Here is a 115,343-nt window from a genome sequence, read left to right as displayed (position 1 = left end):
TGTAATTTATATTTTGTTAAATCGCCTTTAACCTCTTTGCCATCTACAACTTCAATGCGGCGAACATGGATAGAGCGAGCCTCAACGTGCTCAACAATACCATCATACTTCGCTACTACAGCTGCACCAGAATCACGTGCATCCACATGTTCCATACCCGTACCAACGAATGGTGCTTCTGGGTTAAGAAGTGGAACTGCTTGACGTTGCATGTTTGCACCCATAAGTGCACGGTTAGAGTCATCGTTTTCTAAGAATGGGATACACGCAGTCGCTGCAGAAACTACTTGTTTAGGAGATACGTCCATGTAGTCCATTTGAGCTTTATTGAATACTGTGTTATCACCACGGAAACGACCTACTACTTCGTCCTTTGCAAAACTGCCATCTGGATTTAATAGTGAGTTTGCTTGTGCTACGTAGTAGTTATCTTCTTCATCAGCTGTTAGGTAATCAATTTGTTCCGTTACTTGACCTGTTTCGTGATCAATACGACGGTAAGGCGTTTCGATGAAACCAAATTTATTTACTTTAGCGAAAGAAGATAATGAGTTGATTAAACCAATGTTTGGACCCTCTGGTGTCTCGATTGGACACATACGACCATAGTGAGAGTAATGAACGTCACGTACTTCGAAACCAGCACGCTCACGTGTTAAACCACCAGGCCCTAATGCAGATAATCGACGCTTATGCGTTAATTCTGCTAATGGGTTTGTTTGGTCCATGAATTGTGATAATTGAGAGCTTCCGAAGAACTCTTTAATTGACGCAATTACTGGACGGATATTAATTAATTGTTGTGGTACGATAGCCGCTGTGTCGTTAATAGACATACGCTCACGTACTACACGTTCCATACGAGACAAACCGATACGGAATTGGTTTTGCAGTAACTCACCTACAGAACGTAGACGACGGTTACCTAAATGGTCAATATCATCTGTTGCTCCTACTTGATAAAGCAGGTTGAAGAAATAGCTTACTGAAGACAGTACGTCAGCAGGTGTAATATTCTTCACTTCTTCATCGATATAGGCATTACTAATGATATTAATTTCTTTTTGTGCTTCATCTTTGGGTGCATAAATTTTAATAGATTGGATTGTTACATCATCCTCAAGTACCCCACCAACTTGTGATAAAGTACGGAAACCAATACCTTTCGAAGAATCTTCTAGGTAAGGTAGGATTTTATCTAAAGTACGGCGATCAAGCACTGTACCTTTCTCTACTAAAATTTCGCCTGTTTCTGGATCTACAAGCGTTTCAGCAATCGTTTGGTTGAATAAACGATTTTTAATATGAAGCTTTTTATTCATTTTGTAGCGTCCAACATTCGCTAAATCATAGCGTTTTGCGTCGAAGAAACGAGAGTATAATAAACTTTTCGCACTTTCAACTGTTGGTGGCTCACCTGGACGTAAACGCTCGTAGATTTCTAAAAGTGCTTTTTCAGTACTTTCAGAGTTATCTTTTTCTAACGTATTACGTAAATACTCGTTATCACCGATAATATCGATAATTTCTTGGTCTGAGCCAAAACCTAATGCACGAAGTAATACGGTTACTGGTAACTTACGAGTACGATCGATACGTACATAAACTACATCTTTTGCATCCGTTTCATACTCTAACCATGCACCACGGTTTGGAATCACTGTAGCTCCAAAACCTTTTTTACCGTTCTTATCCGTTTTATCATGGAAATACACACTTGGTGAACGAACTAATTGTGAAACGATAACACGTTCAGCACCATTGATAATGAACGTACCTGTTTCAGTCATTAATGGGAAGTCACCCATGAAGACATCTTGTTCTTTCACTTCGTCTGTTTCTTTGTTGTAAAGACGTACTTTCACGCGTAATGGAGCTGCGTAAGTAACATCTCGCTCTTTACACTCATCAACATCATATTTAGGATCACCTAATGAATAATCGATGAATTCTAATGAAAGATTACCTGTAAAGTCCTCGATCGGCGAAATGTCACGGAACATTTCACGTAAACCTTCTTCAAGGAACCATTCGTAAGACGCCGTTTGAATCTCAATCAGATTTGGAAGCTCAAGCACCTCTTTAATACGCGCAAAGCTTCTACGCTGGCGGTGTTGTCCGTACTGAACTAGTTGACCTGTCAACTCATTCACCCCTCAATAAAGCGATATTAGGTCTTTGCAAAATCATACAAATAGTGTATGATTTCGAAAGACAAAAAGAAAACGAGTCTTCAAAAAGATCTCATTTTCGGTTAACTAAACTTATCTTGGCAAGTATACCCATATTAAAACAATTCTATACAAAAAGGGCATACGACCTCAAAATAATATTTTTGCATTTTATCATATTATCATAGCCGATTTGTCAAGTCAATAAATTATACATATTTCATTTATTTTTTTGCACGTACTATCCAGTATCCTTTTTTCTTCTCTACAACATCGACTTCGGAAAATTTACCTTCTAGGTAACTTACTGTCGATGGCGCTCCTTGTTTCTTCTGAATCACTACCCAAAGCTCTCCAGATGACACTAGTCTATCATAAGCTCCATCGTAAAAGCGGAAAATCGTTTCCTTCCCTGCACGAATTGGTGGATTCGTTAAGATAGCTGCTGCTTCTATATCTTTATCAACCATCGATAGGCCGTCACTCACAAATATTCGCACATTTTGAACACCGTTCACTTGCGCATTTTTTTGCGAAAGCGCAACTGCACGTTCATTTATATCCATCATACAGACGGTACGGTCTGGATTTGCTTTGGCTATGGATAATCCTATCGGCCCATAACCACAACCTATATCAAAAATCGCACCATCAATATTAGGCATTTGAAAAGCGTCTATTAAAACACGGGATCCAAAATCTACTTCGCTTTTACTAAATACACCTGCATCCGTTTCAAATGAAAACGTATGCCCTAGTAATTTGAATGTCCAGTGACGAGGTTTACTCTCAGTTTGAGGATTACTTGTATAATAGTGATCTGACATTTTCACGCCTCCTCAGAATGAAGAAAAAAGCTCGCCAATATGACGAGCTTTCCTTTTGTTTAAAAGTAACGCGAGATTACTTAACTTCTACAGATGCGCCAACTTCTTCAAGTTTAGTTTTGATTTGTTCAGCTTCATCTTTAGAAACGCCTTCTTTAAGAGCTTTAGGAGCGTTATCTACTACTTCTTTAGCTTCTTTAAGACCTAAACCAGTGATTTCGCGAACCACTTTGATTACTTTAATTTTTTCTGCACCAGCAGATGCTAATACTACGTCGAATTCTGTTTTCTCTTCAGCTGCAGCAGCACCGCCAGCAACTACTGCTACAGGAGCAGCAGCTGTTACACCGAATTCTTCTTCGATAGCTTTTACTAAATCGTTTAATTCAAGAACTGTCATAGCTTTGATAGCTTCTAAGATTTGCTCTTTGTTCATTATAATTTCCTCCTAATTGGATAATGTTTTATTTTTTTGCGGTCAGGCCGCGGAAGTTTTTGGACGTATTAAATTACGCGCCTTGTTCTTCTTTTTGTTCTGCAACAGCTTTTGTTGCAAGTGCGAAGTTACGCACTGGAGCTTGAAGTACAGATAAAAGCATAGAAAGTAGACCTTCGCGTGATGGAAGTTCTGCAAGTGCTTTAACATCTTCAACAGAAGAGATTGTACCTTCGATAATACCAGCTTTAATTTCTAAAGCTTCGTTTTTCTTAGCGAACTCGTTGATGATTTTAGCAGGCGCTACAACATCTTCATTTGAGAACGCAATTGCGTTAGGACCAACTAATACGTCGTTGATTCCCGCAAGACCAGCAGCTTCAGCAGCACGACGAGTTAAAGTGTTTTTGTATACTTTGAACTCAACGCCAGCTTCACGAAGTTGTTTACGAAGCTCTGTTACTTGTGCAACATTAAGACCACGGTAATCCACTACTACTACAGAAGAAGCGCTTTGGAATTTCTCAGTAATCTCTTGAACTTGTACTTGTTTGTTTTCGATTGCTTTGCTCATGATGACACCTCCTATTAGAATGGGTCATTTATACCGACAAAAGAAAAGCCTCTACGTCAAATAGACACAGAGGCTGAAAGTCATCATCTTTAAATAAGAATCTGAATTCCGATGTCCTCGGTAGGAACATTAAGTGACAAGTCACTCCTACTGTCTACGGTACAAATGGATAATTCACAACAGCAATGATTATATCATGTAACCATTGCCATTGTCAATATATATATATTTAAATTATTTCACTACTACGTTAGCAGCGTCAATTTTAACAGCTGGGCCCATTGTAGTTGTAATATTTACAGATTTCATGTAAGTACCTTTAGCTGCAGCAGGTTTTGCTTTTTGAACTACATCAAATACAGCTAAGAAGTTTTCTACTAATTTTTCTGCAGAGAAAGAAACTTTACCGATAGGAGCGTGGATGATACCAGCTTTATCAGCACGGTATTCTACTTTACCAGCTTTGATTTCTTCGATAGCTTTTGTTACATCGAAAGTAACTGTACCAGTTTTAGGGTTTGGCATTAAGCCTTTAGGTCCTAATACACGACCAAGTTTACCAACTTCACCCATCATGTCAGGAGTTGCTACGATTACATCGAAATCAAACCAACCTTGTTGGATTTTTTGGATGTACTCTGCATCACCTACATAGTCAGCACCAGCAGCTTCTGCTTCTTTAAGTTTTTCACCTTTTGCGAATACTAATACGCGTTGAGTTTTACCAGTACCGTTTGGTAGCACTACTGCACCACGGATTTGTTGGTCGTTTTTACGAGTATCAATACCTAAGCGAAAAGCAACTTCTACAGTAGCGTCGAAGTTTACTGTGCTAGTTTTTTGAGCAAGTTCGATTGCTTCTTGTGCATTGTATAGTGAGTTACGATCAATTAATTTAGCTGCATCTTGCAGTTTTTTACCTTTTTTAGCCATTATATATTTCCTCCTTGATTGTGGTTATAGCGGATTTTACCTCCCACGAATAAAGGTTGCGTGTTCACAAAGAAACTTCGCAACCTTCCAAAAAACAAAACATCAAGTAACTGGGATTAGTCTTCGATAACAATACCCATGCTTCGTGCAGTACCTTCTACCATTAACATAGCAGCTTCTACTGAAGCAGCGTTAAGGTCTGGCATTTTAGTTTCAGCGATTTCGCGAACTTTATCACGTTTAACCGTTGCCACTTTTTTACGATTTGGTTCACCAGATCCAGATTGGATACCAGCTGCTACTTTAAGTAGAACCGCTGCAGGTGGAGTTTTTGTAATGAAAGTGAAAGAACGGTCCTCGAATACTGAAATTTCAACTGGAATAATAAGACCAGCTTGATCAGCAGTACGCGCGTTGAATTCTTTACAGAATCCCATGATGTTCACACCCGCTTGACCTAATGCAGGACCAACCGGTGGAGCTGGGTTAGCTTTACCAGCAGGGATTTGAAGTTTTACAACTTTAATAACTTTTTTAGCCACGAGACACACCTCCTTAAGTCCGTGATGTGGTAATTGGGTTGCCCCTCCCACTCAATATCTGTCTGTCAGCTAAGTGCCGATAACATTAAAATTATCATTACAGACGTCAAACAAAAGTATGACAGTCTGACCTATGAAATGATACCACTTTTAATTTTTTTAAGCAAGTGGTAATTAACAAAATCTGCGAAACATCTACCAATTGGCATGTCACAGTTCTAGTAATTGTACTATAATTTTTGAATTTGTTCGAAGTCTAGCTCCATAATTGTTTCGCGACCAAACATATCAACAGACACTTTCACTTTTCCTTTTTCTGTGTCAATTTCTTCAACACGTCCTTGGAAATGAGCGAATGGCCCTTCTAATACTTCAACCGCTTCACCAATAGAGATATCTACTTCGACAACTTTATCAGTCATGCCCATTTGCTGTAGTAGACGATCCGCCTCTTCTGGTAGTAAAGGTGTTGGTTTTGCTCCTCCACCAGATGACCCGATAAATCCTGTTACACCCGGCGTATTACGCACTACATACCAAGAATCATCTGTCATAATAAGCTCTACTAATACATAACCTGGGAAAACTTTACGCATCATTGTACGCTTTTTCCCATCCTTCATTTCTGTTTCCTCGTGTTCAGGAACAATCACTCGGAAGATTTTATCTTGCATTCCCATTGTTTCTACACGTTTCTCTAGGTTTGCTTTTACTCGGTTCTCATACCCTGAATACGTATGAACAACATACCAATTTTTCTCCATAACTACTAGGACTCCTCGTCCGTCCCTCCCTTACAAATAAAAGTGAAAATGAATCGCGATATGCTAGATGCATTTCTTACTCTTTTCACAAACATCTCATGTAGACATAGCCCTTCCCTATTAAGAAAGCCTGATGATATGTATCGAAACTAGCATAGTCATCTATTGCTACTATCATACTTATCATAATGAGATTATCTTACTGCCATTCACTTCACCCATATCACTCGCCCATAAAGATGGAATTGTCTGCTGAATGAAGGTAAAACAAACGAAAAAACCCGTTATTGCATTGGACGGGCTATTTCATAAGTATTAACATGCTATTTACTAAATTATAAATCTAAGTACCAGCGGAATAATGATGAAATACCTAAGTCAACTAACACAAAAAATAAAGCCATAACGACAACAGTTGAAATAACAACGACTGTATATTTAGTCAACTCTTTACCTTTTGGCCAGCTTGTTTTGCGCATTTCTGACATTACATCACTGAAAAAGCCTTTGATCTTGCCCATTCTAGCTTAACCTCCGAATCAATCAATCTGTCTATTTACATATCATTTTATAGCGTTTGTTTATGCACTGTATGTTCATTGCAATGCGAGCAAAATTTTTTTAATTCGAGGCGTACAGTGGAGCCTTCTTTAGCCGGGAACGTGTAATTTCTCGATCCACATTTCTCGCAATTTAGCACGACTTTTTTTGCCATATACTCACCTTTTTCGGCACTTTGTCTTTTTAAGACTAACACCTATATTTGTCAATGTCAATAATGCCTCTGCCCTCTAAGACATTTCCTCAAGGACTAAATGTCGCTCTAATTTACGCTTCACTCGCTGCAAAGCATTATCAATCGATTTCACATGACGATTTAATTTTGCAGAAATTTCATGATACGATTGGCCATCTAGATATAGGGCTAAAACCTGTAACTCTAGTTCACTTAAAATCTCACTCATTTTCTCTTCTAAATAACCAAACTCTTCTCTATGAATTATTAATTCTTCTGGATCATCCATGATAGCGCCTGTTAAAACATCCATGAGCGTTCGGTCTGATTCTTCATCAAAAATGGGCTTGTCCAAAGAAATATAAGAGTTAAGAGGTATATGCTTTTGCCTAGTAGCCGTTTTAATAGCAGTAATAATTTGCCTTGTAATACATAACTCAGCAAAAGCTCGGAAAGAAGCAAGCTTATCCCCTTTAAAATCACGAATCGCTTTATACAAACCGATCATGCCCTCTTGCACGATATCTTCCTTATCAGCACCAATTAAGAAATAGGATCTTGCCTTCGCTCTAACTAACAAACGGTATTTCGTAATTAAATAATCCAACGCATCTGTATTACCTTGATGCACCATTTCAATAAGTTCTTCATCATTGAATCGTTCAAAATCTTGTGTCACTTGTACAATGCTATTTTTAAACATGGTATCACCTCAGCCACAACAGATAATTAGGAACAGTATAACGGAATTGGAAAATATGCGTCAATCAATCATTTCAATCCACGTCTCCATTTTTCGAATGCTATCGCCACATCTGGCTTTAATTCTATACGTGAAGGTGGTCTACTTTCTTGTTTCCTTTTCACATCGTGCGATATTTTATGCTGGATAATGCTTGTATCTATTTCTAGTTCTCTAGCTGATTTTCTCAAGGCTCCATTACCAAAAATAACACTTTGCTCTGCCATATCAGAAGTTGCTACGTGTATTTGTACATTTCTAGCCTTAAGTTCATGCGTCATTTTTTCAATACGTTCATCTGCCGTTTCATTTTTCCGAGTATAAATGACTTCAACATCACTTTCTAAATAAGATTGCTCTACGCCTGGAACTAGATGTGCGTCAAAAACAATAATTACGCGCCAACCCATAGCTGCTTTATATTCAGCCATAAGTTCTATCAACCTTTTGCGAGCATCCTCAAAATTTGTATCCCGCAATGGTCGAAGCTCTTTCCAGGACCCAATCATATTATAGCCATCTACTAGCAAAATGTTTTTCATTGTTACTCAATCGCTTCTTGACGTTTACGATACACTTCGTACATTAATAGCGCTGCAGCTACTGAGGCGTTCAATGATGTCACATGTCCCACCATCGGTAAATGATACAAGAAGTCACATTTCTCTTTTAATAAACGCCCCATTCCCTTACCTTCACTACCGATAATGATAGCCAATGGTAATGTTGCATCCATTTTTCGATAGTCTACAGAGCCCTTTGCATCTGTACCAGCAATCCATACACCTCGTTCTTTTAGTTCATCTACTGTTTGAGCTAAATTGTTTACACGGACTACAGGAACGTGTTCAATAGCGCCTGTTGATGCTTTCGCCACGACAGCTGTTAAACTCACTGAACGGCGCTTAGGAATAATAATACCGTGTGCTCCTATTGCATCAGCTGTTCTCATAATAGAACCTAGATTATGTGGATCTTCAAGCTCATCTAAGATTAAGAAAAAAGGATCCTCTTGTTTTTTTGCGGCTGCAGCAAATAAATCCTCTAGTTCAGCATACTGATAAGCTGCAACAGAAGCAACAATCCCTTGATGATTTGCACTTGATAATTGATCGACTTTCTTTTTCGGAACAAACTGAACGATCACTCCGCGTTCTCTAGCTAAATCTAGCAGTTCGTTGACACCCGATTTTTTTACACCCTCTGCAATCCATACTTTATTCATATCGCGTCCTGAACGAAGTGCTTCTAACACTGGGTTTTTACCTGCAATAATTTCTCCATTTTGTTCTGTCATTATAATTCTACACTCCTTTCGATTCCTCGATGATTTGAATAGCATATGCAATGATTTCATAGACGCGTTCAAGTTCATTTAATAAATATAAACTACCAAGTACCGCCTCAAAGCCTGAGCTATTTCGATAAGTTTGAACATCTGTATTTTTTGGTACAGAGCCGGACTTGGCATTACGTCCACGGCGGAACACTGCCAACTCCTCCTCTGTTAAATAATTTTCATCCATCATACGATGAACAATCATAGATTGTGCTTTTGCCGAAACGTAACGTGTTGCCTCTCGATGAAGTGTATTCGGTTTAACTCGACCTGAACGTAGTAAGTGTTCTCGTATCTTTTGCTCCAATACGGCGTCACCCATATAGGCTAACGCCAACGCATTTAATTGCTTAACATCTTCATTGCGAAGTTTATCCAACTTAATTACCCTCGTTTCCATCTAGTTCCTTGTCGCGTATCTTCTAAAATGATACCTTGGGCTTGCAAATGGTCACGAATCTCATCAGAACGAGCAAAATCACGATTTTTACGTGCCTCTACACGTTCTTGTAGTAATGCATCAATTTCTTCGTCTAATAATTCCTCTTCTTTTGCAAATTTAATACCTAAGACGTCACCTAGTACTTCAAAAGTTTCAATAAAAGTTTCTAGCACTTTCTTGCAAGTATTCGTTTCGTTTAAATAAATATTAGCAATACGAGCTAACTCAAATAATACCGAAATTCCGTTAGCAGTATTAAAATCATCATCCATTGCCTCTTCAAATTGCGCTTTTTGTTCAGTAATTTTATTAAGCCACTCATCTGAGTGATCGCCTAAGCTTACCGTAGTCGTAAGGCGATGCTTCACATTGTTGTAGGCTGTACGAATGCGCTCTAAGCCAGCTGCAGCTGCCTCTACTAAATCCTTCGCAAAATTAATGGGATGGCGATAATGTACCGATAACATAAAGAACCGTAGTACTTGTGGATCAATTTGTTTACGAATATCATTCACCAGAATAAAATTCCCAAGAGATTTAGACATCTTTTCATTATCAATATTAATATAACCATTATGCATCCAATAACGTGCAAATGTTTTATCATTATGAGCTTCTGATTGTGCAATTTCATTTTCGTGGTGTGGGAAAGTTAAATCCTGTCCACCAGCGTGAATATCAATAGTATCTCCTAAATGCTCACGAGCCATTACAGAACATTCAATATGCCACCCAGGACGGCCATTGCCCCAAGGACTTTCCCAGAAAATTTCTCCTGGCTTCGCTGCCTTCCATAAAGCAAAATCCAATGCATCATCTTTTTTCTCGCCAGCTTCAATACGTGCACCAATTTTTAAATCATCCACTGATTGATGTGATAATTTACCATAGCCATTAAACTTGCGCGTGCGGTAATATACATCACCTGCTGACTCATAAGCATAGCCTTTTTCAATTAAGATTTGGATAAACTGAATGATATCAGTCATATGCTCCGTAACGCGTGGATGAACATCTGCCTTTTTGCATCCTAATGCAGTAACATCTTCAAAGTACGCAGCAATAAAGCGCTCTGTTAACTCATGCACTTCTTCACCAAGCTCATTGGCAGCCTTAATAATTTTATCGTCTACATCCGTAAAGTTGGATACAAACTTTACATCATAGCCTTTATATTGGAAATAGCGACGTACTGTGTCATAAACTATAACAGGACGTGAATTCCCGATATGGATATAGTTATAAACGGTAGGACCGCAGACATACATTTTCACTTTGCCTTCTTCTAGCGGCACGAAGGTTTCTTTTTGTCGTGATAATGAGTTGAAAATTTGAATACTCATTGTGTCTCTCTCTCCTTTTGTAAGCGTTCAATTTCTTGCTTTAATTCAATGATCTGCTTCTCAAAAGCTTGACAGCGATCTTCCACAGGATCAGGTATATTTTGATGATCTAGCTTTTTCTCTAGACGAACTCCATCCTTAATCACTATTTTACCAGGTATACCGACCACGGTGGCATTTGGCGGCACCTCTTTTAAAACAACTGACCCCGCACCAATTTTACTATTCTCGCCAACTGTAATAGAACCTAATACTTTAGCCCCTGTTGCTACAAGGACATTATCCTCTAATGTAGGGTGGCGTTTCCCCTTTTCTTTCCCTGTACCCCCTAGAGTTACACCTTGATATAATGTAACGTTATCACCAATTTCACATGTCTCACCAATGACAACACCCATTCCATGGTCGATAAAAAAGCGGCGGCCAATTTTCGCGCCAGGATGAATTTCAATACCAGTAAAAAAGCGGCTTATTTGTGAAATGGCACGAGCCATGAAATAAAAACGTTTCTTAAAGAACCAATGAGCCACTCGATGTGCCCATGTGGCATGCAAACCGGAATATGTTAATATCACTTCAAAAACACTACGCGCTGCTGGATCATTTTCAAAAATGGTTTCCACATCTTCTTTCATCCTTTTAAACACAAAAACTCCCCCTTTTTATGTTGGTCTTGCTCAAATTCCTAGAAATCCTTCACACAGAGCTGTCACTGTAGTCAATTTTCTGTAGAATTCTCTGCCTAAGATGATGTGGCATGTTTGTTTGAAATGCCTCCCTCTTCATCAATGAATGAAGATAAAATAAAAAACGCCCCTATCATCCCTAAAAGGAATGACAGAGACGCTTGAATTTGCGTGGTTCCACTCTGATTGAAGGCAAAAAGCCTCCCACTCTGGACGTTCTTTAACGAGAACGAATCGATAAAGCCTACTATAGTTCAGCTTTATGCTCAAAGGTGCATTTCAGTTTTGCCTAGACTCAGACCACTTTCAGCCGGTGATGGTCCTCTCTTTAGAGCATGCGCCACTTACTTCTCCTTATCAACGCTTTACCAATGTAAATACATTTTACAACGAACGAATCAATTGTCAATGAATTTCTATTTATTGCGCAAATTTTTCTACACGATCAATTGCTTTCTCTTTACCAATTAAGCAAATAGCATTTGGGAGCTCAGGTCCATGTGTTTCACCAGTTGTGACAACACGGATTGGCATAAATAAATTTTTACCTTTATGACCTGTTGTTTTCTGCACAGCTTTTATAGCTGCTTTTACTGCATCTGGCGTAAATTCTTCTAATTCTTCAAGTTGCGTCTTGAATGCAGCCATTACCTCAGGTACTTGTTCTCCTGCTAAAACAGCTTTAGCTTCTTCATCATATTCAATATGGTCTTTAAAGAATAGGCTAGATAATTCAACAATCTCTGAACCAAAGCTCATTTGGTCATGGTAAAGCCCAATTAAATCCGTTGCCCATGCATGTTGCTCCGCTGTAAGTTCCTCTGGTAAGAGTCCAGCTTTTTGTAAATGTGGTAAAGATAAAGCAACCACTTCTTCTAAAGATAGTTTTTTAATATATTGATTATTCATCCATGTCAACTTTTGTTTATCGAACATAGATGGTGATTTAGAAAGACGCTTTTCATCAAAGATTTTAATAAATTCTTCTTTAGAGAAAATTTCCTCTTCCCCTTCTGGAGACCAGCCAAGTAAAGCAAAGAAGTTGAACATTGCTTCTGGAAGATACCCTAAATCCTTATACTGAGTGACAAATTGAATAATGGATTCATCACGTTTTGATAGCTTTTTACGGTTTTCATTAATAATTAATGTCATATGACCGAAGCGTGGATACTCCCAACCAAATGCATCAAAAATCATCATTTGTTTTGGCGTATTAGATAAATGCTCTTCACCACGGAAAACATGAGAAATCTCCATGAAGTGATCATCTAGAACTACAGCATAGTTATACGTTGGAATTCCGTTTGCTTTTACAATTACCCAGTCACCAATGTCTTTAGATTCAAATGTAACTTGTCCACGGACTAAATCTTCAAAATCATACGTTACATTTTCTGGTACGCGCATACGAATTGTGTATGGCTCACCTGCTGCTTCTTTAGCAGCAACTTCCTCAGCAGATAGATGACGGCATGTACCATCATAAGTAGGAGCTGCTACACCTCTCGCTTTTTGTTCCTCACGAGATGCTTCCAGTTTTTCTGAAGAACAGAAGCATTTATAGGCTGCACCTTGCTCTAATAGCTTTTCAGCGTGCTCTTTATAAATATCAAGACGCTCCATTTGACGATAAGGCGCATAAGGTCCACCTATATCAATGGACTCATCATATTCAATACCTAACCATTTTAGGTTATCTAGCTGAGATGCTTCTCCACCCTCTACATTACGTTCAATATCCGTATCTTCAATACGTACAATGAATTTACCGTTATGATGTTTTGCATATAAATAATTGAATAATGCTGTACGCGCCCCACCGATATGTAAAAAACCTGTTGGAGATGGCGCGTAACGAACGCGAACTTCTTTCGTCATATTAAAAGCCTCCTAAATTTTCGATCAAAATTGACTTTGTTCATTTTACCACTCTGTAACTGGAAATAAAAGCGGAGTTCACTCACATTTATTTCTTCATCAAAAGAATCGTTGCCATCGCTGCTATACCTTCCTCACGACCGGTAAAACCTAGACGTTCAGTTGTAGTCGCTTTGACATTTACCTGTGACGGCTCAGCATGTAACAATTCTGCAATACGATTTTGCATTTGCTCAATATATGGTGCCATTTTCGGTCGTTGAGCCATAATTGTACAATCGACATTGCCTAGAATATATCCTTTATCCTCAACAATTTTCCAAATGTATTCTAATAATTTAGCTGAATCCGCGTCCTTAAAAGCTGGATCCGTATCTGGAAAATGACGTCCAATATCTCCTTCTCCAATTGCTCCTAGCGCTGCATCTGTCACTGTGTGTAATAAAACATCTGCATCTGAATGTCCAACTAATCCTTTTTCATGTGGAATAGTAATACCACCGATAATTAATGGACGCCCTTCTTCAAATGCATGTACATCAAAACCTTGTCCAATTCGAAACATATGATAGAGAGACTACGTTAGCAATACATGTGGATTTTATTACTCCTAGATTGCCTATAATGCAGTCTCATTCACCTTCCTTCACTGTTATCTATTTACTCACTACTATACCCTCACATTTTAACATATTTCCTAGGAAATTGAGCTGATAGCAATTAGTGAGCATTTTCTTGTACCGTTAGATCCATTACACCTTACCACTAGGTGTGATTGCTTCTAGTTTTTTCAAGCTAACACATCATTATTCGCATTGATGTCGCGGTCCATTATTACAACAGGGATTTGAACGACAGCTAAAAAACAAGCATATCCTCTTCGTCATTTCTTGCTACATCAATATAAAATCTCATTAGCAACTATCACTAATGAGATGTTTAAACTAATAACTATTCGTTTATTTGCAATGCGCGTTTTCGTAAAATAGCTTCTCCGAATAGTAAATCCTCTTGTGTCGTCATTTTTACATTTTCGTAGCTGCTTTCTACAATATGCACCGTGTGACCAAGACGCTCGACTAGCATCGCTTCATCGGTACCAAGAAAACCTAATTTTTCAGCAACATCCTCTGCCTCAACAATTAAATCAAACCGAAAGGCTTGCGGCGTTTGAATCATCCATAGGCTGTCGCGATCTACCGTTTCCTCAATGACACCATTTCGAACTTTTTTCATTGTATCTTTGGCTCGGACACCTGCAATAGCTGCACCAAAGTCGTGGGCACTTTGAACAAGATTTGCAATAATATCATGTGTAATAAAAGGCCGTGCCGCATCATGAACAAGCACAATGTCTACCTGTTGCATTTCCTTCATACATGAATGTACAGAATGCTGTCGTTCAGCCCCACCATCAGGTAAACCTTTGACTTTCGTAATGCGATATTCATCGAGTAATTCTTGAATATAGATACGCTCCTCCGGTTTTACCGCTAGCCAAATACCTGTGCAAAAGGGATCTTGTTGAAAGACCTCTAACGTGTGTATCAGTATAGGCTTCTTTAAAAGTTTTAAAAATAATTTATTTTGTCCTGCCCCCATACGTTTACCGCTTCCTGCGGCAGGTAAAACTACTTCATACTGCATTTTTTCACATCCTAATCGTCCTTCGGCTTCGCAAATATCATACGACCTGCTGACGTCTGCAATACACTCGTTACTGTTACTGTTATGGCCTGTCCTATATAGCTACGACCGCCTTCCACAACAATCATCGTACCATCGTCTAAATAAGCGACCCCTTGATTATGCTCTTTCCCATCCTTAATAACTACCACCTGCATATCTTCACCTGGAATCACGACAGGTTTTACGGCATTCGCTAAGTCATTTATATTTAATACTTTCACATGATGTAGCTCACAGACTTTATTAAGGTTAAAATCATTTGTGACAATCTGAGTATCGTTACCCATTTTTTTTGCCAGTCGTACAAGTTTTAAATCTACCTCTTGCACATCCTCAAAATCCTCATCTGTAATCTCTACATTTGTCTTACGTTCATCCTGTAACTTTTTTAATATATCTAAACCTCGACGACCTCTTGTACGCTTTAATGTATCTGAAGAATCGGCAATATGCTGAAGTTCTGTAAGGACAAACTGAGGCACCACTAGAACCCCTTCGATGAATCCTGTTTCAGAAATATCTGCGATACGACCATCAATAATGACACTTGTATCTAACAATTTGTAACTTCCTCGCACTTCTGGAATTTCAGCACCCTCAGCAGCTTTTTTCTTCGTATGATTACTACGTAAAGTAAAAAGCTGTATTAATTCATCCCTTTTTCTAAAACCTAGACGGAAGCCTAAATATCCTAATACAAATGACAGGATAATAGGGAGCACCTCTGTAACAACGGGGAACTGCACACTATTAATAGCAAAGCCTAAGAAATACGCTACAATTAGCCCTATTATTAGGCCAAGCGTACCGAATAATAAATCTCCGACAGGGACCTTAAACAGGACCTCTTCCATCCAGCTAATGAGCTTCACAAAATAATCGGAAAACGCAAATGACAATGTAAACAGTAAAAGCGCTCCTAATGCTACTGATACGTAAGGATTATCAAGCCAAGGATTAGATGATAAATGAAGCAATTCGTATAATGGCGGTAAGAAAACAAGGCCCAACGCTCCTCCAATCAGTAAAAAAGCAATTTGAACAAATTTTTTCACAAGCTGTCACCTCCTATTGTTAGTTAAGATTATACATAGTTTACTGTAGAAAATCCTTCATCAGCTCATCAAATTATCATTATTTAATCTCTATTTTCCATCTCACCTTCACCATGCATTAACTAGGACGCCTATCCCTTTACTTGAGTTTCCTCTTTTTCCTTCAAAAATGAAGGAAAATGCATGTCAGAATAATATCTAACATGCATGGTTTTTCCTATAACTCTCTAAAGCAGGCATTTAATGCATCCTTTATCGTTTCTACCCCGATAATTTCAATCCCTTGTGGAAAATCCCATCCACCTATATTGGATGTAGGAATGAATACTCTTTTAAAACCAAGCTTCGCTGCTTCAATGACACGTTGCTCAATACGGGATACTCGGCGCACCTCTCCTGTCAGACCTACCTCACCAACAAAGCAATCCGTTGCTCGCACAGCCTGATCCTTAAAGCTAGAAACGATGCTTGTCAGAACAGCTAAATCGATGGCGGGTTCGTCCAATTTCACACCACCAGCAACTTTAATATATGCATCCTGCGCTTGTAGCATGAGACCCATACGCTTTTCAAGTACGGCCATCAGTAATTGCACTCTATTTTGATCAACCCCTGTTGCCATCCGCTTAGGGTAATTAAAGCTGGTAGGCGTTACGAGCGACTGAATTTCAACGAGAATTGGCCTTGTTCCCTCCATTGAGGCAACAATCGTGGAGCCCGCAGCTCCTTGTGAACGCTCCTGTAAAAACAGCTCAGATGGGTTCAAAACCTCTTTTAGCCCACCCTGTAGCATTTCGAATATAGCAATTTCATTTGTAGAGCCGAAGCGGTTCTTTTGACTTCGTAAAATACGATGATTATGATGCCTTTCCCCTTCAAAATACAGGACTGTATCCACCATATGCTCTAAAATACGAGGCCCTGCTATTTGCCCCTCTTTCGTAACATGCCCAACTAAGAAGATCGCAATTCCTTTTGTCTTAGCAATTCGCATAAGCTCAGCTGTACACTCACGGACCTGTGAGACACTACCTGGCGCACTTGTTACCTCTGGATGAAAGACGGTTTGTATGGAATCAACAATGACAAATTTCGGCTGTACTTCCTCAATCGTTTGATTCAAAAACTCAAGATTTGTTTCAGAATAAATATACAGCTCTTGTGAAATTACCCCCAAACGCTCCGCACGTAGCTTCGTTTGACGGATAGATTCCTCACCAGAAATATACAGCACACGATGACCTTTATTAGAGAGCAAGGCTGAAACTTGTAGTAATAAAGTGGATTTCCCAATCCCTGGATCACCACCTATTAATACTAGAGAGCCAGGCACAATACCGCCGCCTAATACACGGTTCAGCTCGCCCATTTCTGTCGCTACACGGGACTCTTCACTAGCCTCCACCTGAATGATAGGGATTGCTTTTTGAGTAACAGTAGCAGAATGCTGGAAAGCCCCACGTGGTCCTTTCGCAATCACTTCTACTTCCTCCACCATCTTATTCCATTCCCCACACCCTGGACATCTTCCCATCCATTTTGCTGATTCATAGCCACAGCCTGAACATACAAATTTCGTTTTTTTCTTTGCCAACTTTCTTTCACCTCGAATATTTGTTCTTATATTAATTGTACAAAAAAAAAGACAGCTTGGCACTTAATGCCTCACTGTCTTTCGTTCGAAATTATTTAGAGATAGAAACTCCCTCTTTTTTCTTCACAATAAATTCATCGTTTACATAATCAATGACAACATGATTACCCTTCTCCACATTACCTTTTAGTAATTCTTCTGATAATCGGTCTTCCACTTGTTTTTGTAGTGCTCGACGTAGTGGACGTGCACCGTATTGAGGGTCATAGCCCTCCTGTGCGATTTTTTCAAGCGCTGCATCGGTTAATTCTAGTGAAATATCTTGTTCTTTCAAACGTTTTGTTAGAGCATTCCCCATCATCGCAATGATTTCTTTTAAATGCTCTTTTTCTAATGAATGGAAGACAATCATTTCATCGATACGGTTTAAGAATTCTGGGCGGAATGCTTTTTTCAATTCTTCAAGCATCGTACTCTTCATATCGTTATGTTTAGAATCTGCGCCACCAACATTAAAACCAAGACTTTTTTGATATTTAAGTGCATCCGCGCCAACATTTGAAGTCATAATGACTACTGTATTGCGGAAGTCTACTACACGACCCTTAGAGTCCGTTAATCGTCCATCTTCAAGAACTTGCAGTAGAATATTGAAAACATCAGGGTGTGCTTTTTCAATTTCATCTAGTAAGACAACAGAATATGGTTTACGACGGACTTTTTCAGTCAATTGACCACCATCGTCAAAGCCTACATAGCCTGGAGGCGAACCTACTAAACGAGAAGTCGAATGTTTCTCCATGTACTCAGACATATCGACACGAATCATAGCATCTTCGTCACCAAACATCACTTCAGCAAGTGCTCTTGCAAGCTCTGTTTTACCAACACCTGTAGGACCTAAGAAAATAAATGAACCGATTGGTCGTTTTGGATCTTTAAGGCCCGCTCTTGCACGACGGATCGCACGTGAAATAGCTTCTACCGCTTCGCCTTGCCCTACAACGCGTTTGTGTAGCTCTTCTTCAAGTTGTAATAATTTCGAAGATTCTTCAGAAGCGATTTTAGCTACAGGAATTCCTGTCCACATCGATACAACTGCTGCAACATCATCTACAGTCACTTTGGACTCGGCCTTGCCTTGCTCTTCTTTCCAATTCTTGCGTGTAGCTTCAATCTCATCTTTAAGCTTTTGCTCAGTATCTCTAAGTGCTGCAGCCTTTTCAAACTCTTGACCTGATACAGCAGCATTCTTTTCCGAGCGAACATTTTCAAGCTTATCTTCAAGTGCCTTTAAGTTTGGTGGCACCGCAAATGAACGTAAGCGAACCTTTGAACCCGCTTCATCGATAAGGTCGATTGCTTTATCCGGTAAGAAGCGATCTGAAATATATCGATCACCCATTTTTGCCGCTGCTTCAATTGCTTCATCTGTAATTTTCACTCGGTGATGTGCTTCATAGCGGTCACGTAAACCTTGAATAATGAGAATAGCTTCTTCCACCGTTGGTTCATCCACTTGGATCGGTTGGAAACGACGCTCTAATGCTGCATCTTTTTCAATATATTTACGATATTCATCAAGCGTTGTCGCACCGATACATTGAAGCTCACCACGGGCTAAGGACGGTTTTAAAATATTTGATGCGTCAATCGCACCTTCTGCACCACCTGCACCGATTAAAGTATGCAATTCATCAATAAATAAAATGATATTGCCGGCTTGGCGAATTTCATCCATTACCTTTTTCAAACGGTCCTCAAATTCACCCCGATATTTTGTACCAGCAACGACAGTTCCCATATCAAGCGTCATCACTCGTTTGTCTCGAAGAATTTCTGGTACTTCATTATTAATAATTTGCTGTGCTAACCCTTCAGCAATTGCTGTTTTACCAACACCTGGCTCACCAATTAGGACAGGGTTATTTTTTGTACGACGCGATAATACCTCGATAACACGTGTAATTTCCTTGCTTCGACCAATAACAGGATCTAACGTACCTTCACGGGCAATTTGCGTTAAATCACGGGCTAAACTATCTAATGTTGGGGTATTCGCCGCTTGTGCCGCTTGTTGACCAGACTGCGCGTTATCATTATTTCCTAATAATAATAAAACTTGCTGACGTGCTTTATTTAAGCCTACACCTGCATTATTTAAGACGCGAGCTGCTACACCTTCACCTTCACGTATAAGTGCTAATAGTAAATGCTCAGTACCGATATACGAATGACCTAATTTACGTGATTCGTCAACCGATAGTTCAATTACTTTTTTCGCTCGTGGCGTATAGTGAACTATTGGACCAACATCTTCTTTCCCTTTACCGACTAATTCTTCAATACCAGCTTCAATCATTTGAGGACTAATATCAATAGCTTCTAACGCTTTTGCAGCAATACCGCCGCCTTCACGTATAAGCCCTAATAAAATGTGCTCTGTACCAATGGATTCGTGCTTCCAACGAATAGCCTCTTCCTGAGCAAGCTGTAATACTTTTTGCGCGCGTTGTGTAAAACGATTAAACATCATATAAATCCTCTCCTTTTTCCCCATTATTAGGCTTATTCGTGTGTGTTTGAAATAATGCCTCACGAAGCATTTCAGCTCGTACACGATCACGTTCAGCAGGCGGTAATGCCTCACCTGCATAATGCTGTAAAAAACCTGGTTGCATACTGACGACACACTCATTTAAAGTTGTTGCGAGTATACCGTCAATCAACTGTAGGTCGACTCCTAAACGAACATTCGAAAGACAGGTAGCCGCTTCCTCACTCGTTAAAATTCTTGCATACGTAAGGGTACCTAAAGCTCGATAAACTCGATCTTCTAAAGCCAGCTCGGCCTTTTCCATCAATCTACCTCTCGCGTGCCGTTCTTTTTGGATAATTTTTTCAGCAACACTTTGTATATCTGCTAAAATATCTTCTTCTGTCTTTCCAAGTGTAATTTGGTTGGACACTTGATAAACATTACCTAAATTTTCGCTTCCTTCACCATATATACCTCTTACGGTCATACCTAGGCGTGTCATCGCATTTATAATTTGATTCATCTGTCCCGTTAACGTAAGAGCAGGTAAATGCATCATCACAGATGCTCGTAGCCCAGTACCAATATTCGTAGGACAGCTTGTTAAATAGCCAAACGTATCTCGAAAAGCATAAGGTAATACCTTCTCTAGAATACGGTCAATTCTATTCGCTTGTTCATAGGCATTTTGAAGCTGGAAACTCGCTGTCATACATTGAATGCGTAAATGATCCTCTTCATTCACCATAATACTCACGGATTCATCTTGTGACAGAAGCACGGAGCCCACCTGCTCTTTTTTGGCAAGCTGCGGACTAATCAAATGCTTTTCTACAAGAATTTGACGTTGTAAAGGTGTTAGATCATTGATAGCAAAATATGCATAATCATTTTGAAGGGTTGGACTATCGCTTACTGCATGTGTAACTGCCTGTTCCACCTGTAAAGCCTCGTTCTCTGAAAACGATAGTGGAAAACGATAGCCATCTAAATTTCGAGCAAGGCGAATTCGTGTACTAATGACAATATCAGAATAATCGTCTTCGATACCCATCCAAGTAGGTGTCGCACGCTCTAAAAATGATTCAATTATCAAGACACATCACCACCTTCAAATTGTAGCTGCTTCTCAAGCTCTTTGACTTCATCTCGAAGCTTTGCTGCCTCTTCGAATTGCTCTTCATCTACAGCGAACTTCATACGTTTACGGATATCCTCTATTTGCTTTTTAATGACATACACATTGCTATGGGCACCAGGCATTTTCCCAATATGTTGGGGGCCCGCCTGTATGCGGTTAAAGAGCTTAGGTAAATGCTCACTAAAAGTGTCATAACAGCTTGGGCAACCAAACTTACCTTCTTTTAAAAATTGCTTATACGTAAATTCACATTGTGGGCATGTTTGCTGTTGTGGCTGTGTTTGTTGTTTTTCTCCTACCTTTTGCCATGTAGGTGAGCCAAACCAGTTTGATAATAACTGTTGTATGGAAACTGGCTCTTGTTTAAACTCTGCATGAAATGGATGGAACTGTGAGGCGCAGACGTCACAATAATGGTGCTCCACCTTTTGCCCATTTTGAACTTGTGTTACAGTAACTGTCGCATTACGTTGTTTACAATGTTCACATATCATTTCCATCACCTCACTATTTCTGTTGCTCATATTTTATAGTTGTCAGCATCGCCCGTAATATTTTTGCACGAATTATATCTCTTAGAGGGAGATGTAAATCGATTGTTGAGCGATCAATTGCTGCTAACATTAATTTCGCTTCTCGCTTTGAAATTACCTGCTCATCGATAAGTCGATATACTAAATCTTCTGCCATTGTTTGCGATGCTCCACCTTCAATATGCTGGAGAACATCGTCGATTAAATCAATCTGTGAATTCGCGCGGACACGTAAAATTCGAATGTATCCACCACCACCTCGCTTGCTCTCCACAAGGTAACCTCGCTCGGCGGTAAATCTTGTATTAATGACATAATTTATTTGTGATGGTACACATTGAAATTTGTCTGCAATTTCACTACGTTTTATTTCAATATGCCCTTCTCCACCTAATTCAAGTACTTGCTTTAAGTAACCTTCTATGATGTCTGATATATTACGCATTTTAGGAATACACCTCGCTTGCTTCACTGACTTTGACTATCTTTGACTTTCTTTGAGTATATTATACAAAACGCTTGAAAATAATTGCAATGATTTCGCCTAGAGAAAAATGAAAAGGCTAAAAAACTATATTCAAGCGTAGAAAATAGCACTAATTAGTCGTTATCGAGCATATCTTTTTGCTTCCTACACCTAATGTACCCTTTTTATCCATAGAAAAAACGCAAGAATATGCAACTAGCATATACTTGCGTCTATAAAAATTATACCCAACGACCTACAATTGGATAACGCCAAGGCTCATCAGTTAATGCTTTGACGATACCGATAATTGGTACTACAAATAGCATAATACCGAAAACAATTAAAAATGGAATGCCAATAATGAAAATGCTTAAGAATCCAGAAACAGCAAGTAAAATTGCCATGACAAGTTGGAAAAGAATAGCTTGAATAGAAATTGCCTTCACTTCCTCATCCGAACTAACTAAAAAGAAGATAATGGGAACTAACCATGGCGCAAAAAACGAACTTGCGTGTATGATTACTTTAGACCATTTACTCTCCATATATATCAACCCTTTCTTTATACGTTATCTATCGTTTTATGTACTACTATTTACGGAACTATACCCGTAATAGTTTCAATTTAAAGTGAGTTTTTTTAAAAATTTTTGAAAGGTCGTGATGAGAAATGGAATTCAACCACACATTAGCAAATGAATATGAAAAGGGGATTCGCCGTACTCTACCAAGCTATGATGCAATGCTTCGTTTAATACAAACTTTTTATCGTTCCACATTACATGAGCATGCGGATATATTGGTTGTTGGTGCAGGTAGTGGCAATGAAATTTTACAGCTAGCAGATGGAAGACCAAGTTGGTCATTTACAGGTATTGATCCGTCAGAATCCATGCTTGATATAGCAAAGGAGCGTCTCCAATCTTTACCGAATGATCTGTCATTCTATCAAGCAACCTTGCTGGATACCCATCTACCTGCTATAAAATTTGATGCAGCTAGTTGTGTACTCGTCCTTCATTTTATTCAAAGCTATGAAGATAAGCTATCGACCTTAAAAGAAATTTGGAACCATTTACAACCTGGCGCACCGTTTGTCCTAGTTTCGAAATACGGTCAACCCGGTACTATTGAAACGGAACTGCAATTCGATTTATGGCGTTCCTATTGGCTCCAACATACAAAGCTTTCCGTAGCTGATGTTGCAGAAATGGAAAAATCCATCCGGGCCCTGTCATTTATGCCCGAGGAAGCGATTTTAACATTATTACAAGAAGCAGGTTTTATAAAACCTTCTCGATTTTTTGCCACTACTTTGTTTGGTGGATGGGTATGCTTTAAAGAAGAACATTAAATATATTTTGTAGTAAAAACTTTGAGGTGAAAGCTGTGATAAGCACCATTGGCATTACAAAAAAACAACAATTACTAAAAGATTTCCCTTTGGAATCCATACATCAACAAGAATTCGAATGGTACTGGGTCGATTTTAATTGCCCTACTGCAGAGGAAGAATCTTTGCTAGATTCATTTTTTCATTTTCACCCACTAGCTATTGAAGATTGCTTAATGCGATTACAACGACCCAAACTCGATTTTTATGACGATTTCCATTTTTTCGTCATTCATCGATTAAACGAGCTGACCTTAGCTGCAGAAGAGGTTAATATTTTTGCCTCAAATAAGTATATTGTGACATTCCATAAGAACCCAGTTCCCGAAATTGAAAAGGTACAAAAGATGTTAGAAAGCCAGCCAAAAAACTGGGAACGTGGCACAGTCTACTTAACGTATCAAACCATTGATAAAATCGTTGATAGTTATTTTCCACTTGTTTATAAAATTGAAGATCATTTAAATGCACTTGAAGGCGAGCTTACATACCAAAGCAATGTAAATGCCATGAAGATTGTCTTCGAGTTTCGTAGTGATTTGCTCGATTTGCGGCGTGCCATTTTACCAATGCGTGACCTTTTATATCGAGTACTTAATTCTTACCGCTTTTCATTAAACAAATCTGAAAGAGCTTATTTTGGAGATATATACGACCATCTTCTTAAACTGACAGAAATGGTTGAATCAAATCGAGAGCTGACAGCAGATATGCGAGATAGCTATATGGCTATGAGCTCAAGCCGCATGAACGGCATAATGATGACTCTAACAATCGTCTCAACGATCTTCATTCCACTAACCTTTATTGCTGGTGTTTATGGGATGAACTTTGATAATATGCCCGAGCTGCATGGACGATACAGCTATTTTATTGTCCTCGGTATTATGATTATTGTTGTAATCGCTATGCTTACTATCTTTAAACATAAAGGCTGGTTTAAATTATTTAAGCCTTAATTCCCACAAAAAGCTGCTCGTTTAACAATCAAACGAGCAGCTTCATTTATTACTATTAGTAAGGACCTCGGTCGTCAATTTTATTGTCACCCTGCTGTGGGAATAAAAAGTATGCTAAAACCCCTGACCCTAGAGCGGCGCAAATTGTAATTAATAGCTGTTCAATATGTGGTACTTCCGCATAGTAGTTTCGTAGCATGTAAACGGAACCTATTGCAACAATGACCATGACTGGAATAACGAATTTAAAGCGTTTTTTCTCCATATAGTACCTCCTCCTATAATCTTTCACGTTCAATTTTTCTCACCTTAAACAGTTCGTATTTTACAGGTTTCCCAATTTAAATTCAAATTTACTTCGCCTCACTAATCGGACTGCCAATAAAGTAAAAAAATAAAGAAATAACCAAATTTTTAACCAAATATTCAGCAAATAATAGTAAAATAGATTTAATACCAATTATTTATCAAACTTACAGACCTAACAAATTCAGAAGTGCATTTTACTCACAATTATTATGGATATTAAGAATGGAGCAAACAATAATGAGTTGGTTTTCAAAAAACAGCAGTTCCAGCTACTCAATTACATTAACACCTGAAAATTTTAAGGGCCATGTACAATTAGATGTTTTAAGTCATCCAAACCTTCAAAAGCAATTACAGCTTTTAAATTTAACAATTGAGGATTTAGCCATTATTAAGCAACTACAACCGTTAGCTAAGGATCTAATTCCTGCAATGGTGGAGCAATTTTATGCAGCCATTAGCTTGAGCCAAGATTTAGTAGACATTATTAATAGAACCTCGCATATAGATCGTTTAAAAGTTACGTTACATAAGCATTTAAGCGATATTTTTGAAAGTCATATTAATGACGCCTATATCGCTGAAAGAAAAGCCATTGCTGAAACCCATGTTCGAATTGGCTTACAATCCAAATGGTATATAGCATCCTTCCAATCCCTTACTTCTACGTTCACAAATTTTGTGAATGAAGTGGATATCTCAAAGCATGATGCCATTCGTGCAATTAACGCGTTTTGCAAAATCATTAATTTTGAGCAACAGCTTGTGATCGAGGCATACGAAAAAGAGGAAGATCGTATTCGAACAGCCGCTGATCAAACGAAAAACGCCCTTGTTACGACAATTCAAAGTACAGCTGAGGAGCTTAACGCCATTAGTGAAGAGACAGCTGCATCGTTGTTAGTCATTTCCTCGCAAACGGATGATATTGCAGAGGCAACCAAGCAGGGATTAAGCTTCGTTGCAGATACACAGGAGAAATCAAGACGTGGGCAACATCAGCTGAAAGAGCAAAATGATTTAATCCAAGTTATTTTACAAAGTGTCAACAGCCTTGAGATAACTATGAATCAGTTACGTACCTCCTCTCAAAAAATTTCTGAGATTGTAGGACTTGTCACGGGCATTGCTGATCAAACAAATTTATTAGCTTTAAATGCGTCTATTGAGGCAGCTCGAGCAGGGGAACATGGAAAAGGCTTCGCGGTAGTAGCAGAGGAAGTACGGAAGCTTGCTGAAGAAACGAAAAATGCCGTGCAAAATGTGTCACATCTCATTAAAGAAACTGAAAGTAATATTACAACAATGGCAAATTCAGTTATTAATGTTGATCAAAAAATTCAACATAGCGTCAATACGCAAGAAAACCTATCTAAATCATTTAATGATATAGCTGATGCCGTATCCGGCATTCAACAACAGTATGTTCATACATCTAGAGATATTTCAGCCATTTCTAATTTAATTACTGAGCTATCACAAGGGGCTACACTTGTTTCCTCTTCTTCTGATTCACTTATTAATGTAGTTAATGAATTGAATATGTAATATAACAAAGGGAGCTTCACCTAAAGCGGTGGAGCTCCCTTTAACCTTAATGTGGCAATGCACGCTTTTGTTTACGATGCTCTCGTCTTGCAGGCCCTGTTTCAAATAAACGTTTTTCCTCATCTGTTTCAGGATAAATGGCAGGTACAGGTACCGGTTTTCCTTCTTCATTTACTGCAACCATTGTTACAAAGGATTCTGTCGTTAATTTTTCCTCACCAGTCTCTATATTGCGAGAAATAACGCGAACATAAACCTCCATTGAAGAACGTCCTGTAGAGGAAACTATACTTTCAATTTCAAGAATATCTCCTACATGGGCAGCCGATAAAAAATCAACTGAGTCTATTGAAGCTGTGACTACAAGTCCCTTCGCATGTTTCATCGCTGTAATAGCAGCAATTTCATCAATATAAGCTAACACTCTTCCACCGAAAATGGAATTGTGATTGTTTGTGTCTGGAGGTAATACGAGACGTGATTGAACCGTACGTGATTGGCTCATGGGTACAGCATTGTTTGTCATATTTCTTGTAACTTCCCTTCATGTATGTTCTTTCGTCATCGTATCGTAGAAAAAGAGCTTATGCAAATTTAGAACAATTTTTTCATCGTAATAAATTTCATGTCTGTCATTTCCTCAATGGCCCATTTAATTCCCTCTCGCCCATAGCCACTCATCTTCACACCACCATATGGCATATTGTCTACACGGAATGTCGGAACATCATTTATAATGACAGCACCTGCCTGTAATTCATCGGCTGCATATAAGGCATCTGGTAATACATTCGTGTAAATACCTGCATTTAAGCCAAGGTCCGACTCATTGACAAGTCGAATTGCGTCATCTAATGTTTCATATGAAACAATTGAGACGATTGGCGCGAAAGTTTCCTGACAAACAATTTTCATATCAGCCGTCACATTCGTCATAACAGTCGGCGTTAACGTCCGTTCTGTAAATACTCCTCCAGTTGCAATAACTGCTCCTTGTGCCTGTGCTTCTTCAATCCACTCTTTAATTCGTCCAACCTCATTCGGGTTGATCATAGCACTTACATCTGTGTTTTTATCTAAAGGATCTCCTACTACAAGCTTTTTAGTTTCCGCAACAAATGCCTCCGTAAATTCATCAATAATAGAAGAATGTACATAAATGCGTTGTAACGAAATACATACTTGTCCAGCAAAGTTAAAGGCACCGCTCACACACCGACTTATAATTTTAGTAAAAGGCGTCGATGGTTCGACAATGACAGCTGCATTAGAACCAAGCTCTAAAGTTACTTTACGTAAACCAACTTTTTCTTTAATGCCTAATCCAACTTTACCACTGCCTGTAAACGTCACCTTTTTGACGTGAGGATGTGTAACCAAAGTATCGCTAAGCTCACCACCACTTCCTGTCACAATTTGCAACGCTCCATCTGGCAAACCTGCTTCACGGAAAATCTCTGCCATAACGAGAGAACTTAATGGTGTTTGAGTTGCTGGCTTTAAAACAACTGTATTACCTACTGCAAATGCCGGCCCTAATTTATGGGCCACTAAATTAAACGGAAAATTAAACGGTGTAATAGCAGAAATTACCCCCAATGGCTCTCTCTTTGTCCAGCCTATACGATCTCCTGCTCCAGGTGCCGCATCCATCGGTACAGTTTCGCCTTTTGGTTGTTTGGCACCCTCTGCTGCAAATTGATAAGTGGCAATGGTACGATCAATTTCCGCTAACCCTGCCGTCAAAGGCTTTCCTGCCTCTAACGCTAAAATCTCTGCAAATTCTTCTTTTCGTTGTCGCATTAAATCGACAACTTTATATAAAATTTCGGCACGCTCGTAGGCTGTCGTCTTTTTAAACGAAAGGAATGCTTGCTGTGCACCATCGATTGCTCTCTCCACATCTTGTATAGATGCCTTTGCCACTTGAGCAATCACCTCACCACTATATGGTGATTTTAGCTCATAGCTTTCCTTTGCATCTTGCCATTGACCGTTAATCCACAGTTTTGTTTCCTTCATCCTTCAAATGCACCTCCAATAATTGTTCTCCCTCATTCTATCACGAAGAGCTCGAACTCGATGCAATAGCGGCTGCACTAACTGCCGCTATCATTGCAGCATGCTGAGCTTGAATTAATAATTCAATAGATGACATAATCGTCATAGACAGTGATTTTTGTACTTTCGCCATATCATAAATGGCGATTTGTACAGCCATAAAGAGAACAAATTCACGATGCCATTTTAATAATTTTAAATCCTTTAATTCATGATATAAATGTATAACTTCTTGCAATTGGTGATGAGTAAGATCTAGTAAGGCTAAAAATCCAAGTAAGGGATAATGCATGGCCTTTACTTTGACATCTTGATTTTTAAGCACATCTCGAATGGTCACGACATTGGGCACTAGTTGACGATCAAATTGTGGAGATAGGAAGGTTAATACTTGTGACAACCATTGCAGCTCATTTCCTGCATTAAAATTATATGTTCGTAATTCTTTATAATAGCGATTCATCGTTTCTGCACGTATTTCCACATCATCAGATGGACTACTTAGTAACACAGCGTATGGAATATCTTCATAGGATGTTAAAAATGGATGATGTTTACGAATGGCATCAAATAAAGCTCTAGCTGCATATGCATGCGCGTTTTTATCCTTTTCGTCCTCTGTCAAAAACTGAGCAGCAATATAACTAAAGTTACCGCTTCTAAATTTCGCTTCCTTTAATGCATTCACATTCGTTAATAAATTCATTACTGCTTTTTCAGCATCCGCATGCTCCATTAAATTAGCAGCTATGCTATAGCCTACCGTAGTTCTTAAGGGAGACATCCACGAGGATTGCTTCTTCATTTCCTGTAAAATATGTTTGTATTGGACCGCATCAAATGTTTTCCCTGACGCAACAAACGTACTAGCTATAGCTAAAACAATTTTACGATCCACTGTCCATCCCGCAGCCTTCGAAACATCTTCTACCGTATTTGTAAATTGATTTTCTATCATCACGTAATCCATATTTAGCACGCTCCTTTACCCATTTTACGTTACATAATGCGAGAAAGATTCATCCCATTTGTAACAATTAACATAAAAAGTAAACTTAATTTAATATATGTTACCCCATTTTTTTGATTTAATAGGAAATATTAAACAAATACGAAAGGAGGAACTACTGTTGATCGCAAAAACCACTCGGAAGTTAATATTTACCGTGACCTTAAAAGAACGTTTACAGCTATTTTTATTTTTACGAAATTCGTCTAACAATATAGCTTTACATACCCTTTTTTCTAAAAATTAATGCAAAAAGACAGCGGCAAAGTTTTTTGCCGCTGTACAAATGACTCGTTATATTAATCCTAGCTCCTGTAACTCCTCTGATGTGAAGGCTCTCGATCTTGTTAAAAAACGTTTTCCTTCAACGCCCTCTAATGAAAACATCCCACCTCTACCTTCCACTACATCCAGTATGATTTGAGTATGTTTCCAATAATCATATTGATTTTTATGCATATAAAATGGAGCTCCACCTATTTCGCCCAAACATATATCCTGATCACCTAATAGCAAGTCTCCGTCTGGATAACACATAGGGGAAGAACCATCACAGCATCCGCCTGATTGATGAAACATAACAGGCCCATGCTTCTCTTTTAATAGCTCGATGAGTGCCAGCGCTTCTGCCGTGGCTAATACACGTTCAATCACGCTCATGCACCTCCCTATGGATTAGAAGAAACCAAGTTTATTTTCGCTATAGCTAACTAATAAATTTTTCGTTTGTTGGTAATGAGATAGCATCATTTTATGATTTTCACGACCAACGCCTGACATTTTGTAGCCACCGAATGCAGCATGTGCAGGATAAGCATGGTAGCAGTTTGTCCAAACACGACCTGCCTCTATTTCACGACCGAAGCGATAGGCTGTATTAATATCTCTTGTCCAAACACCTGAACCTAAGCCATACAGTGTATCATTCGCAATTTCTAATGCCTCTTCTTTCGTTTTAAACGTAGTAACAGCTACAACAGGACCAAAAATTTCCTCCTGGAAAATACGCATTTTATTATGTCCTTTAAAGACAGTAGGTTTAACGTAGTAGCCATTTTCAAAGCCTTCCCCTACATTATTTTTCTCCCCACCGATTAGACATTCTGCACCTTCTTGCTTACCGATATCTAAATAAGAAAGGATTTTTTCCAGTTGCTCGCTTGAAGCCTGCGCTCCCATCATTGTGTTTGGATCAAGCGGATTACCAACTTTAATAGCTTCTACTCGTTGTAGTACACGTTCCATAAATTTATCATAAATAGATTCTTGAATAATTGCACGTGAAGGGCATGTACATACTTCCCCTTGGTTCAGAGCAAATAATACGAAACCTTCGACTGCTTTATCTAAAAATTCGTCGTCCTTATCCATAATATCCTCAAAGAAGATATTAGGTGATTTACCACCAAGCTCTAATGTAACTGGGATCAGGTTTTGAGACGCGTATTGCATAATCAAACGACCAGTTGTCGTCTCACCAGTGAAAGCAATCTTACCGATACGTGGATTAGATGCAAGCGGTTTCCCAGCCTCTAAGCCAAAACCATTCACAATATTTATGACACCTGATGGTAATAAATCTTCTATTAGTTCCACAAGCACCATAATGGATGCTGGTGTTTGTTCTGCAGGTTTTAATACGACACAGTTTCCAGCAGCTAGTGCTGGCGCAAGCTTCCATACAGCCATTAATAACGGGAAGTTCCAAGGTATAATTTGACCTACTACCCCTATTGGCTCATGGAAATGATAAGCAACTGTATCGTTATCAATTTGGCTTACAGAGCCTTCTTGAGCACGTAAAGCTCCAGCAAAATAACGGAAATGATCAATGGCAAGAGGGATATCTGCATTTAAAGTTTCACGTACCGCCTTACCGTTATCCCATGTTTCGGCAACGGCTAGCTTTTCTAAATTTTGCTCGATACGGTCCGCAATTTTAAGTAAAATGTTTGCACGTTCTGTCGGTGATGTTTTTCCCCACGCATCTTTAGCAGCATGTGCTGCATCAAGTGCCAGTTCAATATCCTCAGCTGTGGAACGTGCTACTTGTGTAAAAACTTGTCCAGTAACAGGAGTGACATTATCAAAGTATTGACCCTTCACTGGAGGTGTCCATTCGCCACCAATATAATTATCATATTTCTGTTTGAATTGAACGACCGATCCTTCAGTGTTTGGAAATGCATAAACCATTTTACTTCTCCCCTTTACACAATTTAATGAGACTATCTACAAAAAACATTATTTTATAGCGAAATAACCATATTTTCATAGAAATCCTCTCATCTAATATATTGTCAGAAACAAATAATAATTTCAACTTTTTAAAAAATTTTTCAAGCAATTTATTTTTACTAGAAAAGTATATAGAATTCACGGTTTGTATAACGTTAAGGTATACTTAAAAATAATATTAGATTTAGGAGAACAATATGCGTATTAATAAATATTTAAGTGAAACAGGCATTATATCACGTCGTGGCGCTGATAAGTGGATAGCCGAAGGAAAAGTTACAATTAACGGCGAACCTGCGACAGTTGGAAGTCAGGTTGAGAATGGCGACATTGTTTGCGTTGATGGAAAAGAGGTAAAGAAAGAACAAAAGCTTGTCTATATAGCTTTAAATAAGCCGGTCGGCATAACAAGCACAACGGAACGCCATATAAAAGGCAATGTCGTTGATTTTGTAAATCATCCTTTACGAATTTTTCATATTGGGCGTCTCGATAAGGAATCGGAGGGGCTATTGTTATTAACTAATGATGGCGATATCGTCAATAAAATTCTTCGCGCTGAAAACCATCATGAAAAAGAATATATTGTTCAAGTAGATAAACCTATAACAGAGCAATTTATTAACAAGATGGGCGCAGGTGTAGATATTCTAGATACAACGACCTTACCTTGTTATGTTGAAAAGATCTCAGACAAAGTTTTTAAAATCATTTTGGAGCAAGGCTTAAATCGTCAAATACGCCGGATGTGTTCAGCTCTTGGCTACTCGGTAAAGCGTCTACAGCGTATTCGTATTATGAATATTAAGCTTGGAAATTTAAAAGTAGGCCAATGGCGGGACCTAACTGATAAAGAGCAGGCAGAGCTATTCAAACTACTGAATTACACACCAAAATAAGTATAAGAGGAGGGCGAGGACGATGATTTCCATTCAAAGCACAGAACAGTTAACAGGTGTACAAATTTGCGGAGATTTTTGGGATTTAGATGAGCTAATCAACGCTATTTACAAAGTAACTGGTGATGCCAATAAATACTATGATTATCAAGGTCCTCGACTCCGTATTTTAAGCGTTTGCTATAAACTGAGACATGCTATGCTTGGGGAACACCAACTAGAGTTTGTGAGTAACGGTGTTAACAAGAACACCCTCACACAACATGAACTTATTTTCCCCAATAAAAACATCTATTTCGCTACAGATATTCTTTGGCCTGAAATTATCTTTAGCGCTATCGCTTTAAACGATTTCATCGATCTACACCTGACAATAAACAATGCATCTATTTGGAATCATGAGATAGCGACGATTCGTAAATTGCAAGCTGCTATTGCAGATTGTTTAGAACAGGAAGTGAAAGAAGAGGATTATGGAGTCTTTTTAACAATGCTACAGGCAAAAAGCCCTTTAACCTTCCTTTTCGCCACACAGTATGTGGATGTTCTGAATTTAGAATATATCCAATTAAATAAAGAAGAACGTAAAGCTCAGCTAGCTGCATTTGCATTACGCTTACTTGTAGAGGATCATGAATATGTAGCACTTAAATCACTCCTAATGGAAGCCGCGATTGCCACGAAACAACCTTTACACGCCATACAAATGCAGCTTAGCTATCCGGAAGAAATTTTATGGTAAACAAACAACGCCGTCTCACAATGAATGAGACGGCTTATTTATTATTTAATCGTTTGGTAAGCCATTTTACGAATTACAGCCTCATGCTGAGGGTAATCTGCTAAAAGCTCGTCCTGTGTAAACAATTCGAAATCCTCAAAGTCAAAGCCTGGGGCAACCATACATCCCACTAAACTAAACGTATCTGCTTCCTCCACCGATGATCCAAATATCGTATTTTTAGGGACCACAATTTGTGGTATCTCCCCCGCTACTACGTTCAAGCCAAGCTTCTTCGCTTCATATGTTCCATCTGGAAAAATCATATGGACTGTAAGCGGACTACCGGCATGGTAATACCATAACTCATCTGACTGCAAACGATGTAGATGTGAAATGTCCTGTGAGCGAAGTAAGAAATAAATACTCGTATAAATAGGTCTCTGAACATCTCTTACTGCAATATCTTCTGCAGCCCGAAATGAAGAAATATAATAGCCTCCTTCAGGATGTTCGGCTAAATTTAGTTGTTGAATAAAATATTGTGCTGAATAGTTCAAAAAACATCACTCCTTTTTTCCACCTTACCAAAAATGAATAGTAAAATGCTACCTTCGATTATTCAGTAGGAAGAACAACGAAAAAGGGCCTCTCCTTGTTGAGACGCCCCTCTCCATTATAAACCACCCAAATAAGCTGCTTTTACTTCTTCACTTTCTTGAAGCTCTTTAGCTGAACCAGATAAAACAATACGCCCTGTTTCGAGCACGTATGCACGGTTAGCGACAGACAGTGCCATATTGGCATTTTGCTCAACAAGCAATACTGTTGTCCCCTCTTTATTCACCTGTTCAATAATATTGAAAATATTTTTAACCATAAGCGGCGCGAGCCCCATTGAAGGCTCATCCATTAATAGCAATTTGGGCTTTGCCATTAAGGCACGACCCATCGCAAGCATTTGCTGTTCCCCACCAGACAATGTTCCTGATAGCTGTTTACGACGCTCCAATAGTCTAGGGAATAACTCAAAAACATGGTCCATATCTTTTTTAATTCCTGCTTTGTCATTACGCAAATAGGCACCAAGCTCTAAATTTTCTTCTACGGACATATTGGCAAAAACACGACGTCCTTCTGGAACGTGGGAAATCCCCGATTTAACAATAGTTTGGGCTGCTTTCCCCGCAATAGAGAAGCCTTCGTATTCAATAATGCCACCTTTTGGTTTTAATAAGCCTGACAATGTTTTTAACAATGTACTTTTCCCAGCTCCGTTTGCACCGATTAATGTGACAATTTCACCCTCATTTACTTCTAAAGAGAGGCCCTTCAATGCTTGAATGTTACCATAATAAACATCTATATTTTGTACTTTTAGCATTAGCCGATAACCTCCTCACCAAGGTACGCTTCAATTACCTTTGGATTGTTGCGAATTTCTTCTGGTGTCCCGTCAGCAATTAATTGTCCATGATCGAGTACATAAATACGCTCACAAATACCCATTACTAAGCTCATATCATGCTCAATCAGTAATATCGTTAAACCAAACTCCTTACGTATAAATGCAATTAATTCCATTAAATCATGCGTTTCCTGCGGATTCATCCCGGCAGCTGGTTCATCCAATAATAATAGCTTTGGATTTGCCGCTAATGCACGGGCAATCTCTAATCGTCTCTGCATTCCATATGGTAAATTTTTAGCTAACTCGTTCATATAGACATCTAAACCAAAGATTTTTAAAAACTCTATGGATTGAAGCTCCATTTCGGCCTCACCCTTGAAATGCGTGGGTAAGCGAAAAATCGATGTCCACATCGAATGCTTAGCAAGCGAATGGTTGGCTACTTTAACATTGTCTAGAACAGATAGCTCTTTAAATAGACGAATATTTTGGAATGTACGGCTTATTCCCTTTTGTGTTACTTGGTAAGGTGCAAGCCCGTTTAATTTCTGTCCGCCAAATGTGATGGTCCCCTCTGTTGGTGTATATACCCCTGTCAGCATATTAAAGCTAGTCGTTTTTCCAGCACCATTGGGACCGATTAAACCCACTAATTCACCTTGATTGAGATACATATTAACACCCTGTACTGCTTTTAAACCACCGAATTGAATCCCCATGTTTTCAACATTAATAAGAAGGTTTCCAGTCATTATTTTGTACCTCCTTTTTTACCAAACTTAAATAAATCCGTAATTTCTTTTGTTCCCATTAATCCTGTTGGGCGATAAAGCATTACGATAATTAGTACTAAACTGTAAATAATCATACGAGTCTCTGGGAAGTTTGCTAGATACGTCGATACGATCGTTAAGAAAACCGCAGCGATCACGGAACCTGAAAGACTTCCTAAGCCACCAAGTACAACGTAAATTAAAATATCAAATGATTTTAAGAAACCGAAAGTTGTCGGCTGAATAATGTAAAAGTTATGGGCAAAAATTGCACCTGCTAGCCCAGCAAAGAAAGATCCAATCGCGAACGCGACAACCTTATAGTAAGTTGTATTAATTCCCATCGCATCTGCTGCAATCTCATCTTCGCGAATAGAAATACATGCGCGACCATGACGCGAATTTGTAAAGTTTGAGATGACAAGAATCGTTAATACGACACCAAAGAATGCATACGTCCAGTTAGATAAATATTTAACCTGCATCCCTGCAGCACCGCCAACATAATCCGTATTTAAGAAAATAATACGAATGATCTCCGCAAATCCTAAAGTCGCAATTGCGAGATAGTCCCCTTTTAAACGAAGTGTCGGAATACCTACAATTAGACCTGCGATAGCTGCTGCCGCTGCTCCTAATAAAATCGCCAATGGGAATGGTAACATGAGCTTCGTCGTAATAATCGCTGACACATAGGCTCCAACAGCTAGGAACCCGGCATGCCCAATCGAAAATTGACCTGTAACCCCAATTACAATATGCAAACTAACAGCTAGCATAATGTTAATACACATCGTAATCAGCATATTTTTATAGTACATATCAATGACTTCGGTCGTAATCAATAATTGCACAACTGCATAGATGACTAGCGCTAATACGGCATAGCCCCAGAAAACTTTAGACTTTTTCATATAACCGCTCACCTACACTTTCTCACGGGCATTTTTACCAAAGATACCCGATGGTCTGAATATTAAAATCAAAATTAAAATAACGAATGCCGCTGCATCTCTCCATAAAGAGAAGCCAAGAGCACTTACTAAAGATTCTACAACGCCTAGTAACATACCACCGACCATAGCGCCAGGAATAATCCCAATCCCACCAAGAACAGCTGCGATAAACGCTTTAACTCCTGGTATAACACCCATTAACGGGTCAATTTTCGTATAATACACACCGAAGATAACACCGGCTGCACCAGCTAAAGCCGAACCAATTGCAAATGTTGCAGAGATTGTATTATCAACGTTAATCCCCATTAAACGTGCTGCATCCGCATCATGAGAAACGGCACGCATGGCTTTCCCAATTTTTGTTTTATGTACGATGAATTGTAAAAGAATCATCAGTACAACAGCGACTGATAAAATTAAAATAGAGGTACTACTAATTTGTACGCCTAAAATATCAAAAGACTTATTTTTGAACACTTCAGGATACGCTGCCGGTTGAGCCCCTCTGAAGAAAATCGTTGTATATTCAATTAATAACGATACGCCGATCGCTGTAATTAATGCCGCAATACGTGTTGCATTTCGTAATCGTTTATAGGCGATCCGTTCAATTAAAACACCAAAAATTGCGCAAATGAGCATCGCCAATAATAATGCTGGGAAAAAGCCAAGCTCCCATTTAGCAATTGCGTAAAAGCCGATAAATGAACCAATCATGAAAACGTCACCATGGGCAAAGTTAATCAGCTTGATAATACCGTATACCATCGTATACCCTAGCGCTATTAACGCGTAGATACTTCCTAGTGAAATACCATTCACAAGTTGCTGTATCCATTCCATACGCATTCACTCCTTTGAATTTTCTGAAAAATGAGAAATTTGTACATGCATCGATACTAAAAAGTTATGTTTTATGCTGCTATTCTAGTTATCTAAAACAGAAAAAAGGAAGGCGTGTTTACCCGCCTCCCCCTTGCTTACAAAACATTAAGGATTAACTTTAGAGTTGAACACTTGTTTACCGTCTTTAAATTCAAGAACTGTTGCTGTTTTAATTGGGTTATGGTTTTCGTCAACTGAGAAAGTACCTGTTACTAAAGAAAGATCTTTTGTTGCAGCTAATTCATTTTTAATAGCTTCCCCATCTGTAGAACCTGCACGTTTAATGGCATCAGCAATGTAGTAAATAGAGTCATATCCAAGTGCGTTGAACGCATCAGGTGCCTTATCACCATTTGCCGCTTTAAATGCCTTTACAAAGTCTTGAATTTTTGGGTCTGGATCTTCTGCAGAATAGTGGTTAGTAATATACGTATTATTTAATGCATCCTTGCCCGCTAGATCCACTAAAGTTGGTGAATCCCAACCATCAGCCCCCATTAAAGGTACATCAATACCCATTTCACGGGCTTGTTTAACAATTAAACCAACCTCTTCATAGTATCCAGGGATAAAGATAAAGTCTGGATTCGATGCTTTAATATTTGTTAATTGTGTACGGAAGTCTGTATCCTTGGCTACATAAGCTTCTTCCTTCACAATTTTTCCACCACTTTTAGTAATCGTTTCTTTAAAGGACTTTGCTAAACCTTTTGCATAATCAGATGCGTTGTCAGCAAAAATAGCTACGTTTTTTGCACTTAGCTCACCTGAAGCGAAGTTAGCTGCCACAATCCCTTGGAATGGGTCAATAAAGCATGTACGGAATGCATACTCGTTAACGCTACCATCCTCATTTACCGTAATATTTGGGGCAGTCCCAGAACCAGTAACAATAGGGATTTTATTTTGATTGGCAATTTGAACCGTTGCTACTGTATTTCCTGAAGTTGCAGGAGCTAGCATTGCTACTACTTTATCTTGCGTTGCTAGTTTAATAGCTGCAGCTGTAGCCTCAGAGTTTTCGGATTTATTATCTACTTTAATCAGTTCAATCTTCTTACCATCAATACCACCAGCATCATTTATCTCTTTTACAGCCAATTCTGCGCCCAGACCGATTGAAGAACCATAAGATGCTACATTTCCTGAAAGCTCTAGGTTTGCACCAATTTTAATTGTATCGCCATCAGATGAACCACCGCCTGATGATGAGCCACCACCTGAACTTGAATCGTCTCCGTTACCACAACCAGCAAGTACACCAGCAAGTAAAGAAGATGCTACTAATAGTGAACCGAACTTCTTAAGCTTTTTACTCTCTTTCATAATTAGATTCCCCCTGAAGATTTCTAAAATATTAGATATTTCTGATAATTATAAACAAATAAATTCATTTCCTCAATAGCAAAAATAATTATTTATAACTACCTAAAAACGACAGAACAATATTATTCATTTATGACTTTTACATTGTAAAACATTCTTTATATTTAGTCTAGAGTGATTTTTCAGTATAATTAGTTATTTAAGAATTATCTTTCAATTATTTTATAGTGTAGTACAAAACTATCATATGCAATTATTTTTTTAAGATAAGGTTTTGGCTGTCCTTCATTTTTATTAAATTATTTCCCTGAAAATAAGTGTAGAAAAGAGAAAAAAGCATGGAGACGATTGCCCCTATGCTTTCTTTAATTCGAACACACAAAGGCGTTCATTCATATTAGTTTCATTTTCTAAATGCACTTCATGGAGCAATTCAAATGGTGTCCCCTGATGTAAAAACTGTAAATAATCATAAGGAGGATAGTATAAAATTATATGAATATCTCGCATTTTTTGCTCATAGGATTGCCAAATGTTCTGAATAACTGTGCGGAAAATATGAATGGAAAAGGGATTAAAAAAGAAAAACACATTATCACGCGGCTTTATTTCATATGCCTCTGCTATCGTATGAATAAATGTAATAGGTGCATGTGAACGCTTTTTTTGAAGATAGCTTCGTTTATTTTCTTCTGCCTCAGCATAAAATCCAGCATCCATCTCTATTCCGATCGTTGGAATATGAAATTGATGATGAACATAAATGGGTACCCTTCCCTTTCCACAACCCATATCAATAAACACAGGGTCGTTAGGCATCTCATAGATAGCAAATAATTGTTCAAGCCCATTATAAGGGGTTGGTTCATAACGGTGATAGTGGGCAAGCTTTGGGAAACCATATTGTTCTCCCACGGTCTTAATATGCAAATATTTATCAAACTGTTGTTCATTCATATGAAAGGACTCCTAAGAACAGAATGCTTTATTTTAGCACGAGAAAAAGCAAAAACCATACCCAAAAGTTTGGATATGGTCATTTTTTTATCGGCCTCTACGCTTAAATCTATAAACAAAGAGAAGTGAAAGAAGTAATAACACGAAGGATGCAATGATAGTAATCACTGTAGTCTTATCAATTGTAGCGGCTGGATCGGCGATTTCATTATTAGCACCAGGCATACCCATTGGCGCTCCGTTTTCATCCGGGCGCTGCATAGGCCCACCATTTTGACCTTCTCCCCCCATTGGTCCATTGCCTTCTTTGTTAAACGTAGGACCTTGTGATGGATCAAAATCCTCTGGTAGCTGACTCGGATCACTATTATCAGGCATCCCTTTCATTTCTCCATCTTCATTTGGAACCGGCATCGTATTATCTTGAGCAGTTATCGATGCCTCCACAACAAGCTCCCCAGAGAGCTGTTTTAAAATAGATTCAGAGCGCTGCTTTGCAAACTCAGGTAAACTATTCTCACCTTCAACTGCCTCTAAAAACTGTTCCGTCGTAGAAAATTTAGTTGGATCCGCTTCGACATAGGTTGTTAAAAGCACCGCTAATTTTTTTGTCATGGATTGTACATAATCCTCTGTTAAATAATTCGTCGTTAACTCTTCTAAATAACCTTCATATTGAGCGCGATATTTCTCATTAGTAAGTAAGGCTTTTAGTAGTGGCCGTTCCTCCAAAGTTGTACCAGAGACAGGAGTAGTCACACTAAAATTAATAGCACTTTCGGCCATTAGGTTTCCTGACATGCCCATATCCATGTTAAACTGGCCATTCTGTTGTTGCCTATCGACACCCGCTTGATCCGTTTGTCCATTGTTCTCCATTGGTGAACTTTTTGAATTAGAAGCATCCACTGGCTTTTGACGATCTTCTCTACCCATTCCCATTCTACCGCCACCTGCTCCAAAGCCACCAAAGGACATATTGTAATCCCAAGGGATAATTGAAAAATTGCCATTCTGTTCGTATAAATAATAGTTATGCTTCATATTCCCTTGATAACTATCTAAATTTACAAGTGCCGTATTGACGGCGAAATAACGTAGCATTTCATCGACATCCAAATATTTTTCAATGTCTCCACCATTATTAATTGCATCCAGCATTTCCACAAATTTGGATTGATTAATATTATCTTTATTTGTTTTTAATCCAATACCTGTATAATCCGTCATATCGTCACTTATATATTTTAAATCACTGCCTGTCCCATCTGGCTTAAATAAAAAGCCATTATTGGAGCCATAGTTATTAGCTAGGAACGTTTCATCCACTGCTTCTACGCCTAAAAACAAACCCCGCTCCTCACCATTTACTGTGACATACATATAGGAATGTGCTGGCGTTGGTAAGCCCATTTGCTCCATTAATTCATAGGATATATACTCTCGCATTAATGTAGAGTCACTATAATTATTATTTAAATTTAACTTTTTCAAGCCATATAAGCTTTGAGTATCATCATAATAATCAAAATCAATTTTTAAGCTATAACGATCTGAGTCACTGTTGATGACGGATCGTAACGTTAAGTTTCCTTTAGTGCGTATAGCCACATTCTCAATTTTCTTGCCGTTTACTGTAATATCCGCCTGTTTTAACTCTTCATCTGCCGCATTTTCCAGCATGTCAGCCCAATCTTCCTCGGCTATCTCAATATCCACTGTAGTAACTTTGTTTTTATTAAAAACTATATTCTCATAAGAGAAATTGGTATTCTTAGTTTCAATGCCTACATTCGGAAGTACAGCATATATCACGACAAAGAGAAGGAGAAGAATTGCCATGCACAGGTAGACAATTCGGGTTTTAATCATCACTGACACCTCGCTTTGGAATCCTTTTTGTGAACGCAGTCATTATGCTGTAAAGTTCCCGTCATAGCTTAGCATAATGGCAGATTTTACACCCGGCACTTTTGTAAGCAGATCCATTAGTTTAGCATCGTTTTGTTTGACGCGAATTTCATACGTAGTTTCCATCTCCTCATTGTTCATAATCGACTTCGATTTGAGGGCGAATTTTTTTGTTTGTGCAGCTATAATTCGCTCCACCTCTTGAGATGCTAGCTCTTCCTCAAACTTTACAATTAATAAATAAGGATTTTCTACTGTGATTTTATTGACAAATACTAACAGCACAAGACCAATTAACACAGCTCCAATAATGACTAAAGGAATAAACCCTGCCCCACATAAAATACCTGAAACAATGGCCCAGAAAATGTAAACTAAATCCATAGGATCCTTAATAGGCGTTCGGAAACGCACAATGGATAATGCACCAACCATACCGAGAGATAGAAGAACATTCGAACTGATCCCCATAATCACGAGTGCTGTCGCCATTGTCATAATGAGCAATGCAATATTGAATGAATGAGAGTAAATCACTCCATTAAAGGTTTTCTTATAAACTGCGTAAATGAAAAGTCCAATGAAAAATGCTACGACCAAACCAATAATTGAATCGATTAATGAAAAAGATGTTGTTTTTTCTAAAAAATTAGATTTAAAAATATCACTAAATTTAATTGCATCCATCGTTCGTTCTCCTTTTATTAGCCATACATACGACTAAGTTGATATTTTGAATATGCCTCGGCACGTGTATCTACAGACTGAAGTAAATATTTGATGATGTCCGGTAAATAGTCATCGTATTTCACCTCTAAAATCACTAGGTTTTGCTCTAGTACATCCACCATGGGTAAGCTTGGATTAAACATATCTGTATTGCGTAAGCTGGATTGCACCTTACTATCAAAAGTTACTCGCACATTACCAAATGGGTAAATATACGCCTCTCGCTCATAATCTACTACTGTTGTTGGTCTAAGCTGGCTGTAACTCATCTCTTGATATAAGTCCCTAATCAGTCCTCGCTCATCCACCTCCATCCATGAAATATCTCCAAGGCGCATTTTTTCATATTCAGCTTGAGATATTGCACACTTCGTTTTAAAGGTTAAATTATTCCGTTTACTCTTACGCTCAAGATTGATAATGGCACTAGATTTACCGTATATTCGTACGCGGTATTTATCTCGATTAATATAGCCTTCCTTTTTCTCATTGAGCACTTTATTCGCAAAATTGTCGAAGTACGTACTCCGAATTAAATATTTCCCCTCCGCCCCCGCATGCATGTCCAGCTGCATAATATACTGTAGCTTTGCTTTTAATAACGCATAGTCTGGATAGGAAATCGCCTGTTTAATTTCTTGACGACCATTTGGATTAAATGAGGTTACTATAGGCATTTACATCACACTCCCTACTAAATTTCATTGTCGTATAGCGGCTGAAGCCCAACGATAGCAAAAGCATCTTTTTGCTCGTTTCTCGTCTACACTGTTTACTATAAAGAGCGTTTGTGTCAGGCAGATGTCAACTTTCCATTTTCTTCACTGATATTTTACAAATCATTTCTGGCCTGTTGTTTCCATGAAGCCCATTAAAAAAGCTACCACGCCTTTACGACGTAGTAGCTTTTTGCAATAGTAATTCAAAAGAAGTTCCTGTGGCGTGACTTTCGATTAATTTTAAGTCACCACCAATAGATTGTGCCATCATTTTACTAAGAGGTAATCCAAGACCTAACCCTCGAATGGCATATTTTTTATTCTCTCCTCTATAAAAACGCTCAAATACAAATGCCTGATCCTCTACAGGAATACCTCGCCCTGTATCCGTTACAATAATTGAGACCGTATCCCCTTGCTCTTTAAGTGTTAGCGTTACAGATCCTATATCCATCGACTGTTTCGCATTGGTTAATAAGTTGGTCATAATTTGCTGAATACGGACAATATCAACATGTACATGGATGGCAGGATCAACTAAGTGCAAGTTTACATGAACACTGTCATCTTCCTGCATTACTTCCCACTGTGCGACCGCCTCCCGCAGAAGCTGATTGACGTTTACAGGCTCAAGCTTCACCGGAATCGCATCTACTGCAAAGTGGTTAAAAGCAAGTAAATCACCAACCATTGTTTTCATTTTTGTCGTTTCGACCACAGCCATATCAATAAATTCCATTGCATCTTGTCCTGTTACAACGCCATCCTTTACAGCTTGTAATAGCCCACTTATAGAAGTGACGGGTGTTTTCAGTTCATGGGTGACGCCTGCCAATAATTCTGTTCTGGTTTTCTCCAGTTGTTCAAGTTTTTGAGCCATATTTTCAAAGGAAGTTACAAGCTCATATACCTCTTTTTCCTTACTATCCTGAGGTAAATCGACTGAATAGCTACCCTCCTGCACTTGTTTTGCTGCTGCTGCTACTTGTTTGATGGGACGTGCTAAACGTTTGGATAAAAAATAGATAGCAACCCAGCCTAATAAAGCCAACGCCCCAATCAAAATGGCAAGCTGACCATAGGCTTGATTCACTCTTGTTAAATTTTCTTTCTTCTCCACTACTAACACCCAGCCAATTAGCTCCTGACTATTTTCTATTTTTCTTTTGACCACATATTGAACGGGCTCTAATCCTATCGTTAATTCCTTTGTACCTTCTTCACCATCTAACATACTCACTACATTTTTAGCACTACCTGGTGGTACAGGGCGGTTACTTGTTATGATATTGCCCTTTGTATCGACTACATACAGGATAGGATCAATTTCTCTCATAGTAAAACGTTCCCGATCCCTAATGAAACCAGGAATACCGTTAAACGGCCCATTACTGAGTCCCGAATTATCGGTTAAACGATAGACCGTCTCATCCGCTAAAAACTCCATCATCTCTAGTCGATTTTCAAACGTCGTATGGCGAATCCAAGCTGCCGAAATCAAGGAAATTATAGCTAAACCTATAAATAGTGTAAGTAAGTAACGGCTTGTCCAATATTGAAGTAAAGATATTCTTTTATTTCTTTTGAACACTCAGCTGATACCCCAATCCACGTAGTGTCTTTATTTCGCCCTCTGCTTCATCCCAATCCATCAATGCTTTACGAAGCCGTTTCACTGCTAAGTCTACCGCTCGATCACTTCCGTCATACTCCCAGCCCCAAACATGATCAATGAGCTGATCACGCGTAAATGTTTGGTTCGGATGGTCAGCTAAAAATAAAAACACCGATAAATCTCTAGGCGTTAATAGTATTTCCTTCCCTCCTAGAAACACTCTATGTGCCTTCCTATCAATTTCGAGAGAACCGTAACGCTTTAAAGAGGATGAATCGGTGCTTCCTTCAGCCCGTCTTAAAACGGCCTTCACTCTCGCAACAACTTCATCTGCAATAAAGGGCTTTGCAATATAATCGTCTGCCCCTTGGTCAAATCCTTCTAAACGGTAATTCACCTCACCTAAAGCGGTCAACATTATAATGGGACAAGCACTGAATTCTCTAATTTCCTTTAAAATAATCCAGCCATTTTTCTCAGGCAGCATAATATCTAGTAACACTAAATCTGGTTGGGTCTCAATAAATTTATCTAAAGCCTCACCACCACTAAAGCATTGTGTTACATCATAGCCGACCTTTTTCAAATAAACGTTTAACACCTGGCTAATTGCATATTCGTCTTCTATTACTAATATTTGCGCCATTTTTGTTCACCTCGCGACTAACTAGCTCTTATGTTTATTATAGCACTGGATTATGTCAGTTAAATGTCAGCGTATAAGCAGAAGTATACTTACGATGAGAATATATTGAGGACTTCTATTGACAATGTCTTCTTAAGCCACTTATCATTGATTGCGAATGATAATCAGTGATAATTCATTCAAAAACCTAGTAAATGAAAATAAGGGGGGAAAAGCATGATCATTGTTACAAATCGTATTCAAGTGAAGCCAGGTTTTGCAGCAAGAATGGCTCCAAACTTTACAAAACCAGGTCCTCTACAACAATTTGAAGGCTTCCATAAAGTAGAGGTATTAATTTCAACGGATGATCCTACTTATGACGAAATGAGTGTTAATATGTATTGGGAATCCAAGGAGCATTTCCAAGCATGGCGTAATAGCGATGCATTTGCTGCAGCCCATCACCGTCCAAGTTCAGGCTCTGAAGGGGAAAAAACGGATAGCCCAATTATCGGTAGCAAAATAGTAGTTGCTGAATTAGCAACTTCCATCGAAGCTTTACGTTCATAAACACACTAAATATTTATACATGATCTTCTGATTCTATCTAAAAAGCCCTGCATGTTGGCATACAATGCAGGGTCTTTTTCATTAAGGTAGTTTGTACAACATCTTTTTATAAATGATTAGTCCTAATACAGGGAAATATTTTTCATCATCGTGCTAAAAAAATAACAAGAAAATAGCCTAACACGGATAGACAAACTGAACCAATTAAACCAGCAACAAACGCCTTTACTCCAAGCTCCTTAAACGTTTTAATCTCAACATTTAATCCAAGACCTGCCATCGCCATAGCAATTAAAATGTAAGCAATATTTACAAGGGCTTGCGCCACATTAGCCGGTATAATACCTAATGAATTAATCGCACTCATTGCTAAGAAACCTACTATAAACCACGGTATGATTGACAATGAAAATGCTTTTTTCTCTTCCCCTTTAGCCGTTTTTCGATAGAAAATACCGATTATAAGGGCTACTGGAACAAGCAGTGCGACACGCGTTAACTTTACAATGACCGCTATATCAATGGCTTCATCTCCACCTGCGGATGCCGCGGCAATAACATGAGCAATTTCATGTAAGGTACCACCTGCGAAAATGCCATACTCTGTTGGTGTTAAGTTCATTACAGCATAAAGTACTGTATAAACAAGTGTAAATACTGTACCTAATAATGCAACAATGGCTGCCCCCACAGCAGTTTCCTTTTCATTTGCTTTAATTTGAGGTGCAATTGCCACGACAGCTGCAGCTCCACAAATGGCGGTTCCACAAGCCGTTAGTATCCCTAGCTTTTGATCTACGTGGAAAATTTTTGTTAGACCATATACTACAATTAATGCAAATAATAAATTAATGACGGCAATCAAAAAAACATTAGCGCCAGCGTGATAAATATCAGCTAAATTTAAACGCATCCCCAATAAAATAATACCGAATCGTAATAGCTTCTTACTGGAAAATGAAATTCCCACTTGCCAGGAATCCTGCACTTTAAATGCTGCGCGCCAAGCCATCCCTAATATAATAGCAATGACCAATTGCCCTAATATTGAAAAGAAAGGAAAAGTAGCAATATATTTTGCAACTAAGGCTATCAAGAGTGTTAGTAATATTCCCTTTAGAAAGTTTGGATGAAGTGCGTATTTTCCTTTGTTCTGTCCATTAACCATGATGTTCACTTCTTTCTCCTTTGTTGATTACTACTTTATAAAAAAGCTCATGATTAGTAAAATACATATATATAATTGTTATTATTAATATTTCTAATTACAGGGGTGTAAATATGCAATATGAGGCTTTAAAAACGTTCATCACACTGGTAGAGGTCAATAATTTTACAAAGGCCTCAGAAATACTTCATATTTCACAGCCGAGTGTCAGCCTACACATTAAGAACCTTGAGCAGGAATTACAAACTACTTTATTTATTCGTTCGCCAAAATCTGTACAAATTACACCAACTGGTGAAATTCTCTATAAACGGGCTAAGCAGATTATGGCGATAACTGAGGCAGCTAAGGATGACATTGCAGCCTATCATCAAGAAGTACAAGGGACACTTGTCATAGGTGCTAGTTTTACCATTGGAGAATATATATTGCCTCCCATTATCGCTAGCTTGCAACAACGCTTCCCACAACTTGAGCTTCAAATTATTATTGGTAATACGAAAGAAATCATTCAATATACAAAATTATTGCAAGTTGATATTGGCCTGATAGAAGGACAAGCCCACGACAATGAACTTTTGATTAAGCCATTTATGCAGGATGAGTTATTTATTGTCAGTGCAAGTAATCATCCATTGACAAAGCAATTGCCTATTACTGCGGACAAGCTTCAACAGCAAAGCTGGGTTGCGCGTGAGGAAGGCTCCGGCACACGTTATTATTTAGATCATTTATTTAGAGCTAATGGTTTACTGGTCCAATCACTGTTAACCATTAGCAGTAATCAGGGCGTTAAAGAAAGCGTTATGCAAGGACTTGGGCTTTCCCTACTGTCTGCGTGTGTCATTGAGCGTGAGTTGAAAAATGGTGATATGGCGATTCTCTCCCTTGAAGGACAGCATTTTATGCGGACATTTTCTTATCTTTGTTCGCCAACTATGAAAAATAAGCGGAATGTCGATATTTTAATTGAAGCATTATCAAAAAAAGCTTAGCTGACTTTTCCCGTCGCTAAGCTTTTTTGATGGTTCTTCTAGTATTAAAACGTTTATGTTCAATGATTTCGACAAATTTGGTCGCCGCTCGAGAAAGGGGTACGGTCTTTAAAAAGCACATACCTATACTCCTTGGCGGAATTTTCCCATTTAAAGATAATTCGTATAGAAGTCCTCGGTGGAGATAATCCTTTGAAAACTCCTTTGTAACACATGCGATTCCTAAATTACTACGGGCAAATTCTAATACAAGATCATGTGAACCTAACTCAAACTCAGGTTCAATATGGACCCCATTGGATAATAAGAAATCCTCTACGTATTTGCGGGAATTGGATTTTTTCTCCAGGAAAATAAGCGGGAATTTTAACAGGTCCTCATAGCTTAAACTTTTAGAAGCCAGTGTCTTATATTTCTCCCCACAGACAAAAATATCTTGAATATCCGTACATACCGTTAACTGTAATGTCGAATCCTCTATAGGAAAATTACAAAAACCGATATCCACCTCACCTGATTTAATAAAATTACAAATTTCTGAGGTAGTACCATTTAGCATTTCCAACTTAATATTCGGATACATCGTATGAAATGCCTCTAAATAAGGCATAAGGAAAAAACGTGAAATCGTATCTCCTACGCCAATCTTTAGTTGCCCAGTTGTTAAATTTTTAAATTCTAATAACTTTTCTTCACCCGCATCTAACAGTCCTAAAGCCGAATTTGTATATTCAAATAGCAGACTGCCCTCTGTTGTCAAAGTGACCCCCTTAGGCGTCCGATTAAAAAGACGTGTACCCAGCTCCTTTTCCAGTTGCATCATCGCTTGACTAACAGCAGGTTGAGTCATATATAAATCCTTGGCGGCTCTTGAAAAGCTATTATTTTTAGCTACAACACTAAAAACACGGTATAAATCTAATTTCCCTATCATATAAGCACCTCTTATAGCTAGTATATGAACTATTAATTTTACTTATATCATGAGTGAGGCGTATAGTAAAACCATATGGATTTTAAATCACTTTACGAAAGTTAAATGAGGAGAGATTAAGTTGGAACGTGTAATCGGTACAGTTGTAAGAGGTCTTCGTGGTCCTATTATTAACGAAGGCGATCATATTGAACAAATCGTTTTAGATACGGTGTTAAATGCTGCGAAAGTAGAAGGTTACGCTATTGAGGATCGAGATATTGTGACCGTAACTGAGTCAGTCGTAGCACGTGCACAAGGGAACTACGCAACAATTGATGATATCGCTGTGGATGTGGCCGCGAAATTTGGCAATGATACTGTAGGAGTTATTTTCCCTATTTTAAGTCGAAATCGTTTTGCTAACTGTTTACGTGGTATTGCTAAGGGCGTTAAAAAGGTTGTCTTAATGCTAAGCTACCCATCTGATGAAGTTGGTAATCATCTTGTCGATATCGATGAGTTAGATGTAAAAGGCATTAATCCTTGGACAGATACATTAAATGAAGTGGAATTTCGCGAGCATTTCGGCTATAAAAAGCATACATTTACTGGTGTAGATTATATTGAATACTATAAAGAATTAATTGAAGCAGAAGGGGCTACATGTGAGGTCATCTTCTCCAATAACCCAAAAACAATTTTAGATTATACAAAGAGTGTTCTAGCATGTGATATTCACTCACGTTTCCGCACAAAGCGCATTTTAACAGCAAACGGTGCTGAAAAAGTTTACAGCCTTGATAATATTTTAGCTGAATCCATCAATGGATCTGGTTTCAATGCTGAATATGGACTACTTGGCTCTAACAAAGCTACAGAAGATAGTATTAAGTTGTTCCCACATACTTGCCAGCCAATTGTTGACGGTATCCAAGCTAAAATCAAAGAAGCTACAGGAAAAACTGTAGAAGTTATGATTTACGGAGATGGTGCATTCAAAGATCCTGTGGGTAAGATTTGGGAGTTAGCAGATCCTGTTGTTTCTCCAGCATTCACAGCCGGATTAAACGGAACTCCTAACGAGGTTAAATTAAAATATTTAGCAGACAATGACTTTGCTGATCTTCGAGGAGAAGAGTTAAAAGCTGCTATTTCTGAATACATTCAAAATAAAGATGAAGATTTAACAGGTCAAATGGCTGCACAAGGAACAACACCGCGCCGCTTAACTGACCTTATCGGCTCTCTATCTGATTTAACATCAGGTTCAGGGGACAAAGGAACTCCTATGATTTATATTCAAGGATATTTCGATAATTACACTAAATAATATAAAAGAACTCTCGTACTAGTGACGGGAGTTCTTTTTTGGATGGAGGATGACAGGAATCGAACCTGTAATCCCTAGATGAAAGGGATATGCAGCCTAGCAACTTCCTCATATATACTATGGTTGATTTATTCTATAAAGTATTACATTTTTCTCAGTCCTTTTCATAAATGAGTGTAATTACGTTTATTTTAAACGGTTAGGTATTACTTTTTCTTGTAGCCAATGCTCACTTGTTTGAACATGGTGAGGTCTCACAAATTTGCCCAAATTATATTGGAAATCATCATAATGAAAGGATGCGGCATTTCGAATGACATAACCCTCTTGCTCACCATCAAACATTGATTTCCCAGTAAACATTCGTTTTATTTTACGCTCATCAAAAATCCCTCTGTATAAAACAGGCACCGTTTCAACACCTAATTTTTCCGCAAAGGCAACCGTCTCATCCCAACTCAAACAAATATTATCTTCATTCCAAATACTAAATAAATAAAAATAACTTGTTAATGCCTGATAATATATAGAATGCTTCGCGTACATATTTTCTCCACATAATCGCCAACTATCTGGGATCTGATAAGAAAAACTAGCATGGAATGTTTTGACCCAATGTCTAGAAGGATGGTTAGCTGAATGGATGCTTCTAGCATGCATATAGTCCTTGTACAGCGTTGTTCCTTCTCCATCTAACTTTTCAGTGACAACAACCTCTTTCCCAATAAAATGATTCACATTTTTAGCAACCTTGTCATCATGAGTATAGCTTCTGCTCCATGGTAAATGGTAGCTTCTTGGGTATTTCATTAATTTCGTCATATTTACACTTCCTTTCTTTACTGTTTATTTAGCAAATTGGTCGGCCTCACGGAAAAAGTAAAGCCTAGTTAATAAATCCCCATCTAATAAATGATAAATTTCACTTCCCCCTTGATCGCCACCATACTGGATTAGCATATGGAATTGTACTAAATAGACGACCTTTAATACAAAATCCTCTTCAAAACCCAATTCCAATAAAAAATGACAAGCCCTCTGTGCCGATACATTTTCATGGCCAAAATAGCCAAATCGTTGTTGCAACGGTTTATACTTCTTACAAAATGGCTTACCCACATCATGGAATAATGCTGCTATTTGTAATGCCAGCTTATCACTTTCCGAATAGTATTCATTGATATAGGCAAAGACAAAATAAGTATGTTGACATAATAGGAATTGGTGATGTGGATTTTCTTGATTGAAATGATAAATCTCTTTAAAAAGTGGGATTGCTCGAAGTGTTTGAAAAAGCTCCTCATAATTGGGCTCACGTTGAATAAGCGAAATAAATTGTTGTTTGGAAATTGCATAGGGGCTAGATCCATGTACGATATGCACTTCATCAAACCCTTCTCCCGCCGTCGGAAATTCTAAATGCTTACTCATTTTTTCCATTACCACTAACGGTACATTTCTCTTCCGTTGTTGGTTTCTAGCTACACATATGGAATAGGGCGTGTCAAAATAATAGCATTCCTTCCTAACCGAGCTTGGCAATTTACGTAGTGCAAATATCCTCCGCTCCCGTTCAATATTGGTAGCATCTACAATGACCGTATAACCCTTTGCCACAAGGTCATTAAGACGCTCATATAATGTACGAAAGACCTGACGTGATTTCTGTTTTGTTGCGTCACCAAATAACTCTTGACGTATAGCGTCACTAGAAAGAACAACGGCATTTTCTCTTTTCGCAAGCTGCTTCACAAATGTACTTTTTCCACTTCCAGGTAATCCAACTGTGAAAATTACCTTCATCTCTTCTCACCTCCCTTCCAGTTTCTATATCGTATAAGATAAACAATCCTTTAGTGCTTTTCAATATATCCTTACAAGCAATTTAAAAGGCATGAGTCATGTACTAAATCGCACTCATGCCTTCTATATGAATTATTTTTAGCTTACTTCACCCTTATGGACATAGTGTTCGTGCAATATTTTCAAAGTAACGAACACCATAAATTAGAGCTTCTTCATCAATTTTAAAACGAGGATGGTGTAATGGGTACGCTTCTCCAAACTCTTCGTTATGTACCCCTATAAATTGCATCGATGAAGGAACAACTTCTGAAAAATCTGCGAAATCCTCTGTACCAAACATTGGTCCAGGTAACTCCTTCACACCTGTATCTCCCACAATCTCTCCAGCTATACGGCGGGATAACGCTGTTAACTCTTTATCATTTGTAACAGAGGGACATCCTAGCTCCCATTTAATTTCTACCTTTGCACCGTGCATGGAAGCAATACTTGTAGCTATCTTTTCTAAATGTTTACGCGCATCTACACGAATCGTAGAATCTAGTGAACGAATCGTTCCACCAAGCTCTGCTGTATCAGCAATAATATTTAAGGCCGTTCCACAATGAAATTTTGCCACCGTTAAAACAGGCGCATGTGTACTCGGTACTTTACGTGACACAATTGTTTGCAGAGCTACAACTATTTCAGAACCAATAAGTAATGGATCTATAGCGACCTCTGGTGTAGACGCATGGCCGCCCCTACCGTAGATTTTAATTTCAAAATCATCTGCCGCTGCAGTAAATTTACCGTCTTTCATAGCAAATTGTCCTACCTCATAATCAGGGCTCACATGTAGAGCAAAGGCATAATCGACATTTTCTACAATTCCTAGGGCTACTAGTTGAGCAGCTCCTCCAGGAGTCACCTCTTCAGCATGCTGAAAAACAAAACGAATTTCTCCACAAAAATCAGTCCCACGCTCAGCCAATGCTTTTGCTGCACCAAGTAGCATCGCTGGATGGGCATCATGACCACACGCATGCATGACTCCAGGATTGGTTGATTTAAAAAGTAAATCCGTTTCTTCTTCAATCGGCAATGCATCAATATCAGCTCGCAGTAAAATGGTATGCCCCTTATTTTCTGTTTTCGTCCCCTTTAAAAATGCACATACACTCGTCTCTGTTAAACGCTTCACCTCTAAATGTGGAAACGTTACTAGTTGATTATAAATATATCGGGCTGTCTCATGCTCCTGATGTGATAATTCTGGATACATATGCAAATGCCGACGCCATTTAATTACCTGTTGTTTTAAATCAATTGTTTCTACCAATCTAATCACTCCTACTATATGATTTATATTATTAAAATGGTCCATAGTTTATGAGATGTGCAATGACTAATAAGACAATTGCTAAGCATGTCTGTATAAGGAAATAAGGAAATACCCATCTAACCCATTTTGAAAATGGGATACCTGCAATTGCTAATCCTGCTAATAAAACCCCACTCGTTGGAATAACCATATTTGAAATACCATCACCAAATTGGAAAGCCAGTACAGCTGTTTGCCTAGTTACACCAATTAAATCTGCTAAAGGTGTCATAATCGGCATTGTTAACGCTGCTTGTCCACTTCCAGATGGTACTAAGAAATTTAAGCAGAGCTGAAGTAAAAACATCCCTACTGCATTTATTGAAGCTGGTAGAACACTTACGGCATTAGAAACAAAATGCAGAATAGTATCAATTAATCCTCCATTCGTCGTAATCACTAAAATGGTTTGGGCAAATCCAATGATTAGAGCCCCTTCTACCATATCTCGAGCTCCCGTAATAAAACCTTCAGCCATTTTATTCGGTCCAATCTTACATATAATAGACATAATAATACTGCTTAATAAAAAGATTCCGCCAATTTCACTTATATACCATTGGAATTTTATTACCCCTACAATTAATGCAACAAAATTACCTAATAGTACAAATAATGCTAGTAAATGTCGTGTACTTATTTTAAAGTCCAGATCAATCTTTATACTTTCCTCCGGATTAAACTTTCCATAAATCCCTTTCGATGGGTCGCTCTTTATTTTTTTAGCATGTCTATATATAAAAAGGACTGTCAAAATATAAAAAACGGCAAACACGACTATTCGATATGACATCCCTGAATACATCGGAAGCTCGGCAATTGTTTGAGCGACACCAATGTTAAAAGGGTTTGTAATGCCCGATGTAAAGCCCGTTGCTAATGTACCGAGCATAACGATAGCAAAGCCTGTCATTGCATCCATACCGAGTGCCATTGTTAAAGGGATAATGATGGCTATATATACTAGCGTATCCTCTGCAGAGCCAATTAATGTTCCTAAACTAGCAAATATTAATACGAGAATAGGGATTAATACGTACTCCTTTTTCCCAAACTTAGAGGCCATCACTTTAATAAACGAATCAATGGCACCCGTTTTTTGCATGATCCCTAAAGCTCCACCAAATAGAAAGACAAATAAAATGATGGGAGCACCCTCAAGCATCCCCAAATGCACACTATTAAATATTTCTAGGAAGCCAACAGGATTTGAGCTTATGTATTGAAAGGATTCCGGATCAACAACCATTCTCCCATTACTCTCAACTCTTTCATACTGTCCCGCTGGTAAAATATACGTTAATAGCGACATCACTAAAATAATAATAAACATTAATACAAATGCATTAATTCCCTGTATACGTGGTTCAGCTTCTTTTTTTTCTTGATGCAGGTTTACCATAACCGTCTCCCCCTACTATTTATTATTCTTTAAACCGAGACATAGACAACGTAGCAATTAGGCAAGTGATTACACACCATATTTTCCGTCACACGGAAAACTGTTCCGATTAACGGAAACTTTATACACAAGAATAAAAAACAGAATTTAAAATGTCAATATATTTTGATAATTCCAATAAATATATTTCTACTAATAGGACACGTAATTAATAATCATTTCTTTCAAAACAGGAATAATTACGGACTTTTCTACATATAAAAAAGACTGCTCCACCTTTTCGTAGAGCAGTCCATGCATATCAATATTTTATTACCTTATACCATTATTGTATCATAAATTTACAAAAATTACTAGACTATACTTCTTACCGAAGTAGATGTATGATAAATTTCCTGATTCAATCACCATACAAAATCTCCTTGAGATAATTACGTTTGAAGACTTTCGAGTTATTCAAAGGATCAGTGTTCAGCCATTGAAAAGGAATCACAATTACCTACATCCCACCATCTATATAGGTAAGGGTTCATGCCGAGCGAAGATAAAAACTATGGAGAGGAATGTGAGTAGACATTGGAAAATCAACATGAGTGGATGGAAGAAAAGCAGCACCTTAAGCATTGTTTAAATATCATTGATGACAAAATGAAGGAATTACTGCTTCAAGAAAAAGGCTTTAAAGAAAATGCTGTCGCCATCAAGAAAACTTTCTGGAACGATGTCAGAGTCAATTTAGATACTGCTGAGGATGTTGATGAAACATTTTTTGCTATTAAACAACAAGTAGAGCTACTTTCAGATTCAGAACTTGCACAGCAAAGGGCCATTCGAAATGTAAAGGTTTATGAACGTTTACAGCAGTCACCCTATTTTGCACGAATCGATTTTTTACAAAGTGAGCATCCTGAACCTCTAAAAATTTATATAGGTGTTGCCACACTTTTGGATGAGCAAGATGAAAACATCATCATTTATGACTGGCGTGCACCCATTTCCAGTATGTATTATGATTGCACTCCTGGTGAAGCTTCCTACGAAACTACAACGGAGGATATTCACGGTGAGATGCTGCTTAAACGGCAATTTATTATTAAAAATGGTCAGCTACAATCCATGTTTAATACAGGCCTAACCATTGGTGATGACTTATTGCTCGATATCCTTGCACAAAATGCAAACGAACATATTCGCAGTATCGTTGCAACCATTCAAACGGAACAAAACAAAATTATTCGCCATATCCACTCACGTTACCTCATAGTAGAAGGTGTTGCGGGTAGTGGTAAAACGGCCGTCGCACTCCAACGAGTGGCTTATTTATTATACCGATATCGTAATGAAATGACAGCAGATCAAATTTTACTAATTACGCCTAATCAACTTTTTAATCAATATGTCCATACCGTCCTACCTGATTTAGGTGAAGACAATATGCAACAACTAACGTTTATTGAATATGCTGAAAAACGTTTAGGTCGTCAGTTCCAATTAGAATACCCTTATGAGCAGCTTGAAGATCTATTAACAGAAAAAGATGAAGCTCAATATGTAACAAAATTAAATAGCATTTCATTTAAAGCAAGCCTGACTTACAAACAATTGATCGACCAATATGTAAGCTATTTGTCGAATAAAGGCTTATTATTTAAAAATATTGTTTTTCGTGGAGAACGGATTATTACTGCACAGGAAATTACTGAATTCTTTTATTCTTTCCCATCCTCCATGTCGATACCAAATCGCCTACAATTAGTGAAGGAATGGTTATTACAGCAATTAACGAAAATTGAAAGAGCTGAACGTACGAAGGATTGGGTAGAAGAAGCGACTGAGCTATTAGACAAGGAAGACTACTCCAAGTCTTACAGTGAGCTCTTATATGAGGGACGCTATACAGAAAACTCATTTGATGATTTTGATCATGAACGCAAAAAATTAGCGCGCCAAATTGTAAAAAAACATTTTAAACCTTTACGAAACTCTGTCAATCAATTAAGATTCGTTCATATATTAGGTACCTATCGTCAACTCTTTGATATATCTAATTCTCTCTATCAAGAATTTCAGCAGCTTGTCCCAGACAATTGGGAGGACATTTGCCAAAACACCCTTCCTAATTTAGCAAAACGATTAATTGCTTATGAAGATGCAGCTCCGTTTTTATATTTACAGGATAAAATTGAAGGTCAGCAAACAAATACGACAATTCGCCATGTATTAATTGATGAAGCACAAGATTATTCTCCATTCCAACTAACCGTCTTACAGCAATTATTTCCTAAAGCGCGTATGACAATCTTAGGCGATGGCCATCAAACTATACATCCGCATACCTTTGATAATCCTTCACTGCTCGACCCTCAATTATATGGTGAGCATGCTGAAAAGATGATTTTAACGAAAAGCTATCGTTCGACAAAGCAAATCATTCAGCTCACGGCTAAAATTTTAAATGATGGTAGTGAAGTAGAGGCGTTTAACCGAGATGGTCTAGAACCTTCGATTACAATTTTGCCAAATGAATTGGAGTTAAATAAACAAATTATCCAGAGCATCAACACCCTATCTCATAAATTTGAAACGATCGCTGTTATTTGTAAAACTGCAGCGGAATGCTCAGCAGTGTTTGAACAATTAAGCAATCACGTTGATATTCAACTTATTACACACAACACTAAGCAATTTAAAAAGGGTATATTATTACTCCCCGCCTATATGGCAAAGGGGATCGAATTTGACGCGGTCCTGATCTATAATGCATCAGCCGCCAACTATTCACGAGAAACAGAACGTAACTATTTCTATACAGCCTGTACAAGAGCTATGCACGAGTTACACATTTATTCCATCAACAAATTAACGTACTTCCTTCAATGATAGGGAAGTGTTGAATGTACGAAGTGATTTCCATTCAGGGCTACAAAGCTCCAGACGACACCCCTGTATACATTGGAGCTTAGTCCGAATGGAAATGATCCTCGTTAAATATAGAACGTATAGTCTTCTGGAATGACACGTTTTAAAAATTTCTTCGTCCGTTCCTCTTTCGGGCTAACAAAAATATCATGAGGGCTACCTTCCTCTACGACAACTCCTCCATCCATGAAGATAACACGGTTTGCTACGTCTTTTGCAAAACCCATTTCATGCGTCACCACAAGCATTGTTGTCCCCTCAGCAGCAATATTTTTCATGACCTGTAGTACCTCGCCTACTAGTTCGGGGTCAAGTGCAGACGTTGGCTCATCGAATAAAATAATATCTGGATTCAACGCTACCGCCCTTGCAATCCCTACCCGTTGTTGCTGACCTCCCGATAACTGACTTGGATATGCGTCATATTTTTCAGATAAGCCTACTTTATCAAGAGCCCTTTTGCCAATTTCTACTGCCTCTGTCTTAGGAACTTTTCGTCCAATAATTAGCCCTTCTGTGACATTTTCTAATGCCGTTTTATTCGTGAAAAGATTATAGTTTTGGAAGACAAATGCCACACGCTGGCGAATTGCATGTACGTCTTTTTTCTTTACATGTTGAAAATCCACTTCAATATCTCCAAATGTCGCATGTCCTTGATCCGCTTTTTCTAAAAAATTGATACAGCGTAATAATGTTGTTTTTCCTGAGCCACTAGGACCTAGAATAACGACTACATCACCTTGATCGATAGCTAAATCTACACCCTTTAAAATTTCATTTTCACCAAATGATTTATGAATATTTTTAATTTCTAACATGCTCATTCACCCCTTAGGCATTGGCCGCTTTGTATTTGCTTAAATATTTTTCATAACGCTTGAACAAGTATTCGACTGTGCTACATAAAATTAAATACACAATAAAGATATCAAGATAGGCTTCCACATAATTGTAGCCGACATTTGCAGCTACCTTTGCCTTCAATGTAATTTCAGGTAGAGACATTGCGTACCCTAAGGAAGTTGCTTTAATCAAATTGACTGTCGCTGTACAAATATTCGGTAGCGCAACAACTAATGCTTGTGGAATAATGATTCGGGTATACGCTTGGAATGTTGTCAAACCTACTGAGTATGCTGCCTCCAATTGTCCCTTTTCAATGGTACTTAACGCCGAACGAAATACCTCTATTAATATAGCTGTTGAACTGAATGCAAACACAATAAATGCATACCATATTGGATTGATTTTATATATATCATATGGAATTTGATATTTTTCAAAAATAATTTTTAACATAAGCGGAATACTACTATAAATAATGAAAATTTGTATAATAATTGGTGTTCCTCGCACAAAGGATACGTAGAACTTTGCTAAATGATGTACAACTGGAATTTTGTTAATCCTCGTTAACGCCAGTAAAAATCCTAGTGGCAGCGCAATGAACAGAGCAACAACTGTGACAAGGAGTGCGATGGGAACACCTGATAGTGCAACGAAAAATGTTTCAAGTAAAAATTGATAATTCATGGTTACGCCTCCTTACGTTGTTTCTAAGGTCTTTTTACCCCTACCAAATATCTTTTCTAATATAGTAAATATCTTTTCAATAATAATAGATAATACCCAATAAATAATAGCCAAGGCGATATAAATCTCTAAGGCATGAGCATTAATATTACTAGCTATAATTAAATTGGCCTTCCCTACAATATCAATTAATCCGATCGTATAGGCCAAGGCACCTTCCTGTAATAAAGCAATCATGCCATTTCCAAAGTTGGGTAATGCAACGACAAGTGCCTGGGGGAAAATAATTCTTCGGTAGGCTTGTATGGGCGTTAACCCTACACTAACAGCCGCTTCAAACTGCCCTTTCGGAATGGCTAAATAAGCCGATCGCATCACCTCTGACATAATTGCTGCAAATTGTAATGTGAATGTTACTACCACGAAAATAGCCGTTTCAATGGAATGGAGATTGAGACCAAAGTTTTCAGCTAATGCGGGTACACCATAATAGACAAGAAATAATAAAACAATAGATGGTGTACATCGCATAATCGTCGTATACAGGTTCGCTAATTTTCGTAATAGCTTGACAGAAGAGAGCTTAGCTGCCGCTAGTAATAAGCCAAATATTGTGCCTAAGACGATAGAGGACCCTGCAACTAAAAACGTGATTTTTAAAAACGGTAATAAGACGGGGATCGCGCTCCAAATATAGGTCGCGTCAAAATATTTATCCATTTCCTCACCAACTTTTGTTTTATGAATAAAGACTGCTGAGCGTGCCAGCCTCAACAGTCCTAATAATGGTCAATATGCTTTAAATTAACGATTAACAGTTTCTAACACTTCAAATAAATCACGGCCATAGAATTTCGTGCTCAATTCGTTTGTTTTCTTCTGTTCTTTAATTTTAGCGATGGCTTTATCGTAAGCATCCGCAAATTCTTGTTCTTTTTTATTGAAAAGAGGCCATGTTTTAATCACAGAAAATTCATTATAGACTACTTCATCTTTTAAGTTATTATAGGGTCCATCTTCTGCAAGTACTTGCTGTTTAAATGGTCCTTCAATCATAACGCCACCATCGACGCGCCCTTCATTTACCCACTGCACAACGTCAACTGTAAATGCGTCACCCGCTTGAAGCTTTACTTTATTGTCAGGGTTGGCCGTATTATATTCATCAATAATTGTGTATTGCGCATTATTAGCTGCAATAGGTGCCAACGAATAGCCCTTTTTCGCAAAATCAGCTAATGTCTTTATCCCTTCATCTTCTTTACGTAATACTAGGCCTGCACTACTTAATCCTAAAAATTCCTTTGGGAAAATAAATTTCTCTGTCCGTTCCTGTGTAAAGAATGCGTTTTTCACCCCAACCTGATATTTCCCTTGCTCTACACCAATTAATAAATCATCACTTGTCGTTCCTACATATTCAAATTGATAGTCTGGTAATAATTCATCTACTAATTTCATTACCTCTACGTCATAACCTGTTGGATTTCCATTATCATCTATATAACTAATAGGCTTTGAGGCCTGATCATAGGCAACTTTGATTGTACGAACTTCGCCACCATCATCTGAATTCTTATCAGCTGACTTTCCAGAATTACAGCCCGCTAAAAGTGCGACAGAAGCCAATCCAATCGCAGCTAATTGAAATATCTTATTCTTCTTCATGTAACATTTCTCCTTATTATCCACATTATTATTGATGGTCATTTAATTTCTGCTGTTCGATAGCAGCCGTAGCTAATTTAATTATGGTCATATCATCCATTGGTGGGTTATGAAGCCCCGCACGTACGTTTCGATAATAGCGCTGTAGCGGATTTGACAATTGTAAGCTTTTCGCCCCGACTACACGCATCGCCTTATCAACAATGTCAATTGCGATATTCGTTACGGTATGTTTAGCAACAGCCATCTCATTTGTTAAAATGGCGCGTCTTGCTGGATTATCGTATGCCTCAGCTACCCCATATAAGACAAAGCGTGCTTGATGAAGCTTTAACTCGATGTCTCCTAAAAGCTGTTGAACATTTGGTAATGTACTGATCGGGGCATTCAAGCTATTAGGTTGATGATGATTAGCGAAATGTACCGCATAGTCACGGGCAGCTTGTGCAATTCCTAGGTATGTGGCCGGGATATGGAGAATCCAGCCATTTATTTTACCGCCACTAGGATGGTTTGGTAATTCGACTAAGTGATCTTTAGCCACAACGACATCATTTAATACGAGATCATGGCTGCTAGTACCTCGCATGGCAGACATTTCCCAGTTTTCCTCAATGGATAATCCTATTGAATCTTTATGGATGAGGAAGAACCCAATTTGTTGCTTCTCTTCAATCCAAGCCGAAGTGAGGAAATAATCTAATACTGGGGAAGCTGTAGTAAAGATTTTGCGTCCATTTATGCGCCATCCGTCTTTTATAGAAACAGCATTTGTTCCTGGTCTCCCCCCACGTGTTGGGCTCCCAGTTGCTGCTTCACTTACAGCCCTATTAATCATGGCACCTTTCTTTATTTCCTCTGCAAATGCCGTTAATAAATCCTCCGTCCATAATTTTGTGGCATATATTTCGCCCACAACGCCTAATGTCCATCCGAGGGAGAGCGAGGCATTCTCGTCATAGCTTGCTAATGTTTCTTGTATAAGCACCATGTCATAGACTGATAGACCCTCTCCTCCATATTGTTTCGGTAAAGTAAGTTGCGGATAACCAATTTGCTGGAGTAGTCGATGTGCTTCAAACGGGAAACGAGATTGTTCATCTACCTCAGCTGCCTCGGCCTTTATAGGATTTGAGATGGCTTCTAACTTATCTAACCAAAATCGCTGTTGCTCCGTTTTAACAAATAAATTCTTCAAAAAATCTCCTTCTTCCCAATATATATAAATCTTATATATTTACTAAGGATTAATGATAAAAAAAATCCCGCGCTACAAATTTGTAGTGAGATAACATGTGGTACTGAATTTTCTGATTCGTTGACATTTATATTACTTATCACCTTTAAAAATGTCAATGGGTGAAATTCAAGTTTTTTTGTCTGTTTAATATGGTTTAGATCTATTCGAATTTTTATGCACCAAGCTTTGTTTACAACATATGCTAAGACTATGAGAGAGGTGTATATATGACTAATAACATAAATTCTCCGCAAGGTGCGGGCATCGCATCCCATTTAGCACCACAGGTTATTCAAACTAAATTTGGAGATATTAATGGGGATGGCTTCTTTGAAACTATTTTTTTAATGGGGACTCAAAAGCCTGGTAGCCCTTTATGGGAAAACATAACCTTAACCATTTTTTATGGGCAAACAGGGCGAATCGAACAAATCCCACTAAAAGAAAATGTGGGCTATCACCCAACCATTTTTCTAGGAGATTTTACTGGTAATCATATTGAGGATATCATGGTTATTTCTGATACAGGAGGTAGCGGAGGAATTATTAACGGGGAAATATTCTCCTCTACGAATAATCAGGTGCATTCCATTTTTGACACAGAATCATTTAATACTAAGCTCCAATATACTGTCAATTATGCCAACAACTATAAGGCAGTTGTTCAAAGTAAGGCTCCTGCAAAAAAATATATACTTGATTTACAATATAAAGGCCCGGAATATTTAGCAGAAATCTATCATCCAGATGGGACATTAAAGCAACCGATTGAAGGCTGGGTTGACCCAATTAGCGGATTATATCCTGTTGATTATGATCGGGATGGGACCTATGAAATTTTAGCGTATCAAGAGATTGCAGGTAGGTACCATGCTGATGGCTTAGGATATGTGGAAAATATATTAAAATGGAATGGCCACGAATTTGTAGTAGATCGACAAACGGTTAGTATTTTCGGAGAAGATTTATCATAGAGAACTAACTCATATTTATATAAGAAGATATTAAACAGGAATCTGCTTATTTTTGCCTAATTCACGACAAAAATAAGCAGATTCATTCATTTATTATTATTTTTCAACTAATGCAAAGTAGTTGCTTTCTGGATCAGCAAAATTAAAAACTCTACCCATTGGCATCATGACTAAATCGCCCACTTTAATGCCCTTTGCCTGAAAATCCTGATACATTTCTTCAATTTGGTCAGCGTAAAACATAATAGAGGGTGTTCCTAAATTTAATTCTGGCTGCATTTTAGCAATGATTTCTTTATTGTGTAGCACAAAGGATGTTTGAGCTTCCTTCGACGGTGCAATTTCAATCCAACGCATTCCCGCCTCTTCCTGCTCGTTTTTAATAATAAACCCTACTTTTTCTGTCCAAAATTTCACTGCAGCATCTTGGTCGTTAACATATAACATGACTTGTCCAATTTGATGAATCATGACTCTATCCCCTCCTCTTTTATGAATTTAGTATACAACAAATCAAAGCATTATATAGCTTCTAACAAATCTGTTTAGCGAAATTTCTAAAAATTGATAATAATATCTATTAGGGCTTACCTTTTACTTTATTTCTGTTAGAATGAGAATTATTTACCTTATAGGGAAAAGTATAGAATAAAAAATGTTATGTGAGGATAATACAAGTGAAACAACTAAGTGTCAGAAAAAAGCTTATTTTTTCGTTTTTAGCAATGCTTCTCATTCCAACACTGTTAATTGGAATAGTGTCGTACCAAAGCGCTGAAAAGCAAATTTCAGAAGAACAGCAAGCTAGTGCAACTGAAAGCGTGCGCATACTCAATACAAATATTACGAACACGATTGAACCAAAATTGAAAGATGTGGAATATTTCTCAAAAAAGTTTAATCAATCTTATTTGCAGGAAAATAAAATTCCTGAGCTTAAATCCCTTCTACAGGAATATGTGAATATGCACCCTGAAGTTGACCTTATTTATATTGGTACTGCTGACGGGAAACTACTGGATGAACCTGTTCAAGTGTATGCGGATGACTTTGACCCTCGTACAAGACCTTGGTATAAGCAGGCTTTAGAAAATAATGGCCAAGTCTCAATTACCGCACCTTATGTTTCAAAATCTACAGACGATATTGTCATTACCATCACTCAAGCTCTACCAGATGGTTCAGGTGTAATAGGAATAGATTTAAATATCTCTACATTAAGCGACATTACGAATGAAATACGCATCGGCGAAACAGGCTATGCCTCTCTTTTAGATAACAATAAAATCTATATTGCTCAGCCTGATACGGAAAGTGGTACTGAGGCAACAGAAAACTATATCGCGAAAGTTTATGAACAAGAAAGCGGGACGATTATTGAAAGAGATCGTCATTTACAGTTTGTTACTAATGAGCTTACAGGTTGGAAGGTTATTGGTACAATGTTTACCGCAGAAGCAGCAAAAGCAGCTGCCTCCACATTAAATATCAACTTAATAATCATTGTTGTCTCAATTGTAGTTGGTGTGATTTTCATGCTCTTTATGATTAAATCTGTTGTTAATCCAATCAATAAGCTGAAACATAGCGCCTTAAAAATTAGTGAAGGCGATTTAACTGAGTTTATAGATATTCATTCTAAGGATGAAATTGGACAACTTGGTGAAGCCTTTATCTCTATGAAGGTGAGCTTAAAAAAACTGATTCGCAACGTGGACCAAAGCTCGCAGCATGTACAAACATCTGCTCAAGATTTATCTGCAAATGCTGAGCAAAATATTGCTGCCTCTGAGCAGGTTGCTGACGCCGTACAACAGATGGCTATCAGTACAGAGAAACAAACTACTGCTATTGACCAAAATGCGATTTCCGTGGAGGAAATTGCTAAAGGGGTTGTGGAAGTTGCAGATAGTTCTATGCAGGTATCTGATCTTTCTAGCCACGCTATCCAATTGGCAGAGGAAGGCGGTCAAGCTGTCGAACAAACCGTTAGGCAGATGAATTCGATTCATGAGTCTGTTACACAATCAGATACAATGATTAAGACACTTTATGATCGCACAAAAGAAATTGGCTCCATTTTGGAATTGATTAGTGCGATTTCAGACCAAACAAATTTACTTGCCCTGAATGCTGCTATAGAGGCAGCAAGAGCAGGAGAGCATGGAAAAGGCTTTGCCGTAGTGGCTGACGAAGTTCGAAAGTTAGCAGAGCAATCACATCACTCAGCAGAACAAATTTCTGCACTCATTACAACTATTCAACAAGATACCGCTAAATCTGTACAAACAATGGTAAAAGCATCTTCAGATGTCCAAGAAGGCTTACAACTAACGGAGGAAACGAATAAAAAATTTGCGAATATTATTGCAAGCCTTCGAAACATCGCACCAAAAATGGAGGATATTTCGGCTTCCGCTCAAGAAATGTCAGCAGTTGTGGAGGAAGTCTCTGCTACAGCCATTGAACTATCAGACCATGCTAAATTAAATGCAGCAGCTACAGAGGAAGTTGCAGCTTCAACTGAACAAACTTTATCCTCGATGCAGGACATAGCTTCTGCTGCTAAAACGTTACTTGATATGGCTGATGAATTACAGGGTCATGTAAATCGTTTTCACTATTAAGGTACCTCATTTAAAAATCTGGGTTCAGCACTTCGTGAGCCCAGATTTTTCTTTTGTCTAATACTACAAAATAGGACATTTTTCTTTAAATATCCCCAAAACATAACTTTATTTTCCAGATTTTTCAGAAAATTATGTTGATTATTCTCCATTTTCCTCTTAGAATCAGATTACAACATGAAAGACTAATTCCATGTACAACCATCATTAGCCTTCGTTGTCCCATGATCTACAAACTAATCATGACTTATTAAGGAGGAATACCCTATGAAACAACTTAGCTTAAGAAAGAAACTCATCTTTGCATTTTTAGTCATCCTTCTCGTTCCTGCACTTATGATCGGCTATACCTCCTTTAAAAGTACTAAAAGTCAAATTTTAAATGAGCAACAAGCAAGTGCTATGGAAAGTGTCAGAATGCTTAATACCAATATTACAAATATGATTGCGCCTAAAGTACATGATATTGAATATTTTGCAAAAAAGTTAAATCTATCTCATTTACAGCCAGAGAATCGTCAGGAATTGAATAATCTTTTCCAAGAATATGTTCATACACATCCGGAGGTAGAATTGCTATATATAGGTACTGCAGATGGTGGCATGATTGATGCACCTGTCCATGAGTATGCTAGTGATTATGATCCGCGTGTTCGACCTTGGTATACGGAAGCGATTGAAAACAAGGGACATGCATCGATTACTTCTCCTTATCTATCAAAATCTACAAATAATATCGTAGTGACCGTTATGCAAGCTCTCCCTGATGATTCAGGTGTTATTGCCTTAGATTTAAATATCTCTGTTCTAAGTGCACTAACAGATGATACACGTATTGGGAAAACTGGCTTTGCGGCCATACTGGACAGTAATCAGCTATATGTAGCACAAAGGGATAAAGAAAGCGGAACCGAAGCTACAGAAAAATATATATCCAAGGTTTATGAACAACAGGAAGGCATCATTATTGAAAAAAGCCGTCATTTACGCTTTGAGACAAACGAACTGACAGGATGGAAGGTTATCGGAACAATGTTTACCGTAGAGGCTACAGATGCTGCCTCCGCAACCTTTAATATCACCTTACTAATCATTGCAGTTTCCATCATTGTTGGCATTATTTTTATGCTTGCTATGATTAAATCCATTGTTAGCCCTATTAAGCGATTACAGCAGAGCGCACTTAAAATAAGTGATGGGGATTTAACGGAATATATTGATATTCATACGAAGGATGAAATTGGACAGCTTGGTGAGGCATTTGTCTCCATGAAAGTAAACTTAAAAAAGCTCATTCGCAATGTTGATCAAAGCTCTCAGCATGTTCAAACTGCTGCACAAGGTCTTTCAGCAAATGCTGAGCAGAATATCGCTGCTTCTGAACAAGTGACAGAGGCAATGCAGCAAGTAGCTATTAGTACAGAAAAACAAACAACAGGAATCGATCAAAATGCTATTTCCATAGAGGAAATTGCAAAAGGAGTTGTAGAGGTAGCAGATAGTGCACTACAAGTCTCTGATTTATCCAGTCAGGCTATCCATTTAGCAGTGGAGGGTGGACAATCTGTCGAACAATCGGTGAATCAAATGGTATCCATCCATGAATCTGTAGCACAGTCTGATAGCATGATTAAATCACTATTCGATCGTACAAAAGAAATAGGCTCCATCATCGAAATTATTAGTAACATTTCAGACCAAACAAATCTTCTTGCTTTGAATGCAGCGATTGAAGCAGCACGAGCTGGCGAAAATGGCAAAGGCTTTGCAGTTGTGGCAGATGAAGTACGTAAATTGGCAGAACAATCTCATCAGTCAGCAGAGCAAATTGCCTTGCTAATTACAGGCATTCAACAAGATACGGCTAAATCTGTTCAAACCATGATGAAGGCTTCTGCAGATGTCCAAGAGGGCTTACAGCTGTCTGAGGACACAAAGAAGAAATTTATAAGTATTATTGAGAGCTTACGAAACATTGCTCCTAAAATGGAGGATATATCTGCTTCTGCTCAGGAAATGTCTGCTGTAGTGGAAGAGGTTTCGGCAACGGCCATTGAACTGTCGGATCATGCTAAACTCAATGCAGCAGCATCTGAAGAAGTAGCCGCTTCAACTGAACAAACATTGTCCTCGATGCAGGAAATCGCATCATCTTCTAAAGCATTACTCGATATGGCGGATGAATTACAGGGCTATGTCAATCGTTTTCATTACTAAAAATAAAGCACGGTGAATGATCACCGTGCTTTGAATTGTATTAATTATTCATTTACCTCATGGCTAAACTGCCACTCTACACCAAATTTATCTGTAAGGGAGCCGTAACATTTGCTCCAAAAAGTTTCTTGAAGCTCCATAACAACTTTCCCACCATCTTTAAGCTTATCAAATGCTTTTCGCATCTGCTCTTCATCATCAGAAACAACTGCTAATGTAACATTGTTTCCAACCGCATATGGTGAGCCTGGAAATGTATCTGAGAACATAATTCTACTACCGAATACGGAAAGTCGTGTATGCATTACAAGATCTTTTGCTTCCTCTGGTAATGGATAATCAGGGTTTTGTGGTGAATCCCCAAACGTCATAATTTCAGCCTTGTCCGTACTAAAAGCATCTTCGTAAAACGCTACAGCTTCTCGACAATTCCCGTTAAAAATTAAATATACCTCTACCGCCATTTCCAACACTCCCTTGACATTTTTTGAAACAATTATATTGTACATGGATTATAAATCATAACACAAACTAAAAGATAAATAATTCATCTATATCATAAGAAATATAGCCTTATCTTCAAATTTTTTATTTATTTTAGCAAAAGCTTTGACATTTCCTCAAAAATCATGTAAATTACCAAATGGCGAACAATTTAAAATAAATCTTTAAAAATATTCGTATTTTAGGAGTGTATATAATGGATAACGTATTTGACTATGAAGATATTCAACTAATTCCCGCAAAATGCATCGTAGAAAGCCGTTCAGAATGTGATACTTCCGTTACTTTAGGAGGGCATACTTTTAAACTTCCTGTAGTACCTGCTAATATGCAAACAATTATTGATGAAACTCTTGCTAAGAAGCTGGCTGAAAACGGTTACTTTTATATCATGCACCGCTTCCAACCAGAAGCACGTATCAACTTTATTCAAGATATGCATGGCAGTGGTCTAATTGCTTCTATTAGCGTTGGTGTAAAAGAAGAAGAATATGCGTTTATTGAAGAATTAGCAGCTACAAATGTAGTACCTGATTTCATTACAATTGATATTGCACATGGCCATTCTAATGCTGTTATTCGTATGATTCAGCATATTAAAAAACACTTACCAAATAGCTTTGTTATTGCTGGTAACGTGGGAACACCAGAAGCTGTACGTGAGCTTGAAAACGCTGGGGCAGATGCGACAAAAGTTGGAATTGGACCAGGTAAAGTTTGTATTACTAAAATTAAAACAGGCTTTGGTACAGGTGGCTGGCAGTTAGCTGCACTTCGCTGGTGTGCAAAAGCTGCTACAAAGCCAATTATTGCTGATGGTGGTATTCGTACACACGGTGATATTGCTAAGTCTGTACGTTTTGGCGCTTCAATGGTGATGATCGGTTCTTTATTCGCGGGTCACGAAGAGTCACCTGGTCAAACAATCGAAGTCGAGGGTAAAAAGGTAAAAGAATACTTCGGCTCTGCTTCAGAATTCCAAAAAGGCGAACGTAAAAACGTCGAAGGAAAGAAAATGTATGTTGAGCATAAAGGAAGCATTAAAGATACATTAATTGAAATGCAGCAAGACTTACAATCTTCTATTTCTTATGCAGGTGGCACAAAGTTAGAAGCTATTCGAAATGTTGATTATGTAATCGTGAAAAACTCTATCTTCAATGGCGATAAAGTGTACTAATACGTTACAACCCCACTTCAGGACAGAACAATCTGAAGTGGGTTTTTTTAGATCATTTCATTATCCCCATTTCTTTATAAACACCGTGCCTACAATACAAAACAAAATACTCTATTTATTATCAGAATTTTCTATTTTATTAGATAATTTTATATTATACTATAACTATACTGTATTACTTTAGAGGAACGGAGGTCTTTTCTATGATTAAATCAGTGCGTAATAAGTTGGTCGCTTTAGCCATTATTGTTATTCTCATATCTACAGTGCTGGTTGGAACAGTGAATTATTTTGTAGCAAAAGGCGAGATGGATCAGGTAGGTAGACAAAGTCTTAAGAATGGCACACTAGGCATACTTGAATTAATTGCACAATTAGATGGACAGGTTCAAAATGGAAAATTAACATTAGAAGAAGCACAGGAAAGTGCCAGAACACAGATTGTTGGTAATAAAATTGAAGATCAAAAGCGATCTATCGATAACCCTGTAAAATACGGTGATAATTTTTATTTCTATGCCTTTAAGGATAATGGTATGGTTGAAACACACCCCTCTCTTGAAGGTCAAAATATATCCGACTTACAAACGAGTGATGGACGCTATTTTGTAAAGGAAATGATTGAAACGGCACAAGCAGGTGGCGGATATGTGCGGTATGACTGGGCACTACCCTCCAATCCAGATATTATTGCTCCAAAAATTACTTATGTTGAAATGGACAAGCATTGGGGATGGATCATCGCGGCTGGTACATATGAAATGGATTTTAATGCAGGCACTAAAAATGTTTTATATTACACATTTGGTACAACCATCCTAGCTACTATAATTGGTGTCATGCTTTTTTGGTTCTTCTCTGGACAGATGACCGCCTACATACGAAAAATTATGGTGATCACATCGGATATTGCGCAAGGTAAGCTCACAGGAGAGGACATTCCCGTTACGACAAAGGATGAACTTGGCACACTAGCGAAGAATGTCAATAATATGAAGCAAAGCTTGCATGAGATGGTCAACAATACAAAGGACAGTGCCTCCCAAATGAGAGTTTCTTCAGAAACGCTTAGTGCGATTACAGAGGAAACGACCGCCTCAGCTGATGAAATCCATCAAGCTATCAACGACATTTCTAAAGGGGCTGTTGTGCAAGCAGAGGAGGCAGAAATGGCTAGTAGTAAAGTGGAAACACTATCATCTCTGATTTCCAATGCTACAAGTAAATATAATGACATTACCGAAAATATGAATACTATTAATCAATCACAAGAAAATGGTAGACAAAAAGTAGATCTATTACTGCAAAATTCTCATGAATTCACGCAAGTAATCGAAGAGTTAAGAACTAATTTTTCAAGTTTAACAAGCCAGATGAAAGAAATTCATCAAGTAGTACAAACAATAACTTCCATTTCAGAGCAAACAAATTTATTAGCGCTAAATGCAAGTATCGAAGCAGCTCGTGCAGGTGAACACGGTAAAGGATTTGCTGTAGTAGCAGAAGAAGTACGAAATTTATCAGAGGATACAAATGAAGCTACTAATCGTGTCAAAAATCTATTACAGCGCATTGAGATTGATACGGTCAATTCAGATACAAAAATGATACACACTCTTCAGCTTTCACAAAGTCAGGCAATGTCGATTACAGAAGTAAAAGGAGCTTTTACTTTCCTAGCCGATTCTATTCAGGACATAACCGAGCACCTTGTTTCTCTTAATGAGGGTATGAGTGAAATGGCAGAAAACCGTGTAGTGGTCATTCATGCTATTAATGAAATAGCAAGCGTGGCCACAGAATCTGCTGCTGCAACAGAACAAATTAATGCATCCATTGATGAACAAAAGTCAGCCGTTACGTCTATCATGCACTCCTCACAGGAGCTCCATACAGAGGCCGAGCGCATGTATGAATTAGTAGAACGCTTTACATGACATGTGACATCCTATAAAAAAGAATGCTACGAATTGGTCGTAGCATTCTTCTTTTCATTATAGTTTGTTAATAACTGCGTGGATTGTTTCCTTTAGTTCTGCATCATAGCTAGAAAGATCAACAAGGTTTCCTACACGCTCACGTAATACTGGGCGTTCAATTACTAGCTTCTCATCAAGTACTTGAACAAGTAGTTCGATAATAAGACGATCACGAACAACTAACGCTTCTTCTAAACGCTCTGGTGTAATTTTCGCATCTGTTTTTGCTGATTTTGCCATTTCAAAAACCCCTTTTAAATTTTATATTCATGCACATCTATTTTAGCATACCACTAAATTATTTTAAAAACTTTCTTTCGCAAAAAATACCAAAACTTTACAATTACTAAAAGAAAGATTTACGACAATTTGTTATATTCATATCATAATACACTCGTATTTTGCCATATGATAAATATGTTTAGGCTCACTATACAAATACGATTGGAGGAGTTATATGAATCAAAAAAATCCAACCTATATACAGCTCATTAAAGCTGTACCAAAGTCTTTGCAACTTTTTCTGAATGTTTGCCTAGTCCTCTTAGCACTCATACTAGCGTTTTTACTCTTTAAGGAGCTAATAGAATTTCTTAAAATATTGCTCTTCTCTAAGGAAGGTGGCGATTACAAGCTATTCCTTGCCAACATCCTTATATTTTTCTTGTACTTTGAGTTCATTACGATGATTATTAAATATTTTAAAGAGGATTATCATTTTCCGCTTCGATACTTTATATATATAGGTATCACAGCTATGATTCGATTAATTATCGTTGAGCACGATCATCCTCTTAATACGTTAATTTATTCAGTTATTATTCTCATACTCATCATTAGTTACTTTATTATTAATATTACACCACTTGAAAGACCGACACGATCATCTCTATTTATGAAAAAGGAACATTAGCCCAGCACAACTATTCTAAAACGCCGTCGTACATTTTGGTTTTTCAAATACAAAGAAAAATTGCTGTAAAGCCTGTAGATATTGCTCCTGACTGATTTTTATTTGCTGCAGCATATACAGTTCTTGGACCGTTATGACTCCCATTACCAGTGAGGAAAGCTCAGCCACATCTACAACTACTTCCACATCATAGTGACCACTTTCAATAATGTTCATTGTGCCTTCAACCACCTCGATAATGAGTTGCTGATTATTTTCAGCAAGTAATGAGTCCGAAACTGTTAATTTAAATGTCAGTGTTACACCATTAAAATGGTGTGCCGTTAACTCTTCAAAAAAACCTTTTACATTAATAATGCGGTACATCAGTCCAACCCCTGACACGGCATTTTCATGGTAAACACTAGGAATTAAATGATTTGTACCATTTCTGACATCGCCTAAAAAGAAATGAACATTGTCTTCTTGTGTATTCCACTCAATGCGGTTTACTTGATCTGCCTGACTGTTTAAAAATGTACTCAGCTCTAACAATGCCTGCGGTGTCTCATATATCCATTCTTTAATGACTAAATTATTCAACATAAAATTACTCTCACCTTGCTTTTCAAATGAAAAAACGATATAGCCTTGTACGGTATCATCCTCTTTCATCGCAATCACATAGTTTTCGTCGTTTTTAAAAATAAAGGAAAGCTCTGATTTTGTTTTGAGAAACATTCCATGCTTTTGAGACGCTACCCTGTTATAACAATCTGTTAGCTGCTGTTGATCTTGCACTGTTAAATATGAAAGGTGCTTCTTCGTTGGGCCTTTAGGAAAGCTTAAGGGCTCTACTAAATATTGATACATTCTCGGTCCATATCCAAACCCCATTTTTTTATAAAAATCTGGCCTAAACGGATACAAAGCGACAAAGTGAATATCCTTTGCTAAAAAAAAGTGAAAGAATTGATGGATTAACTCCTTCGCAACTTTTTCCTTTTTATGTAGTAAATCAACTGCAACAAGCCCTACTCCGCCAATCGGTATCATTTTAGAGAAAAGGTTCATTTGAAAATCATGTAATCGCATGCCGCCAATTAGTTTGTCATCATCCCAAAGTCCAAAATAATTTAGGGATTCATCATGATTCTGATTATCCATAAAAAGATTTTTTAACTGCTCTTTTGTTGTCTGAGCTCCGTTCATTCTTCCAGGGTAGGCTCCTACAACGATACTCGCAAAAGTTAAAAAATCTTGCTCTTTTACTAATCTCTCTACCACTCTCATTGTTTCCCCTCCATTTTCAAAGTATGATATGACGTTCATATTCATTTTCCACCCATAATAACATATATTACCACGTCATATAAATGAACAATGAACATGATTAAAGGAGGAATAAAGAAATGACTTTAATTGATGCGTATATCGATGAAGTATCTAAAAAACTACATAAAAATAAACGTGAAAACATAAAGCTTGAGCTAAAAGCTACTATTGAAGATATGTTGCCAGAGCCATATTCAGAAGCAGATATAATGGAAGTGCTAAAAAAGCTTGGTAGCCCTGCAAAAGTGGCAGCAAGCTATCAAGATACGCCACGTTATTTAATTGGTCCAAACGTGTTTGATCTATACACTAGAACCATTAAACTCGTATTTCCTTGGGCAATTTTTATAACGATCATTGTTCAAGTAATTCAGAGAATTTTCCTCTATTCAGGAGAAGAAGCCTTGCTCTCCACTATCATTTCAGCATTCTCCATGACGATTGTGGCCATTATTTCTGTATCATTTCATGTTTTGTTTTGGATCACCATTTTTTTCATCGTCATCGAACGCTCTAATACGGATAAAATTCAAATATTGCCTTTCCTGAATGACCCTAAGGAGTGGACACCTGAAAGTTTAAACATTAAAAACATTCCTAAAGACAAACTCATCACTTTAAGTGATATAATTTTTAGCTTTGTAGGGATTATTATTTTTACCTTTGTTTATTGGAATGCCAATCGTCTTTTAGGTATATATACAACAAATGGGAATGGTAGCTTAAAGTTTGTTATGCCAATCTTTAATCAAAATATTTTACAATCCTATGCTCTTTTCTTTATGCTCTGTGTCATTCTTAGTCTTACTTTAACATTTTTAAAATGGCGTACGGGGCAATGGACCATGACGATTGCTATCATCAATGCATTGCTTCAAAGTGCGGGAACTATTGTATTTATTGTCATCGCTGTTCATCAAGATTTTATCCATAGTGCCTCCATTCCGTACATTGCCGCAATCGTAGAAAGCAACACAGCAAAGGTCTCCTCTATTATAGATAAGATCCTACTTGCCAGTATGTGCATTGCTGTTTTAGCCAATGCATTTGATATATATCAAGGATTTAGAAAAGCTAAAATACCAGCCTCTAAAAGTGATAAATTGAAAATTTATCATTGAAAGCTCTTCTTTCAAATCGCGAAAATACCTTTCTCCTCTAATGTTTTGTATAATAATAAAGTTGGAAGTAATTTATATACACGAATAATAATCTGCACAATTCAATTAGAGTAAGGGGAAATAACTATGACCATTCTTCTAGTAGATGACAATCAAGTCAATTTATTTGTCATTGAAAAAATACTGAAAAATGCAGGTTATGAGCACTGTGTTTCTCTTTCATCTGCTAATGAGCTATTTGATTATTTACAATTAAATGAACCAAATCCAACAGGAAGCTCAGTTGATTTAATTTTATTGGATATTATGATGCCTGAAGTAGATGGTATAGAGGCCTGCAAACGTATTAAACAAATTGAAAGATTGAGAGATATTCAAATTATCTTTGTTACAGCGCTCGAAGATAAAAACAAACTCGCAGAAGCATTAGATATCGGGGGCGTAGATTATATTACAAAACCGATTAATAAAACGGAATTGCTTGCTAGAATACGAGTTGCCCTACGTTTAAAAGCTGAATTAGATTGGCACACTCAACATGAAAAAAAAATACAATACGAATTGGATTTAGCTACTCATGTGCAAAGAAGCCTGCTTAGTCCACCGTTAAATGAAAAGGATATTCGTTTAGAAGTCTCTTACCTACCATCCTCTAACTTGGCAGGTGATATGTACTATTGGCATAAAATAGATGATCATCGTTATGCCATTATTTTATTGGACATGATGGGCCATGGTATATCTGCAGCGCTAGTTTGTATGTTTATCTCCTCGGTTTTAAGAGAGGCTGTTAAACAATTAAACGACCCTGAACTTGTTATTAAAGAACTGAATCGTTATATGACCCTGTTGCAAGATGGCAAGGATGAAAATCTTTATTATTTCACAGCGATTTATTTAGTGATTGATACGAAACAAAAAACAATCGAATACATAAATGCTGGTCATCCTGCGGGGTACGCATTAATTGATGAGGAAACTTGTGTTCCATTAAATCAAGGTAGCTGTGCAGTCGGCTTTTTCGATGAAATTAATGTCAAAAAACAATATATACAATACGAAAAAAATGTACAAATTGTTATGTTTACAGATGGTGTCTTAGAGGCAATGGGACCTTGTGAAATAGAATCAGAAAAGCATTTGCAAACGCTAACATCCTCTAAATGGGACTATGCTCAACCCCTCATCGACAACCTATTACCTAAGGACAAACAAAACAATCAACCGGATGATATGTGTGTCTTAATGATCCAAGCCCGTGCTGCTGATTAAATAAAAAGAAAGAGGCTACCTCCATCCTAGGTAGCCTCTTTCTCTTTAATCTATTTTTTGATAAATCCTTTCATTCCCAACAACTTCCCTATAATTCGAAATAACCTCTTCAAAGCGCAATGTTTCCTTATCGCCTAAACATAAAAACCCCTTGTCACTTAGGCTTTCATAAAACAAATGATGGACCTGACTTTGCAGCTGAGGTGAAAAATAAATAAGGACATTTCTACATAAAACAACATGAAATTCATTAAATGATTGATCTGTCACTAGGTTATGCTGGGCAAAAATAATATTCTTCAATAATGTTGGATGGAAATAAGCATATTGATAATCTGTCTTATAGTATTCCGAAAAAGCATGGGCTCCTCCTGCAAGCATATAGTTTTTCGTATATGCCTGCATTTTATGAATTGGAAAGACACCCTTCTTCGCCTTTTCTAATACTTGCTCATTCATATCTGTTGCATAAATTACAGCCTTGTCTATAAGCCCTTCCTCTTGAAGCAAGATGGCCATAGAATAAACTTCCTCACCAGTTGCGCAGCCAGCATGCCAAATCCGGATTTCTTGGTATTCTCGTAAGGCGGGGATCACTTTTTCACGAAATGCCTTAAAAAAACTAGGGTTGCGGAACATTTCCGTGACATTGATTGAAAAATCATTTAACAGCTGCTCTAAAAATTCCTGCTCATGAATAACCTTTTCCTGAACACGAGAAATGGTTGGAATGCTATTTATTCTCATCCTATTAAAAATTCGACGTGAAATGGAAGAACGGTTATATTGCCGAAAATCATAACCTGATAAACGATAAATAGCCTCTAATAACAAATCAATTTCTAAATTTGTTTGCTTATTCAATTGTATATTTTGCTCCAATGGCTCAAAATGTTCCATCTTTATAAACTCCCTTTAGAAACTAACCATACTCTTAAAACGGATATTAATTGATCTAAATTTAATGGTTTACTAATATAATCAGATGCACCAGCTTGCAATGATTTATCACGATCATTCTTCATAGCCTTCGCCGTCAGAGCGATAATCGGTAGATCTGTCCGCTTCATTTGTTGGCGAATAATAGTCATTGCTTCATAACCATCCATATTCGGCATCATAATATCCATAAGCACTAAATCAATCTCATGATGAGCTTGCAAAACCTCTAAACATTCCAGTCCATCTTTAGCCACTAAAATGTTCATACCTCTTGTTTCAAGTGCCGTTTTCAAGGCATAAATATTACGGTTATCATCGTCGACGATTAAAATATTTTTCCCTTGGAAAACCTCTACCTCATGTTTTAAAGCTTCCCTATTATCCTGCGCCGGCTCTTCTCTAGGTGCCTCTTCCTCCATTGTCACAGCTACCTCATTTAAAGCAGCAAGCTTATCGCAATGATCTTCTTCAACTCCATTTGGTAAGCTTGGAATCGTTAACGTAAAGATACTACCTTGTCCCTCTTCACTTTGCAGTGTAATCCAACCACCGAGTAGTTTCGCAAACTCCTTACAAATTGAAAGACCCAGTCCTGTTCCACCATATTTTCGAACAGTAGCCCCATCTGCTTGCTGGAATGACTCAAAGATCAATTGATGCTTGTCTTTTGGAATTCCTATACCGGTATCTGAAACAGTAATTTCTAACCAATCAGCGCTAATATCTTGCATATTGCTTGTAAGCTGGCTCTGTGCAAGCTGGTTAATGGCTAAAGTTACAGATCCATGTTCCGTAAACTTAAAGGCATTTGATAATAAGTTCTTTACTATTTGCTGGAATCTCTTTTCATCTGTATAGAATACATCGACAACATTATCTGCCTTTGAAATATGGAAATCTATATTTTTCTTCATTGCGACAGGTGCAAAAGTATGCTCAATTTGAACAGGTACTTCGCTCACATTTACTTCATTAAAAATGATATCTAGCTTCCCTGCCTCCACTTTTGATAAATCTAAAATATCATTAATCAACGCAAGCAAATCCTCACCTGATGAATGGATTACCTTCGCAAATTCAGCTTCCTCATCTGTTAAGTGGTCTTGGTTATTTTCTGCGAGCATCTCTGACAAAATTAATATGCTATTTAAAGGCGTTCTAAGTTCATGTGACATATTCGCTAAAAACTCCGATTTATAATTAGAATTAAGTATAAGCTGTTCTGCACTTTCCTCTAATTCCTGCTTCGCCTTCTCTAGCTCGCGTGATTTGGTCTCTGCCTCTTTCGTTCGCTCTTCAAGCTGCTCGTTAATCATCGTCAGCTCTTCTGTCTGCATTTGTAATTCCTCAGATTGTGTTTGAAGTTCTTCTGATTGAACTTGTAACTCCTCGGTCATCGCTCTTGATTCATTCAATAATCGAACAATTTCCATCCGCCCTAATACACCGTTGACGGTTAAGCCAAAGGTTTCAGTCACCTGCTTCATTAGCTCCTGCTGTAATGCATTAAATTTTGTCATTGTAGCTAACTCAACAACGGCAATGACTTCATTTTCAAAAATAACAGGAATCAATAAAATATGTTGTGGTCTTATTTCACCTAGCCCTGTTCTAATTAAACGATAATCTTGCGGAATATTATCATAAAATAACACTCTTTTTTCTAATGCACATTGACCAATTAAACCTTGTCCTACCTTAAAGCTCTCCCTACCGACACCATCTTCTCCGTCAGCAAAAGCAGCCTTTTTCATAAATAGTACTTGTTCCTCTGCCTCTTCCCGAACATAGAATGCTCCAAGAGATGCCTCAGTTTTCTGTGCCATTTCTGATAGGAAAGTTTCAGCCAATTTCGTAATAGCTGAAATACCTTGATATTTTGTTACGATATCAGCAATATTCGTTTGTAACCATTCTCTCTTCTCGACCGATTCCAATAATAGATTGGTCGCATCGGCGAGCTCATTAATTTCATCATTTGTATTAACATGTATCCTTCTTTTAAAATCGCCCTTCGTAGCAGCCATTTCCTGAATCGTTTGTGTGACCTCTGTTATAGTTTTTACAATGGAACGAGAAATTCCACTTGCTATGACAATAGCAATTACAGAAACAAAAATTAAAATCCCAAATAGACCACTAGTTAATTGACTATTTTGTTTGTCTAACTGAGCAGCCTTTGCTTGTGTGTAAGTATTTTCAGTTGCACGGAATGCATCGAATAATTTGCGCATCTTCTCCATATCTTGGCGTCCATTATCCACTTTAAAAAATTCCGTTAATGCTTTTGTATTCCCGTCCTTTTTATATTGAATAGTTGGTCCACCCGTTGTTTCAATCCAATGCTCGATCGTTTCCTCAATCTCTTTTAATTTTTCCTGCTGGGTTGGTTTATCTTTCATTTGCTGATAAAGATCATTAAAATCTATTTTCCAGTTTTCCGCTCCATTATCATACGGCTCCAGATAACTAGGTTCACCCGTAATAATAAACGCTCGCTGACTTGATTCCATATCCAATATATATTTTTCAATATCATTGGTTAAAGTTTTCACATTAGAGTCGTACTTAATAATAAAATTTCTTTCCTTTTGCAAAGAAGTAATTTGATTATTTAGGATGATCACTGATGCAAGTAAGCAAAGAATAATGATGATATAACCTAATGTAATCTTGGAGCGTATACCCAATTTAAATTTATTTAACATTTGGTTTTCCTACCTTTACCTTTCTTGTACTCTATTTTTGTTATAAATGTGACTAGAATATTAACTTAAACTCTCCTATAAAGAAATTTTGCAGCCTGCGCATTAATAAGTCTTAGTTTCTCACATATACATTTTATATTGAACCATTTTTAACTAAGGAGAGAATGCATGTGGACATATTCGTAAGGCCAGGAGATTCCCTTTGGCATTTCAGTGAAGTGTTTAAAATACCTCTTCCACTCATTTTAGATTCCAATCCCAATATAAATCCTCAATTTTTAAGAGTCGGGCAACGCGTTCGTATTCCTGGATTTGTGACCATTGACTATCAAGTAAAACAAGGGGATTCTCTTTGGCAAATTGCACAAAGATATAATCTCACACTTGTTGCCTTATTACTCGTAAACCCAGGTGTTAATCCAAGTCAATTACAAATTGGCCAGATGATTCACATACCTCAACGCATAACATGGCGCTTAATTGACGGTAAGCAAAATTATACGTACAACATCATGATGAATGATATTCAAAGGCTCGTTAACGCCTATCCATTTCTTCGCAATTCTATCATTGGTAGCTCTGTGTTAGGTAAGGAATTACCCGAGCTATTAATTGGTAATGGAGCTAAACGTGTTCACTATAATGGCTCCTTCCATGCAAATGAATGGATTACCACACCTATTATTCTAACATTTTTAAATGACTATTTGCTCGCTCTCACGAACCAAAATAATATGAATGGACTTTCTTTATTCCCTCTTTATCAGCAAACGACCCTATCCGTAGTACCAATGGTGAATCCTGATGGCGTCAATTTAGTCATACAAGGCCCCCCAAATGATGAATCATTAAAAAATCAACTTATCTCATGGAATAATGGTAGCTCTGATTTTTCTGGCTGGAAAGCAAACATCCATGGTGTTGATTTAAATGACCAGTTTCCTGCTGAATGGGAATTAGAAAGTGCCCGTAACCCGAAAACTCCTGGGCCTAGAGATTATGGCGGAGAAAAACCTTTGTCTGAGCCTGAGGCCATTGCAATGGCAGATTTGACCAAGCAGCGTGATTTTGCTAGAGTACTAGCCTTTCATACACAGGGCCGCGTTATTTATTGGGGCTTTGAAAATCTTGAACCACCTGAATCAGAGGTGCTTGTGAATGAGTTTAGTCGAGTGAGTGGCTATGAACCCATACAATCTGCTGGGAGCTATGCAGGCTATAAAGATTGGTTTATCCAAGATTGGCGTAGGCCAGGTTTTACCGTTGAATTAGGAAGTGGCACAAACCCTCTACCGATAAGTCAATTTGATGATATTTATGAGGAAGCTAAGGGAATCTTTCTTGCAGGATTATATATGTAGAACAATATGATCGATAACTCCACTCGCTATACAGCGAATGGAGTTCTTTTTTCGAGCTCTAAAAAAAGAAAATAAATTACTTTGACAGGCAGAGTAATGTTTGCTAATATTACTCTGACAGATAGAGCAATAAAATGAAGTAGGTGACTTATGGTTCGCAGTGATATTATCCGAGGACACTTGGATTCGATTATTTTACGGCTCATTTCAGAAAAAGACCGCTATGGCTATGAAATTTCTCAGGAAATAAGTCTCCGTACAAATAATCGATTTCAGATTAAAGAAGCAACTTTGTATGCTGTTTTTCAACGTCTTGAGAAAAAAGAAATTATTGAAGCCTATTATGGAGATGTTTCACATGGTGGCAAAAGAAAGTATTACCGCATTACCTCATTAGGAAAGGCCTATTTAAATGAGTTAGTGAAAGAATGGTCGGAAGTAAAAGAAATTATTGATTTATTTATGGAGGGCGTCGAATGAAGAGAATAAAAAACCATATTGATGAGCTGTTTAAGGATATTCCTCACAACAATGAAACGGAAATGGTTAAACAAGAAATTATTGAAAACCTTGAAGAGAAAGTATTTTATTTGATGGACCAAGGAAAGGAACAAGAGGATGCCATCAATAAAGCAATTGTAGAGTTTGGAGACATAGAAGATTTAAAAAAAGAACTGGGCGTTAAGGTGCCTGCTAAGAAAAATATGGCTAAATTAAATTTAGAATTCTCTCTTTGGGGTAGTGGCTTAATTATTGCATTCTTTATATTTATTAATCTTTATTACACACCACAAACAATTTGGGCAATCTATCCAATCTTCGCCATCCTTTGGTGGCCATTGTCTATGTACTTTGTATGGTCTCGTAAGAGATGGGGTGAATAAACATGAAGAATTTTATTAACTTCTCACTAGCTGGGAGCATCATGACAATGATTTTTTTAGGTATCGTCAATTTCACGACATCGTCCCAAACAATGTGGTTTATCTATCCTTGCCTACTGCTATTGCTTTGGCCAATTACGATCATCTGTATGTATAAAAGAATGTATAAACAATATTCAATTATTTGTAGTACGGTGATTATCGTGTTTCTTATTATAGAAAACTATATTTACACACCAGATCATCTATGGTTCATTTACGCCATTTACCCTATTCTCTGGTGGCCAATTCTGATGTACTTAGATGAAAAAGCAAAAACGCTAAAAGTCGCACTGATCGGCTGTGCTTCTACTATTATTTATTATGCTTTAGTAAACATCATTTTATCACCTCAATACCCTTGGGCAATCTATCCTGCATTTTTAGTTATGTGGTGGCCCCTAGCTTTATACCATGCTCAACGAAAAACATTTGTGGCTTTCTCCGTCACTGCTACATTATTAATAAGTATCTTTTTTATCATCGTCAATATTGTTTCTTCCCCAGGAGTTATATGGGCAATCTACCCTATTTTTGTTACGCTTTGGTGGCCTCTGAGTATGTATTTCTATGTGTATAAAAGAAGAATGTATCAAGGAACATTCGCGAAACGCATGTAAGGAAGGAAGGAATACGATGAAGACATATATTCATTTTATTAAATATTTTGTTATAGTCATTGTACTTTTACTCGTATTGATGCTTCTCTTCCCAACGTGGACCTCCTCCATAAAAGGCTCTAACAGCATTAGCGTTTTAGAGCAAGTCGAAATTAATGGCACTGGTCATGAAATGATGATCCGTGGTTATGACAAAGAAAACCCTGTTATTATTTTTGTTCATGGCGGACCTGGTTGCTCTGAAATACCCTATGCAGAAAAATACCAACATTTACTAGAAACTGAGTTTACTGTGGTCCATTATGATCAGCGAGCTAGTGGGAAGTCCTATCATTTTTTCGAGGACTATTCTAATCTCTCTTCAGATTTGCTTGTGGAGGATTTATTGGCACTGACTGATTATATAGCGAAACGACTAGACAAAGAAAAAGTCATCTTAATTGGTCATTCCTATGGCACATATATTGCTACACAAGCAGCCGCTAACGCCCCTGAAAAATATGAAGCTTATATTGGGGTAGGACAAATGAGCAATACAATCGAAAGTGAGATCGATAGTTTAAATTTCACTATCCATCAGGCCCAACTGCAAGGTAACAAGGAAGATGTTGTACATTTACAACAGTTAGCTAATGAAATTAAGGCTGGTACAATGTTTACGCCTCGAAATTATGTCAATAAATATGGTGGTGCTACTAGATTAATTGATAATCCTGATGGAAATATGCTAGGGATGCTATTCAGCAAAGAATATAATTTATTAGATATTATCCGTTACAACTATGGCTTATCCTTGTCTCAAGAAGCTTTATTAAAAGAGGTCATGCAGCACCCCCTACCAGCAAAGGTCCAAAAGCTTGATTTACCCTTCTATTTTTTAATGGGCAACTATGATTATCAAACATCCTCACAAGCAGCCAAAAATTACTTCGACCAAATTAGCGCAGAGAAAAAAGAATTTATAGCTTACGAGCAATCTGCACACTATCCACAATTCGAAGAAAAGGAAAAATTCTTTGAATGGATGCACGCAACTTTTAAACAATAAATGCTTATTTCTTTAGAGGTATAGTATTCTTGGAAAGATATATTCACTTGCTATATAATTCAATTATTAAATATTTTAACGGACGTGATTATATGGCTGACAGTCTACTTAATGTAGAAATCATTATGAAAGAAATGCTAGAAATACAACAAAAATCGAAAATGTTTGTAGACCTTTTATCTGAAGGAGAAGCGTTATCGCAAAACCAGCTAATCCTACTTCTACAACTTAAAATAAATAACGGTATGAAAGCGACAGAAATTGCAGATTTTTTTAGTGTGACACCTGGAGCTGTAACCTCTATGTGCGATAAACTGGAAAAACTAGCGCTCATACAACGGATAAGAGAAAATAATGATCGTCGTGTGGTCAAAATGGTTTTAACAAGTACTGGTGATGAAAAGGTCCAAGAAATCTTTTTAAAATTTCCCCAAGATAAACTTATAGACATGGCCACTATTTTAAGCGAAGTAAACAAGCTAATGAATAAAATCTTTTAGGATTTCAATAAACTTGAAATCCTTTTTTTATTGGTTAGTTCTTGACAAATGGAAGTCGCATATAATTTAATTAATATATATTTTAATAATTAAAATATATATTAATTAAATTATAATGAGGTGACTTTTTATGTTTCAAAACCTTCGTACCCTTACCCTAACAAATGGTCGTATTAAAAATCTAGATGCTGATTACGAGCAATTAAATATCCGAGGAGCTGTAGCAATCCAACAGGAAGTACGTCTAAAAAAGGTATCTACTCATGGCCATAGTTCCTTTTATTTCCCTGTTATCGTCCAATCCTTTACTAGTACAGGTTCTTGTACTTTAAAGGATTATTGCGAAATGGAGGAGCTAATGAATGCGGGTAACATAAAAATACGTAGTGGTCATATTCAAAAGATTAATAGCTCTGGAAAATTGGTAGCTGAAGAGAAATTACAGTGCGAGAAGCTCGATGCTATTGGAATTGTAAAAGCTGCAGAAATAACGGCTGAGCATTTTCACTTAAAATTGTCAGGAGAGAGTGAAATTCACCTGTTATCCGCTGAAAATATTTTTGTGGAAAAGGATAGGGTCACACTACTTTCATTTTTGAAGAAAAAATTAAGTTGCCATACTATTAGCGGCAAACACTTGAAACTAGCCTATACCAAAGCAAAAATTGTGGAAGGTGATTTTGTTACAGTTGGAGAAAATTGTCATATTGAAACACTGTACTATTCAGATGACTATACTATTGCTTCTAACGCAAAGGTGCAGCACATTATACGGAGGGAAAAAGAGTGATATTGCTAAAATGGCTACAAGCTTTTTTTGGCTCATTAGCACTAGTTGTATTGTCCGTATTGTACGCTGGCTTATTGTTAAGTGGCATTCTTTCCCTATTAGCTGGCTTTTTAAGAACATTTGGATTTCATCAAATTAAGATGAGTGTTTGGTATGGTGTAGAATTACCCGTTACATTAAGCATTCCTCTAGCATTGCTAGTAGCCATACTGCTATTCTTTTGTGCAAGTTATGTCAAACGTTCTATAGCTTTTTGCTTCTCGAAAATCAGAAATTAATATGGAAGAGCGTTAAAGGAATAGTACTTTAACGCTCTTCTACTAGCTTATTTTGTATGACTTGACCGCTTATCATGAAATAGGGAACGCACGAAGTAAATTTTACTGTATTATGAGAGTTCCCCTTCAAGAAATTGAATGAGATACATTTCTGGCCTAGCGCGGAAATCTGTAAAACTACTTAAATCTGCATATACCTCATGCTCCAAATCGTAACAACCTACCTGTCCCTTTGGGTTCCATACTAATTGCAAATCAGAGTACTGATCGATAGTAGCTGAAATACGGAGCAGTTTTTGACCGCCAACTTTCATCTCAATTGTTTCCGTCAGTTTGAAAAAATCGATGTATTGAATATTATAATTATTGACTGCAAGCTTAAGTTGTAATTGATCATCTGTCAGAAAATTGAGCAGCTCACTCGGTAATTTATATTTTTTTAATTCATATTTTTTATTTTCTATATGATGAAGCTCAGCAGGTTCTAACGCCTTCAAATATTGAGCTATCTCTATATTTTTTATACTTACTGCAATGTTGTACGCTCTTTCCCCATCCTTCTCTGTTAATGAAATATCAGCCCCCCGCTCAACTAAATACCTCACCATAGCTATATGACCCATACGTGTCGCAATCGTTAATGGTGTAGGCTCATACGGATAAACCATATCAGGCTTTTGATAATTAATATCTACCCCTTGATCAAGTAAATAGGTAACCATATTTTTGTCATAATTTGATACAGCCTGACGTAATACTGCCCCACCATATTGTTTTATATCAAGCCCAAGTTCATGAATGAGCGGGATATTTTTCTTATTACCATAGTAGGCCTGCGAGTAGGCACCAGATCCAACGCGATTATGTCCATCTAATTTTGCCCCATGTGAAACGATATAGCGGATTATATTCTCCTTACAATATCGAACAGCTCTTAAAAAAGAAGGATTTTGATCAACATTCAAAATAACATGATAGTCGATTAATAGCTTTACAACATCCAACTTTTGAGCGATCAATGCTAGATCTAAGGGACTTAATGATATGTGCTTACTTAAAATAATATCTTCTTCAATATCCCAGCCATTTACTTTTGCAACTTGTAATGCAGCTATATTACCAGTATAAATATGCATGGCAATTTCGGGCATTTCCTGAAATGTTCCAATATCTTTTAATTTAATCATCTAATGCTCGGCTCCCTTCCTATGCTTATAAAAAGTATAGAAAATAACATCCTATTAAACAACGGGGCATAATACTTACAATGAATACCAAACAATAAAATTTATATTAAAAAGGGAGCTTTTTATTGAAAATTTCCCAGGAAAAGATGACCATAAAAAAGCTCCTAATCGCAAATGGATTAAGAGCTTTTTAAACATCTATATAATTGATTTTTATTTCAAACGAAGTGCTTCATCTGTTGTTGCATTAATTTCTTTCAGAAGCTCTGGGTGTTCTGCTAATGATAAACCGTAAGAAGGAATCATTTCTTTAATTTTTGCTTCCCACTCTTTAATATGTTGAGGGAAACATTTATTAATAACTTCTAGCATTACATGTACAGCTGTAGAAGCACCTGGTGAAGCTCCAAGTAAAGCTGCAATTGATCCATCGGCTGCACTTACAACCTCTGTACCAAATTGAAGTGTTCCTTTACCGCCTGCTTCAGTGTCTTTAATAACTTGTACACGTTGACCCGCTACGATAATATCCCAATCATCACTCTTTGCATTTGGAATAAATTCACGTAATTCTTCCATACGTTGCTCTTTTGAAAGCATAAGTTGTTGGATTAGATATTTTGTTAATCCCATTTCTTTAACGCCTGCCGCTAATAAAGTTGTAATATTATGCGGTTTTACAGAGGCAAATAAATCCATGTTTGAACCTGTTTTTAAGAATTTCGGTGAGAAACCTGCAAATGGTCCAAATAGTAACGACTTCTTATTATCAATATAACGTGTATCTAGATGCGGAACTGACATTGGTGGAGCACCCACTTTTGCTTTTCCGTATACTTTTGCATGATGCTGTTCAGATACTTCTTGGTTATTACATGCTAGGAATAAACCGCTAATTGGGAATCCACCAATATGTTTACCTTCAGGAATACCTGATTTTTGTAGTAATTCTAGGCTTCCTCCACCAGCTCCAAGGAAGACAAATTTTGCTGAATGATATTCCATTTTACAGCCGTCTAAATCATGCACACGCACTTCCCATGAACCATCACTAGCTTGTTTTAAACTTTCAACACTATGATTGTAGTTAACATCCACGTCATTTGCTTTTAAGTGGTCAATTAACATACGTGTTAAAGCACCAAAGTTAACATCTGTACCCGTGTCAATTTTTGTTGCAGCAATGTCTTCACCATCAGGACGATCTTCCATAATAAGTGGAATCCATTTTTTTAGTGTTTCAGGGTCATTTGAAAATTCCATTCCTTCAAATAAAGGATTTTGGATCATTGTCTCATGACGTTTTTTAAGAAACTCAACATTTTCTTTCCCTTGCACTAAACTCATATGTGGTAAAGGCATAATGAAGTCTTGTGGATTATTGATCAGCTTATTGTTTACAAGATAAGACCAAAATTGTCTTGAAACCTGGAACTGTTCATTAACATTAATCGCTTTTTTGATATCGATTGATCCGTCTTTTTTCTCTGAAGTGTAGTTCAGCTCACATAGTGCAGCATGTCCAGTCCCCGCATTGTTCAATTCGTGAGAACTTTCTTCTCCTGCTTTCTCAAGCTTTTCAAACACTGTAATTTTCCAATCTGGTGCTAATTCTTTGAGTATTGTTCCCAAAGTTGCACTCATGATTCCGGCACCAATTAAGATAACATCTGATTTTATTTGTCTGTTACTCATTTTTACCTTCCTTATATGTTAAGATTTGCAGAAAGGATGTAAGCACTCCTGCTTTAGAAGTACTGTAAGCCATGGAGCAACCTCGGAGCACACCATTTCTGTATCAATTATTACCTTATTGCAGTTTATCACAATTAGTTCAAGAATAAAATATCAACTATTTATATGAGAGTTATCAGCTTTTTTCGAGCCTTTATCATCATAATTCAAGCAAAAAACTCATTTTTTATTAGACACAAAACTAGGATATTTTAAGTTTTATGGAATAACGGACCTAAAAATGGTTGACATTTTCATAAAAAATATATTCTCTTTTATTATTATATCTGTATAGTAACATAAAAACTGACACGCGTCTCATATCAGAATGAGGCAGATTAACCTTCTATTGGGCTTTTTACATGCCAGTCATCTATACAAAAACCACCCATTTGTTTTAACACATAACTAACCAATGCCTCCAATGATTCCAACATCTGTTCAGTATTGCTCTCTTTCAGAGCATGCAGAAACATTTGTTTAAAGTGCTCATCAGGAAAGGCTGACTTCATATACTTTTGCAGGTAGATAGGATCTACAAGATAGGCATGGATTTGATAAGTAGGAATCGTATCCACATTTAAAAACTGTCCATACTCCATAAACAAAGTCGCTAATGCATGATGATAAACAAAGATAAAGTCTCCTCTCTTTTGCTCATAACAGTCTTTTGTATTATCCAACATATCCCATAATCCATATTTTTTTAATTCTAGAACCGTTTTATTAATTGTTTCATAATTTTTCTCTTGCCATGCATATGCCTCTAATTTTAATTCTTTTATTATTCCAGTATAATCAAATAAAATTTGCCCTGTTTGAAATTGTACCATCGACATGGTCCTATGTTTATTAAAATCATCTTGGAAATATCGCCGAATTTGACCTGGTGGATTAGCAAAGTATTCAATCAAAAAGCCATCAACTATTTGATTACCTCTTTCTCGCCATTTCACATCATTTGATAAAATAATATGTACATCTATATCAGATCGTTCGGAAGGATGTCCTGTAACATAACTCCCACATACTAACGCGCCAACTACTTCATCTCTGCCCTGCCAATCGTTCAAAAATGTTTCGAGTGCTTTTCTCCAATTTGCCAACGTCATCCATTTCCCCTCTTTATTATGTATTTCCTTCAAAACCTAGCAATCCCCCGACAATTGCTTTTGAATGATTGCTGCAACTTCCTATAAATAACGAATGTATTCAATAAAATCCTTCGAGAGTGTATTTCTTGAAGGATTTTGATATGGAGCCACTATTAAAATAGATCAGATAAAAAACTTTGCATGGATGTTGGCAAAAATTGATAGAATAATCCTTCATATTTGATATCGAGTATACCCGCAATGATCATTACAACAACTGCTACTGCTAAAAAGACTTTCTTATTTTTAGAAATCCACTTCAATAGATTCCACTCCTCTAACTTTATAGTAAACATATTTAAGTATAGATGAGGATCATACAAAATAGTAATCCCTATTTATGTGTGTCACCTCAGTCTGCAATGCGACATAAATTAAATGAAGGAACAAGAATGATTTTAGAAGGGAATGGCTATGGTAAATTTTAAATCTTTTCGTGGTGTCATTACACAAATTAGTGATTTTCCAGTGGGGCAAAATGGGGACAGGGATGGTTGTTATAAAATGATGAGTGTGGAAGATGGTGTAGGCGGAGTTGTCAACTTTGTCATTTCTCCTTCTACTTATTTTGTGAATCAAGAAGTAGTTACGGCTGGTGAATGGGTCACTGGGTATTATGATGGGGATGCACCTGTACCTATGATTTATCCACCACAATATCGTGCATTAATTGTAGTAAAAGAAAATAACTTCCAAAACGTAAAGGTAGATTTTTTTAATCAACAATTGGTGAGTAGCGATGGGCAATTACAATTAAACCTGTCCCCTTCAATCGTTATGTCACTTAAAAATGGGCAACCTTTTACCAAAAGCCCTGCTAATCGAAACCTGATTGTTATGTATGGTCCTACTACTAGAAGTATACCTGCCCAAACTACCCCATATGAGATTATCGTTTGGTGTTAAGAAAAAGTTTGACGGCTTAAGTCCATCCACTTGAACTTAAGCCGTTTTTGTTTGCTACTGTCCAGACATATTTTCTTTCATTTCATGTAGCTGCTGCTTGATTTGCTCTAGATATTCTTTATTTTGCTGCACTGTATCCAAATGCTCGCCATATTGCTCTGCATTGAGACGTGCATTTTCTGCATGTTTGATTTGATCAAAGGCATGCTCGATAGCCATTTCCTCAGGGTGTGATTTCGCATGCTTTAACATACGATCCGCCTTTTGCACCGAGTTACTAAATAATGTACTTGGATGATCCTGCTTCCAACTTGTATCTGAGTGTTTTGCCAATCTACTCTCTTCCCTTCTTTAAAAAGTTTTCATTGTTCAAATGTAGTATTATGAAATGCTCAGAAAATATGTATGGAAAGTATATTAGATAACACAATATTTCCCAGGCTATAAGTGAAGAACTAAGGTATCTACCCTAGTTCTTCTCGATGTGTTGAATAGTTGTCAAATATAAACTAGTGCCACGCAGTACGCTCACTGACTGGTTGTTTGATACCTGTTTTTCCTTTAGTTTCAGCAAAATTATTAACCTGTGCTGAAGATGTATCAAGTTCAAATTCAGAACCAAACTCTTCCTGGAGCTTTTGTCGAGGTTGGTTTGTTATGCTTGCACTTCTCGTTTCATTTGCTTTAGCATCTTTACGATTTGTATTCATATTTGACATAACCATCCTCCACTAATTATTTGAGAAGCTTTTAAACATTCATGCGTTTTAAAACTTCTCACTGTAAAGTTTGTCCATGTAAAAAGAATGCATGTACAATAAATTTTTTATTTTTACGAAGATTATCGTGAAGGCTCTTTCCTCGACGTCTCATTGTTATTCCTTTTATGTCGCTTGCAATCTTATTTTCTTTCTGACTATAATACTTGTATACAAGTATACTGAAATTAAAAAAGGTGATATTATGAGCGAATCTAATGATTATTTATATCCTCAAAAATGGCTTTCTAAGGCTTCAACTGGCGATCGTGTAGCTTATGAGCTTAGAATGCGTATTATTTCAGGATTAATTGAAAGCGGTACCATTCTTTCTGAAAACAAATTAGCAGCCGATTTTGAAGTAAGTCGTTCACCCATTCGTGAAGCATTAAGGACATTGGCATCTGAGAACATCATTAGACTTGAGAAAATGGGCGCTGTTGTCATTGGTTTGTCAGAGAAGGAAATAGAAGAAATATATGATGTTCGTTTACTGATTGAGACATTTGTGTTTGAGCGCCTCATTAAAATGGATACAACTAACCTAGCGCTAGAACTTAGCAAAACATTAGAAATGATGAAGGTTGCCATAAAATATAATGATGCAGATGAATTTTCTTATCAGGATGTTATGTTCCATGAAGCTATTATTCGCTCCATTGGACATTCCTATATCGGTATGATCTGGAATAATTTAAAACCAGTAATGGAAGGATTAATACTACTATCCATGCGCATGCGCTTTATTGAAAAATACGATGATTTCACTCGTATTGTAAACAATCACGAGCTATATATAGATGCTATCCGAGCTAAAGATCGAAAGCTCATGATTAAATCTTTACATGACAATTTTGACGATGTTCAAGGGACTGTGGAGGACCTATGGAGGTCTCAGCAAATGCTATCTAAAGGGGTTGAGTCACAGGATGACTAACTATATGTTAGGTGTAGATATAGGGACTACTAGCACAAAAGCTGTATTATTCAGCGAGCAAGGCAAAGTTATTCAACAAGAAAATATTGGGTATCCACTATATACACCTGATATTTCGACAGCGGAGCAAAATCCAGAAGAGATTTTTCAGGCAGTACTGCAAGCAATGTCAAATATTATGAAAGTCCATTCGGGCAAACCATTATTATTTGTATCCTTTAGTAGTGCCATGCATAGTGTAATTGCGATAGACGAAAATGACCGACCGTTAACTCCTGTCATTACTTGGGCGGACAATCGTAGTGAAGCATGGGCACATAAAATTAAAGACGAATGGAACGGGCATGAGATTTATAAAAGAACGGGGACCCCAATTCATCCCATGTCCCCGCTAAGTAAAATTACATGGCTTGTAAAGGAACACCCTGAACTAGCTAGTAAAACAAAAAAATATATCGGCATTAAAGAATATATTTTTAAAAAGTTCTTCAATGAATATGTCGTGGATTATTCATTAGCCTCCTCTATGGGGATGATGAATCTTCACACTTTAGAATGGGATGAAGAGGCCTTAACGGTGGCTGGAATTACAAGTGCACAATTATCAACACTCGTACCAACAACTAAATATTTCACCGACTGTCACCCAATTTTAGCTGAGCAAATCGGCATTGATCCTCAAACACCTTTTGTGATCGGTGCAAGTGATGGTGTGCTTTCAAATTTAGGAGTTAACGCCATTAAGGAAGGCGAAATTGCCGTTACAATTGGGACAAGTGGTGCCATTCGTACGATTATTAATAAACCCAAAACAGATGTAAAAGGAAGAATTTTTTGTTATGCATTAACAGAAAACCATTGGGTTATTGGGGGCCCCGTAAACAATGGAGGCATGGTTCTTCGTTGGATTCGTGATGAGTTTGCCTCTTCTGAGATTGAAACCGCTAAAAGATTAGGCATTGATCCGTACGACGTGTTAACGAAAATTGCCGAGCGTGTAAGACCCGGTGCTGATGGATTACTCTTCCATCCCTATTTATCAGGGGAGCGCGCTCCTTTATGGAATCCAGATGTACGTGGTTCATTTTTTGGTTTAACCATGTCCCATAAAAAAGAGCATATGATACGAGCTGCTCTTGAAGGGGTTATCTACAATTTATATACCGTATACCTAGCCTTACTTGAATGTATGGAAAGTCCCGTTACACGTATTCAAGCAACAGGTGGTTTTTCACGATCAGAGATTTGGCGACAAATGATGGCTGATATTTTTGAATCAGAGGTAGTAGTACCTGAAAGCTATGAAAGTTCCTGTCTTGGTGCTTGTATTTTAGGCTTATATGCAATGGGCAAAATTGATTCCTTTGAAGTGGTTGCGGATATGATTGGTGACACTTATAAACATACCCCTTTAGAAGAGGCAGCTAAAGAATATAGACAGCTACTTCCTATTTTCATTCGTTTATCAAGGGTATTAGCAGACGATTATGCATCTATTGCTCAATATCAGAGGAGCTTAATAAAGCCCGACTAAAAAGGAGGAAAATATATGCCTTTAGTTATTGTAGGTATTGGTATTATTGCACTGTTAATTTTAATAATGGTCTTTAAATTAAATACGTTTATCTCTTTAATCATTGTTTCATTTGGTGTGGCTTTAGTTCTTGGAATACCTGTAGATAGTATTGTGAAAACGATTGAAGCAGGATTAGGTGGTACACTAGGTCACTTGGCATTAATATTTGGACTTGGCGCAATGCTAGGTAAATTAATAGCCGATTCAGGGGGCGCACAGCGCATTGCTATGACCCTTGTGAACAAATTTGGAGAAAAAAATATTCAGTGGGCCGTGGTAGCGGCATCCTTTATTATCGGAATTGCCCTTTTCTTTGAGGTAGGACTAGTACTATTAATACCTATTGTTTTCGCTATTTCAAGACAATTGAAGGTATCTATTTTGTATCTAGGTATTCCGATGACAGCCGCTTTATCGGTTACACATGGATTTTTACCCCCACATCCAGGCCCTACAGTGATTGCAGGTGAATATGGGGCAAACATTGGGGAAGTATTGCTTTATGGTTTTATTATCGCCATTCCAACTGTAATTATAGCTGGGCCATTATTTACAAAGGTAGCTAAAAGATTAGTGCCTGAATCATTCAATAAAACTGGGAATATTGCCTCTTTAGGAGAGCAAAAAACCTTTGAGTTGGAGGATACTCCTAGCTTTGGCATCAGTGTTTTCACTGCATTGTTACCCGTTATTTTAATGTCCATCGCTACTATAATTACACTGCTACAAAAAACAATAGGCTTCGAGGATAACAGCTTATTAGCCGGAATCCGCTTCATCGGAGAGGCTGGTACCGCCATGTTAATTTCCTTATTAGTAGCCGTTTATACGATGGGTATAGCAAGAAAAATTCCAATTAAGCAAGTAATGGAATCCTGTACAACAGCAATCTCACATATTGGCATGATGCTGTTGATTATTGGTGGTGGCGGTGCCTTCAAACAAGTATTAATCGATGGGGGCGTCGGTGATTATGTAGCTGAGCTATTCCATGGAACTACCTTATCACCCATTCTATTAGCATGGATCATTGCTGCTATTTTACGTATTTCATTGGGATCAGCTACGGTTGCCGCTTTAACAACAGCTGGGCTAGTAATCCCTATGTTAGGCCAACATGATGTGAACCTTGCATTGGTGGTTCTTGCGACAGGTGCGGGAAGCTTAATTGCTTCACATGTTAATGATGCTGGATTTTGGATGTTTAAAGAATATTTCGGATTAAGTATGAAAGAAACGTTTGCTACATGGACGTTGCTAGAAACCATTGTATCTGTAGCTGGTTTAGGATTTATTTTATTACTTAGTTTATTTGTTTAAAAAATAGACAAGAAGGAGCGAGCATAAATGTTAAATACAATAGGCGTTATTGGTTTAGGTGTTATGGGCAGTAATATCGCCTTAAACATGGCTAATAAGGGCGAGCAAGTAGCTGTTTATAACTATACACGCGATCTAACGGACAAACTTCTACAAAAGGTCGAAGGACAAGCGCTTACTCCTTACTATGAAATAGAAGATTTTGTGCAATCTTTAGAAAAGCCAAGAAAGATCTTTTTAATGGTGACTGCTGGTAAAGCCATTGATTCAGTCATTGATTCCTTAGTGCCTTTCCTTGAAACAGGCGATGTTATTATGGACGGCGGTAACTCTCACTATCAAGATACCGAGCGTAGACATGATGAACTGATGGCTCGAGGTATCGGCTATTTAGGCATTGGCATTTCAGGTGGTGAGGTTGGAGCTTTGACAGGTCCTTCTATCATGCCTGGTGGCGATCGTGAGGTCTACGAAAAAGCGGCTCCTATTCTTACGAAAATAGCAGCGCAATTTAAGGGCACTTCATGCTGCACGTATATGGGGCCTAAAGGGGCAGGCCATTTTGTCAAAATGGTCCACAATGGTATCGAGTACGCTGATATGCAGCTTATTGCCGAGGCCTATACATTTTTAAGAAATAATGTTGGATTGTCTGTTGAGGAGATCGCTGAAATCTTTGAAACATGGAATGAAGGTGAATTAAAAAGCTATTTAATTGAAATTACAGCTGAAATTTTACGAAAAAAAGATGATGTCACAGGCTTACCTCTGATCGATATGATTCTTGATAAAGCTGGTCAAAAAGGAACTGGCAAATGGACGAGTATGCAATCCATCGATAATGGTATTCCTACTTCAATTATTACAGAGGCTTTATTCGCTCGCTATATTTCATCATTAAAAGAAGAACGAGTTCGTGCAGAAGTAGTATTAGCAGGTTCCAGCAGTACTCAGCCAAATCTCGATAAAGATATGTGGGTAGAATATGTCAGACAAGCCCTCTATATGGGGAAAATCTGTGCCTATGCACAAGGCTTTACGCAATATAAAATGACTTCAGAGCTCTATAATTGGAACTTACCATTAAAGGATATTGCGCTCATTTTCCGTAGTGGCTGCATTATACGTGCAGAGTTTTTAAATGTTATAAGCGATGCTTATGAGAAACAACCTACACTCGCTAACCTATTAATCGATCCTTACTTTGCAGAAAAAACAAAGGATTATCAAAGTGGATTGAGAAAAATTGTGTGTGAAGGTATACAGGCAGGTAATGCATTCCCATGCTTAAGTGCATCGCTCACATATTATGATAGCTATCGAACTGGTTCATCTAATGCTAATCTGCTACAGGCACAGCGCGATTATTTTGGTGCTCATACATATGAGCGAACTGATTTAGCAGGTTTTTTTCACACAGATTGGTAAGTAAAAAGCTAAAATATACATCATTGTTCAATGATTGTATATTTTAGCTTTTTCATTATCTCTATACACATGTACTCGATTACGTCCTGCTTGTTTTGCTGAGTACAGTGCTTTATCTGCTTTGTTCAAGAGTTGATATAAGGTCTCTTCCCCATTTGTCCCTTCAGCTACCCCACAGCTAATCGTAGTCGTAATGATGCCCTCTGTAGTCTTAAGCGGTTGTAGCTCTATACTCTTACAAAGCTTATTTGCTAAAGCCTCTCCCTCTACTAATGTGCATCCTCGTAACGCAAGAACAAATTCTTCACCGCCATATCTTGCAAAAAGTTCACCACGTTTTAATTCATCCTGACAAGCCTTAACGACATGAACAAGTACTTGATCACCCACTGCATGACCATACGTATCGTTGACATGTTTAAAATGATCAATATCCATTAGCACCACGGTAAATGAGGATGACATCCCTTTCGCCTCAACGTATGCTTGATTACATTGTTGAAAAAATGCACGGCGATTATAAATTTGTGTAAGCTCATCATAATAGGCCTGTTTTTCTAACATTCTTTGGAGATTTTTTACCTCCGTCATATCGGTGAAAATTAGTAATAGTCCACTACCATGATTCACATGCTGTAGTGCTGAAATACGCACTTGATATGTACGATTAGTAAGATCTAGCTCAAATTCCTGTGTCTTCACCACTCTCTCCCCTGTAAAGGGAATCGACTGCCCCGTTACCTCAAGCCATACCTTCGCAAAGTCCATGCCGAACATCGATCTCGTTAAAGATGGGATCATCTTATTACAAGCTTGATTAAATTCTATTAATCGATAACTTTCATCTAATACGATAACGCCATCATTGATACTATGAAAGATAGCATCTTTAGCGACCGGCATTACTCTAAACAAGCGCGAGGAATGAATAGACCATAAATATAACAGGGAGGAAGCCCATAAAACCATTGGAACTGGATCAATTCCTTGTGGTGTTAAGCCCAGCAAATAGACAAATGCTGTTATAATGGGAATCAACTGCCCACACATTAACGCAATTAATTGTGGTCGATAAGACTTAGCTGTTTCCTTCCAATGGGTCAGCACTAATAAAAATGCTACCAGCATGCTGGAAAATGTGAAGATGCCGTGAAGGATATACCATAAACCAATTTCCTGATGAATATAAGGAGCCCCCAAAACAGGGTCAATTTCAAATACTCGATAATGTAAATGATGGATATCATTCGTAGCAACCAACACTATACTAATAGCAGGAATAACAAGAATTCCAATGAGTTTTTTCTTTGATAATTGAAAGCCCAAATACTGCATGATAAACAATAAGCCTAAGGGTGCTGAAGTTGCCATGCCGATATATAAAATAGTTGTCCAAATCTTTATAGCCTCAAGTGATGTAGCTATTATGCAAAACGCAGAAGCAAAACAGTACACCGTTATTAAAGCTGTATAACCAATAAACAATTGAGCAATTTTTGTATAATTAAAACGTTGTAGAAAGACATATAAACATAAATACAAATTTAGTACACCTGATGTACAGCAAAGAGTAATAAAAGCGGTCAATTGTGAATTCATGTCTATGTACCTCTTTAAATTTTTATTTTTAATGTAGCATACATGCAAAACTTTGTGGATGTATTTATCACCACTAGCAGGCAAAAATCGAAGGAGTTTCAGGAGGGCAATATGACTAATCAAGACAGCCTAGACATCTTCTTTTCAGATCCAATCGAAAGCCTTCCCCACCCCTTTTATCATAAACAAATTGTGTTTACAGGCGCTCTTTCCACGATGACTCGTTCAGAAGCAGCCAAACAAGTAAAGGCTTGTGGTGGATTTTTACAAGGCACCGTCACACAACAAACGGATTTTGTTATCCTTGGAGATAAACGTCGTGGCATCAGTACTAAACAACGCAAAGCTGAGCAACTAATGAACTATGGTGAGGATATTCAAATACTTATAGAGGACGATTTTTTATGGCTTATTTCGATACCAAAGGAAGTTGGAGGATAAGGGTATATACGAGGTTATACGCACTTATAAAAGGCTAAATCCTAATTGATTTAGCCTTTTTAATGTCTACTTATTTACTTTAGGTGCTGGGTAATCAAAGCCCTTCGTATCCACCTCTACTTTTTTCATTTGCTGATCTTCTAATGGTTTATCGGTAGCATCTCGCTCAGCTGCAACTATAGCATCTACCGTTTCCATACCTTCAAGAACTTTCCCAAAAGCAGCGTAGTCTCCATCTAGATTCGTCGATTCTTTGACCATAATGAAAAATTGTGATCCTGCAGAGTTTGGATCTTTCGAGCGTGCCATTGAAATGACACCACGTTCATGTTTCAGGCTATTGTCCCAACCGTTTGAGGAAAACTCGCCGTCAATTGAATAGTCAGGTCCACCTGTCCCATTACCTGAAGGATCTCCACCTTGAATCATAAAATCAGGAATGACACGATGGAATATAAGACCATCATAAAATCCTTCTTTCACTAATGAAATAAAGTTTGCTACAGTATTGGGTGCTACAGTAGGCTCTAATTCAATGACAATTTTTTCATCATTGCTCATCGTAATTGTTACAATCGGATTTTCTTTCACCTTTGATGCGTAATCCACCGTCTCTGTTTTCTTATTGTCCTTAGCTGTACCACAGCCCGCCAATACAAAAATGATTGCTAGCAACGATAACACTACATAAAAACCTTTGTTACGTGTGAACATCTTTTCAACTCCTCTTATTTTCCATCTATTCATTATAAAACTATCCCATGCTTGACCACAATCATTCACCCATCATGTCGAGGTGATTTCTTGTACCCTAAATTAGAATATGTTTTGGATATATAACAATTTAATAATCAGAATATTTCATTATTTAGGAGGTGAGTGCTTGTTTAGAGAGAGGAATTTTTATTGCACTGTAGAATAAAATTAGGAAGCTCTCTTATATTGAATATAATTCCATGTTTGTCATTTTAACTTTAGACCTTTGGAAAAGGGGCTGAAGATTATTTAGATAGTTTGCGGTCAAATAGATCATCATATTTTTTTAATATTCTTCCATTAAAGTTGAGCAAACCCATTTTTGAACTGGCACATAATTTTCCCGTGAAAATGCTACAAATAGCCATACAAGATTGTTGCATTTTTTTTGATGAACATTTACTTTTCATTCCTAGTAAAAACCTAATAGATCATTATCGCCACTGTAGAATGTATTTAATTTTATACAAAGGATTCTAGTCCTATATAAAAAGGGTAATGGCTAAAACCGAGAAATACTCTTAAGAAATTTTAACTAATTTCTACATTTTTTTACCTACCTGATTATTACTACTGTAAAATAAAATAATAAGACATTCGATACGAATAAAGCAAAAATTTAACAATTTTTCTACAGGACAATGACAAAAAATTGGGGGTTCATTTACATGTCTATAGAACAAACGAGATATTCTCGACTGGCCAATATAACGAAAATGATAAACATGAAGCTAGATTTACGTGAAGTATTGGAGCAGGTAACAATTGCAATATCTGAAGAAATCGTTAACTGTGATTCAGTGGGAATTTATTTACCACAAGAAGATGGAACATTCAGAGGATATGTAGGAAAACCAGAAGTGATTAACGGCTGGACATTGAATATGCATGTCATTGAGACTGAAATAGATTTACTTGCGAAGGAAGTGATTGAAACAAAGAAAACAATCTATATTCCTGATACTTCAAGAGACAATCGCCCTGACCCTAGAGCCGTTGAAGGATTTCATATTAAATCTTTATTAGTACTTCCTATCTCGTTTGAACAAGAGTTATTTGGACTTGTTTTTTTATTTGATTATGGAATTCCAATGAACTTAACAGAGGAAGAAATTCAAACGGTTGAGGCCTATGTAAATATGGCTGCGGTGGCCATTCAAAACGCAAACAACTTAACTTATAAAGAGCATCTTATAAATGAAAAGCAGTTACTGCTCGATGTTACACGCGACTTATCCATGTGCTCTTCGCTACAGGAAAGCCTTGATAAATGCTTTTTCTACTTAGAAAAGGTTTTAGATAATAAAAATATAGGTGTTCATTTATTAGATCCTTTAGCAGAAAAAAGTATTAAACCGGCTAAGTTGAGTAAGGATAGCGATTGGACCGAAGAAAATTGGCTTAAAACGCATAACAAAATAAAAATTGATGAGAGCAATGATCCTGTCATGCAAGAGGTTTTTAAAACAAAAAAAGCGATTCTTATTCCAAATGTATTTGAGGATGACAGGCCAAATCATGAAGTTTGTCGTAATTTCGGTATAAATGGTTTAGTTATGTTTCCTTTGATTTCAATGGGTGAAATTTTAGGACAAATTTCGATTGTGAATCTTGAAAATAAACTTTTTTTCTATTCTGAGACTCAATTACAGTTAGCTCAATCCATTGTTGATACTACTGCATCTGCCTTATCCAACCAGTTATATATGGAAAAACAAGAGATTATTATTGAGGAGAGAACATCAGAAGTAAGAGACAAAAATAAAGAGCTTGAACGAGTAGTCGCGGAGTTACAACAGCTTAGCCGTGAAAAAGAGTTAATTCTCAACTCGGCAGGTGAAGGGATTTTTGGATTGGATCTTGACCGTAACATTACATTTTGCAATCCAGCAGGTGCGCTCATGCTGGGGTATGAAACAGATAGAGAATTGATTGGACAATCAGTTGAAATTATTATGAGTGGTTGTGAAGCAGAGGACAACATGACTGTTTCACCCTTTTTAAATGCAAATTTTAACAGCTATGAAGTATTTTTCAGAAAAGATCATTCCAACTTCCCTGTTGAATACGTCACTTCTTTAATAAAAGAAGGGGATAAAGTCGTAGGCGAAGTTATTACATTTAAAGATATAACGCAAAGAAAGCAATTAGAAGAGAAAATTAAATACCACGCCTACTTCGATAGTTTAACGGATTTGCCCAATAGAGTTCTTTTAATAGACAGACTAACGCAAGGACTAAAGTATGCGAAAGTAAATGGTGAAAAATTAGCTGTGCTTTACTTGGATTTAGATCGTTTCAAGTTAGTAAATGATTCGCTAGGTCATAGTTATGGTGATTTATTGCTTCAAAGTGTTGCCAAACGTTTAAGTGCTTGCGTCCCAGAAGATGCAACTGTATCAAGGCAAGGTGGAGACGAGTTTACAATCTATTTACCTAATATTAAGTGTGAGAATGACATTTTAAAAGTTATTAATTGTATCAATGCTTCTTTCTCGCAACCTTTTAATTTAATAGACAATGAAATATATATTAAAACAAGCATTGGTATCAGTTTATTTCCTGAAAACGGTGATACTACAGAAACGTTAATCAAAAATGCCGACACTGCCATGTATAAATCAAAGGAGACGCCCGGCACTAGCTACCATTTCTTTAGTGAAGGAATGGATACAAGAACTTTTGAGAGTATCAAACTTGAAAATGATTTATATAAGGCTTTAGAGCGAGATGAATTGATTATCTTCTATCAGCCACAAATCAATTATAAAACAAATAAAATTAAAGGTGTGGAAGCTTTATTAAGGTGGAATCATCGAGAACATGGCATGATAACGCCCGATAGGTTTATTCCACTTGCTGAAGAAACAGGGTTAATCGTTCCAATCGGTGAGTGGGTTCTTAAGGAAGCATGCAAGCAATTAAAAGAGTGGCATAATCAAGGATATCCTTTAATTAGTATGTCTGTGAATTTATCTGTCCATCAGTTCGAACAGAATAATTTATTTTCTATTATTGAAAATGTCTTATATGAAACAGATTTGTCTCCTGAATATTTACAGCTAGAGCTCACAGAAAATCTAATTGTAAAAAATACAGAGGTAACATTAAAGACAATGACACAATTGAATGGTCTTGGGGTCAATTTAGCTATTGATGATTTCGGTACCGGTTATTCATCTTTAGGCTATTTGAAAAATTTACCGATTTCCACATTAAAAATTGATAAATCCTTTGTACAAGAAATGTTAACGGATGATGCAGCAGCTATTACTAATACAATCATTACCCTAGCTCAAAATTTGAAACTGGAGGTTATTGCTGAAGGGGTCGAAACAAAGGAGCAAGCAGACTATTTATTGGAACAAAATTGTCATTTAATGCAAGGATATTTTTTCAGCAAGCCTATGAAAGCTGGGGAAATTATGAAAAAATATTTCTGTTAGCCTATTAAATAAATATGCAAAGGAGAAATGATGATGAAAGCAGCTCGCACAGTCTTAGAGTATTTAAAAAATAGTGGTGTGCAATATATTTTTGGTATTCCAGCAGGCTCCGTCAATGCATTTTTTGATGAACTCAATGATATGAGTGAATTAACACCTATTGTCACAAAACATGAGGGAGCAGCATCCTATATGGCTGCGGCTTACGCAAAATACACCAACCATCTAAGTGTTTGTATTGGTTGTAGTGGACCTGGTGGAACAAACCTAATAACAGGTGCCGCAAATGCTATGCGGGAGCATTTACCGGTTTTATTTTTAACCGGTGCTGTTCCTGTTAACACGATCGGTTTAAATGCCTCTCAAGAGTTAGATGCTGAACCTATCTTCCGACCAGTTACCAAATATAGCGTAACGGTGAAAGAATCGAAGGATTTACTAACAGAAATAGTAAAAGCATCAGAAATTGCTCTATCTGGCGTGCCAGGTCCTGTACATATCGCTATACCAATAGATGTTCAACATGAAACCGTTCCAAACGTAGAAATACCAGCTCCACCAAAGGGAACAGCTATTGTTCCTGAATTAGATACCATTAAAAGTGTAGCTGAAGAGCTATTAGCAAGAAGAAGTGGCTATATTTTGGTAGGACAAGGGGTAAGAAACTCTGTTGAACAACTATTAGAGTTAGCAGAAATTTTAAATTGGCCAATTATCACAACACCACAAGCTAAAGGGTATATTCCAGAGGATCATCCTCTCCTAGTTGGTGTGTTCGGTTTTGCTGGCCACGAGGCTGCCTCGCAATTAATAGCTGATGGCGATGGACAAGTTTTATTCATTGTCGGTTCAAGTTTAGGTGAGACAGCTACGAATAACTACAACTTAAATCTTACGAAAAATCGTTTTTCAATACAGCTGGACTTTGATCAATCCGTGTTCAACCGTAAATATGAAATCGATCTACCCGTTCTAGGTGACATCCATAGTAGTTTATTATTGCTTATTGAAGAACTAAGAGCTAAAGGTCTAGCAAGAACTTCGTTTGAGGTTACACAAAATAAAGGGATTTATGAAGCAGACACAGGGGAATATAACACGAAAAATGTATTGTTAACTATTCAAAAATATTTACCTGCCTCTACAAGATATGCTATTGATATTGGTGAATTTATGTCCTATGTCATTCATCATATGAAAGTAGTAGATTATGATACATTTAATATAAATGTCCATTTTGGAGCTATGGGAAGTGGAATTGGATCTGCCATTGGTTCAAAGTTAGCTGAACCTGAACGTCCTGTTGCATGTATTACAGGAGATGGTTGCTTTTTCATGCATGGGATGGAGATTTTAACAGCAAAAGAATATAATCTACCCATTTTATTTATTGTCATGAATAATGCTCGTTTAGGGATGGTATACCATGGACATGCTTTACAGTTTAAGCGTACGCATCCATCCTTTGAACAACATCCAATTAATATTAGTGCTATGGCTTCAGCGATGGATATACCAAGCTTCCAAGTAACAGAGTTGCAAGAACTTAACCAAGATATGCTTCATAACTTGATGAATTTAAATGGTCCGGCTGTATTGGAAGTAGTGTTAACCGACAATAATACACCTCCTATGGGAGATCGAGTTAAATTTTTATCCTCTTTTGGAAAGTAAATTTTATCACTAATAATGAAAAGTCATATAGATAGGATGAATAACCCCTCTATATGACCTTTTTAATTTATAAATGTGCAAATGATTGTTGAATAACCCCGAGTATCGCACCTATTGTTTTTCCTTTAAAAGCATCTGAAACAGCTTCACCCGTCGGATTTGAGTAATAATAGCTATCCTTTGTATCATCGAAGTAATATCCGATACTTGCTAGCTCCTGCTGTAAATTAGTTGGTAATTGTTTAAGCCCAGTTTGTTCTAAGAAATAATTTGTAGGATAGACCTTCACGTCTATATCTCCTGCTCCTGTATGTACGACAAATAAATCCTTTTCATGTTGAACAATCCATTGACCCTTTGAATATAAAGATAGCCTTGCTCCCTCTAGTGAGGAAATGGCATCCAAATTAACACCAAACATTTCATTTAGAATACTTCGAGCCCTTGCCCCTGTTATAGTTCCCTCATATTGTTGTAGAAAGGAATCTATGGCCTCTCTTCCTGATAATGAAGACATTCCTTCCATCTCTTTATTGACAATAGGAGCCTCATCCAAGTTAATTTTATAAATTAAATCTACAGTATGCCAAATCTCCGTGCTACTAATCTTTTCTTCATACGTCTCTAAATGCTGATCCATCATTTCTGCCTTCTTCATCTTTCGGCCCTCCCATAAAGCTATTTTATCGCCTCTCATATTGTAATAACCTAAAAATCCACATTTCTAATGTTTTAAATTACGCATGACCTTAATAAACTATAATTTCCTTGTTTAGAGCAGATTGATTTTGTACCGGATTTCCTAAAATATAAAGCTTTTTCAAATTCGGTAGATTCACTAAAGGCTCTATATTTGAAATAGCGTTGTTTTCCAAGTGAAGCACCTCAATTTGTTGCCAATTCTCCAAAAAACTTAACGATTGTAATGAACTATCTTGTAAAGTAAATGAACGTAGAGCTGAAAAACCAGCAAAGAAAGGCATCACCTTATCAACCTCATGCACCCAATCACCATTCCCTACTCGCATCGATACATCATTTAAAGTTAAATGCAACAGCACATTGTTCGTTAAAGGATGTTCATTAATAAATTGAAAATTACATTTAGAACATTTTAATGTTTTTACATGTTTTAGATTGAATAGCTCCCTCGTTCCCTCTTCAAAAACTGTCTCGTCAAAATGTAGTGTTTGCAAATTGGGTAGGTCATTTAAAGAACTAATCTCTGTAAAAATTCCATACTCCTTCGCTGTGAGTTGTTCGAGCTTTGGGTATTTCCGTAATTGTGCACCATTTAATGTCGAATCCGCTCCACTTATGTCCACAATCAAATCTTTTAAACTAGGTGCCTCTAGCTTCGGTATAAAAGAGCCTGTTATTTCCGCCTTTTTCAAATGGGGCGCTACTATCGGTGAAATGTCGCCATAGTAACCTGTTAGCGTTAACTCTGTGAGTGACGTTAGGCTGTTCACAATATCAAGTAATTCCAATTGACCTGGAGAAGATAAGCGTAGCTTTGTTAAAGACGACTTATTTCTTAATTTTTCTAAATTAGCAATGTTCATATTTTCAAGATCAAGTGATTGGAGATTAGGCATGTTTTGTATGAAATCAAGAGCTTTTAAATTTCTTACCGAAGTAAGCTTCAATTCCTGTAATTGATTCAATGAATAAAAAGAGCTAAAATCTGTCGCATCACTATTATCGATTGTTAATGATTCTAAATTTGTTAAAGTAGATAGCCATTTAAAATCATTGGTAAATTTTAAAGACAGTGATTTTAGCGGCAATTTATTTAGAAGCTGAAAATCTGTGACCTCTTCCGTCAAATAAGATATTTCTAGTGATTGGAGATTGGGAAACTCTACTAATAAAGCAAGCTCATTATTACTTCGAATTTGGATAGAGAGTTCTGAAACCGTAGATTTATCGCTAAAGTATTCCGCAATTTTACTAAAAGATTCATTAAAGCTCCCTGTATAGCTTTTCAAGTTTTTCAAATGTCGAAAGCTTACTTTTTCACTTTGCGATATTTCATAATCATTCATCAGCTTCAATACAGTCAATCCAGTAAATGCTTCGAAGTCCTTTTGTTCAATTTTTTGTGTGTTTAATAACTTATCCTTCATAGTATAGGTCACAATTTCTGCTTCCTTATTTGTAAACGGATCATCCAGACTGTAATCAAAATGCCATTGATCCTCAGAAAAATAGGCAGCCAAATAACGGATGCTTGCAATCTCTTCTTCACTTGGCATTACATCTCCCTTTTCAAAAACGTCTTTTAAAAAGAGTAGTAAAACCTCGCTTTCTGGTATTGTTCGTACAGCTATCCCTCCATAATTTCCTTCTTCTTTTTGATGGTTGCTTAACAGCAAATATCCAAAAAATACACATAGAAAGACAATCGGAATAAGAAGTAATACTTTTAAATTCGATTTTGGACGTGTCGCTGTTTGAGGAGCAGTTGTACCATAATAATTATTAATCGTTTGATCTACATAGTAGACTTTATTTTCTTTTAACATTATTTCAGTATCACAAAATGGACATTTGAATGAATGCCCCTCTTTAAATTCAATGTTTCCATTACAATTAGGACATTTCAATGTAACAAATTCCACTGGCAATCCCCCTCCCTGTCTATTTCCAATTAAGCTTAGTGGTCTGAAAAATAAATGTCAATATTTCTAAGAAATACTAATGGTATCCCTCCTTTAGATTAACAATAAAAATGCTGTGAAGACCTATAATCATTCCCCATTAATGTAAAGAGGACCACTTCGAACTTTCTTATAGGTGCCTAAGCCAATTAGTTGTGAAGAAATAAACGAAATATGTTATCTTTTTGCAAGGTAGTATTTTGGAAAGAGAGGATATTCATCAATGAATCAAAATAATTTCTGGCTTGATTTACCACGGCCATTTTTCATTTTAGCACCTATGGAGGATGTGACAGATGTTGTATTTCGTCATGTCATTAGTGAGGCAGGTCGTCCCGACGTATTTTTCACGGAATTCACCAATACGACAAGCTATTGTCATCCAGACGGTATGGATAGCGTGCGTAACCGCTTAGCTTTCACAGAAGATGAACAGCCGATTGTTGCCCATATTTGGGGAGACAACCCTGAACATTTCCGTCAAATGAGTATCGGCATGAAAGAGCTGGGCTTTAAAGGGATCGATATTAATATGGGTTGCCCAGTCGATAATGTAGCTGAACGTGGTAAAGGAGCCGGCTTAATTCTTCATCCTGAACTAGCATCAGAGATTATCCAAGCCGCTAAAGCTGGTGGCTTACCTGTAAGCGTAAAAACAAGACTTGGCTTTACAGATGTAGCTGAGTGGCGTGAGTGGCTCACTCATATTTTAAAACAAAACATCGCTAACCTTTCTATTCATCTACGTACACGAGAAGAAATGAGTAAGGTCCCCGCACATTGGGAATTGATTGCAGATATAAAAAAACTACGGGATGAAATAGCTCCTGATACATTGCTAACGATCAACGGAGATATTCCTGACCGAGTAACAGGTTTAAAATTAGCTGAGCAATACGGTATTGATGGAGTAATGATTGGGAGAGGCGTGTTTTCAAACCCATATGCCTTTGAGCAAGAGCCAAAGGAGCATAGTGCAGAGGAATACCTGAGCTTGCTATCCCTTCACCTTGATCTTCATGATCAATATTCCAAGGAATTTGAAACTCGTCCATTTAAAGCATTACAACGTTTCTTTAAAATATATGTGCGTGGCTTCAAGGGAGCTAGTCAATTACGCATTCAATTAATCAATGCCCATTCAACCGATGAAGTACGTGAACTACTTGCAGCGTTTACTGGGAACCAATTAACAAAGTAAGCTTTCATAATAAAGGAGACTGGCTATTGCAAGCCAATCTCCTTTTAGGTTGCATTGTCATACATTTCGATGCATTCTAGAAGACTACAAATGCTCTTCTAAACTTTCTTTACAGATCATCTCTTTATTGTCAGTATGAATGCTTTTCATTCCCTCAAAAAATGAATACTCGCTCCTTAAATAATTCTCTAACTCTCCTTTATCTTGTGGAAGCTGAGTTAAGTAATATCTTGAGCTATCAATTCTTTTTTGAATTTCTTGTTGATTTTGGGTCGTCATTCCGTGACCGGGTATATGGGTTGTTATGGCATGATTATGTAAAATTTTTTCAGCCTTATTCATCGTATTCACATAATCCTTATAGCTGCTAAAGATGAACGGAAATTCAACATCAGACAAGTAATCGCCCGAAAGGAATAAACCGTATGGCTCTATCACTGTAAATAAACCATCATCTGTATGGCCAGGGGCTTGATAAAAGGTCATCGTAATCGAATCTAACTCTACTGTATATCCATCCTCTGAAACGACAATATCAACTGTAGGATATACAGGGGAATAACTCCTATGTAAATAATATTTCTGATCAAATTGATGAACTTTTTGAATGCTTTCTGCTTTATTCGAATTGTCATCAAATCGTTTAGAGGCAATTACCTTGGCCTCTGGAAACGCTCCTGAACCAATTATATGGTCAAAATCACTATGGGTATAAATAATATAAAGTTGTTTGTCACCCTGAATGTTATTTATAAAATCTTGAATTTCTTGAATTTCGCTAGGCAACCAATTAGGATCTGTCATAATGATTGCTTCATTCGTTTGAATGATTGCCGAGGTAGTCATATATAATGCACTTTGAAAAACTGTAATAGTATGGTTTTGGAATTGAATCATCAGGAATCTTCCCTTTCCTTTTTTAAAGGTAGTTAGTACGGCAGAATTTGAACAAGCTTTCTTCATGTTAAATTTCGACCAAACTTAGTAAATTCCTCCTTTAATAAAAAATGTAAGGAAGCAGGATTGATGTTTAACCATAGTTGATGTAGCTATTAAAATTAGTAGCCTTATCGAAAGTGGAAATCCAATAATTCCATGCAATCTAGAAAGATTTTTCTTGTAAAAATATTTTATGATATGATGTTTAGGTTGTTTATCTACTCTGTGACACATTTATATTCATCTAAGAAAGAGGTATTTATGCACCACACTCAATTATCCAAGCGACATTGGTTACTTATTTTCACACTTACTTCATTAACATTCGTGTTGGGGACAAGTGAGTTTGTCATAGTCGGAATCTTAACTGATATTTCTTCAAGTCTACAAATGACAAATGCAAAAGCAGGCACACTCGTTTCTGCATTTGCCATTACATTTGCCGTTGCTACACCACTCGTGATGTCCGCAACAAGTCACTTTCCAAAGCGTAAATGGATGTTGTTTTTAATAGCAGCTTTCATCGTCTTTAATGCTTTGTGTATCATTTCTACGAACTACATTATGCTGCTGCTACTTCGTATTATGACAGCGGTTGTAACAGGCGTTTTAATTTCTCTAGCCATGATTGTGGCAAGCGAAACCATGCCGAGTAACAAACGTGGACTTGCCATTTCATTCGTTTTCGGCGGTTTCACACTGGCAAATGTCGTGGGAGTACCAATTGGTATTGTCATTTCCAACTCGTATGGATGGAATGCCACTTTCATGTTAACCACTTTACTAGGAGGGGTTGCTTTTTTTGCATCCTTCTTCGTCTTGCCAAAAGGGCTCAGTCAAGTACGTAGCTCCATACGGGATCAGTTTTCTCTCATAATCAAGCCACGTATTTTAATGGCCTTTTTCATTCCTGCTCTAGGATTTGGTGCAACTTACGCGGTCTTTACGTACCTTGTTCCTATTTTGAACGCAATGGGAGCTCCAAATAATTCTATTAGTCTTATCCTTTTTGGATATGGGTTTATTTCGATATTCAGCAATATTCTCGCTGGTAAAATTGCCAATCACAATGCTATCGGTCGCCTTCGCTTTGTTTTTCTCGTGCAGGCAATTGTGCTAATTTGTTTATTTTGGACCACCAATCATTTTATTTTAGGACTAGTCAACATCGGATTAATGTCGTTAATGGCAATCCTGTTAACAACATCTACTCAGCTATATTTAATTGATCTTGCTGAAATTTTCCAACCAAGCGCTAAAGGATTGGCCGCTTCTCTTATGCCAGTTGCGAGTAACGTAGGTATTGCCTTTGGATCTGCATTAGGCGGAATTGTTTATCATCAAGGGAATTTAATGAATGTAACATGGGTAGGTGGGCTCGTTGCAATCTGTGCAAGCCTATTAACATTTTTTAGTCATCACTTAGACCAAAAACAATCTGCATAAAAAATCAAATGACATTCACTGATGAAGTAGTTTACCACATACTTTTAGCTGGCGATTTGTAAAAAAATCGCCAGTTATTTTTATTTTTAAGCTATAAAATAATCCGCCCAATCACTCCTCCTATTGGCCTCCCTCTTTTTCTATAAGCTACTACAGCCATCTATACCTACTTTATCTGTTTGGATAGGATTAATTAAGGAAATTCCGATAGGTATTTCTCATTCGAAAGTTCCCCTTTTTTATTCCATTACTAGGAAGATAGATTTAATCTATATTTCATAAAATGATACTAATTATCAATATTTCAGAATATTTAAATATTCCGATTCTCGAATTAGTTCAATTGTGATAAATTGGAAATATCACACTAAACTGAAAAGTGTGACAATTAAAGGTAGGGGAGGAAATGAGATTTGAAAAATTTTAAGTTTATGAAGTTTTTAAGTAGTATTCTAGTTTTCGTTATGGTGCTCTCTTTATTGGTTCCATTGTCGAGTGCTAGTGCTGAAGAATCGAAACCATTCAAGCAGGATAGTCAAAGTGAAAGTATTATCCAACTAAAGGCGGCTATTGCTGAACAGCTAAGCTTGTCTAAAGATGGTCCAACTCTCCACGAAAGCTTGCAAAATGTATCAGGCAATCAACAGGTTGCAGTCATTGTTCATTTATCTGAAAAGCCTGTTGCACTAGAGCAAGGTATAAGCGAAATCAAAGGCCAAAAATTCTCTAATGCCCAAGCAAAAGTAGTTCGCTCCAATGTAAAAGTACAGCAAGCACAAGTTAAAAAAGAGTTAGCTACTAAAAAGGTTCAAATGACTCAAGGATATACATTTGATACTGTTTTAAACGGTTTTGCGGCAACTGTGAAAGCAAACGATCTCCCGAAACTGCTTACAGTAGAAGGAATTACATTAATAGAACCTGATGTCATTGTTCACGCATCAGAAGATGATTCGACGAAATCATCAGAACTTATAAAGGAAGATCAATTAGAAGCTCAAATGAATACAAGTAATTCTTTTCTTGGCATCGAAGAGCTTTGGAAGGAAGGGCTTGAAGGACAAGGAATAAAAGTAGCTGTATTAGATACGGGTATTGATACAGATCACCCTGAATTCGCTGGAATTTATAAAGGCGGAAAGAACTTTATTCCAAACTCTTCGACTTACACGAAGCCTCGGGCTGATAATGATGCCTCGGAAACATCGCCTTCAGAGCGTCCAGCTGGGACACCTGAATTTAATGAAAAAGGAAGCGCGTTCTATACATCTCACGGTACACATGTTGCTGGAACAATTGCGGCAATCGGCGCTAACGAATACGGCATTAAAGGGATCGCTCCAAAAGTAGACCTTTATGCTTACCGTGTTCTTGGGGCATATGGAAGTGGTGCTACCTCAGGTATTGTTAAAGCAATTGAAACAGCTGTCATTGAAAAAATGGACATTATCAACCTTTCACTTGGCGGGGGAGCTAACACTGAAACGGATGCTGGTTCATTTGCTATAAATAATGCGATGATAGCTGGAACAATCGGAGTAGTTGCAACAGGGAACTCTGGTCCGAATCGCGGAACAATGGGGACGCCTGCAACCGCTCGTCTAGGAATTGCTGTTGGTAACACAACAAATCCTGAAATCATGTACAACGGGGAAGTGAAAGTGACAATTGGCAACTACAATTTAACTAAACAGCTTCCATTAATGGGAACTACTTTCGGAAAAAATGTAGCTACACAGCTTCAAGGAGAATTTGATGTAGTTGCTGTTCCAGGAAATGGAGAAGTAAAAGACTTTGAAGGAATTGATGTAGACGGTAAAGTGGCATTGATTTCTCGTGGCAGTATCGCCTTCGTTGATAAAATTGCGAATGCAAAGGCAAATGGAGCTGTCGCAACCATTATTCATAACTTTGCAGGTGGATCAAATGCACCGGACATTTCAGGCACATTCCTTGGTGATGCATTCGAATATCTACCAACATTTGATATGTCTCAAACGGATGGCAATGCCATGCGCGCTGCATTAGCAGGCGGAAAAGGCAAAATAAGCTTCAGTAAATTTGCTTCCACAAAGACACTGGGGGATGATGTAAACTCTTCAAGTTCACGTGGACCATCTACTCCAAACTTTGATATTAAACCAGATGTAAGTGCACCTGGAACAAATATTATGTCAACAATTCCAATGTATAAAAAAGATTTCCCTGATGCGGATTATGCAGAAGCTTATGGCCGTAAAACAGGAACTTCTATGGCAACACCGCATATTGCAGGTATAGTGGCATTAGTTAAACAAGCCAATCCTAATTGGAATGCGTTTGATGTAAAAGTGGCGCTTTCTAATACGGCACAGGTATTAGATAAAACAACATACGATGTGTTTTCTCAAGGTGCGGGGCGTGTAAATCCGTATGCTGCAGCGCACCCAGAGATTCTTGCTTATGCACTTGATACCGCAATTTTAGATGGAACAGGTGCCATTACTGAAAACTTGAAAGGTACAGTTACTTTCGGTCCACAATCACTGAAGGACCAGGATATTTCTGTAACGAAACAAGTTCTAGTAAAAGACATGAAAGGAAACGGTGGTAATTATAGCGTTTCAGTTGATGTGACCAAAACATTTGGTGATGCAACGGTTACAGTCGATCAGCCGACATTTAATTTAAACGGTGAGCAAGTGTTAAATATTACATTAACTGCTTCACAGGCTACAGCACCAAACGGCTCTGAAATACTAGGCTATATTTATATCAATGGAGGAGATACAGAAATTTCATTACCATTCGCAGCTGACCTTGGCGGCGAGGCAGTAACGGAAATTAAAGATTACAAGATTACAGAAACAGACCTATCCTTTAACGGAGATGGCGTGAAAGATTCAGCAGTCCTTTCATTCACATTAACTGGAGATGTAACAACTAACTATATCGAGCTATGGGATATTATGAATCCTGAAGGTGGCGAATACGGAGACGGTTACATTGGTTATCTCCATGCAGGTACTGCGCTAGGAAAAGGCTCTTACACACTGAATATTGGTGGGCAGTACAAACCATGGGGAACAGAACCTGCCACAACGATTCCAGATGGTCTCTATACAATTGACTTTACAGGTCTTGCAGCATCAGGTGCAATTTCCGACTATGTTGGACCAATTATTGTGAAAACGACTAAACCAGAAATTTCGGGTTCAGTAGCTGATGGCGTCGCTACAGGACAAGTAACAGATAAATATATCGACTACAATGAAGAATTAGCTTTATATGATTTACATTACAATTTAAATGATAAATTAAAAGCTTCCTATATATCGACGGTAAATGGCCAAGTAAAAGCACCTGTTGCTTTTGAATTAAATCAAGATGGTAGCTTCAAATTCCCAGTAACAGCGGAAACTAATGCTGTATCTGTAGTCATTACGGATGCTGCCGGGAATGTTGGGGAAGCAAAAATATATGAAAAAGAAATAGTTGAACCAGTAGTAACACTTTCTGTAAATCCAACTGAGCTAGACCTTACAGCTGGGGAAACTGCACAGCTTAAGGTAACGGAAACATCAACACCTGCAGAAGGTGATGCAACAGAGGAAGACGTAACATCAAAAGCTACGTATGCTGTTGGAGATGAAAATGTTGCAACAGTAGTAAATGGATTAGTCACTGCAGTAGGTGAAGGTACGACTACCATTACTAGTTCATACGGTAAAAATACTGTTTCGGTAAATGTTACAGTTAAAGCACCTGTTGTAGAACCAAAAGTAACACTAGAAATTGACCAAGCACAGGTTGAAACAAGAATCGGTAAAGAAGTTACCGTGAAGATTACTGAAGTAACTACTGTTAATGGTCAAACAACAGAAAAAGATGTTACCAAGCTTGCAACCTATGAAGTAGCAAATACTAAAATAGCTACTGTCAATGCAGGCGTTGTAAAAGGAAAAGGTCAAGGTACTACGACGATTACGGTAACGTATGGTAACCACACACTAACATTTGATGTGTTAGTTGAAAAGCCAGGTAATGACAATGGCAGTGGTAACGGCAATGGCAATGGCAATGGTAACGGCAATGGTAATGGTAACGGTAATGGCAATGGCAATGGCAATGGCAATGGCAATGGCAATGGCAATGGCAATGGCAATGGTAATGGTAACGGCAACGGTAACGGTAACGGCAATGGCAATGGCAATGGCAATGGCAATGGCAATGGCAATGGTAACGGCAACGGTAACGGTAACGGCAATGGCAATGGTAATGGTAACGGCAATGGCAATGGCAATGGTAATGGTAATGGTAATGGTAATGGTAATGGTAACGGTAATGGTAACGGCAATGGCAATGGCAATGGCAATGGCAATGGTAATGGTAATGGTAATGGTAATGGTAATGGTAACGGCAATGGTAATGGTAATGGTAATGGTAATGGTAATGGTAATGGTAATGGTAATGGTAATGGTAATGGTAATGGTAATGGTAATGGTAATGGTAATGGTAATGGTAATGGT

Annotated in this window: 107 protein-coding genes, 1 pseudogene and 2 other annotated features (1 of these 110 running past the window's edge); of the genes and pseudogenes, 37 read left to right on the top strand and 71 right to left on the bottom strand. The window is 37.5% G+C overall.

The features are described 5' to 3' along the window. From rpoB to AC1Q6O_RS18980, 25 genes are all read right to left on the bottom strand, one after another. Nucleotides 1–2,153 carry the 5' portion of a DNA-directed RNA polymerase subunit beta gene (gene rpoB / locus AC1Q6O_RS19100; RefSeq protein ID WP_008181590.1) on the bottom strand. Its footprint begins 1,423 nt before the window's first position, so 2,153 of the gene's 3,576 nt are visible here — the first part of the coding sequence; the start codon lies at nucleotides 2,151–2,153; its stop codon lies beyond the left edge, outside the window. A gap of 242 nt (nucleotides 2,154–2,395) precedes the next feature. Continuing rightward, nucleotides 2,396–2,998: a class I SAM-dependent methyltransferase gene (locus AC1Q6O_RS19095; protein ID WP_025116452.1), complete on the bottom strand. Its 603-nt coding sequence runs from the start codon at nucleotides 2,996–2,998 to the stop codon at nucleotides 2,396–2,398. A 76-nt stretch (nucleotides 2,999–3,074) separates the two neighbouring features. Continuing rightward, nucleotides 3,075–3,434 carry a 50S ribosomal protein L7/L12 gene (rplL, locus tag AC1Q6O_RS19090; protein ID WP_008181586.1) on the bottom strand — a complete coding sequence of 120 codons (360 nt, stop codon included), beginning with the start codon at nucleotides 3,432–3,434 and terminating at the stop codon, nucleotides 3,075–3,077. 73 nt (nucleotides 3,435–3,507) lie between these two features. Further along, the gene (gene rplJ / locus AC1Q6O_RS19085) at nucleotides 3,508–4,008 is read right to left on the bottom strand and encodes a 50S ribosomal protein L10 (RefSeq protein ID WP_036121626.1); all 501 of its coding nucleotides are present in this window, start codon (nucleotides 4,006–4,008) and stop codon (nucleotides 3,508–3,510) included. A gap of 32 nt (nucleotides 4,009–4,040) precedes the next feature. After that, nucleotides 4,041–4,186 (bottom strand) — a sequence feature (ribosomal protein L10 leader region). A 56-nt stretch (nucleotides 4,187–4,242) separates the two neighbouring features. Then, nucleotides 4,243–4,941 (bottom strand): 50S ribosomal protein L1, encoded by a 699-nt coding sequence (gene rplA, locus AC1Q6O_RS19080; protein ID WP_089986396.1) that lies wholly within the window; start codon nucleotides 4,939–4,941, stop codon nucleotides 4,243–4,245. 116 nt (nucleotides 4,942–5,057) lie between these two features. After that, nucleotides 5,058–5,483, bottom strand: coding sequence for a 50S ribosomal protein L11 (rplK, locus tag AC1Q6O_RS19075; protein WP_004233593.1), 426 nt, complete (start codon nucleotides 5,481–5,483; stop codon nucleotides 5,058–5,060). A 230-nt stretch (nucleotides 5,484–5,713) separates the two neighbouring features. After that, nucleotides 5,714–6,247, bottom strand: a complete 534-nt coding sequence (gene nusG, locus AC1Q6O_RS19070; protein ID WP_036121629.1) for a transcription termination/antitermination protein NusG — start codon at nucleotides 6,245–6,247, stop codon at nucleotides 5,714–5,716. Nucleotides 6,248–6,582: 335 nt separating this feature from the next. Beyond that, the gene (secE, locus tag AC1Q6O_RS19065) at nucleotides 6,583–6,768 is read right to left on the bottom strand and encodes a preprotein translocase subunit SecE (RefSeq protein WP_089986398.1); all 186 of its coding nucleotides are present in this window, start codon (nucleotides 6,766–6,768) and stop codon (nucleotides 6,583–6,585) included. A gap of 47 nt (nucleotides 6,769–6,815) precedes the next feature. After that, on the bottom strand, nucleotides 6,816–6,962 hold the full coding sequence (gene rpmG, locus AC1Q6O_RS19060) for a 50S ribosomal protein L33 (protein WP_075807303.1): 147 nt from the start codon (nucleotides 6,960–6,962) through the stop codon (nucleotides 6,816–6,818). 76 nt (nucleotides 6,963–7,038) lie between these two features. Then, complete coding sequence (gene sigH, locus AC1Q6O_RS19055; RefSeq protein WP_054610143.1) at nucleotides 7,039–7,686, bottom strand: RNA polymerase sporulation sigma factor SigH; 648 nt, start codon at nucleotides 7,684–7,686, stop codon at nucleotides 7,039–7,041. Between the two features lie 68 nt (nucleotides 7,687–7,754). After that, nucleotides 7,755–8,267: an NYN domain-containing protein gene (locus AC1Q6O_RS19050; RefSeq protein WP_008181857.1), complete on the bottom strand. Its 513-nt coding sequence runs from the start codon at nucleotides 8,265–8,267 to the stop codon at nucleotides 7,755–7,757. Nucleotides 8,268–8,269: 2 nt separating this feature from the next. Then, nucleotides 8,270–9,022, bottom strand: coding sequence for a 23S rRNA (guanosine(2251)-2'-O)-methyltransferase RlmB (gene rlmB / locus AC1Q6O_RS19045; RefSeq protein ID WP_008181856.1), 753 nt, complete (start codon nucleotides 9,020–9,022; stop codon nucleotides 8,270–8,272). Nucleotides 9,023–9,029: 7 nt separating this feature from the next. After that, entirely contained in the window at nucleotides 9,030–9,443 is a 414-nt protein-coding gene (locus AC1Q6O_RS19040) for a Mini-ribonuclease 3 (RefSeq protein ID WP_012296087.1), read from the bottom strand. A gap of 5 nt (nucleotides 9,444–9,448) precedes the next feature. Beyond that, a complete protein-coding gene (gene cysS, locus AC1Q6O_RS19035) occupies nucleotides 9,449–10,849 on the bottom strand; it encodes a cysteine--tRNA ligase (protein ID WP_008181852.1) in 1,401 nt (466 codons plus the stop codon). Further along, nucleotides 10,846–11,484, bottom strand: coding sequence for a serine O-acetyltransferase EpsC (epsC, locus tag AC1Q6O_RS19030; protein ID WP_008181850.1), 639 nt, complete (start codon nucleotides 11,482–11,484; stop codon nucleotides 10,846–10,848). The genes cysS and epsC overlap by 4 nt, the downstream gene beginning before the upstream one ends. Before the next feature lie 201 nt (nucleotides 11,485–11,685). Further along, nucleotides 11,686–11,905, bottom strand: a binding site (T-box leader). 50 nt (nucleotides 11,906–11,955) lie between these two features. Then, nucleotides 11,956–13,416 carry a glutamate--tRNA ligase gene (gene gltX / locus AC1Q6O_RS19025; protein WP_089986401.1) on the bottom strand — a complete coding sequence of 487 codons (1,461 nt, stop codon included), beginning with the start codon at nucleotides 13,414–13,416 and terminating at the stop codon, nucleotides 11,956–11,958. An 88-nt stretch (nucleotides 13,417–13,504) separates the two neighbouring features. Next, entirely contained in the window at nucleotides 13,505–13,981 is a 477-nt protein-coding gene (gene ispF / locus AC1Q6O_RS19020) for a 2-C-methyl-D-erythritol 2,4-cyclodiphosphate synthase (RefSeq protein ID WP_008180601.1), read from the bottom strand. Between the two features lie 386 nt (nucleotides 13,982–14,367). Next, a complete protein-coding gene (gene ispD / locus AC1Q6O_RS19015) occupies nucleotides 14,368–15,063 on the bottom strand; it encodes a 2-C-methyl-D-erythritol 4-phosphate cytidylyltransferase (RefSeq protein ID WP_492401974.1) in 696 nt (231 codons plus the stop codon). A gap of 11 nt (nucleotides 15,064–15,074) precedes the next feature. Further along, complete coding sequence (locus AC1Q6O_RS19010) at nucleotides 15,075–16,160, bottom strand: PIN/TRAM domain-containing protein (RefSeq protein ID WP_008180605.1); 1,086 nt, start codon at nucleotides 16,158–16,160, stop codon at nucleotides 15,075–15,077. A gap of 217 nt (nucleotides 16,161–16,377) precedes the next feature. After that, nucleotides 16,378–17,754 (bottom strand): DNA repair protein RadA, encoded by a 1,377-nt coding sequence (gene radA / locus AC1Q6O_RS19005; RefSeq protein ID WP_008180607.1) that lies wholly within the window; start codon nucleotides 17,752–17,754, stop codon nucleotides 16,378–16,380. Between the two features lie 91 nt (nucleotides 17,755–17,845). Continuing rightward, nucleotides 17,846–20,290, bottom strand: coding sequence for an ATP-dependent Clp protease ATP-binding subunit (locus AC1Q6O_RS19000; RefSeq protein ID WP_008180611.1), 2,445 nt, complete (start codon nucleotides 20,288–20,290; stop codon nucleotides 17,846–17,848). Then, on the bottom strand, nucleotides 20,280–21,389 hold the full coding sequence (mcsB, locus tag AC1Q6O_RS18995) for a protein-arginine kinase McsB (protein ID WP_089986402.1): 1,110 nt from the start codon (nucleotides 21,387–21,389) through the stop codon (nucleotides 20,280–20,282). The genes AC1Q6O_RS19000 and mcsB overlap by 11 nt, the downstream gene beginning before the upstream one ends. Then, complete coding sequence (locus AC1Q6O_RS18990; protein WP_025116467.1) at nucleotides 21,386–21,928, bottom strand: UvrB/UvrC motif-containing protein; 543 nt, start codon at nucleotides 21,926–21,928, stop codon at nucleotides 21,386–21,388. Before AC1Q6O_RS18990 ends, mcsB begins: the two co-directional genes overlap by 4 nt. 13 nt (nucleotides 21,929–21,941) lie before the next feature. Continuing rightward, nucleotides 21,942–22,412, bottom strand: coding sequence for a CtsR family transcriptional regulator (locus AC1Q6O_RS18985; protein WP_025116468.1), 471 nt, complete (start codon nucleotides 22,410–22,412; stop codon nucleotides 21,942–21,944). A gap of 263 nt (nucleotides 22,413–22,675) precedes the next feature. Further along, nucleotides 22,676–22,981 carry a DUF4870 domain-containing protein gene (locus AC1Q6O_RS18980; RefSeq protein WP_008180618.1) on the bottom strand — a complete coding sequence of 102 codons (306 nt, stop codon included), beginning with the start codon at nucleotides 22,979–22,981 and terminating at the stop codon, nucleotides 22,676–22,678. A gap of 125 nt (nucleotides 22,982–23,106) precedes the next feature. Here AC1Q6O_RS18980 and AC1Q6O_RS18975 point away from each other — a divergent pair, with 125 nt between their 5' ends. Next, nucleotides 23,107–23,790 carry a class I SAM-dependent methyltransferase gene (locus tag AC1Q6O_RS18975; RefSeq protein WP_239355207.1) on the top strand — a complete coding sequence of 228 codons (684 nt, stop codon included), beginning with the start codon at nucleotides 23,107–23,109 and terminating at the stop codon, nucleotides 23,788–23,790. 35 nt (nucleotides 23,791–23,825) lie between these two features. Beyond that, nucleotides 23,826–24,788 (top strand): magnesium/cobalt transporter CorA, encoded by a 963-nt coding sequence (corA, locus tag AC1Q6O_RS18970; RefSeq protein ID WP_025116470.1) that lies wholly within the window; start codon nucleotides 23,826–23,828, stop codon nucleotides 24,786–24,788. Nucleotides 24,789–24,843: 55 nt separating this feature from the next. Here corA and AC1Q6O_RS18965 read toward each other — a convergent pair whose 3' ends face one another. Then, nucleotides 24,844–25,053 carry a hypothetical protein gene (locus AC1Q6O_RS18965; RefSeq protein WP_008180623.1) on the bottom strand — a complete coding sequence of 70 codons (210 nt, stop codon included), beginning with the start codon at nucleotides 25,051–25,053 and terminating at the stop codon, nucleotides 24,844–24,846. 266 nt (nucleotides 25,054–25,319) lie between these two features. Here AC1Q6O_RS18965 and AC1Q6O_RS18960 point away from each other — a divergent pair. Together AC1Q6O_RS18960 and AC1Q6O_RS18955 are read left to right on the top strand one after the other, a co-directional pair. Further along, nucleotides 25,320–25,880 (top strand): annotated as a pseudogene (locus AC1Q6O_RS18960) (protoglobin family protein); the annotation flags it as partial. Further along, nucleotides 25,863–26,645, top strand: coding sequence for a methyl-accepting chemotaxis protein (locus AC1Q6O_RS18955; protein ID WP_374189244.1), 783 nt, complete (start codon nucleotides 25,863–25,865; stop codon nucleotides 26,643–26,645). The pseudogene AC1Q6O_RS18960 and the gene AC1Q6O_RS18955, both read left to right, overlap by 18 nt. Nucleotides 26,646–26,691: 46 nt before the next feature. On the opposite strand, the gene AC1Q6O_RS18950 is transcribed toward AC1Q6O_RS18955, so the two are convergent. The 5 genes from AC1Q6O_RS18950 to adh form a co-directional block, all read right to left on the bottom strand. Further along, nucleotides 26,692–27,171, bottom strand: coding sequence for an acyl-CoA thioesterase (locus tag AC1Q6O_RS18950; protein ID WP_089986405.1), 480 nt, complete (start codon nucleotides 27,169–27,171; stop codon nucleotides 26,692–26,694). A gap of 68 nt (nucleotides 27,172–27,239) precedes the next feature. Continuing rightward, nucleotides 27,240–28,667, bottom strand: coding sequence for an aldehyde dehydrogenase family protein (locus AC1Q6O_RS18945; protein ID WP_492401971.1), 1,428 nt, complete (start codon nucleotides 28,665–28,667; stop codon nucleotides 27,240–27,242). A gap of 40 nt (nucleotides 28,668–28,707) precedes the next feature. Further along, nucleotides 28,708–29,676, bottom strand: coding sequence for a DUF4003 family protein (locus tag AC1Q6O_RS18940; protein ID WP_089986406.1), 969 nt, complete (start codon nucleotides 29,674–29,676; stop codon nucleotides 28,708–28,710). A gap of 333 nt (nucleotides 29,677–30,009) precedes the next feature. After that, nucleotides 30,010–30,369, bottom strand: a complete 360-nt coding sequence (locus tag AC1Q6O_RS18935) for a DUF779 domain-containing protein (protein ID WP_036121675.1) — start codon at nucleotides 30,367–30,369, stop codon at nucleotides 30,010–30,012. 21 nt (nucleotides 30,370–30,390) lie between these two features. Further along, nucleotides 30,391–31,911 carry an aldehyde dehydrogenase gene (adh, locus tag AC1Q6O_RS18930; protein ID WP_069483192.1) on the bottom strand — a complete coding sequence of 507 codons (1,521 nt, stop codon included), beginning with the start codon at nucleotides 31,909–31,911 and terminating at the stop codon, nucleotides 30,391–30,393. A gap of 239 nt (nucleotides 31,912–32,150) precedes the next feature. On the opposite strand from adh, the gene rluF reads away from it, so the two are divergent. Both rluF and AC1Q6O_RS18920 read left to right on the top strand, forming a co-directional pair. After that, nucleotides 32,151–32,852, top strand: a complete 702-nt coding sequence (rluF, locus tag AC1Q6O_RS18925) for a 23S rRNA pseudouridine(2604) synthase RluF (RefSeq protein ID WP_036121681.1) — start codon at nucleotides 32,151–32,153, stop codon at nucleotides 32,850–32,852. Nucleotides 32,853–32,874: 22 nt separating this feature from the next. Further along, entirely contained in the window at nucleotides 32,875–33,594 is a 720-nt protein-coding gene (locus tag AC1Q6O_RS18920; RefSeq protein ID WP_342550651.1) for a DUF6904 family protein, read from the top strand. Nucleotides 33,595–33,635: 41 nt separating this feature from the next. On the opposite strand, the gene AC1Q6O_RS18915 is transcribed toward AC1Q6O_RS18920, so the two are convergent. The 12 genes from AC1Q6O_RS18915 to AC1Q6O_RS18860 all read right to left on the bottom strand — a co-directional run bounded on the left by AC1Q6O_RS18915 (nucleotide 33,636) and on the right by AC1Q6O_RS18860 (nucleotide 45,504). Then, on the bottom strand, nucleotides 33,636–34,133 hold the full coding sequence (locus tag AC1Q6O_RS18915) for a cupin domain-containing protein (RefSeq protein ID WP_239355209.1): 498 nt from the start codon (nucleotides 34,131–34,133) through the stop codon (nucleotides 33,636–33,638). Nucleotides 34,134–34,249: 116 nt separating this feature from the next. After that, the gene (locus tag AC1Q6O_RS18910; RefSeq protein ID WP_025116481.1) at nucleotides 34,250–34,957 is read right to left on the bottom strand and encodes an ABC transporter ATP-binding protein; all 708 of its coding nucleotides are present in this window, start codon (nucleotides 34,955–34,957) and stop codon (nucleotides 34,250–34,252) included. Further along, the gene (locus tag AC1Q6O_RS18905; RefSeq protein WP_427535271.1) at nucleotides 34,957–35,736 is read right to left on the bottom strand and encodes an ABC transporter ATP-binding protein; all 780 of its coding nucleotides are present in this window, start codon (nucleotides 35,734–35,736) and stop codon (nucleotides 34,957–34,959) included. The genes AC1Q6O_RS18910 and AC1Q6O_RS18905 overlap by 1 nt, the downstream gene beginning before the upstream one ends. Further along, nucleotides 35,736–36,671, bottom strand: a complete 936-nt coding sequence (locus tag AC1Q6O_RS18900; RefSeq protein WP_089986409.1) for a branched-chain amino acid ABC transporter permease — start codon at nucleotides 36,669–36,671, stop codon at nucleotides 35,736–35,738. The genes AC1Q6O_RS18905 and AC1Q6O_RS18900 overlap by 1 nt, the downstream gene beginning before the upstream one ends. 12 nt (nucleotides 36,672–36,683) lie before the next feature. After that, nucleotides 36,684–37,559 (bottom strand): branched-chain amino acid ABC transporter permease, encoded by an 876-nt coding sequence (locus AC1Q6O_RS18895; RefSeq protein ID WP_012296114.1) that lies wholly within the window; start codon nucleotides 37,557–37,559, stop codon nucleotides 36,684–36,686. 147 nt (nucleotides 37,560–37,706) lie between these two features. Further along, nucleotides 37,707–38,927 (bottom strand): ABC transporter substrate-binding protein, encoded by a 1,221-nt coding sequence (locus AC1Q6O_RS18890; protein WP_171365833.1) that lies wholly within the window; start codon nucleotides 38,925–38,927, stop codon nucleotides 37,707–37,709. 354 nt (nucleotides 38,928–39,281) lie between these two features. Continuing rightward, the gene (locus AC1Q6O_RS18885; protein WP_089986411.1) at nucleotides 39,282–39,884 is read right to left on the bottom strand and encodes a methyltransferase; all 603 of its coding nucleotides are present in this window, start codon (nucleotides 39,882–39,884) and stop codon (nucleotides 39,282–39,284) included. An 87-nt stretch (nucleotides 39,885–39,971) separates the two neighbouring features. Beyond that, on the bottom strand, nucleotides 39,972–41,603 hold the full coding sequence (locus tag AC1Q6O_RS18880; RefSeq protein ID WP_492401968.1) for a CotH kinase family protein: 1,632 nt from the start codon (nucleotides 41,601–41,603) through the stop codon (nucleotides 39,972–39,974). Between the two features lie 195 nt (nucleotides 41,604–41,798). Next, nucleotides 41,799–42,482, bottom strand: a complete 684-nt coding sequence (locus AC1Q6O_RS18875; RefSeq protein ID WP_492401966.1) for a DUF4956 domain-containing protein — start codon at nucleotides 42,480–42,482, stop codon at nucleotides 41,799–41,801. Nucleotides 42,483–42,499: 17 nt separating this feature from the next. After that, complete coding sequence (locus AC1Q6O_RS18870) at nucleotides 42,500–43,201, bottom strand: polyphosphate polymerase domain-containing protein (RefSeq protein ID WP_089986413.1); 702 nt, start codon at nucleotides 43,199–43,201, stop codon at nucleotides 42,500–42,502. A gap of 214 nt (nucleotides 43,202–43,415) precedes the next feature. Continuing rightward, nucleotides 43,416–44,834, bottom strand: a complete 1,419-nt coding sequence (locus tag AC1Q6O_RS18865) for a sensor histidine kinase (protein ID WP_090002648.1) — start codon at nucleotides 44,832–44,834, stop codon at nucleotides 43,416–43,418. Continuing rightward, nucleotides 44,818–45,504 carry a response regulator transcription factor gene (locus tag AC1Q6O_RS18860; RefSeq protein ID WP_090002649.1) on the bottom strand — a complete coding sequence of 229 codons (687 nt, stop codon included), beginning with the start codon at nucleotides 45,502–45,504 and terminating at the stop codon, nucleotides 44,818–44,820. Before AC1Q6O_RS18860 ends, AC1Q6O_RS18865 begins: the two co-directional genes overlap by 17 nt. A 216-nt stretch (nucleotides 45,505–45,720) precedes the next feature. Here AC1Q6O_RS18860 and AC1Q6O_RS18855 point away from each other — a divergent pair, with 216 nt between their 5' ends. Next, nucleotides 45,721–46,056 carry a heme oxygenase gene (locus AC1Q6O_RS18855; RefSeq protein ID WP_036121712.1) on the top strand — a complete coding sequence of 112 codons (336 nt, stop codon included), beginning with the start codon at nucleotides 45,721–45,723 and terminating at the stop codon, nucleotides 46,054–46,056. 145 nt (nucleotides 46,057–46,201) lie between these two features. On the opposite strand, the gene AC1Q6O_RS18850 is transcribed toward AC1Q6O_RS18855, so the two are convergent. Next, entirely contained in the window at nucleotides 46,202–47,224 is a 1,023-nt protein-coding gene (locus AC1Q6O_RS18850) for a YeiH family protein (protein ID WP_107922760.1), read from the bottom strand. 113 nt (nucleotides 47,225–47,337) lie between these two features. Here AC1Q6O_RS18850 and AC1Q6O_RS18845 point away from each other — a divergent pair, with 113 nt between their 5' ends. Further along, nucleotides 47,338–48,219, top strand: coding sequence for a LysR family transcriptional regulator (locus AC1Q6O_RS18845; protein WP_089986417.1), 882 nt, complete (start codon nucleotides 47,338–47,340; stop codon nucleotides 48,217–48,219). Between the two features lie 16 nt (nucleotides 48,220–48,235). Here AC1Q6O_RS18845 and AC1Q6O_RS18840 read toward each other — a convergent pair whose 3' ends face one another. Continuing rightward, nucleotides 48,236–49,153: a LysR family transcriptional regulator gene (locus AC1Q6O_RS18840; RefSeq protein WP_008180625.1), complete on the bottom strand. Its 918-nt coding sequence runs from the start codon at nucleotides 49,151–49,153 to the stop codon at nucleotides 48,236–48,238. A 121-nt stretch (nucleotides 49,154–49,274) separates the two neighbouring features. Here AC1Q6O_RS18840 and AC1Q6O_RS18835 point away from each other — a divergent pair, with 121 nt between their 5' ends. Continuing rightward, a complete protein-coding gene (locus AC1Q6O_RS18835) occupies nucleotides 49,275–50,465 on the top strand; it encodes a coenzyme F420-0:L-glutamate ligase (RefSeq protein WP_008180626.1) in 1,191 nt (396 codons plus the stop codon). A gap of 186 nt (nucleotides 50,466–50,651) precedes the next feature. Here the strand turns inward: AC1Q6O_RS18835 and AC1Q6O_RS18830 are convergent, their stop codons facing one another. The 4 genes from AC1Q6O_RS18830 to AC1Q6O_RS18815 all read right to left on the bottom strand — a co-directional run bounded on the left by AC1Q6O_RS18830 (nucleotide 50,652) and on the right by AC1Q6O_RS18815 (nucleotide 55,036). Further along, nucleotides 50,652–51,287: an RNA ligase family protein gene (locus AC1Q6O_RS18830; RefSeq protein ID WP_090002650.1), complete on the bottom strand. Its 636-nt coding sequence runs from the start codon at nucleotides 51,285–51,287 to the stop codon at nucleotides 50,652–50,654. Between the two features lie 24 nt (nucleotides 51,288–51,311). Further along, on the bottom strand, nucleotides 51,312–52,268 hold the full coding sequence (locus AC1Q6O_RS18825) for an AAA family ATPase (protein WP_090002651.1): 957 nt from the start codon (nucleotides 52,266–52,268) through the stop codon (nucleotides 51,312–51,314). A gap of 154 nt (nucleotides 52,269–52,422) precedes the next feature. Continuing rightward, the gene (locus tag AC1Q6O_RS18820; RefSeq protein WP_237068902.1) at nucleotides 52,423–53,592 is read right to left on the bottom strand and encodes a M20 metallopeptidase family protein; all 1,170 of its coding nucleotides are present in this window, start codon (nucleotides 53,590–53,592) and stop codon (nucleotides 52,423–52,425) included. A gap of 31 nt (nucleotides 53,593–53,623) precedes the next feature. After that, entirely contained in the window at nucleotides 53,624–55,036 is a 1,413-nt protein-coding gene (locus AC1Q6O_RS18815; RefSeq protein ID WP_090002652.1) for a YfcC family protein, read from the bottom strand. 576 nt (nucleotides 55,037–55,612) lie between these two features. Between AC1Q6O_RS18815 and helD the strand changes: the two genes are divergently transcribed. Further along, complete coding sequence (gene helD / locus AC1Q6O_RS18810) at nucleotides 55,613–57,916, top strand: RNA polymerase recycling motor HelD (RefSeq protein WP_492401961.1); 2,304 nt, start codon at nucleotides 55,613–55,615, stop codon at nucleotides 57,914–57,916. Nucleotides 57,917–58,020: 104 nt separating this feature from the next. Here helD and AC1Q6O_RS18805 read toward each other — a convergent pair whose 3' ends face one another. The 5 genes from AC1Q6O_RS18805 to AC1Q6O_RS18785 all read right to left on the bottom strand — a co-directional run bounded on the left by AC1Q6O_RS18805 (nucleotide 58,021) and on the right by AC1Q6O_RS18785 (nucleotide 62,357). Beyond that, entirely contained in the window at nucleotides 58,021–58,776 is a 756-nt protein-coding gene (locus tag AC1Q6O_RS18805; protein ID WP_008180632.1) for an amino acid ABC transporter ATP-binding protein, read from the bottom strand. A 13-nt stretch (nucleotides 58,777–58,789) separates the two neighbouring features. Then, on the bottom strand, nucleotides 58,790–59,491 hold the full coding sequence (locus AC1Q6O_RS18800; protein WP_492401960.1) for an amino acid ABC transporter permease: 702 nt from the start codon (nucleotides 59,489–59,491) through the stop codon (nucleotides 58,790–58,792). Nucleotides 59,492–59,503: 12 nt separating this feature from the next. Continuing rightward, nucleotides 59,504–60,211 (bottom strand): amino acid ABC transporter permease, encoded by a 708-nt coding sequence (locus tag AC1Q6O_RS18795; RefSeq protein WP_025116503.1) that lies wholly within the window; start codon nucleotides 60,209–60,211, stop codon nucleotides 59,504–59,506. Nucleotides 60,212–60,295: 84 nt separating this feature from the next. Further along, complete coding sequence (locus tag AC1Q6O_RS18790; RefSeq protein WP_171365840.1) at nucleotides 60,296–61,159, bottom strand: transporter substrate-binding domain-containing protein; 864 nt, start codon at nucleotides 61,157–61,159, stop codon at nucleotides 60,296–60,298. Between the two features lie 28 nt (nucleotides 61,160–61,187). After that, nucleotides 61,188–62,357 carry an acyl-CoA dehydrogenase family protein gene (locus tag AC1Q6O_RS18785; RefSeq protein WP_008180637.1) on the bottom strand — a complete coding sequence of 390 codons (1,170 nt, stop codon included), beginning with the start codon at nucleotides 62,355–62,357 and terminating at the stop codon, nucleotides 61,188–61,190. 269 nt (nucleotides 62,358–62,626) lie between these two features. On the opposite strand from AC1Q6O_RS18785, the gene AC1Q6O_RS18780 reads away from it, so the two are divergent. Further along, complete coding sequence (locus AC1Q6O_RS18780) at nucleotides 62,627–63,373, top strand: YybI family spore inner coat protein (RefSeq protein ID WP_008180638.1); 747 nt, start codon at nucleotides 62,627–62,629, stop codon at nucleotides 63,371–63,373. 96 nt (nucleotides 63,374–63,469) lie between these two features. Here AC1Q6O_RS18780 and AC1Q6O_RS18775 read toward each other — a convergent pair whose 3' ends face one another. After that, complete coding sequence (locus AC1Q6O_RS18775; RefSeq protein WP_008180639.1) at nucleotides 63,470–63,844, bottom strand: VOC family protein; 375 nt, start codon at nucleotides 63,842–63,844, stop codon at nucleotides 63,470–63,472. Between the two features lie 206 nt (nucleotides 63,845–64,050). On the opposite strand from AC1Q6O_RS18775, the gene AC1Q6O_RS18770 reads away from it, so the two are divergent. Beyond that, nucleotides 64,051–66,000 (top strand): HAMP domain-containing methyl-accepting chemotaxis protein, encoded by a 1,950-nt coding sequence (locus tag AC1Q6O_RS18770; RefSeq protein ID WP_089986424.1) that lies wholly within the window; start codon nucleotides 64,051–64,053, stop codon nucleotides 65,998–66,000. 267 nt (nucleotides 66,001–66,267) lie between these two features. Next, complete coding sequence (locus AC1Q6O_RS18765; RefSeq protein ID WP_089986425.1) at nucleotides 66,268–68,217, top strand: methyl-accepting chemotaxis protein; 1,950 nt, start codon at nucleotides 66,268–66,270, stop codon at nucleotides 68,215–68,217. Between the two features lie 44 nt (nucleotides 68,218–68,261). Here the strand turns inward: AC1Q6O_RS18765 and AC1Q6O_RS18760 are convergent, their stop codons facing one another. Then, nucleotides 68,262–68,681 (bottom strand): VOC family protein, encoded by a 420-nt coding sequence (locus tag AC1Q6O_RS18760; RefSeq protein ID WP_025116510.1) that lies wholly within the window; start codon nucleotides 68,679–68,681, stop codon nucleotides 68,262–68,264. Nucleotides 68,682–68,917: 236 nt separating this feature from the next. On the opposite strand from AC1Q6O_RS18760, the gene guaC reads away from it, so the two are divergent. Continuing rightward, entirely contained in the window at nucleotides 68,918–69,901 is a 984-nt protein-coding gene (gene guaC / locus AC1Q6O_RS18755; protein ID WP_008177848.1) for a GMP reductase, read from the top strand. A 203-nt stretch (nucleotides 69,902–70,104) separates the two neighbouring features. After that, nucleotides 70,105–71,838 carry a methyl-accepting chemotaxis protein gene (locus AC1Q6O_RS18750; protein ID WP_492401958.1) on the top strand — a complete coding sequence of 578 codons (1,734 nt, stop codon included), beginning with the start codon at nucleotides 70,105–70,107 and terminating at the stop codon, nucleotides 71,836–71,838. Between the two features lie 57 nt (nucleotides 71,839–71,895). Here the strand turns inward: AC1Q6O_RS18750 and AC1Q6O_RS18745 are convergent, their stop codons facing one another. Then, on the bottom strand, nucleotides 71,896–72,120 hold the full coding sequence (locus tag AC1Q6O_RS18745; protein WP_008177853.1) for a hypothetical protein: 225 nt from the start codon (nucleotides 72,118–72,120) through the stop codon (nucleotides 71,896–71,898). Nucleotides 72,121–72,337: 217 nt separating this feature from the next. Here AC1Q6O_RS18745 and psiE point away from each other — a divergent pair, with 217 nt between their 5' ends. Continuing rightward, nucleotides 72,338–72,793: a phosphate-starvation-inducible protein PsiE gene (psiE, locus tag AC1Q6O_RS18740; protein WP_492401957.1), complete on the top strand. Its 456-nt coding sequence runs from the start codon at nucleotides 72,338–72,340 to the stop codon at nucleotides 72,791–72,793. Between the two features lie 15 nt (nucleotides 72,794–72,808). Here psiE and AC1Q6O_RS18735 read toward each other — a convergent pair whose 3' ends face one another. Continuing rightward, nucleotides 72,809–74,104 carry a GNAT family N-acetyltransferase gene (locus AC1Q6O_RS18735; RefSeq protein WP_237068903.1) on the bottom strand — a complete coding sequence of 432 codons (1,296 nt, stop codon included), beginning with the start codon at nucleotides 74,102–74,104 and terminating at the stop codon, nucleotides 72,809–72,811. A gap of 80 nt (nucleotides 74,105–74,184) precedes the next feature. Between AC1Q6O_RS18735 and AC1Q6O_RS18730 the strand changes: the two genes are divergently transcribed. After that, on the top strand, nucleotides 74,185–75,228 hold the full coding sequence (locus AC1Q6O_RS18730) for an HAAS signaling domain-containing protein (protein ID WP_427071382.1): 1,044 nt from the start codon (nucleotides 74,185–74,187) through the stop codon (nucleotides 75,226–75,228). A gap of 126 nt (nucleotides 75,229–75,354) precedes the next feature. After that, the gene (locus tag AC1Q6O_RS18725) at nucleotides 75,355–76,500 is read left to right on the top strand and encodes a SpoIIE family protein phosphatase (RefSeq protein WP_008177860.1); all 1,146 of its coding nucleotides are present in this window, start codon (nucleotides 75,355–75,357) and stop codon (nucleotides 76,498–76,500) included. A 45-nt stretch (nucleotides 76,501–76,545) separates the two neighbouring features. Here AC1Q6O_RS18725 and AC1Q6O_RS18720 read toward each other — a convergent pair whose 3' ends face one another. Both AC1Q6O_RS18720 and AC1Q6O_RS18715 read right to left on the bottom strand, forming a co-directional pair. After that, the gene (locus tag AC1Q6O_RS18720) at nucleotides 76,546–77,400 is read right to left on the bottom strand and encodes a CheR family methyltransferase (RefSeq protein WP_089986426.1); all 855 of its coding nucleotides are present in this window, start codon (nucleotides 77,398–77,400) and stop codon (nucleotides 76,546–76,548) included. 2 nt (nucleotides 77,401–77,402) lie between these two features. Continuing rightward, nucleotides 77,403–80,150: an ATP-binding protein gene (locus tag AC1Q6O_RS18715; protein ID WP_107922765.1), complete on the bottom strand. Its 2,748-nt coding sequence runs from the start codon at nucleotides 80,148–80,150 to the stop codon at nucleotides 77,403–77,405. Between the two features lie 170 nt (nucleotides 80,151–80,320). Between AC1Q6O_RS18715 and AC1Q6O_RS18710 the strand changes: the two genes are divergently transcribed. The 8 genes from AC1Q6O_RS18710 (at nucleotide 80,321) to AC1Q6O_RS18675 (ending at nucleotide 85,670) form a co-directional block, all read left to right on the top strand. Next, nucleotides 80,321–81,511, top strand: a complete 1,191-nt coding sequence (locus tag AC1Q6O_RS18710) for a M14 family metallopeptidase (protein ID WP_089986428.1) — start codon at nucleotides 80,321–80,323, stop codon at nucleotides 81,509–81,511. A gap of 150 nt (nucleotides 81,512–81,661) precedes the next feature. Next, a complete protein-coding gene (locus AC1Q6O_RS18705) occupies nucleotides 81,662–81,991 on the top strand; it encodes a PadR family transcriptional regulator (protein ID WP_008177869.1) in 330 nt (109 codons plus the stop codon). After that, nucleotides 81,988–82,395 carry a permease prefix domain 1-containing protein gene (locus tag AC1Q6O_RS18700; RefSeq protein WP_008177870.1) on the top strand — a complete coding sequence of 136 codons (408 nt, stop codon included), beginning with the start codon at nucleotides 81,988–81,990 and terminating at the stop codon, nucleotides 82,393–82,395. Before AC1Q6O_RS18705 ends, AC1Q6O_RS18700 begins: the two co-directional genes overlap by 4 nt. A gap of 2 nt (nucleotides 82,396–82,397) precedes the next feature. Next, nucleotides 82,398–83,054 (top strand): hypothetical protein, encoded by a 657-nt coding sequence (locus AC1Q6O_RS18695; RefSeq protein ID WP_008177871.1) that lies wholly within the window; start codon nucleotides 82,398–82,400, stop codon nucleotides 83,052–83,054. Between the two features lie 16 nt (nucleotides 83,055–83,070). After that, a complete protein-coding gene (locus AC1Q6O_RS18690; protein WP_089986429.1) occupies nucleotides 83,071–84,102 on the top strand; it encodes an alpha/beta hydrolase in 1,032 nt (343 codons plus the stop codon). A gap of 92 nt (nucleotides 84,103–84,194) precedes the next feature. Then, nucleotides 84,195–84,602 carry a MarR family transcriptional regulator gene (locus AC1Q6O_RS18685; protein ID WP_008177873.1) on the top strand — a complete coding sequence of 136 codons (408 nt, stop codon included), beginning with the start codon at nucleotides 84,195–84,197 and terminating at the stop codon, nucleotides 84,600–84,602. 130 nt (nucleotides 84,603–84,732) lie between these two features. After that, nucleotides 84,733–85,392 (top strand): hypothetical protein, encoded by a 660-nt coding sequence (locus AC1Q6O_RS18680; protein WP_089986430.1) that lies wholly within the window; start codon nucleotides 84,733–84,735, stop codon nucleotides 85,390–85,392. Next, nucleotides 85,389–85,670 (top strand): hypothetical protein, encoded by a 282-nt coding sequence (locus AC1Q6O_RS18675; RefSeq protein WP_427422546.1) that lies wholly within the window; start codon nucleotides 85,389–85,391, stop codon nucleotides 85,668–85,670. The genes AC1Q6O_RS18680 and AC1Q6O_RS18675 overlap by 4 nt, the downstream gene beginning before the upstream one ends. Before the next feature lie 110 nt (nucleotides 85,671–85,780). Here AC1Q6O_RS18675 and AC1Q6O_RS18670 read toward each other — a convergent pair whose 3' ends face one another. The 4 genes from AC1Q6O_RS18670 to AC1Q6O_RS18655 all read right to left on the bottom strand — a co-directional run bounded on the left by AC1Q6O_RS18670 (nucleotide 85,781) and on the right by AC1Q6O_RS18655 (nucleotide 90,008). Next, entirely contained in the window at nucleotides 85,781–86,857 is a 1,077-nt protein-coding gene (locus AC1Q6O_RS18670; RefSeq protein ID WP_492401953.1) for an ankyrin repeat domain-containing protein, read from the bottom strand. A gap of 213 nt (nucleotides 86,858–87,070) precedes the next feature. After that, nucleotides 87,071–88,552: a malate dehydrogenase (quinone) gene (gene mqo, locus AC1Q6O_RS18665; RefSeq protein ID WP_008177877.1), complete on the bottom strand. Its 1,482-nt coding sequence runs from the start codon at nucleotides 88,550–88,552 to the stop codon at nucleotides 87,071–87,073. A 377-nt stretch (nucleotides 88,553–88,929) separates the two neighbouring features. Continuing rightward, nucleotides 88,930–89,703: a nucleotidyltransferase domain-containing protein gene (locus AC1Q6O_RS18660; RefSeq protein ID WP_171365843.1), complete on the bottom strand. Its 774-nt coding sequence runs from the start codon at nucleotides 89,701–89,703 to the stop codon at nucleotides 88,930–88,932. Nucleotides 89,704–89,858: 155 nt separating this feature from the next. Then, complete coding sequence (locus AC1Q6O_RS18655; RefSeq protein WP_237068916.1) at nucleotides 89,859–90,008, bottom strand: hypothetical protein; 150 nt, start codon at nucleotides 90,006–90,008, stop codon at nucleotides 89,859–89,861. 151 nt (nucleotides 90,009–90,159) lie between these two features. Between AC1Q6O_RS18655 and AC1Q6O_RS18650 the strand changes: the two genes are divergently transcribed. Beyond that, on the top strand, nucleotides 90,160–90,651 hold the full coding sequence (locus AC1Q6O_RS18650) for a hypothetical protein (protein ID WP_008177884.1): 492 nt from the start codon (nucleotides 90,160–90,162) through the stop codon (nucleotides 90,649–90,651). 54 nt (nucleotides 90,652–90,705) lie between these two features. Here the strand turns inward: AC1Q6O_RS18650 and AC1Q6O_RS18645 are convergent, their stop codons facing one another. Together AC1Q6O_RS18645 and AC1Q6O_RS18640 are read right to left on the bottom strand one after the other, a co-directional pair. Beyond that, the gene (locus AC1Q6O_RS18645) at nucleotides 90,706–90,984 is read right to left on the bottom strand and encodes a hypothetical protein (protein ID WP_089986434.1); all 279 of its coding nucleotides are present in this window, start codon (nucleotides 90,982–90,984) and stop codon (nucleotides 90,706–90,708) included. Nucleotides 90,985–91,160: 176 nt separating this feature from the next. Then, complete coding sequence (locus AC1Q6O_RS18640; RefSeq protein ID WP_036196607.1) at nucleotides 91,161–91,370, bottom strand: hypothetical protein; 210 nt, start codon at nucleotides 91,368–91,370, stop codon at nucleotides 91,161–91,163. A gap of 244 nt (nucleotides 91,371–91,614) precedes the next feature. Here AC1Q6O_RS18640 and AC1Q6O_RS18635 point away from each other — a divergent pair, with 244 nt between their 5' ends. Genes AC1Q6O_RS18635 through gnd form a run of 4 tightly spaced genes read left to right on the top strand, consistent with a single transcriptional unit; the run spans nucleotide 91,615 to nucleotide 96,670 of the window. Beyond that, nucleotides 91,615–92,346 (top strand): GntR family transcriptional regulator, encoded by a 732-nt coding sequence (locus tag AC1Q6O_RS18635; RefSeq protein ID WP_008177887.1) that lies wholly within the window; start codon nucleotides 91,615–91,617, stop codon nucleotides 92,344–92,346. Continuing rightward, a complete protein-coding gene (gntK, locus tag AC1Q6O_RS18630) occupies nucleotides 92,339–93,880 on the top strand; it encodes a gluconokinase (protein ID WP_171365844.1) in 1,542 nt (513 codons plus the stop codon). Before AC1Q6O_RS18635 ends, gntK begins: the two co-directional genes overlap by 8 nt. 15 nt (nucleotides 93,881–93,895) lie before the next feature. Further along, entirely contained in the window at nucleotides 93,896–95,242 is a 1,347-nt protein-coding gene (locus tag AC1Q6O_RS18625; RefSeq protein WP_089986435.1) for a GntP family permease, read from the top strand. A gap of 27 nt (nucleotides 95,243–95,269) precedes the next feature. Beyond that, nucleotides 95,270–96,670 carry a decarboxylating NADP(+)-dependent phosphogluconate dehydrogenase gene (gene gnd / locus AC1Q6O_RS18620; protein ID WP_492401950.1) on the top strand — a complete coding sequence of 467 codons (1,401 nt, stop codon included), beginning with the start codon at nucleotides 95,270–95,272 and terminating at the stop codon, nucleotides 96,668–96,670. Between the two features lie 27 nt (nucleotides 96,671–96,697). Here the strand turns inward: gnd and AC1Q6O_RS18615 are convergent, their stop codons facing one another. Beyond that, nucleotides 96,698–98,269 (bottom strand): histidine kinase N-terminal 7TM domain-containing diguanylate cyclase, encoded by a 1,572-nt coding sequence (locus AC1Q6O_RS18615; protein ID WP_492401948.1) that lies wholly within the window; start codon nucleotides 98,267–98,269, stop codon nucleotides 96,698–96,700. 111 nt (nucleotides 98,270–98,380) lie between these two features. Between AC1Q6O_RS18615 and AC1Q6O_RS18610 the strand changes: the two genes are divergently transcribed. Continuing rightward, nucleotides 98,381–98,710, top strand: a complete 330-nt coding sequence (locus AC1Q6O_RS18610) for a BRCT domain-containing protein (RefSeq protein ID WP_171365846.1) — start codon at nucleotides 98,381–98,383, stop codon at nucleotides 98,708–98,710. Between the two features lie 66 nt (nucleotides 98,711–98,776). Here AC1Q6O_RS18610 and AC1Q6O_RS18605 read toward each other — a convergent pair whose 3' ends face one another. Then, nucleotides 98,777–99,424 (bottom strand): peptidylprolyl isomerase, encoded by a 648-nt coding sequence (locus AC1Q6O_RS18605; protein WP_090002662.1) that lies wholly within the window; start codon nucleotides 99,422–99,424, stop codon nucleotides 98,777–98,779. A gap of 710 nt (nucleotides 99,425–100,134) precedes the next feature. Here AC1Q6O_RS18605 and AC1Q6O_RS18600 point away from each other — a divergent pair. After that, nucleotides 100,135–102,912, top strand: a complete 2,778-nt coding sequence (locus AC1Q6O_RS18600; protein WP_089986438.1) for a bifunctional diguanylate cyclase/phosphodiesterase — start codon at nucleotides 100,135–100,137, stop codon at nucleotides 102,910–102,912. Nucleotides 102,913–102,945: 33 nt separating this feature from the next. After that, the gene (locus AC1Q6O_RS18595; RefSeq protein WP_174804745.1) at nucleotides 102,946–104,586 is read left to right on the top strand and encodes a thiamine pyrophosphate-binding protein; all 1,641 of its coding nucleotides are present in this window, start codon (nucleotides 102,946–102,948) and stop codon (nucleotides 104,584–104,586) included. A gap of 67 nt (nucleotides 104,587–104,653) precedes the next feature. Here AC1Q6O_RS18595 and AC1Q6O_RS18590 read toward each other — a convergent pair whose 3' ends face one another. Beyond that, complete coding sequence (locus tag AC1Q6O_RS18590) at nucleotides 104,654–105,244, bottom strand: hypothetical protein (protein ID WP_043990412.1); 591 nt, start codon at nucleotides 105,242–105,244, stop codon at nucleotides 104,654–104,656. Nucleotides 105,245–105,335: 91 nt separating this feature from the next. Next, nucleotides 105,336–107,210 carry a leucine-rich repeat domain-containing protein gene (locus tag AC1Q6O_RS18585; RefSeq protein WP_427071386.1) on the bottom strand — a complete coding sequence of 625 codons (1,875 nt, stop codon included), beginning with the start codon at nucleotides 107,208–107,210 and terminating at the stop codon, nucleotides 105,336–105,338. 262 nt (nucleotides 107,211–107,472) lie between these two features. Here AC1Q6O_RS18585 and AC1Q6O_RS18580 point away from each other — a divergent pair, with 262 nt between their 5' ends. Next, nucleotides 107,473–108,450, top strand: coding sequence for a tRNA dihydrouridine synthase (locus AC1Q6O_RS18580; RefSeq protein WP_427071387.1), 978 nt, complete (start codon nucleotides 107,473–107,475; stop codon nucleotides 108,448–108,450). Nucleotides 108,451–108,534: 84 nt separating this feature from the next. Here the strand turns inward: AC1Q6O_RS18580 and AC1Q6O_RS18575 are convergent, their stop codons facing one another. Further along, nucleotides 108,535–109,347, bottom strand: a complete 813-nt coding sequence (locus tag AC1Q6O_RS18575) for an MBL fold metallo-hydrolase (RefSeq protein ID WP_090002678.1) — start codon at nucleotides 109,345–109,347, stop codon at nucleotides 108,535–108,537. A gap of 303 nt (nucleotides 109,348–109,650) precedes the next feature. Between AC1Q6O_RS18575 and AC1Q6O_RS18570 the strand changes: the two genes are divergently transcribed. After that, on the top strand, nucleotides 109,651–110,835 hold the full coding sequence (locus AC1Q6O_RS18570; RefSeq protein WP_089986443.1) for an MFS transporter: 1,185 nt from the start codon (nucleotides 109,651–109,653) through the stop codon (nucleotides 110,833–110,835). A 413-nt stretch (nucleotides 110,836–111,248) separates the two neighbouring features. Further along, nucleotides 111,249–115,343: S8 family serine peptidase (locus AC1Q6O_RS18565; protein ID WP_492401945.1), on the top strand; the 4,095-nt coding region annotated here is incomplete at its 3' end.

It is taken from the genome of Lysinibacillus sp. GW823-FHT06C08 (assembly GCF_058795135.1).
The sequence above is the reverse complement of the archived record's forward strand: the minus strand, read 5'-3'. Positions and strand labels throughout refer to the sequence as shown.

Excerpts from the sequence above, each read along its gene's own strand:
- AC1Q6O_RS19095 (WP_025116452.1), bottom strand. The coding sequence starts at position 2,998 with ATGTCAGATCACTATTATACAAGTAATCCTCAAACTGAGAGTAAACCT.
- rplL (WP_008181586.1), bottom strand. The coding sequence starts at position 3,434 with ATGAACAAAGAGCAAATCTTAGAAGCTATCAAAGCTATGACAGTTCTT.
- rplJ (WP_036121626.1), bottom strand. The coding sequence starts at position 4,008 with ATGAGCAAAGCAATCGAAAACAAACAAGTACAAGTTCAAGAGATTACT.
- rplA (WP_089986396.1), bottom strand. The coding sequence starts at position 4,941 with ATGGCTAAAAAAGGTAAAAAACTGCAAGATGCAGCTAAATTAATTGAT.
- nusG (WP_036121629.1), bottom strand. The coding sequence starts at position 6,247 with ATGGAGAAAAATTGGTATGTTGTTCATACGTATTCAGGGTATGAGAAC.
- secE (WP_089986398.1), bottom strand. The coding sequence starts at position 6,768 with ATGGGCAAGATCAAAGGCTTTTTCAGTGATGTAATGTCAGAAATGCGC.
- rpmG (WP_075807303.1), bottom strand. The coding sequence starts at position 6,962 with ATGGCAAAAAAAGTCGTGCTAAATTGCGAGAAATGTGGATCGAGAAAT.
- sigH (WP_054610143.1), bottom strand. The coding sequence starts at position 7,686 with ATGTTTAAAAATAGCATTGTACAAGTGACACAAGATTTTGAACGATTC.
- AC1Q6O_RS19050 (WP_008181857.1), bottom strand. The coding sequence starts at position 8,267 with ATGAAAAACATTTTGCTAGTAGATGGCTATAATATGATTGGGTCCTGG.
- rlmB (WP_008181856.1), bottom strand. The coding sequence starts at position 9,022 with ATGACAGAACAAAATGGAGAAATTATTGCAGGTAAAAACCCAGTGTTA.
- cysS (WP_008181852.1), bottom strand. The coding sequence starts at position 10,849 with ATGAGTATTCAAATTTTCAACTCATTATCACGACAAAAAGAAACCTTC.
- epsC (WP_008181850.1), bottom strand. The coding sequence starts at position 11,484 with ATGAAAGAAGATGTGGAAACCATTTTTGAAAATGATCCAGCAGCGCGT.
- gltX (WP_089986401.1), bottom strand. The coding sequence starts at position 13,416 with ATGACGAAAGAAGTTCGCGTTCGTTACGCGCCATCTCCAACAGGTTTT.
- ispF (WP_008180601.1), bottom strand. The coding sequence starts at position 13,981 with ATGTTTCGAATTGGACAAGGTTTTGATGTACATGCATTTGAAGAAGGG.
- ispD (WP_492401974.1), bottom strand. The coding sequence starts at position 15,063 with ATGCAGTATGAAGTAGTTTTACCTGCCGCAGGAAGCGGTAAACGTATG.
- AC1Q6O_RS19000 (WP_008180611.1), bottom strand. The coding sequence starts at position 20,290 with ATGATGTTTAATCGTTTTACACAACGCGCGCAAAAAGTATTACAGCTT.
- AC1Q6O_RS18990 (WP_025116467.1), bottom strand. The coding sequence starts at position 21,928 with ATGATATGTGAACATTGTAAACAACGTAATGCGACAGTTACTGTAACA.
- AC1Q6O_RS18985 (WP_025116468.1), bottom strand. The coding sequence starts at position 22,412 with ATGCGTAATATATCAGACATCATAGAAGGTTACTTAAAGCAAGTACTT.
- AC1Q6O_RS18980 (WP_008180618.1), bottom strand. The coding sequence starts at position 22,981 with ATGGAGAGTAAATGGTCTAAAGTAATCATACACGCAAGTTCGTTTTTT.
- AC1Q6O_RS18975 (WP_239355207.1), top strand. The coding sequence starts at position 23,107 with ATGGAATTCAACCACACATTAGCAAATGAATATGAAAAGGGGATTCGC.
- AC1Q6O_RS18965 (WP_008180623.1), bottom strand. The coding sequence starts at position 25,053 with ATGGAGAAAAAACGCTTTAAATTCGTTATTCCAGTCATGGTCATTGTT.
- AC1Q6O_RS18950 (WP_089986405.1), bottom strand. The coding sequence starts at position 27,171 with ATGACAAACAATGCTGTACCCATGAGCCAATCACGTACGGTTCAATCA.
- AC1Q6O_RS18945 (WP_492401971.1), bottom strand. The coding sequence starts at position 28,667 with ATGAAGGAAACAAAACTGTGGATTAACGGTCAATGGCAAGATGCAAAG.
- AC1Q6O_RS18940 (WP_089986406.1), bottom strand. The coding sequence starts at position 29,676 with ATGGATTACGTGATGATAGAAAATCAATTTACAAATACGGTAGAAGAT.
- adh (WP_069483192.1), bottom strand. The coding sequence starts at position 31,911 with ATGGTTTATGCATTTCCAAACACTGAAGGATCGGTCGTTCAATTCAAA.
- rluF (WP_036121681.1), top strand. The coding sequence starts at position 32,151 with ATGCGTATTAATAAATATTTAAGTGAAACAGGCATTATATCACGTCGT.
- AC1Q6O_RS18920 (WP_342550651.1), top strand. The coding sequence starts at position 32,875 with ATGATTTCCATTCAAAGCACAGAACAGTTAACAGGTGTACAAATTTGC.
- AC1Q6O_RS18910 (WP_025116481.1), bottom strand. The coding sequence starts at position 34,957 with ATGCTAAAAGTACAAAATATAGATGTTTATTATGGTAACATTCAAGCA.
- AC1Q6O_RS18905 (WP_427535271.1), bottom strand. The coding sequence starts at position 35,736 with ATGACTGGAAACCTTCTTATTAATGTTGAAAACATGGGGATTCAATTC.
- AC1Q6O_RS18900 (WP_089986409.1), bottom strand. The coding sequence starts at position 36,671 with ATGAAAAAGTCTAAAGTTTTCTGGGGCTATGCCGTATTAGCGCTAGTC.
- AC1Q6O_RS18895 (WP_012296114.1), bottom strand. The coding sequence starts at position 37,559 with ATGGAATGGATACAGCAACTTGTGAATGGTATTTCACTAGGAAGTATC.
- AC1Q6O_RS18890 (WP_171365833.1), bottom strand. The coding sequence starts at position 38,927 with ATGAAAGAGAGTAAAAAGCTTAAGAAGTTCGGTTCACTATTAGTAGCA.
- AC1Q6O_RS18885 (WP_089986411.1), bottom strand. The coding sequence starts at position 39,884 with ATGAATGAACAACAGTTTGATAAATATTTGCATATTAAGACCGTGGGA.
- AC1Q6O_RS18875 (WP_492401966.1), bottom strand. The coding sequence starts at position 42,482 with ATGGATGCAATTAAATTTAGTGATATTTTTAAATCTAATTTTTTAGAA.
- AC1Q6O_RS18870 (WP_089986413.1), bottom strand. The coding sequence starts at position 43,201 with ATGCCTATAGTAACCTCATTTAATCCAAATGGTCGTCAAGAAATTAAA.
- AC1Q6O_RS18860 (WP_090002649.1), bottom strand. The coding sequence starts at position 45,504 with ATGGCGCAAATATTAGTAATAGAAGACGAATATGCAATTAGCCAGGTG.
- AC1Q6O_RS18855 (WP_036121712.1), top strand. The coding sequence starts at position 45,721 with ATGATCATTGTTACAAATCGTATTCAAGTGAAGCCAGGTTTTGCAGCA.
- AC1Q6O_RS18850 (WP_107922760.1), bottom strand. The coding sequence starts at position 47,224 with ATGGTTAATGGACAGAACAAAGGAAAATACGCACTTCATCCAAACTTT.
- AC1Q6O_RS18845 (WP_089986417.1), top strand. The coding sequence starts at position 47,338 with ATGCAATATGAGGCTTTAAAAACGTTCATCACACTGGTAGAGGTCAAT.
- AC1Q6O_RS18840 (WP_008180625.1), bottom strand. The coding sequence starts at position 49,153 with ATGATAGGGAAATTAGATTTATACCGTGTTTTTAGTGTTGTAGCTAAA.
- AC1Q6O_RS18830 (WP_090002650.1), bottom strand. The coding sequence starts at position 51,287 with ATGACGAAATTAATGAAATACCCAAGAAGCTACCATTTACCATGGAGC.
- AC1Q6O_RS18825 (WP_090002651.1), bottom strand. The coding sequence starts at position 52,268 with ATGAAGGTAATTTTCACAGTTGGATTACCTGGAAGTGGAAAAAGTACA.
- AC1Q6O_RS18815 (WP_090002652.1), bottom strand. The coding sequence starts at position 55,036 with ATGGTAAACCTGCATCAAGAAAAAAAAGAAGCTGAACCACGTATACAG.
- AC1Q6O_RS18805 (WP_008180632.1), bottom strand. The coding sequence starts at position 58,776 with ATGTTAGAAATTAAAAATATTCATAAATCATTTGGTGAAAATGAAATT.
- AC1Q6O_RS18800 (WP_492401960.1), bottom strand. The coding sequence starts at position 59,491 with ATGAATTATCAATTTTTACTTGAAACATTTTTCGTTGCACTATCAGGT.
- AC1Q6O_RS18795 (WP_025116503.1), bottom strand. The coding sequence starts at position 60,211 with ATGGATAAATATTTTGACGCGACCTATATTTGGAGCGCGATCCCCGTC.
- AC1Q6O_RS18790 (WP_171365840.1), bottom strand. The coding sequence starts at position 61,159 with ATGAAGAAGAATAAGATATTTCAATTAGCTGCGATTGGATTGGCTTCT.
- AC1Q6O_RS18780 (WP_008180638.1), top strand. The coding sequence starts at position 62,627 with ATGACTAATAACATAAATTCTCCGCAAGGTGCGGGCATCGCATCCCAT.
- AC1Q6O_RS18775 (WP_008180639.1), bottom strand. The coding sequence starts at position 63,844 with ATGATTCATCAAATTGGACAAGTCATGTTATATGTTAACGACCAAGAT.
- AC1Q6O_RS18765 (WP_089986425.1), top strand. The coding sequence starts at position 66,268 with ATGAAACAACTTAGCTTAAGAAAGAAACTCATCTTTGCATTTTTAGTC.
- AC1Q6O_RS18760 (WP_025116510.1), bottom strand. The coding sequence starts at position 68,681 with ATGGCGGTAGAGGTATATTTAATTTTTAACGGGAATTGTCGAGAAGCT.
- guaC (WP_008177848.1), top strand. The coding sequence starts at position 68,918 with ATGGATAACGTATTTGACTATGAAGATATTCAACTAATTCCCGCAAAA.
- AC1Q6O_RS18750 (WP_492401958.1), top strand. The coding sequence starts at position 70,105 with ATGATTAAATCAGTGCGTAATAAGTTGGTCGCTTTAGCCATTATTGTT.
- AC1Q6O_RS18745 (WP_008177853.1), bottom strand. The coding sequence starts at position 72,120 with ATGGCAAAATCAGCAAAAACAGATGCGAAAATTACACCAGAGCGTTTA.
- psiE (WP_492401957.1), top strand. The coding sequence starts at position 72,338 with ATGAATCAAAAAAATCCAACCTATATACAGCTCATTAAAGCTGTACCA.
- AC1Q6O_RS18735 (WP_237068903.1), bottom strand. The coding sequence starts at position 74,104 with ATGAACGTCATATCATACTTTGAAAATGGAGGGGAAACAATGAGAGTG.
- AC1Q6O_RS18730 (WP_427071382.1), top strand. The coding sequence starts at position 74,185 with ATGACTTTAATTGATGCGTATATCGATGAAGTATCTAAAAAACTACAT.
- AC1Q6O_RS18725 (WP_008177860.1), top strand. The coding sequence starts at position 75,355 with ATGACCATTCTTCTAGTAGATGACAATCAAGTCAATTTATTTGTCATT.
- AC1Q6O_RS18720 (WP_089986426.1), bottom strand. The coding sequence starts at position 77,400 with ATGGAACATTTTGAGCCATTGGAGCAAAATATACAATTGAATAAGCAA.
- AC1Q6O_RS18715 (WP_107922765.1), bottom strand. The coding sequence starts at position 80,150 with ATGTTAAATAAATTTAAATTGGGTATACGCTCCAAGATTACATTAGGT.
- AC1Q6O_RS18705 (WP_008177869.1), top strand. The coding sequence starts at position 81,662 with ATGGTTCGCAGTGATATTATCCGAGGACACTTGGATTCGATTATTTTA.
- AC1Q6O_RS18700 (WP_008177870.1), top strand. The coding sequence starts at position 81,988 with ATGAAGAGAATAAAAAACCATATTGATGAGCTGTTTAAGGATATTCCT.
- AC1Q6O_RS18695 (WP_008177871.1), top strand. The coding sequence starts at position 82,398 with ATGAAGAATTTTATTAACTTCTCACTAGCTGGGAGCATCATGACAATG.
- AC1Q6O_RS18690 (WP_089986429.1), top strand. The coding sequence starts at position 83,071 with ATGAAGACATATATTCATTTTATTAAATATTTTGTTATAGTCATTGTA.
- AC1Q6O_RS18685 (WP_008177873.1), top strand. The coding sequence starts at position 84,195 with ATGGCTGACAGTCTACTTAATGTAGAAATCATTATGAAAGAAATGCTA.
- AC1Q6O_RS18680 (WP_089986430.1), top strand. The coding sequence starts at position 84,733 with ATGTTTCAAAACCTTCGTACCCTTACCCTAACAAATGGTCGTATTAAA.
- AC1Q6O_RS18670 (WP_492401953.1), bottom strand. The coding sequence starts at position 86,857 with ATGATTAAATTAAAAGATATTGGAACATTTCAGGAAATGCCCGAAATT.
- mqo (WP_008177877.1), bottom strand. The coding sequence starts at position 88,552 with ATGAGTAACAGACAAATAAAATCAGATGTTATCTTAATTGGTGCCGGA.
- AC1Q6O_RS18660 (WP_171365843.1), bottom strand. The coding sequence starts at position 89,703 with ATGACGTTGGCAAATTGGAGAAAAGCACTCGAAACATTTTTGAACGAT.
- AC1Q6O_RS18650 (WP_008177884.1), top strand. The coding sequence starts at position 90,160 with ATGGTAAATTTTAAATCTTTTCGTGGTGTCATTACACAAATTAGTGAT.
- AC1Q6O_RS18640 (WP_036196607.1), bottom strand. The coding sequence starts at position 91,370 with ATGTCAAATATGAATACAAATCGTAAAGATGCTAAAGCAAATGAAACG.
- AC1Q6O_RS18635 (WP_008177887.1), top strand. The coding sequence starts at position 91,615 with ATGAGCGAATCTAATGATTATTTATATCCTCAAAAATGGCTTTCTAAG.
- gntK (WP_171365844.1), top strand. The coding sequence starts at position 92,339 with ATGACTAACTATATGTTAGGTGTAGATATAGGGACTACTAGCACAAAA.
- AC1Q6O_RS18625 (WP_089986435.1), top strand. The coding sequence starts at position 93,896 with ATGCCTTTAGTTATTGTAGGTATTGGTATTATTGCACTGTTAATTTTA.
- gnd (WP_492401950.1), top strand. The coding sequence starts at position 95,270 with ATGTTAAATACAATAGGCGTTATTGGTTTAGGTGTTATGGGCAGTAAT.
- AC1Q6O_RS18615 (WP_492401948.1), bottom strand. The coding sequence starts at position 98,269 with ATGAATTCACAATTGACCGCTTTTATTACTCTTTGCTGTACATCAGGT.
- AC1Q6O_RS18610 (WP_171365846.1), top strand. The coding sequence starts at position 98,381 with ATGACTAATCAAGACAGCCTAGACATCTTCTTTTCAGATCCAATCGAA.
- AC1Q6O_RS18605 (WP_090002662.1), bottom strand. The coding sequence starts at position 99,424 with ATGTTCACACGTAACAAAGGTTTTTATGTAGTGTTATCGTTGCTAGCA.
- AC1Q6O_RS18600 (WP_089986438.1), top strand. The coding sequence starts at position 100,135 with ATGTCTATAGAACAAACGAGATATTCTCGACTGGCCAATATAACGAAA.
- AC1Q6O_RS18595 (WP_174804745.1), top strand. The coding sequence starts at position 102,946 with ATGAAAGCAGCTCGCACAGTCTTAGAGTATTTAAAAAATAGTGGTGTG.
- AC1Q6O_RS18590 (WP_043990412.1), bottom strand. The coding sequence starts at position 105,244 with ATGAAGAAGGCAGAAATGATGGATCAGCATTTAGAGACGTATGAAGAA.
- AC1Q6O_RS18580 (WP_427071387.1), top strand. The coding sequence starts at position 107,473 with ATGAATCAAAATAATTTCTGGCTTGATTTACCACGGCCATTTTTCATT.
- AC1Q6O_RS18575 (WP_090002678.1), bottom strand. The coding sequence starts at position 109,347 with ATGATTCAATTCCAAAACCATACTATTACAGTTTTTCAAAGTGCATTA.
- AC1Q6O_RS18570 (WP_089986443.1), top strand. The coding sequence starts at position 109,651 with ATGCACCACACTCAATTATCCAAGCGACATTGGTTACTTATTTTCACA.